This is a genomic window from Qipengyuania marisflavi (genome assembly GCF_005884405.1).
GTDB classification, from domain to species: Bacteria; Pseudomonadota; Alphaproteobacteria; order Sphingomonadales; family Sphingomonadaceae; genus Qipengyuania; species Qipengyuania marisflavi.
This window is the reverse complement of the sequence record NZ_VCAO01000004.1, coordinates 1-115343: the sequence shown is the minus strand read 5'-3', so window position 1 is coordinate 115343 and position 115343 is coordinate 1. Positions and strand designations below refer to the sequence as shown.

Sequence of the window (115343 nt, the reverse complement as noted above, 5' to 3'; positions counted from 1 at the left end):
TGCCGCTGTTGCTGCTGCAGATGGGTCTGAACGGTGCCCTGCGTGGTCAGGGTGAAGCGCGCAAGGTGTCCTATGTCTCACTGACCTATTCGCTTGCCAATTGGATACTCGATCCGCTGCTGATCACGGGCGCGTTTGGCTTTGCCGGGTTTGGCGTAGCGGGCGCAGCCTATGCCACATTGGCCGGTTGGGCGCTGGCCATCGTGCTGGCCTGGTATCTGCTGCGCGGAACCGCACTGCCAATCCACCCCACCCGGATCCGCGATTGCCACATGGGCGAATCTGCGCGCGCTATCGTGGAGGTTGCCGGACCAGCCGCCTTCTCCAACGCAATCAATCCGATTGGTCTGGCTGTGCTCACCGCATTGCTGGCGAGCCAAGGCGAAGCGGCGGTGGCCGGGTTTGGCGCAGCCGGGCGCTTGCAAGGGTTCGCGATTGTGCCGCTGCTGGCGCTATCGGGATCGATCGGCGCGATTGTCGGGCAGAATTGGGGCGCAGGCCGCGTCGACCGCGCACGCCGGGCAATGTTCCTCGCCGGGCTGTTTTGCATTGCTTACGGGCTGGCGACCGCGCTGCTGCTCTACGCCTTTGGCAGCTGCTTTGCGGCGTTCTTCACAAGCGATCCCGCCGTGATCCAGGCATTTTCGAATTATCTGGCGATTTCCGTCTGGGGTTATGCCGGGTTCGGCCTGCTGATTGTTGCCAATGGCACGCTCAATGCCGTTGGCCATGCCGGTTTTGCGCTGGCGCAAAGCTTTGCTCGGGTGTTTCTGGTGATGCTGCCGCTGGGCTGGTTGCTGCGCGGCAGCTGGGGTGCGGATGCGATTTATACCGCTGAACTGGCGGCCAATCTTGCCGGCGGGCTGCTGGCCGCTGTCATTGTCTGGCGCATCCTGCGGAGTGGTCCCGACGCGCAGCACGCCGGCACCGACAAAGAGTCTGCGCCAATCCCAACCAAACGTTAACCATCCTGCGCCATAGCTCTGTCCCGAACGTATCAGGGACACAAATACCATGGATGACCTGCTGGCGGATTTCGTCGCCGAAACCCGTGAAATGCTGGAAGCAAGCGGCAGCGAACTTGTCGCGTGGGAAGCCGATCCCTCGGACCGTGCGCGGATCGATACGATTTTCCGCTTTGTGCACACTGTCAAAGGCAATTGCGGCTTCTTCGACTTCCCGCGGCTGGAGAAACTCAGCCATGCCGCCGAAGATGCGCTGGCCGAATGCCGCGCCGGTCGCCGTGAACCTGACAAGGCGCTGGTAACCGCAGTGCTGGCCATTATCGACCGCATCAGTGACATGACCGATGCCATCGAAGCTGGCGAAGATCTGGGCGAAGGCGGAGACGATGATCTGATCGCCGCTGTGCAGGCCGACGCTGATAGCGATGCCGAATGTGCCGCAATACCCATCGAAGTGAAACCGCAGACGTCAGAAACACCAGAGGGCGAAGACGCCGCACCCAAGGCCGCCCGTAGCGGCGGCGGGATCCAACGTTCGATCCGCCTGCCTGTCGAACTGCTCGACGAGGTTATGAAGGGCGTGTCCGACATGGTGTTGGCGCGCAATGATCTGGCCCGCCGCCTGCGCGAAGCGGGCGAACAGCCGACTATCGACGGCCCCTTTGAACGCCTTTCTGCCATTCTGGCCGATGTGCGCACCGCGATCACCCGGATGCGGATGCAGCGGCTTGAACATCTGTTTACCTCTCTGCCCCGGCTGGTCCGCGATTTGTCCAACGAGCTTGGCAAGCAGGTGATGGTCGATTTCGAGGGCGGCGAGGTTGAGCTTGACCGCGAAATGATTGAAATGGTCCGCGATCCGCTGACCCACATCATACGTAATGCCATCGATCACGGCATTGAGACACCCGCCGACCGCCTGCGCGACGGCAAGCGCGAGATCGGCCTGCTGAAATTCGCTGCACGCCAATCGGGCAACCAGATCAGTCTGGTCATCACCGATGACGGCGGCGGCATCAATATTGGCAAGCTGACCGCCAAGGCAGTGGCCGTGGGCCTGTACACCCAGGCCGAGATCGACCGCATGTCCGACCGCCAGAAACAGGCGCTGATCTTCGAGCCCGGCCTGTCGACTGCCGAAGCTGTCAGCTCGGTTTCGGGACGCGGTGTCGGCATGGATGTGGTCCGCGCCAATATCGAAAAGGTCGGCGGTTCAATAGACGTTTCCAGCAAGCCGGGCGATGGCACCAGCTTCTATCTGCAGCTGCCGCTCACGCTCAGCATCATTGCCGCTTTGACGGTGGGTGCTGGCGGACAACGGTATGCAATCCCGCGCAGCTATGTCGAAGAAATCGTGTTTGGCAGTTCCAGCCATGTCGATTTCGCACAGGCCGGTGATCGCCGCCTGGTCACGTTCCGTGGCAAGCGCGTACCGTGCCTGTCGCTGGGCGAAATCCTTGGCGAGGAAACCGACAATACATTCGACTGGACCGCGCAGACATTGGTTCTGGTCCGGCTCGCTACCGATGACGTGTTCGCGCTGGCCGTGGACCGGGTTTACGATCACGAAGACGTGGTGGTGAAGCCGATTGCCCCGGCGATCATGGATACCAAACTTTATGCCGGCACCACTCTGCTGGACGACGGGCGGCCCATGATGCTGCTCGACCTGCCCAGCATCGCCGCCATGCGCCAGCTGGTCAGCGAAACGCGCGGCAAGGCCAATGCAGTTGAAGAGGTCGCACAGGAAGAAACGGCGCGCAGTGTGCCGATCATGCTGTTCACCGGCCTCGACGGGCGCCGCCGTGCGGTCCGGCTCGAACTGGTCCGCCGCATCGACACCATCGACCGGATGGCAATTGATATCGAAGGCGCGCGTGCGCAGGCGGTCATTGATGGCAGCATCTTTGCGCTGGTCGGTCAGGATCGCGGGGCGCTGCCTGACGAACGCTGCCGCTTGCTGCGCCTGTCCGATGGCGAATGCGAACTGGTCTATGCTGTTCGCGAAGTGCTGGATGCAACCGAAATGGCGGGCGAAATCGTTCCCGTTTCGGGCGATCCGACAATCGAAGGCGTGACGCTGGTCGATGGCCATCCGGTGCCGGTGATCGACGGACATGGCCTGTTCGCCCTGCACCGCGCACCGCGCCGCGAAAGCCATCCGCTGAGCTGCCGCATCCCGGCCGACAGCGATTGGGCGCGGACCATTCTTGAACCGCTGGTCGAAGCCGCCGGATACCGCGTGACACACGATGATGCTGAAGAAGCAGACGTTGCCATCATGCTGGCAGAAGAGGCCGCCGCCAATACGCCGGCCGTGGCTCGCAGCGTCATCCGCCTGCGTTCCGAACCTGACGAAGACGGTCAGGACAGTATTTATCGCTACGACCGCGACGGCCTGCTCGCCGCGCTCAAGCAAGTCCGCCGCGGAGGTGTGGCATGAACGAACTTCTGCTGATGTGTCTGATCGCCGGACGCCGTGCGGCGATCCCTGCCGTGCGGGTCCAGTCGGTAATCGAGATTGACGAGATCACACCGATCCCTGCCACCCCCGACTTTATCTGCGGGCTAACAGCCCTGCGCAGCCAGGCGCTGACAGTCCTCGACTGCTCGCTGGCGCTGGGGCTGCAGAGCGCCGGACGCGGCAAGGGCGAGCGCGCAGCGGTGGTCGAGGTGGATGGCCACCTTTATGCCCTGCTGGTCGAGGCTGCCTATGACGTGGGCGAGGCGCGCAGCGAGCCCATCGCTGTTCCGGGCGGGTTTGGCCCGGAATGGCAACGTGCATCAACCGGCATGGTCGAAACCGATGGCGGCCCCGCGCTGCTGATCGATATCGCCGCGCTGGTTGCCGGTCCTGTCGCAATCGCGGCTTAAGCGAATAGTTACTGCTTTCGGTTAGACACCGATGCTTACTCAATGAGGTCACATCACATGAAAACCTGCCTGATCGTCGATGATTCGCGCGTAATCCGTAAAGTTTCCAGGCATATCCTGGAGACTCTGGGGTTTGCTGTCGAGGAAGCCGAAAATGGCCAGGAAGGCCTGAACCGCTGTGCTGAAAATATGCCTGATGTGGTTCTGCTGGACTGGAATATGCCGGTTATGACGGGCATCGAATTCATCACCCAGCTGCGCCAGCGCGATGGCGGCGGCAAGCCCAAGGTGGTGTTCTGCACCACCGAAAACGATGTTGCGCATATCCGCGAGGCGATCAGCGCCGGTGCGGACGAATATGTCATGAAGCCATTCGATCACGAGACGCTGCAGATCAAGCTCCAGCTTGTTGGCATGGCCTGAGGGCCGCCAGATGAGTGCCTTGCTTCGAAAAGACAGGATCATTGCGCCGGGCGGCGGGACAAATCCCGGTGTCGTAAAGGTGATGATCGTCGACGATTCTCTGACTGTGCGAACGGTGTTTTCGCGCATGATCCAGCGTGAAGGCGACATGGAAATCGTCGCCACCGCCGGTACTGCCGAGCGGGCGCTGATGGAATTGCGTTCGACCGAGGTCGATGTGATCCTCCTCGATCTGGAAATGCCCGGTATGGGCGGCCTCGAAGCGCTGCCCAAGATGCTTGAGACCTCGGGCGGTGCCCAAGTGCTGGTCGTGTCCTCGCTGACCGCCGAAGGTGCCGAGCACACGCTCACCGCACTGTCGATGGGCGCCGCCGACACCATGCTCAAGCCGCGCCCGGGCGGTTTCAACGATGATTATCGCGATTCGCTGCTCGGCAAGATCCGCGCGCTTGGCTCCGGCGTTGCCGAGAAAGAAGCGGAGGCAAACACTGCCGCCGCCGCGCCCTCCCCGCGCAAGGCCCGTATCGGCAAGCGCCCGCAGGTCATCGCTATCGGTGCCTCAACCGGCGGCATTCACGCGCTGAACCTGTTCCTGCGCAAAATTCCCGCCAATTTCGATCTGCCGATCCTGATCACGCAGCATCTGCCGGCCAGCTTCATTTCAGTGTTTGCCAAGCAGATGGAAATGGCCGCTGGTCGCAAGGCAGTGCTGGCCGATGAAGGCGTGGAAATCACCAAGGGCAGCATCGTTATCGCGCCTGGCCACGGCCACATGATCGTGCGCAAATCTGCAGGCCGGTTCGTTACCGGGCTTGCCTATCATCCGGCCAAGAGCGGCTGCACGCCTTCGGTCGATCCGATGTTCGAGACATTGGCAGAAGTCTATGACGGCCATGTTACCGGCGTGCTGTTGTCCGGCATGGGCCGTGACGGCACCGATGGCGCGCAGGCCATCGCCAATGCTGGCGGGACCATTCTAGCGCAAGATGCCGCCACCAGCGCGGTGTGGGGCATGCCCCGCGCCGTCGCCGAAAACGGTGTCGCCGCCGCTGTGCTACCACCAGAAGGTCTGGCAGAAAAACTGCTGACGATGGTGGGAGCAGACGCATGGCGCTAGACGACGCATCCCACCGCATCATTGCCGATTTGCTGGCGGCCCGAACCGGGCAGCAGCTGACCGAAAACCGCCGCTGGCGCGTTTCCACTGCGCTGTCAGGCCTGTTCCGCGAGCTTGATCTGCACAATGTCGACCAGCTGGCCTGTATGCTGGAACGGCCCGGCGAACATCAGCTGGCGACCAAGGTCGTCGAAGCGCTGCTGAACAACGAAACCTATTTTTTCCGCGACCACGCTTATTTTTCGACACTGGCCAATCAGGTGCTGGGCGATTTGGCGAAGAAACGCGCCGCGACCAAAAAGATTTCGATCTGGTCGGCGGGCTGTTCGACCGGGCAGGAAGTCCTGAGCCTGGCGATGGTGTTCGCTGAACAGCCGGGGCGCTGGCAGGGTTGGGATATCGACATCCTGGGCACTGATGTGTCGAACAAGGCCATCGCGCAGGCCCGTTCGGGCGCTTATTCGCAATTTGAAATCCAGCGCGGCATCAGCGTCGCCCAGATGCTCAACTTCTTCAACGAGACGCCGCAGGGTTGGCAGGCAAGCGACCGGATCCGGGCGATGACCCGGTTCCAGCAGCAAAACATTCTCGATTACCCGCCCTCACCGGGACGTTTCGATCTGGTGCTATGCCGCAATGTCCTGCTGTATTTCGATCCTCAGGTCCGCCGTGCCGCTTTCGAGCGGCTGGCAGGGGCTACGGCCGCGGACGGCTGGCTGATGCTGGGCGCTGGCGAGACTGTCGTCGGCCAGACCGATCGGTTCGAACCGGCCGACCTTGGCTCAGCGCTTTATCAACTGAAGAAAACCGTTCCGTCAGTGAGTGAAGCGCTGTGCCGGGCGACCGCCTGATCCAGCGCTAGCCACCGTGCAAAAGCCTTTTCGAAACAAGGTAAACCACAAGTTTACGCTTCCTTAGCGAATGATACCTAATCCCGATCGCAAGAGACAAAGTAATGGGCGCATCATGGGGGAAACCGTGAGTTTCAATCCAGATAAGGGTGGCAGAAAAACGAAGATGATGGTGCTCGGACCGGTATTGGTCCTGGGCATGATTTTCCTTGTCACTACGATGCTGGCGGTCATCATCCCAAGCTTTGGTTTTGCATCAGCGCCGGATATCATCATCGCCGGATCCGGCGTTTTCGCAGTGACGGTGGCCGTGCTGACATTTATGGCCGTCAGGCACATTCGCAAACTGGAAAAACTCAGCCGCAGCGACAGCCTGACCCTGTTGCCCAATCGCCGCGCCTTGCACAGCGACATCAAACGCGAAATTCAATCCGGTCACGAAATTGCACTCGCCCTGATCGACCTTGATGGCTTCAAGCTGGTCAATGACCATTATGGCCATTTCGTTGGCGATGCAGCTTTGAAGGAATGCGGCCACATCCTGACCCAAATTTCTGGCGAGGAAGGCACGGTTTACCGGCTTGGCGGCGATGAATATGCCATCTTGATGGCTGGGCAATTGGCCGGCACGCTACTCGAAGGCGCTTGCCGCCGCGTGATTGAACGGCTGGCAAAGCCGGTCAAGGTCGAAGACCGCCGCCTGACTCTGGGGGCCAGCATAGGTCTGGCCCGCCGCAATCCGTCAGACGGATCAACCTCCTCCGAGTTGCTGCGTCAGGCCGACGTTTCGATGTATGTGTCCAAACGCGGCGGCAAGATGCGCTGCACCTGGTTCAGCACCGCGTTCGACCAGAGCCGCGAACAGCTCAAGGAAATGGACGACGAGCTTCGCTTCGCACTCGCCAATCAGGAATTTTGCCTGCACTACCAGCCATTGGTGGACAGCAATACACGCCGCGTGGTTGCTGTTGAATGCCTGCTGCGCTGGGAGCGGCCCGACGGCAAAAATGTCGGCCCGAACATCTTCATCCCTGTCGCCGAAGAAAGCGGCTTCATCAACGCCATCGGTCTGTGGGTGCTGCGGCAGGCGTGCTGCGATGCGCTGGAATGGGACGACATTACGCTGTCGGTGAACTTGTCGGCGGCGCAGCTGCGCAATCCGGAATTTCCAATCCAGCTTGGTCATATCCTTGAGGAAACAGGCTTCGATCCCGAACGGCTTGAGCTGGAAGTCACCGAAACTTGTCTGGTGCTAGACCCGGTGGTTGCCGAGCGCAGTCTGGCCGTGCTGCGCGGCTTCGGGGTCAAGATCGCGCTCGATGACTTTGGCACCGGCTATGCCTCGATCGGTTTCCTTCGCCAGTTCCGCTTTGAAAAGCTCAAGCTTGACCGCAGCCTGGTGGTTCAGGCCGGTGAAGATGACGGCAGCCGCGCCGTAATGCTGTCCAGCATCACTGTGGCCCGTGCCATGAAAATGGCCGTCACTGCCGAAGGTGTCGAGACTCAGGCGCAGGCTGATATGGTCCGCGCCGCTGGCTGCGACCAGATCCAGGGCTGGCTCTATTTCAAGGCACTGCCTGCGGAAGAGATCCCCCAGCACCTGGGCAAACGCATTGATATTCCAACCGATACAATGGCCGTTTCAGACGAGACGCCAACGACAACACCTGAAAGTTCGAGGGTCGCATGAGCGCGCTGCAAGATATGGTAAACGGCGTGGTTGCCGAACATGAAGTAGAACTTGCGGATGCGCCGCAAGCGGCCGCTTATGACTTTGCCGAAATAGCCAAAGAGGAACCGCGCAGCGGAGTTGGCGGCTGGTTCACCGGGAAATCTGTCTCCGGCAAGCTGCGCATGATCGCGCTGGCCAATATCAGCGCCGTCGTTATCACCTTGTTGGCAACGCTGATCGGTGCCTATGTCGCGCTGGAACTGCGCGCTGAGCGCATGGTGCTGTCCAATGCAACCGTAGAGGCAGCACGCGTGGTCGGTTATATCGACCAGGGGCGGCTGTACACGCAGCACTATGCTATATCCGGCGACAAGAATGACCTGATCTCGGCGCATGATGCCTTCCAGAGCGCCGACCGCGAATTGGGTAAAGTTGAAAGCGCAGCGCGCGACGTGGCTCCGGGGGTGCTTCCCGAACTTGATTTACTAAACAAGGATTTGGCTTCGCTTGGTACACGGGTTGCTGCGGCCAGCAGTTCGCGCGGCAGTGCCTCCGAGTGGCAGGCTTTTGCCGACAGCATTTATGTTGATGGTGAGGAATTCGTCGAATTGGCGCGCGATACGCGCGGCCAGATGGAAGAGATCGGGGCGGTTGCCGATGCAAATTCGCGCCGCTCAGTCATGTGGTTGTTTGTCGCTTTTCTTGGGTCCGCATTTCTGGGGATCACGATGATTTTTCTCAGCTCGCGCTATCTCGCGCGCGACGTTTCGGGCACGCTGTGCCAGATGACCGACGCCGCCACTCAACTCGCGGGAGGCAACAAGAATCTCCACATTCCGGCGACTGACCGCAGCGACGAGATCGGCGATCTCGCCCGCGCGCTCGAAGTTTTCCGCCGCAAAGCGTGGCAGTTTGAGAAAATGGCTGATGAACGCGAGGGTATGCGGGCGGCACAAGACAAAACCTTGATCCGCTTTGCCGAGAAATTTGAATCGACCGTGGGTGAAGTGGTCGGCGGTGTCGCTGCCGCTTCAAGCCAGCTGCAAAGCACCGCAAGTTCGATGGCCTCGGCTGCCGAACAGGGGACGCGGCAGACTGCAATGGTCGCCACTTCGATGGAACAGGCATCGGGCGGTGTTACCGCTGCTGCAGCTGCCTCGGACGAATTTGCCATGTCGATTGGCGAGATCAGCCGTCAGGCCGCACATTCGGCAGAGCTGGCCCGTGCGGCCACCGATGCCGCAGGCCGGGCCGACGGCACAATTTCGGATATGGCGACTGCCGCAAATCAGGTTGGTCAGATTGTCGAATTGATCCAAACCATTGCCCAGCGCACCAATCTCCTCGCCCTCAATGCCTCAATCGAGGCCGCACGTGGCGGCGAAGCAGGTCGCGGTTTTGCTGTGGTTGCTTCCGAAGTGAAGGAACTGGCCGCGCAGACCAGCCGGGCAACCGAAGAAGTTGCCGAGCAGATCCGCGGCATGCAGGATTCAACCGGCGCCAGCGTTAATGCGCTGCGGTCCATTGGCGAACAGATCAAGCAGCTGGAAACTACGGCTATCTCGATTGCCTCGGCGGTCGATCAGCAATCGGTTGCGGGTCAGGATCTGGCGCGCAGCATCGATCTGGCCGCCCGCGCCGCAGACGAGGTCAGCGGCAATATCGGTCAGGTGCGCGAAACCTCGCTCGCCACCGGGGCTGCGGCAAGCCAGGTGCTGGGTTCAGCCAATGATCTTGAAGGCCAGGCCGCCGCGCTGCGCCGCCATGTCGACGAATTCGTCAGCCATGTGCGGGCTGCTTAACCGGAAACTAACGATACTCGGTTACCGCTGAGCGTCCACCACAGGTAAGGATTGACGATGACAGCGCAGATCCATCTCATGGAAGATGATTTGAAAGACGAAATCGCCCGCGTTGAGGTGGCAAAGTCTTTTGATGACAGCCAGCGGTACTGGCTGGCGAGCTGGTTCAATCGCCTGCCTGTCGGCCGCAAGCTGCAATTTACCGCAGGCGTGCCGATGCTCGGTCTGGCTCTCGTTACGCTGTTCACCCTGTTTGCCGGCGGCGAAGGCGCGCAAGCGATTCGTTATCCCGTTCTGCTGCTTGGCGCGTTTGGCGTGTTTTTCGGACTGCTTAGCCTGCGCCGGATGCTTAAAGATTCGGTCGAGCCTTTGCAAAGTGTAGCACATGAAATGACCCGCCTTGCGCAGGGTGCACGCGATATCGAGTTGCGCGGGTTGGACCGTACCGATGAAATCGGGGACATTGCGCGGGCGCTGGAAGTATTTGCCAAATCTGGTCTGAAGCTTGATGAATTGTTCGCGGGCCGCAAGGATTCCGCTGAACGGCGCAAGCTGGAGCTGGTCAAACTTGCTGGCGAATTTGAAAGCAGCATTAGCGATGTCGTCGGCGGTGTCGCTGCCGCTTCCAGCCAGCTGCAATCCACCGCCAAGGAAATGGCCACAACCGCAGACGAAGCCACCGGACAGGCGGCCCTCGTGACGCGGTCGATGGAAGAGGCATCAGGCGGAGTTACCGCTGCTGCAGCTGCCTCGGACGAATTTGCCATGTCGATTGGCGAGATCAGCCGTCAGGCCGCACATTCGGCAGAGCTGGCCCGTGCGGCCACCGATGCCGCAGGCCGTGCCGATGGCACGATTTCGGCCATGGCGACTGCTGCAGATCAGGTTGGTCAGATTGTCGAACTGATCCAGACCATCGCCCAGCGCACCAATTTGCTCGCGCTGAACGCCTCGATCGAGGCAGCACGCGGCGGCGAAGCGGGTCGCGGGTTTGCGGTGGTTGCTTCCGAAGTGAAGGAACTGGCCGCGCAGACCAGCCGGGCAACCGAAGAAGTTGCCGAGCAGATCCGCGGCATGCAGGATTCAACCGGCGCCAGCGTCAACGCGCTACGGTCCATTGGCGAACAGATCAAGCAGCTGGAAACCACGGCTATCTCGATTGCCTCGGCGGTCGATCAGCAATCGGTTGCGGGTCAGGATCTGGCGCGCAGCATCGATCTGGCCGCCCGCGCCGCAGACGAGGTCAGCGGCAATATCGGTCAGGTGCGCGAAACCTCGCTCGCCACCGGGGCTGCGGCAAGCCAGGTGCTGGGTTCAGCCAATGATCTTGAAGGCCAGGCCGCCGCGCTGCGCCAGAAAGTCGATCGCTTCCTCGGCCACATTCGCGCTGCCTGAGGCGGCGCGAATGGGCGCGAGGATTTATTCCCACCAATAGGGCAGACGGGTGGCAGATCCGGTCTCGACCTCGTTCATGGTCCGCGCATCGTACATCCGGCCACCCAGCATGACCTGAGTGATCCGGTCGGATTCGCGGATATTAACGCTGGGATCGGCATCCAACACCACAAGATCGGCCAGCTTGCCGACTTCAAGGCTGCCAATATCGCGTTCCATACCCAGCGAACGTGCCGCCTCGATAGTGCCCGCGCGCAGCGATTCTGTCGGGGTCATCCCGCCGCGTGCGAAGCTCCACATCTCCCAATGCGCCGCGACTCCGGCTTGTTGACCGTGTGCACCAATCGCCACCCTGACCCCGCGCTTGGCCAGCTTGCCCGCTTCACGCGCGCTGTCATCGTCGACAAAAGCCCATTCGGGTGCAGTCGTGCGGCGCGCTGTATCGGCCAGCAGCATCCGCGGCGGCGTGTGCACCAACAGCGGATTGTCGAACACATTGGTCGCCTGACGCCAGTAAGGATCACCCGCCAGGCCGCCATACGTGACCACCAGAGTGGGCGTGTTATTGGTCTGCGACTGGCCCCAGAATTGCAGCACATCTTCATAGAAATGTTCGACGGGGACATTGTGTTCGACGGTGGAATTGCCATCCGCGATCAAATTCATGTCCATGCCGAACAGTGAACCGCCTTCGGCGACCACCAGCATGTTTTCTGCCCGCGCGGCGGCGACAACCTGCTGGCGCTGTTCACGGCGCGGCTGGTTGTAATTCTTGATCGACACCCCGCCTTGCGCCTTGATCCGGCGAATATGCGCCAGTGCGTCCTCATAGCCGTCAATACGCGCATAGACGCCCGGCGCCTTGGCCCCGTAAACAATCTCTCCAGTCGAGAAGATACGCGGGGCCAGCAGCATACCGGCCTGCTGGCGTTCGGCAGCGGCAAAGATCATGCTGGCGCTGGATGATGGATCGTGAACCGTGGTGGTCCCCATCGCCAGCGCCTGAGTCAGCGCCCAGTTCTGCTGCGGGACAAGATCGCCCACGCCCTGCGGCCCATGCGCATGGGCATCAACCAGGCCGGGCATGACAGTCTTGCCCGCAAGGTCGATGATCTTCGCGCCTGAGGGGATTGTCACGCTGTCTGCGCTGCCGATGGCGGCGATCCGGTCACCCCGGATCAGGATCACGCCATTGTCGATTGCGCCTGCGCCATCGCCCGCCATGGTCAGCACCCGCGCGCCGGTCAGCGCGGTAGTCCCGGCATATTTGTCCGCCGCCACTGTCCGCGCCAGCGATGTCCCCTGCGTCGGGGGCACGAATTTCGGCGCATCCTCGGCACGCGGCGCATTGGGGAACAGCGCCCCGGTGCTGGCCCGGTAAAGCACCGGACCCATCGACCAGGTCAGCGTCTGGCCATCCTGCGCCCAGCCAATATATTCCGCGCCGCCCTTGCTGACGCGGGTCACGGGCAGAGAGCTGGCTTTCTCACCCACAGTCACCGCCTGCCCGCCGGGCATCAGCGGCATGGCGAAGACTTCATAATTCTGGCGGAAGGCCAGATAACGCCCATCTGGCGATACCCGGAAATCATTTGCCAGTTCGCCTTCGGCATGGACGCGGCGCGCCTCTCCGCTGCGGTCGCTGGAGATCAGCTGAAGCTTGCCATCATTGCGGGCGAGCATGAAGATGCGGTCATCGCTGTCGCCGAATTGCGGGTCAGCCGTATCGCGCGCGATCAACTGCGGGGTGCCACCCGCGACCGGAACCGAATAAACCCCTTCGTTCTCGGAAAACTCTGGCGAGGTCAGATAGCCGCCCGAACGCTTTTCAAACACGATGGTCGATCCGTCGGGCGAAAACTGCGGCACCGCATAATGGCCCCGCTGGCGGGTCACGCTGCGCGCATTGCGGCCATTGGCATCGCTCACCACGATTTCGCCAAGACCCGCATCGGTCCAGCGGACAAAGGCCAACCGCCGTCCGTCGCGCGACCAGGTGGGCCACAGCTCCAGCGCTTCACTGCCAGCGGCCGTCAAACGGCGCGGCGCGGCGGTGCTGCCGACCGGCTTGGTGTACAGCTTACCCAGACTTTCAAACACCACCGTGCGCCCGTCGGGAGAGACCGAGGCAAAGCGGGTCATCTTGGTTGTAAAGCTGTCCGCGCCCACCGGGATTACCGGATGCGGCGCATCGGATACGCCGCGAGTGTCGGAGATATTAAACGGAATGACCGCCTCGCCCGAACCATCGGCATTGATGCGGCGCAATTTGCCGCCAGCCCAGAATACAATGCTGCCCGCATCGGGGGTCCAGCCCATGTTGGGATAGACGCCCGACACCGCCCAGGTTTCCTGCAGGTCGGCGTCGAGCGAGCCGTAAATCATCCGTTCGCTGCCGCTGGACAAATCCTTGACCCACAGCTGTGACTGGTCCTTGTCACGGCGCACGAAAGCAATGTGCTTGCCATCGGGGGACGGGGTTGGCCGCACCGCGCCGCCGTAACCGCCTACGGCTGTGGTCACTTCACCCTTGGCAATATCGTAGCGTTCGATCGCAAAGGTGCCCTGCAAGGAATCCTGCGCATATTCGAAGGTCGATCCCGAGGTGGTGTTGCGGGTGTAATAGATCGATTTGCCATCGGGCGCGTAAATCGGCTCGCCCAATTCCTTCTGCAGCGATTCGCTGGAGCGTTTGACCAGCTGTACGCCGCCGCCACCTGAAACGTGATACAGCCACACCTCACCCGTGCCGAGCGAGCGCCCGGTGGTGAAATGCTTTTTGGCGACAATATATTCGCCATCGGGCGACCAGCCCGGCTGATTGAGCAGGCGGAAATCTTCCTTGGTGACCTGCTTCTTGTCCGAACCATTGGTGTTCATAACCCAGATATTGTCACCGCCACCGCGGTCCGAGGTGAAAGCGATACGGCGGCCATCGGGCGAGAAACGCGGGTGAACCTCCCATGCCAGCCCTTCTGCAATACGCGTCGGCGTGCCACCTGAAATCGGCATGGTGTAAATGTCGCCCAGCATCGAGAACGCCAGCATCCGCCCGTCGCGCGATACGTCGACATCCATCCAAGTGCCTTCGTCAGTGCTGATCGCGATCTGTTTTACAGTCGCCCCGCGCGGCGCGGAGACATCCCATTTCGCATCGTCTGCATCGGCGGTGTCGGCATTGGGGACAGCGGGCGCGGCATTGGCTTCCTGTCCACTGCCTTCACGCGGGCCATCATCCTGTGAGGCATCGACCTCCTGCTCTTCAACCGGATTGGGGCTTGGGTCGGGCTGCTGCGCAAATGCGGGCTGGCTGGCAAACAAAACGGCCAGAACGGAGGCGATGCTGGTTTTCATGGAAGTCTCCCCAAAATTCTCTCTCACCGCCTCTTAGGGAGGCGGTATGCCCTTTGGCAAACCCGGTAATGGGCCATATCTCAGCCGACGCTGGCGCGCTCGACCAGCCGCACCGGAACACGGCATTCGATTTTCTCGTCTGCGCCGGCCAATGCGGTTTGTACCAGCAGCCGGCCCGCTTGCGCGAAATCCGGCTCCACCGTGGTCAGCGGCGGGCTGCTGAATTCGCCCGTGCCCAGTCCGTCAAAGCCGATGACACCCACTGCGCCGGGCACCGCCACGTCGCGCGCAGCCAGTTCTTCCAGCGCCCCCAGTGCCATCGCATCGCAGGCGAAAAACAGGCCATCGAATACAGTCCCTTGGGCGAGCAGCCGTGTGACAGCCTCGCGCCCCTGCGCCACGCGGTCCTCCCCGCCCGATTCAATCGGTGGGTGCGCGGTGAGACCGGCTGCCGCCATGCCTTGGCAATAGCCGTCATAGCGTTCGCTAAATTGCCGCTGTGTCGAGTTGGTGTCACCGACGAACACGATATCTCTTGCCCCGCCCGCCACCAGCCGGGCCACAGCCTGCTGGCCACCGGAGAGATTGTCTGATCGCACCCATACCGCATCGTCAAAGGGGGAGCCCCAGAAGGCGATTTCATCACTGTCTTTGGCGCGATCGCGGAAATAGTCCCATGCCGCGCCATTGGTCGCCGTACCGATCACCACCAGCCCATCTGCCTGACGGCGGGCGACGTAGTGGCCGAAAAACTCTTCCGGTTCGGCCTGAAAGCTGACCAGCGCCTCAAACCCGCGTTCCGCTGCTGCGGCACAGGTGCTGCCCAGCAGGCTGTAGTAAAACGGATTGATCCTCGCTGCGCCCTGCCCGGCCCGCCCGATCACCACGATCGCGATGGTACCGGTCTGGCCCTTGCGCAATCCGGCTGCGCGCGCATTGACGTGATAGCCCAGTTCCTCGGCCGCTTGTTCGACACGGCGGCGGGTGGCCTCGGTAATGGTTTCGGATCCGGCAAGCGCCCGGCTGACAGTCGACTGGCTGACCCCTGCGCGTTCGGCCACGTCGATTGATGTCACCCGGTAACGATTGTCGCTGCTCTCTTTCGTCATGCCCACAATCTCTCCCTGCGCTGCCTGCACCTAACGCGCTGCGCCGCGCAAAGCGAGCCATGCAATGCGCACGACTTGCGCTCTGCGCATGCAAAGCTAAGACTTGCATGCGAACCACGGGAACAGCGATGTCTGAGAACCACCGCCGCGAAGAACGTCATCATGTACAGGTCGCCGGGCATTATCGCGCGCGTCAGGGCGGGAAGCGCGACGTGTGGATCAAAGACATCTCGGAATATGGCTGCCGGTTTTTCGACAAGTTTTCGGTTCTGGATGACGGCAGCAATATCCTGGTGAGAGTGGGCAATATCGGCCCGATCCCGGCAATAGTGCGCTGGCGCGAGGGGAGCGTTGTCGGCGCGCAGTTCGAACGGCCGCTGCACCCCACCGTCCTAAGCCACATCATGCGCGAGCTGGACGAACCCGGGCGCGACCCCGATCGTTGAGCGCAGTGCCCGAATGACAAATCCCGATCACCGGAGGCTGGCCCGCGGCACGCTGGCCTTCCTGTTTGGCATAGTCAGCCGGGTGGCTGCGCAGCTGGCGATGCTACCAATCCTGTTCGCCAGTTGGAGCGCCGAACGTGTGGGGTCGTGGATGGTGCTGTTTGCCCTGCCGGCATACCTCTCTGTGGTGGGGTTAGCGTTTTCTGGTGCAGGCGGAAATGCTGCGCTGGCAGCGGCGCAGCGGGGCGACATGGCTGATGCGCGCGCAAATTTCCGCGTGACATGGGCGCTATCTACAGTGGCAACGCTGGCGCTGGCCGGGCTGTTTTTGGCGCTGGCGCTGCCTTTCGAGGACAGAATAGTCGACGGCTTCGAGATGACATCAGATATTGCGCTGCTGCCGACGCTGTTCTGGCTGGCGGTATATATTTTCGCGGTTAGCCAGATAGCTGTGCTCAGCCTTCCGTTCCGGGTTGCCGGGCGGTATCCGCTGCAAACGCTCCTCATTAATCTCGGTTTGCTTGCCGAAGTTGCGGTAGTTGCTGTCTGCGTTTCGCAAAGCACATCCCTTGCATTGCTCGCCATGGCGCTGGCGATAATGCGGCTGGTATATCTGCTGGTGGTGCTGGTGATTGCCATTCGCATCGCGCCCGAGATGTTCCATCGGGGGGCATCACGGATCGGGCCCGTGGTTCGCAGTTTATGGAAGCCATCGACAGCCTTCATGCTGATCCCGGTGGTCTACGCGATCAATCTGCAAGGTTACGCTTTGCTGGTCGGAGCGCGGTATGGCGCGGCTATGCTTGCCGCTTTTGTCGCGACGCGAACGCTGGTTAGAATGATCGATCTGCTCACCTCGGTGATTTACGGTGTTCAATTCTACGAGGCGGGATATCGCGATGCCGATCCTGAACCTCGCCGCCGCCAGTTGGCCACCATGACATTAATCACTGCGCTGCTGTCGGTGGGGTTCGGCGCAGCACTGCTGATGTGCGGACCGCTGGCGCAGCGCTTGCTCAGCGTCGGCAAGACCGAATTCGATCTGCCAGTGGCTGCAGTATTGATGATGGCAGCGATCATCCGGGCGCTGGCGACCACGCCGCACGCCCTGATCGCAGCGCAGAACCGTCAGGGCAGACTGACGGTACTATACTTCGCAGGCTCCGTTTTTTGCCTGCTCGCGGCGGGCGGTCTGGCCCATATCGGGGTGCCGCTGGTGCTGGTTTTGCTGATGCTAATTCCAGCAGAGCTGGTTCACACAGTTCCAGCTTTCCGCATAGTATTGCGCGATATTGCGCTGACCCCGGGCCAATTCCTGGCATCGCTGTTCATCCGCGAACGAATGAGCGATATTGCCAAGCTGGCGCGCATTATATCCCGCCCGCGCTAAAGCGCGCCCTTGCAGCGGCGGGTGCAGCGCCTAAAGTCGCGCAACTGCCATCTTGAGTGAACCGTGTACGACTTCCTTCTGGCCGCCTCTCTGATTGTCTTTGCATTGGTGGTCTCCGCCTATGCCCGGCACCGCGCGGCCAGTCTTATGCATCCCGCAACAGTCTATCTGGCATTTCACGGTTTGATCTTCGTGTTCCGCCCGATTGTGGCGCGCCTGTACGATTTCGATTTCATTTACCGATTGTACAATTTCCAGCCTTCGATGGATGACAAGATCACTGTGATCCTGGGCGCAAATCTGGCGTTATTGACCTTTGTGCTGGTATCATTGCGCGTGGCGAGCGAGCCGGTTGCGCAGATCGCAGCTGACGAGATCAGAGGCGTGCGGGCCCGCCTGACCAAGCCCATCGCCATCGTCGCAGCTGTAATCGCGCCGCTCGCCATCACCTCGCAGATCGGCAATTGGCGCCGCCGCGTGAACGAATTCGACACGATGATGACCGATGCCGCCACCGGGGTGCAGTTCAATGTGGACGGCAATGGCTGGTTCACCGATTCCGCGCTGATGCTGGCGCCGCTGGTTATCATGGCCTTGTGGCTATCGCGCTATCGCCTGTGGGGCTGGGCAATTTTTGGCGCGTTTGTGGTCTTGCAAAGCGGGTCCGGCGGACGGGCACCGCTGATCTACACAGTGGTTGCTATCGGCGTGCTGTTCCTGCTGGAGCGCGGACGCCGCTGGTTTGACTGGCGCGGTGTGGTGCTCGCGGTGTTCGCACTGGTCGCGTTCAACCAGATCGTGATGGACCGCGGCGCAGCGGTGCGCGATCTGGTCGGCAGCGATGCGGGTGACACGTATATCACTGATCGCCAGCTTGATCCTCTGGAGGGAATGGATTTCGCCAATCTCGAATATTTCGAATACATTGTTTACGCCGTGCCGCAGCGTACCGGGACGTGGGATTATTTCGCCAGCAATCTACAGCTTTTCACTGAACCCATCCCCCGCGCCCTTTGGCCGGACAAGCCGAAAGGCTCACCGGTGCAGTTCTTCCAATTGTGGAATTACGGCACACCCACCGGGATGACCGCATCGGTGCCAGGCATGGGCTGGATGTCACTGGGCTATATCGGGATTATCATTCAAGCCTCAGTATTCGCGCTGATCTATGCGTCTGCCTACAATTGGCTGCTGATCCGCAGGAGGAGCGCTGCGGCGTGGATCGGCTATGCGTTGATCATCGCCACCTCTGTCACGGTGCTACGCGATGGCAGCCTGCTGACACTGGCGCGGCTGAGCCCGTTCTACGTCGGGCCGCTGCTGATGGTGCTTGTGCTCGCGCGCTTTTCAGGGCCGCGCATGGCCTTTGGCACTGAGGGCGACGAAGCGCTGCCAGGCAATGAATTCCTGGCGCTGACACCTGCAGAGCGGCGCCGCTCGCTCGCAGCACAGGCCGCAGACCAGCGCTAAACTGGCAAAAAGGTTGCAGGTTGAAACGCAGGCTGGCCTATCCCCCGCCTCTTGGCTAGTTTGATAGCCATTGGAGAGACACATGACGCAAACTGCCATCGACTTCGACGTGCTTATCGTCGGAGCAGGCATTTCAGGCATCGGCATGGCGGCGCATCTTGAGATGCTGAGCCCCGACCGCAGTTACGCGGTTCTGGAAATGCGCGAGCAGTTGGGTGGGACATGGGATCTGTTCCGCTATCCCGGCGTACGTTCGGACAGCGATATGCAAACGCTGTCCTATCATTTCGAACCGTGGACGCATGAGGATTCGATTGCCGATGCTTCGTCGATCCTGGAATATCTCCACCGCGTGGTCGACAATCGCGGCATACGGGAGAAAATACGCTTCAACACCCGCGTGATCGCCGCCGACTGGCGCGCCGAAGACGCGGCGTGGCACTTAACGGTTGAGGATGCACAGGGCGGCCGCAGCACGCTGACAGCGCGGTTCCTCTATCTCGGCTCGGGCTATTACGATTACGAACAGCCGCACGATGCCAGAATTCCCGGCAGCGACAGCTTTGCCGGGACCATTGCCCACCCGCAATTCTGGCCGTCCGACCTCGACCACGCGGGCAAGCGTGTGGTGGTGATCGGTTCGGGTGCGACAGCGATCACACTGGTGCCCGCAATGGCGGAAACCGCCGGGCACGTGACGATGTTGCAGCGCACGCCCACCTGGGTGATGTCGCTGCCCGGCAAGGACCGGATGGCGAATTTGCTGCACCGTATCTTACCAGCAAAGTTGGCGCACAAAATCTTGCGGAAGCGCAATGTGTTTTTCACCGACTGGTTCTTCAAACGGTCAAGAGCCAAGCCCAAAAAAGTCGTCGCCATGTTGCAGAAGGATATCAAGAGCCACCTTGGCGACAAGTACAATGCAGCTGATTTCACCCCCCCGTACAATCCGTGGGACGAACGCATGTGCTTTGTGCGCGATGGCGATCTGTTTGACGCCATTGTCGAGGACCGTGCCGCCATTGCCACCGGGCACATTACCGCGATTGAGAAAGACGGCGTCAGGCTCAAGGACGGGCGGTTCCTGCCCGCCGATATTATCGTTACCGCGACCGGACTCCAGCTGGCGGTCGCGGGCAAGATCGCCATCAGCCTTGATGGCAAAGCTGTCGTGTTCAGCGACCACTTTTTCTACAAGAACTGCATGTTCGATGGCATTCCGAACTTTGCCCTGCTGGTGGTCTATCTCAACGCCAGCGCCACCTTGCGGGTCGACATGGTCACGCAATATCTCTGCCGCGTTCTCAACCATATGCGCGACGCCGGGGCGCATTCTGCCACCCCGGTCATCCCGCAAGACGCTGTGATCGAAGATCATGAGATGTTCGATTTCACCTCCGGCTATATCCAGCGCGCAAAACATCTTATGCCCAAAAGCTCTCTCGCCGATCCGTGGCGGTTGAGCCATGATTATCTTCGCGACCGGGTATATATGCGCAAAGACCCCGTGGATGATGGAAACCTTGTCTTTGCGAAAACCGGGAACGACCAAGTCTTTGAGGCCGCCGAGTAGTAGCCAGCAAGCTGCGGGATGGTTAGAGAATGCCCATGACCGCACGCATTTATACCGCCGGACTGCTGGTAATCGGTGACGAAATCCTGTCCGGGCGCACGCATGACAAGAACATCGCGCAGGTCGCCAGCTGGTTGCAGGTGCAGGGCATCCGCCTGTCCGAAGTACGCGTGGTCGCTGATGTGCAGGACCGGATTGTCGAAGCGGTCAACGCGCTGCGTGAAAGCTATGACTATCTGTTTACCACCGGCGGCATTGGCCCGACGCATGACGATATCACCGTGGATGCGGTTTCCGCGGCGCTGGGCGTGCCGGTTATCATCCACCCTGAAGCGCACGCGATCCTTGAACGCTATTATACGGATAAGGGCGGGCTGACCGACGCGCGGCTGCGCATGGCGCGCACGCCCGAAGGGGCCGAACTGATCCCCAACCGGATGTCGGGCGCTCCGGGCATTCGGATCGGCAATGTCCATCTGATGGCCGGGGTGCCGCATATCACCGCCGGAATGCTGGATGCGCTGACCGGGACGCTGGAAGGCGGCGCACCGCTGATCAGCGAAACTGTGGGCGGTTTCATTCCCGAAAGCGAAGTGTCCGAATTGCTGCGCGAAGTTGAAAAGGCGCATTCCCAATGTCAGATCGGCAGCTATCCGTTCTTCCGTGATGGCCGCGTAGGTGCCAATTTTGTAATCCGCTCGACCGATGCCGATGAACTGCAAAGCTGCTTCGACACGCTGTGTGACGGGCTTGGCGCGGCGGGTTTCGACTTTACGCCGGGTGGCATCTGACACCGCGCGCGCTTCGACTTATGCCGCATCGGCACCGCTCCAGCCTTGTAGCTGCGGGATAGGCACGTCCGATGTGGTTCTTCATCCTCATCCTGCTGGGTATCACAGCCTATCTGTGGCAGCGGCTGGACCGTGCTGAACGGCGGCTGGATGCGCTGGACACGGCGCAGAACTGGACTTTGCAATATCTGCAGCGGCTGGAAACACCGGAGACCGCGCACAATGCCGAGCCGGAGCCAATAGCCGAGGATAAAGCGCAGGATGAGACTGTCGAAGCCCCTGCCGTCGCGCTGAGGGCCAGTGAGGCTGACGATGCTGTAACACTGGTTTCAGCGGACCCGCCTCAAGAGCAACCCACTGAGGTTGAGCCGCAGCTCGAACCCGAGCCCGAGCCAGAACCGCGCGGCTGGAACTTCGACTTGGAGGACATCTTCGGGCGCCGTCTGCCGATCTGGGCTGGCGGTGTGACATTGGCGGTCGCTGGCGTGTTCCTTGTGCGTTATTCGATCGAGCGCGGTCTGGTCACGCCGCTGCTGCGCGTGATTATGGCGTTTGCATTCGGCTTCTCGCTGCTGGCTGGGGCCGAACTGGCCTATCGGCAGGAAGCGCGCGTCGCGGACCCGCGTGTGCGGCAAGCGTTGGCCGGAGCAGGCTTGGCGACGCTCTATGCTGCATTCTATCTGGCTGGCACGCAATATGGCCTGATCGGGCAGTCGCTAGCGTTTCTGGGGCTGGCCGGAGTGACGGCGGCGGCCATCGCATTGTCCTTCCGTTTTGGCCTGCCCAGCGCGGTGCTGGGTCTGGTTGGTGGCTTCGCCGCGCCCGCATTGGTGGGCGGCGAAGAGGCGAACTTGCCGCTGCTCGCGCTGTATCTTGGCCTGGTGACAGCGGGTCTGGCCTTCTCAGGACGCCGCCAGCAACGCCCTTGGATGGGCATTGCTGCGCTTATCGGCGGGCTTGGCTGGGGCACGCTGCTGCTCTTGGCTGGCGATCCCGGCTTTGCCGAGATGCTGGCGCTGGGGCTCTATTTCATCGTGCTCGGCGCAGTGCTGCCCGCCATGCTGGGCCAGCAGGAATTCGAGCGGCCGGTAAGGTTGGCCGCAGCGCTGGTGTCCAGCGTGCAATTGGCACTGTTGGTGGATCAGGGCGGTTACACGGCGATGGCCTGGGGGCTCTATCTGATCTTGGGGGCCACGCTGGCATGGTTCGCATGGAGGCGGCCCGAACTGCGCGAAGCCAATGCTGCGGCGGCAATCGTCGGGATATTGCTGCTGGCACAATGGGACGGTGCTGCGCCGCTGGGTTTTGCCGCAGTCGCCGCCGCCTTGGCTGGGCTGTTCGCAGCGGTGCCGCTGGCGCTGATCTGGCGGCGCGAGGATCGCGCGTTCGATCTGTGGCAACTGTGCGGGACGGCTGTGGGGCTGGCCGTGGTCAGCTATGCCACTCTCGCCAAATCTGACGGTGATATGTTCGAACCCGTGCTGGCGCTGGCGACATTCGCCTTGGCCGCCTTTCCGGCGCTCGCCGCCTGGCGCATCTGGAGCCGGGACGAACCGCGCCAATTGGCAATCGCGCTTGGCTCTACCGCCGCGCTCGTTTTCGCCGCGCTGCTGATGATAACGCCCGCGTGGAGCGCACCATTGGCGGCGGCGGCGGTCTTTGGCGGGCTGTTCGCGCTGTTGCGACAGCGTTCCTCGCCAGAACTTGCGGCGTTGCTGTGGTTCGCTGCAGTGATCACAGGATTGTCGCTGTTTTCAAGCCTCACCTTGGTGCAGGAAGCCGAAAATCTCGCCCAGATTGATGACCGGACGACCAGCGTCAAAGGGCTGCTACGCTGGACCGCCGCCGCGCTGCCGTTTGTGGCGATGGCATGGCGCAATTCCAGTGACCCGCAGAGGCGAGTCGCTGAGGGACTTGGCACTGCACTGATCTATGGCGCGCTGGCGCAGGTTTTGCCGGGCGCGGTGTTGGCGTGGACCGCAGCCACATTGGCGATTGGCCTTGTCATCACCCAGCCCGCCCGTATCGCCGCGCAAATGGTGGCAGCAGCTATCACCTGTCTGTGGGCACTCCCGCCGACGGTAATCTGGCTGACAGCCGCGATTTTGTCGCTGGCCGGTGGTCCTGTATTCATAGGTGAGCTGCCGCTCATGCGATCTGTCTTGCTGCATATCCTGCCCGCCGGAGCCGCTCTGCTTGCCGTCGCTACAGTGCGCAGCGTCAAAACCGATGTGCCCATGGTTGCTGGCGCGCTGGCCGGGCTGGTCACTCTGATCGCCGCGCATGTCGCCTTCAAGCAGCTGTTCGCCATCGAAACCTTCACCCGCTTCATTACGCAGGGGCTGCTGGAACGGACCTTGTGGGAAGCACTGCTGATGGCTGCGGCGTGGGCGGCAAATCGCGACCTACCCCGGCTGGGCAAACAGCGCACAGAGGCGATTGGTCTGGCCACAGCGGCGCTGGCGCATTTCACGCTGTATTCCGGCCTGCTGCACAATCCTCTGTGGGCAGAGCAAGCGGTTGGCCCGGTGCCCGTCGCCAACCTCGCCGCCGCCGCTTACGGCGTTGCAATCGCCGCTGCGCTGTTGCTGCGCAATTGGCTGGGCAAGCACGCCCGCCTTCCCGCAGACGCTGCCGTGATGGTACTGGTCAGCCTGCTGGCGATCACTCTGCTGAGGCAGGCATTTGCTGGATCGGTGATGGCTGGCGTCCCGCTGGGCCAGACCGAGGATCTGTTGCGCTCGCTGACCGGGATCTTGCTGGCGCTGGGCTTCCTGTTCGTCGGCAGCAGGCTGGCGCGGCGCAGCTGGCGCGTGGGTTCGCTGGTCGTGATGCTGATCGCCGTCGTGAAGGTTTTCATCTTCGATGCTGCCGGTCTGGAAGGGCTGTTGCGGGTCGTCAGCTTCATGGCGCTGGGCTTCAGCCTGATTGGCATCGGCTGGCTCTATTCCCGCCAGCTGCGCGCCCTGCCCCGCGAGGCGGACACCTCGAATAATTAACCACGTCATGTTACAGCCCCGGCCATGACGGCGGTCTACATCACCATCGACACCGAATATTCCGCCGGGCTGGTCGCACAGCTGGGCGTGAGCGCGCTTGCCGAAAATTTTGACCGCTCGATCGCCTGCCGCACCGCCGATGGCGAGGCAGGTATCCACCACCAGATGGATGTGATGGAGGCCAATGGCCTGACCGGCGTGTTTTTCGTCGACCCGATGCCCGCGCTGATATGGGGTCAACGGGCAGTGGATCTGGTGGTCCGCCCGATCTTGAAGCGCGGCCACGATGTGCAACTGCACCTTCATCCCGAATGGCTCGAAATAGCCGGTGACGCCAATCCGCTGCGCAGCCGCACGGGACGCGTGATGCATGAATTTACCGAGGACGAGCAGGTCGAACTGATCGAGATCGGGTGCGAATATCTGGTCCGTGCAGGCGCCCCAGCCCCAACAGCATTCCGCGCCGGAAATTACGGTGTGAACGATGCGACTATGCGGGCGCTGGCACGCTGCAAAATCCGCTACGACAGCAGCCATGTTCCCGGCATGCGCGATTCCGATTGCCGCCTGACGCTTGGCCCACAGCATCAGAAGGTGCTTCGCCATAAGGGCACGCTTGAGGTGCCGGTGGGTTCGATCCGCAGTTTCGGCGGTCTTCGGCACGCCCAGATTACCGCCTTATCCTCATGGGAAATGACCGCCGCCCTGCGCTTTGCCGTGCGTGAGAATATCGCCATGCTCAATATTGTCAGCCACAGCTTCGAATTGCTCAGCCGCGACCGCACCAGGATCAACAGCATCGTGCGCGGCCGATTCGCATCGTTCTGCGAATCGGTGGCCGGAACCTCCGGTGCCCGCAGCGCCACCTTCACCAGCCGCCCACCGCAAATCGGTGACGAGACCGGGGCTGCCACCATGCCGCATAGCGAAGTGCGCAGCGCTGCACGGATCGCCGAACAATTGCTGGCCAATTCGCTTTATGGCGCGGAGTGACGCCGTTTCTGTGACCGCAGAACTTCACCGGGTGGGTTTTACACTTGGCGCGCGCCGCCTTGCCAGTGTCCAGCGGCAGCTGGCCCCCCTCGCATTTTCGCTTGAAGATGTACTGGTCGCGCGCCTGCCCGATATGCCTGATCTGGCCGGGGCTGACGGGCTGAGAGTGCTGTCGGCACCGATTGCGATGATCCCGCAATTGCAGGCCCGGTTTCCCGGCTTCATGATTGGCGTACGGCAAGATTATGCGCGGTCATATATCGACATGACAGGCAGCTTTGACAGCTATCTGGCGCGGTTTTCGGGCAAGACCCGCTCCACGCTGCGGCGCAAACGGCGCAAGTTTGAACAAGCCGGTGAAGGCGAACTGGCGCTGACAGCCTATCGGACCCCTGCCGAGATCGAGACCTTCCTCGATCTGGCAGTGCCGCTGTCACGCCGGACGTACCAGGCCCGGCTGCTCGACGCGGGCCTGCCCGAAGGACCATCGGCGCGGGCTGAGGCGTGCGAATTGGCCGCAGGAGACAGACTGCGTGCCTATCTGCTGTTCCTGCATGGTGAGCCGGTCGCCTATCTCTATCTACCGGTTGATGGCGCGACATTGGTGTATGCCTATCTCGGCTACGATCCGCAGCATGCCAGCCTGTCACCCGGCACGGTCTTGCAAATGGCCGCGCTGGAGGCATTGTTCGCCGAGGAGCAGTTTCGCTTTTTCGATTTTACTGAGGGCGAAGGCGCTCACAAGGCGCTGTTCGGGACGCACAGTGCCGACTGCGCCAGTTTCCTGCTGCTGCGCCCCACGCTGGCCAATCGTGCGCTGATTGCGGCGCAGGCGGGCTTCGATGCGGCGGTGGCGGGCGGCAAGGCTCTGGCCCGCCGCAGCGGCGCAGAAAGCGCGCTTCGCCGGATGCTGGGCCGATAGCAAAAGGGCCGGAGGTTTCCCCCCGGCCCCTTCATGTCTGCAATTGCAGGGTCTCGATTATGAGACCGTGAGCACCACCTGACGGCGGTCCCTCAGGCTAGGAAATCAGGCGCCTTCGACTTCGGCCAGATCAACCTTGAGGCCGGGGCCCATCGTGCTGGTCAGCGTGATCTTCTTGACATATTTGCCCTTCGAACCCGACGGCTTGGCCTTAACGATGGCCTGCGTCAGCGCTTCGAAGTTTGCCTTGATGTCGGCATCCTTGAAAGACAGCTTGCCGATGCCGGTGTGAATGATGCCCTGCTTTTCAACACGGAATTCAACCTGGCCACCCTTGGCATCCTTGACCGCCTGCTCGACGTTCGGGGTAACCGTGCCCAGCTTGGGGTTCGGCATCAGGCCCTTGGGGCCCAGCATCTTGCCGAGACGGCCAACGACACCCATCATGTCCGGCGTGGCGATCACGCGGTCATAATCCAGATTGCCGTTCTGCATGTCTTCCATCAGGTCTTCGGCGCCAACCTTGTCGGCCCCGGCGGCAGTTGCCTTTTCGGCATTTTCGCCGCGTGCGAAAACCGCAACCTTGACGTCCTTGCCGGTGCCCGAAGGCAGCGACACCATCCCGCGGACCATCTGGTCAGCGTGACGCGGGTCGACACCCAGGTTCATGGCAACTTCAACCGCTTCGTCGAACTTGCTGCTGGCAACTTCGCGCAGCGCCTTGATCGCATCGTCAACGGTGTAAAATGTTTCGCCATCGAATTTATCAGCGACGAGCTTCTGCTTCTTGGTCTGCTTTACCATGGTCTTAGCCCTCCACCACTTCGAGGCCCATCGAACGCGCGGAGCCTTCGATGATCTTCGTTGCCTGATCGATATCGTTCGCGTTGAGATCCTTCATCTTGGTTTCAGCAATCTCGGAGAGCTGCGAACGCTTGATGGTTCCGGCCGAAACCTTGCCCGGCTCTTTCGAACCCGACTTCAGATTGGCGGCCTTTTTGATCAGGAACGATGCCGGCGGCGTCTTGGTCACGAAGGTGAACGAACGATCCGCAAACACGGTGATGATCGTGGGGATCGGCATCCCCTTATCCATGTCACCCGTCGCAGCGTTGAACGCCTTGCAGAATTCCATGATGTTCACGCCGCGCTGACCCAGCGCCGGGCCGATCGGGGGGGACGGGTTGGCGGCGCCCGCAGGCACCTGCAGCTTGATATAGCCGTCGATCTTCTTGGCCATGAATGGCCTCCTTTCTCACTGTCGCCGCAATCGTTGATGACTGGCAGCTCATGGTAAGCGGTCAAGCGGATGGGCCGAGGTCCATCCTCCCGCGCGTATTCCCATAAATGTCTTCTGGGAGGCGCGCGCATAGCGCCGGTCACCCCTGATGGCAAGCCGTTATCCGAGGTCTGCTGAGCAATCGTTAGGTGATCGGCCATTGCCATGCTACATGGGCCGCGCTGACGTCGAATTTTGCGACGGACTTCGGCTTTTGACGACCGCCGCTTGGGCGACCGATGCAGATCGGCGGCCCCCCGGCGTAAACCAGACGGCGACTTCCTTTCACTTGACGACCTGACGCCTCCCGTTCGCATTCGCGTTCGGGTTGAACCCTGAAAATGGTTCGTCGTCCGTACAATGCGGGCAGGCAACCGATCGTTTCTTGAAAGGAAACACCCCATGGCCAAGACTGGCACCGTCAAGTTTTTCAACACCGACAAGGGCTACGGCTTCATTCAGCCTGACGATGGCTCGGGCGATAGCTTCGTGCACATCTCTGCCGTTCAGGCAGCTGGCATGCACTCGCTCGATAAGGACCAGCGCCTTAACTACGAAGTCGAGACCGGCCGTAACGGCAAGGAAAGCGCGATCAACCTGAGCGCTGCTGACTAACCTGACATGGCGCGCGCCGTCCCTGCATCTGCGGGGGCGGCGCGTTACCTTGCCCCGCCTATTCCGGCGCTTCAGGAGATTTTGGCCTATGAGCCAGACATTCGAATTTTATAACACGCGCGCCAACGAGGCCGCTGCCGAAGCCAAGATTGCCAAGCTGGACAATGTGCGCGACCGCGCGCTGCGTTCCGAAGCCACTTGGCGCGGGCTTGCCGAACAGGCCCGCAAAATCGCCACCGAACGCGCCAAGGCCGAAGCCGAACGCGCCGCCAAGCGCGAGCTTGAAGCATTGGAACTTGCAGAATCGCAGGTAAACCAGGCCAGCGTAGGCTAGGCCTGCATTTGCGGGCTGCGTTGCAGCCCGCCCTTATTTCAGCAGTTCGACCTGTTCGAATTCGAGCTCGACCGGGGTTGCCCGGCCGAAGATCGATACCGAAACCTTGACCTTCTGCTTGTCGAAGTCGAGCTCCTCGACCAGCCCGTTGAAGCTGGCGAAGGGTCCGTCGAGCACTTTGACCTGATCGCCGATCTCGTAATCGACGCTGATCTGCTTCTTGGGAGCGGCCTTGGCCTCTTCCATTCCGCCGAAATACCGCGCGGCTTCCTTTTCGGAGATTGCCTGCGGCTTGTTATTGGTGCCGAGGAAGCCGGTCACCTTGGGCGTGTTCTTGACCAGGTGATAAATGTCATCGGTCATGTTCAGCTTGGCCAGCACATAGCCGGGCATGAACTTGCGTTCGGTCTGAACCTTTTTGCCGCGCTTGACCTCGGTGATGGTTTCGGTCGGAACCTCCACCTCGGCAACGCCGTCCGAAAGGCCCAGACGCTCAGCCTCGGAAATGATCGCGTCGCGAACTTTGTTCTCGAAACCGGAATAAGCGTGGATGATGTACCAGCGTGCCATGTGAAACCTTGAAACCTTAGTCTGGAGAACCGTCAGGCGAGCGTCAGCAGCCAACGAACGACAGTGCTGAACAGCGTATCCACGCCGAGGAAAAAGAGCGACAGAATCAGCATCATGATGAACACGAAGATTGCGGTGCGAACCGTTTCCTCGCGCGTCGGCCACACGACCTTGCGCCCTTCGCTGCGCACCTGATCGATGAATTCGGCCGGGGAGGTCTTCCCCTCGCTCTTCGCCATGACCTGTCTCTACCTTTGCGATAATTCGTGACTGCCTTACCGGAATGGGGCCATCGCCGCCCCGGTTCAAGTCCGGGAGGGGCTTTATTGCACTCCAATGTAGGAAGACGGGCACGCATTTAGGCCGGGGCCGCGGCAAAAGCAAGCGGGTGCTGCACGCCGCTGCAACGGGTCTATGGAAAGCGATCAGCTTCGCTCTGGTCAAGGCGCGAAACCGGCACTAGCGTGCGCCGATTGAGTTTCGGGACGAATGAGGGGAGCCATTCAATGGCCGCAAGTGAATCGGGTCAGCTGACGCTGGTCGACCGGGTAACAAATATTTCCGACTTTATCTGGGGCGGGACCTGGAATGGGGAGGCCCTGTCATGGCTTTCCATCGGCGGACAGCCGATCCCGCCAATGACCTTGATCCTGCTGGGCATCGGCATGTGGATCATGATCGGCCTGCGGTTCTATCCTATTCTGAAGCTGTTTAGCGCGTTCAAGGGTCTGTTCGCTGGACGCAAGAGCAGCGGTGCCGGTGAGATTTCGCCGTTTGCGGCGCTATCCACCGCGTTGTCGGGCCAGGTTGGTACGGGCAACCTGGCAGGTGTCGCGACGGCAATTACGCTGGGCGGACCGGGCGCAATTTTCTGGATGTGGATTACCGCACTGGTCGGTATGGCGCTGGCCTTTGCGGAAGGTTCGCTGGCTATTCGGTACCGCGAAAAGACCAGCGACGGCGTCTATCGCGGCGGCCCGATGACTTACATCATGATGGGTCTGGGCAAAAAATGGACATGGCTGGCCATTGTTTTCTGCATCGGCACACTGTTCTCCGCTCTGGTGACGGGCAATTCGATCCAGGCCAATGCGGTTGCTGACGGCCTCAATGAACTGTTCGGTATCGAGGAATGGCTGGGCGGCCTGATTGTGGCCGTGCTGGTATTCGTGGTGATCATCGGCGGCATCAAGTCGATCGGCAATGTCGCGGAAAAGATCATTCCGTTCATGGCCGCAGCCTATATCGTCATGGCGGTTATCGCGCTGATCCTGAACTTCGGCGATCTGCCCGCAACCTTCGGACTGATCTTTGACGGGGCATTTAACCCGCAGGCGGCAACCGGCGGCTTTGCCGGGGCGGCGATCATGCTCGCGATCCGGGCCGGTGTGGCGCGCGGCCTGTTCTCCAACGAAGCGGGTCAGGGTTCGACGCCTATCGCCCACGCCGTGGCACAGACCGACGATCCCGAGCAGCAGGGCCGCATGGCAATGCTGGGCACGTTTATCGACACCATCGTGATCTGCACCATGACGGCGCTGGTTATGCTGACAGTAAAGGGCGAATTCACTGCTGGCGGCCAGATCGTCGAACATGCGTGGAATTCGGATCTGCAGGGCTTCGCCATGACCAGCGGTGCCTTTGCCGCAGCGTTCCCTTTTGAAATCGCCAGCATCCCGGCCGGCACGCTGATCGCCAGTATCGCACTGATCCTGTTCGTGTTCACCACGCTGCTGACCTGGAGCTATTACGGTGAGCGGGCGATTACCTTCATTTATGACCGCGTACCGGGTTCGACCCGCGGCGGTGAGAAGGCGTTGCACATGATCTGGCGCGTGCTGTGGTGCGTGGTGATTTATATCGGCAGTTCGCTGGATCTGACGCTGGTGTGGCGTTTTGGCGATATTGCCAATGCCGCGATGGCACTGCCCAACCTGCTTGCGCTGGCCCTGCTCAGCGGCGTGGTCTTCAAGCTGGCCAAGGGCGATCGCAAGGCCGGTGAGGACCATCTCGAAGATACGCCGGAAGAGCCCAACGAATATTAAGGGCTGCCTTCACGGCACGTAAAAAGGGGCCGGTGGCGCTATGCCACCGGCCCCTTTCGTATTCTCAACCCTCAGCGGATTAACTCTAAACTGTCAGCGGGCGCCAAACAGGCGGGCCAGAAAACCCGGCTGTTCCATCGGCAGGATCTTGCCGTGATGCTGATGGCGCAGCGAGGCATCGCTATAGGGTTTCGGATTCACCCAGCGATCGGGGCGGCTGCTGTGAAATGACAGGCTGGACATAATGGTCTCCTAAAAACTTCACCCCCCGGTGATGCCCCTAATAATACCTATCCTGCCGTTTGGGTTCCCGCGCCGCGTCCTGCTTGTCCCGGCGCGGGACGCGTCCAGACCAGCGCCAGCAGCGCCAGCGCCGCCAGCGGCATCAAATTGACCCCCAGCGGCAACGCCGCCGCGCGGGTGGCATATGGCGCAAAATACAGCGCGACCAATGCCAGTTTTTCATAGGGCCGAAACCCGTGATCAAGACCCTGACGCACCAGCCACAAAGTCGGGAAAATCAGCAACGGCAAATCGTAATTGAACAGATAGGGTGACGCCAGCGCAGTGGCTGCCAGCAGCGCCGCCCCCGCCGCCTGCACATCGCCGGAAAACCGCCGCCACGCCAGCACTGCCGCAGCCAATGCAATCAGCAGCGAAAGCGCGCCCAATATCCGCGCGGCAGTCTCACCAAACAGCAACCTTCCCTGCGAATAGAAAGTGCTCATCCGCAGGAAGAAATCAGCGTTATCCAGCTGCATCAACAGCGCACTGGCCTCCCAGCTTCGCATATAGCCCAGCACGGTGGCGGTCCCGAAGGCCAGCCACGATACGCCCAGCAGGCCAATCGCGGTGACTCCAGCCCCTACAAAGGCCCGCCACCGCCCGCCAGCAGCCAGCCAGAACGGCGCAAGTACCGCCAGATGCGGCTTGATCACCAAGGCTCCGATCGCCGCTCCCGACCAATTGGGACGGCGGCTAAGCTCGGTGGCGGCAAACACCAGCAGCGCACCGGTCAGCAGCCCGTTCTGTGCGTGCCCTGCCGCCAACAAGGCACCCGGCCACGCCAGTACCAGCGGCCACAGGCGCGAGAAGGCGCGGATGCTGGCCCATGCCCACAGCGCCCAGGTCACGGCAACCCAGGCGATCCAGGCAATCGGGAACGGCAACATCCCAAATGGGGCCACAGCGAACAGGAAAGGCGGCGGATTGACGAAGGCAAACCAGCCCTGCGATCCGGTGGCGGTCTGCACCCGCTCCTGCACCGCCAGATCATAGGCGGCTGCCGGATCGCCCGCCGCCGTAACCTGCCCTGCCCCCCAGAACGCCAGAAAATCGGTGCCGTCCGGTCCCATCGCCTTGAGGTAGGAATTCACCAGCAGCGCCAGCGCCGCCAGCGCCACCAGCACCGCATAGCCGCGCACCCGCTCCCGCGTCAGCCAGTCTGCATCGCGCAGGAATGTCACAGCTGCCGCGCCCTTTCCCGTATTGCCAGCCGTCGCCGGCAATTATTCGATTACCCGGCCACGCGCCATCACCCAATCGACGTTTTCGAGAATGGTAATATCGTCGAGCGGATTGCCATTCACCGCAATGATATCCGCCGAATAACCGGGAGCAAGTCGGCCGATCTGGTTTTCCATCTGCAGCACTTTGGCGGCGGCAGTGGTGGCGCTGGCCAATGCCTGACGGTCGGACATTCCTTGTTCGCGCATCAGGCGAAATTCGCCCGCATTGCGTCCGTGCTCGAACACTCCGGCATCAGTCCCGAAGGCGATCGGCACGCCCCATTTCAGCGCCTTGCCCATGAACACCCGCGCGGTTTCGGCAACTGCGCGGATCTTGTCTTCGACCACCGGGGTGTAGATGCCTTTGCCCAGCCGTTCGGTCACGCCCTTGAACGCCATCAGCGTGGGGACCAGCACAGTGCCGCGCTCCTTCATCGCCCGCGCCGCAGCCTCGTCGATATAGGTGCCGTGTTCGATGGTATCGATGCCCGAACGCGCTGCCGCCTTGATCCCGCGCGCACCATGTGCGTGCGCCATAACCTTGAGGCCCAGCGTATGCGCGGTATCGGCGATGGCGGTCATTTCATCCGATGTGAAATGCGCCTCCAGCCCCCTGCCCTGCTGGCTCAGCACGCCGCCTGTGGCGGTGATCTTGATGACATCCGAACCGTTCTGGCTGGCGCGGCGCACTTTCTGGGTACATTCCACCACGCCGGTGCAGGAAAAACCGGAATTGAGCACCTCGTTGATCTTGGGCCGGAAGCCAGAGACATCACCGTGTCCGCCAACAATCGCCAGCGGCGACCCTGCCGCGACAATGCGTGGCCCAGCGACAATGCCCTCGTCAGTACCTCGGCGCAGCACGAATGCTGTCTGTCCGGCACTCCCGGCCTCTCGCACCGTGGTGAAACCCGCACGCGCAGTCAGCCGGGCATTCTTGATGCCGACGACTACACCCCATTCGTCAGGCTCAACCGCCCTACGCCAGAAATCTCCGCCGGGATCGCCGGTCAAGTGGACGTGCAGGTCGATAAGACCCGGCAGCACAGTCTTGCCGGGCAGTTCGACCAGCGTTGCCCCATCGGGCGCATCCTGCCAGCCATCCGCAATCGACGCGATCCGCCCATCAGTAACAGTAATGGTCGCGCGCCCGCTCGGCTGGCTGGCGGCATCGGTCAGCACATGCTCGGCATGGATGACCACCGTTTCAGCGAGCGCAGAGCTTGGCAACAAAATCGAGAAAAGAGCGAGTGCTGACTTGAGGGTCAAAATTTCTTCTCCATAGTTATTGCGGCGTGATGCTCTTCCAGCACAGCGCGGACAAGATCAATTCGCAGATTGCCAATCCGATAAAGCTGAAGTTCAGGAGCATGGGTCGATGCCGCTTATGCCGGATCTTGGTTGTGATATATCTCACGCTGGTCGATAACCCTTCGGCATCTATCGATTAACGCTACCATTTTTATAGGCGCTTCCTCATCAGGGTTACGAAATCGAGTGGGATTTAGGAGTCGACCCAGTCGTGACACGTTCCAAGCAAGCTTTCCGCCACCTCCTTGTCGCCCCAATCTGCGCGGCCATAGCGCTGACAACAGGCCCCGCGCTGAGCCAAGAGGTCACCTCTGCACCCGGCATGGGAGTGCAAACTGAGCAACAGGCAGTCACAGCGCAAAATTCAGACCCAGAAGATTTCAACACGCGTAATGAGGACGAATCCAACTTCATTATCGTTACCGGATATCGCCGGAGCGATGTGCGCGGACATGTCTATGCCGTGTTCGACGTCAATGGCGACCAGATTGACCGGCGCGAAGAGCCGTTTTGTCCACGAGTGGTCAATTTTCCTATCGAATATTTGCCGATCCTGGAAAAGCTGATCCGTGCCAACGCCGCCAAAGCAGGCGTTCCTCTGGCGAGCGAGGACTGTCTCGCCGAAGCATTCGCCATCTTCGCGCGCGATCCGCAGCAATTTACGCAGGCTGTAAGGAAAAAATACCCAACCGCGTTTTCCTCACTCACGCTTGGCGACCAGAAGACCCTAATCGAACAGGACCGACCGGTATACAGTTGGGCGTTAAAGGTTCTGCGTGACAGATTTGGTGGCGATGTCGCGGGTGATCCGCCACAGATCTTCGGGGTAGACATCTCGCGGCTGCATCGCAATGTCCGGCACGATATCGAAGGGACCTATTTGGTCATGGATATCGACCGCACCGCAAACATCACGTTGCAGCAGCTTGCCGACTTCATTTTCCTCAACATGGTGGTCGAGTTCCGTAAGAAGGGAATGGAGAAATCTGCCCCAGATTCGATCCTTCACCTGTTCGATTACGATAACCCGCTCGACGCTCCGCCAGACATGTCGCCAATGGATTTTGCTTTGGTTGAAGCCTTCTATGCGCAGGCGTCAAACGATCGCTCTGCACGAATGCAGCGCAACCGTATTACCGACCATATTATGGCGAAACTTGAAGGCGATGGATTAGTCGCGACGGAATAGCCCACGCGCCCTCAAGCACGGCTGATTAAAACGTGTAGCCGATCCCGGCGCCGACAAAGAACTGGTCTGCGCTGCCGCGAATGCTGGTGAATGGGGTGCGCTTGGCGTCGTTCAGCAGCCGCGAATAGCCGCCGATGGCGAACAGCGCCGCGCCGCCATTGGTGACATTGCCGTCCAGATCGTAACCCACCAACAAGTTTACGCCCATGCTCTCGAACCCGCCCTTAGCCTGATAACCTGGCAGCGTGTCGGCGGGCAGCAGGGTGTTCAGCACCGGGACCGAGTAATAATAATCGGCATAATCATCGTCGACATGGTTGGCGGACAGTGACAGCGACACCGCCACGCCCCTGCTGAGCGGAGTGAAATAGGCGACCGATGGCGATACTGTCATGCCCTTGTGCGCGCCCGCCACATCCCACAGCGCATCCACATTGAAGCTGAGGCTGTCATAGGGGTTCAGCAGGCCGGGGAATTTGACGCCGAAGGTTGGGCCAACCTCGATGGCGGTATCCTTTTCGCCGTACAGCTTGACCACCGGATCCTTGATCTGGGACGCGCGATTGCGGTTCATCTTGGCGGCGATGCCTGCAGAAAAGGCAATCTGACCATCTTCGTCGGGGATGAAATCAAGCGCCAGCCCTGCGGGGCGTGGGTTGAACGACACGCCGCCGAACGAACCCTGGATCAGCGGGATCGGTGAAAACACATAATCGTCCGACCCGCGATAGCTGGTGCTGTAAGCTCCGCCGATACCGACCGTCAGCCAGTCACCATCGAATACCGTCCCTTCATAGCTGTCGGGCGTGGTTTCGCTATTGCCAGCTTCCTGCGCGGCGAGCGGCGCCGAAATTGCGATAAGCGCGAGCGCTGCGGCGCCTGAAAATGCTGACTTCATGATGCTTCCCCTGATGATCCTGTGCCCGCGTAAACCCGCGCGGGTGACGCCCGTTCCTTTGACGTACCACATATAGGGCGATTGCCCGAGCCGCTCCACCCCCCTAAGCCGATTGTGATGAACAGACGAACAGTGGATCTGGCGATCGTCGGCGGCGGACTTGCAGGCGGGCTCATCGCGCTGGCAATCCAGCGCGCCTGTCCGCAAATGTCGCTCGCATTGTTTGACGCTGGAGAGCAACTGGGCGGCAATCACCGCTGGAGCTGGTTCTCCAGCGATCTGGATGCGGCTGGCAGTACGCTGATGGGCGATTTTGCCACACGTGACTGGCAGACGGGCAATGCAGTCCGCTTTCCGGCACATGACCGGGAGCTGGCCGCCAATTATCGCTCGCTGGCCAGCTGTGATTTTGATGCCGCTTTGCGCCGCATTCTGCCAACATCGGCAATCTGCACTGCACAGCGCGTTTCCTCTCTGGATGCGGACGGTTTGGAGATGGCGAATGGCGAGCGTGTGAGCGCCCAGCGCGTAATTGATTGCCGCACGTTCGAGCCTACCCGGCACCTGACGGGGGGCTGGCAAGTCTTCCTTGGCCGACATCTGCGCACCAAAACGCCGCATGGTGTGGAGCGCCCAATCATCATGGATGCCGATGTGGCGCAGCACGGCGCTTATCGGTTTGTCTATACACTGCCGCTGGCGGCGGATGAGCTTTTCGTCGAGGACACCTATTACGCGGACCACCCCGATCTGGATGCCACAGTGCTGTCACAGCGCATTGACGCATATAGTCATGCCAATGGCTGGGTGGGTGAGGAAATCGGGCGCGAGACAGGCGTTCTGCCCGTTATCACGGGAGGCGATTTTTCCGCCTATCGCCAGCAGATCGCCATCCCGGGCGTCGCAATCGCCGGGGCGCGAGGCGGCTTCTCCCACCCGCTGACCAGCTATACCGTCCCGATTGCCGTCCGCACTGCATTGCTTATCGCGCGCAATGCAGATTTGTCCGGGCCCGAATTGGCTTCATTGGTTGAGAGGGAGGCCACAAAGCATTGGCAAGCCACGCGGTTTTATCGCTTTTTGGGACAAATGTTGTTCGGTGCGGGCGCGCCGGAGGATCGCTTTCGCATCTTCGAGCGTTTCTATCGCCTACCCGAACCGCTGATCGAGCGTTTTTACGCCGCTCGCTCGACCACAGGGGACAAGCTGCGCATTCTGGCCGGGAAACCCCCGGTTCCGATTGCTGGTGCCATCCGCGCCTTGCTTGGCAACCAGCCGCCGCTGGTCCATGAGGAAAATCAATGACCGCGCATACGACGATTCCTCACCCCAATCCCTCTGCAACCGCCCCTACCGGCAAAACTGCGTGCGTGGTTGGCAGCGGGTTTGGCGGGCTGGCGCTGGCCATACGCCTGCAATCCGGCGGCATAGCCACCACGCTGGTCGAAGCGCGCGACAAGCCGGGCGGCCGCGCCTATTTCTGGGAGCGGGACGGCTTTACCTTCGATGCCGGCCCCACAGTTATTACCGACCCCGATTGCCTGAAAGAATTGTGGGCGCTTTCGGGACATGATCTGGCCGAAGATGTAGAATTGATGCCGGTTACGCCGTTTTACCGGCTCAACTGGCCCGACGGCACCAATTTCGATTACTCCAATGACGAGGAACAGCTGTTCCGCGAAATCGCGCAGCTCAACCCCGCCGATGTGGCCGGATACCAGCGCTTCCTGGAATATTCCGCCGCAGTTTACGAAGAAGGCTACGTCAAGCTGGGCCATGTGCCCTTCCTTGATTTCAAATCCATGCTGAAAGCCGCGCCCGCGCTGGCCAAGCAGCAGGCCTGGCGCAGTGTCTATTCGATGGTCAGCAGCTTTGTCGAAAGCGAAAAGCTGCGCGAGGCGCTGTCGTTTCACACCCTACTGGTCGGCGGCAATCCGATGAAGACCAGTTCAATCTACGCGCTGATCCACAAGCTGGAAAAGGATGGCGGCGTGTGGTGGGCCAAGGGCGGTACCAACCAATTGGTGGCAGGCATGGTCCGCCATTTCGAGCGGCTGGGCGGCACCATGCGGATGGGCGATCCGGTCACGCAGATCCACACCGTGGGCAAGCGCGCAACCGAGGTGGAAACCCATTCCGGATGGCGCCAGCGCTTCGATGCAGTCGCCAGCAATGCCGACATCATGCACAGTTACAAGGATCTGCTCGCCGGGTCCAAGCGCGGGGCAGATTATGCCAAATCCTTGGCGAAGAAGAGCTTCAGCCCCAGCCTGTTCGTCGTCCATTTCGGCCTGAAGGGCAGTTGGCCCGGCATTCCGCATCACATGATCCTGTTCGGACCGCGCTATAAGGAATTGCTGGAGGATATTTACGACCACGGCGTGCTGCCAGCCGATTTCTCGGTCTATCTGCACCATCCTACGGTTACGGACCCCTCAATGGCGCCCGAAGGGATGAGCACTTTTTATGCGCTGGTTCCAGTCGCCCACATGGGCAAGTTGTCGGTCGATTGGGAAGAGATGGGGCCAGTGCTGGAAAAGCGCATTCTGGACGAGGTCGAGCGGCGGCTGATCCCTGATTTGCATGACCGCATCGTCACCAAATTCCATTACGCCCCGCGCGATTTCGCGATGGACCTCAATGCGCATCTTGGCAGCGCGTTCAGCCTTGAACCGTTGCTGACCCAGAGCGCATGGTTTCGCGGCCACAACCGCGACGATGTGATCGACAATTTCTATCTTGTCGGCGCCGGAACGCATCCCGGTGCGGGCATCCCCGGCGTGGTGGGCAGTGCCAAGGCAACCGCAGGACTGATGCTGGAGGATCTGGCAGTATGAGCCGAAAGTTGCAGCGCCTTGCAGTCTATTGCGGTTCGGCATCGCCCGATGATCCGCGTTTTATCCAGCTGGGGTATGATGTCGGTGCCGGTCTGGCCGAACGCGGCATCGGCGTGGTGTATGGCGGCGGCAAGCTGGGCCTGATGGGCGCTGTGGCGCGCGGCGCGCTGGATGCCGGGGGCGAAGTTATCGGCGTCATTCCCGAAGCGCTCGCCAATTCAGAAGTCGCCAATCACGATTGCACCGAATTGCACACCGTCACCGGGATGCACCAGCGCAAGCAGTGCTTTACCGATCTGTCATGCGGCTTCGTTACTATCCCCGGCGGCGTGGGGACGATGGACGAGCTGTGGGAAGCGGTCAGCTGGGCGCAGCTGGGCTACCATCAAAAGCCGGTCGGCCTGCTCAATGCCTTTGGTTTTTACGACCACCTGATTGCCTTTAACCGCCACATGGCCGAAGTCGGTTTTGTCCGTAAGGCGCATCAGGGGATCATCCTTTCCGACACCGCGTTAACCGGACTTCTCGACAAAATGTCAGCCTATGAACCCCATACGCCGATTTTTCAGATGAAGGCAGCAGAGCTCTGACTACCGAGCGTCCTTTAACCACCCGGCATATGCGCCACACGCTGGCCCGCGCGGGCGGCGGGCGCGAACGTACGTCACTGGTCGCCGAATCGCTCGACGCGATCGAGAAAGGCTCGCACAGCTTCTCCACCGCGTCGAAGCTGTTTGACCGCACCACACGCGAGCGCGCCTGGCTGCTCTATGCCTGGTGCCGCCGCTGTGACGATATTGCCGACAACCAGGACAAGGGCGGGCCATTGGGCGCACAGGGCGATTTGAAAAGCGCCGAGGACCGCGTGCAGGCGATCCGCGTGCTGACCCGCCGCGCCTTCGAACAGCAGCCCACTGCCGATCCGGCGTTCGACGGCTTTGGCCTGGTCGCTGACGAATGCGGGCTGACGATGGAAATGGCGGGCGACGTGATCGGCGGGTTTGGCATGGACGCCACCGGCTGGCGGCCACGCACCGAAAGCGACATGCTGCGCTATTGCTATCACGTGGCGGGCGCCGTTGGCATTATGATGGCCAAGATCATGGGCGTGCCCGAAAGTGACGGCGAAACACTGGACCGTGCATGTGATCTGGGCATCGCTTTCCAGATCGCCAATATTGCGCGCGACATTGTCGAAGATGCCGATGGCGGGCGCTGCTATCTTCCCGCCGAATGGCTGGCGGAAAAGGGCCTCGATACAGGCGAGCATGCGCTGGAAGAAAACCGGTTCATACTGGCCAGCCTGATGCCGCGCCTGGTTGCGATGATGGAAAAATATGAAGCTGCAGCAAAATTGGGCACCCGGCAGCTTGCCTTTCGCCAGCGCTGGGCGATCCTGTCCGCAGCGCGCATCTATGGCGCGATTGGCCGCAAGGTGCTGAACCGCGGCCAGCTGGCATGGGACCGCCGCGTGGTGGTGCCGCGCCATGAAAAGCTGGGTCACGTCACCGCCGCCTTCTTCGAAGCAATGGCCAACAGCCCCAGCGGCCCCAAGGAACCGATCCTGTGGAGCCGTCACGACTATCGCCCGGTTGCTGGCTGGTAGCTTGAAGCGCGCCGCAGCTAAGGCTAGCGCTGCGGCATGATAACAAAGCTCTTGATTGCCAATCGCGGCGAAATCGCCTGCCGGATCATCCGCACCGCCCGCAGCATGGGTATCGTCACCGTCGCGGTCTTTTCGGATGCTGATGCCAAGGCATTGCACGTGCGCTCCGCTGACGAGTCCGTGCACATCGGCCCCTCCCCGGCCGCCGAAAGCTATCTGGTGAGCGAAAAGATCATCGCCGCTGCCAAGGATACTGGCGCGCAGGCGATCCACCCCGGTTACGGCTTCCTGTCTGAAAACGCCGATTTTGCGCAAAGCGTCATCGACGCCGGGCTGATCTGGGTTGGCCCGAAACCCGACAGCATTCGCGCAATGGGCCTGAAAGACGCCGCCAAGGAGCGGATGATCGCCGCGGGCGTGCCCGTGACACCGGGCTATCTGGGCGAGGACCAGTCAGTCGAACGACTGAAGCAGGAGGCCGAAACCATCGGTTATCCCGTGCTGATCAAAGCGGTGGCAGGCGGCGGCGGCAAGGGTATGCGCAAGGTTGAAAAAGCGGCGGATTTCGAAGCCGATCTGGAAAGCTGCCGGCGCGAGGCCAAGGCCAGTTTCTCCAACGACGAGGTATTGCTCGAAAAGTGGATCACCTCGCCCCGCCATATCGAAGTGCAGGTGTTCGGCGACAGCCACGGCAATGTCGTCCACCTGTTCGAACGCGATTGCTCGCTCCAGCGCCGCCACCAGAAAGTGATCGAGGAAGCCCCGGCCCCCGGCATGGACGAGGCCACCCGCGAAGAAATCTGCGCTGCCGCCGTGCGCGCCGCCAAGGCGGTCGACTACGAGGGCGCGGGCACGATCGAATTCATCGCCGACGCCAGCGAAGGCCTGCGCGCCGACCGCATCTTCTTCATGGAAATGAACACCCGCCTCCAGGTCGAGCACCCGGTGACCGAGGAGATTACCGGGGTGGACCTGGTGGAATGGCAATTACTCGTCGCGGGTGGGGAGGCGATCCCGCTCAAGCAGGAGGAGCTCTTCATCGACGGCCATTCAATCGAGGCACGCCTCTATGCGGAGGACCCGGCGAAGGGGTTCTTGCCGAGTACGGGGCGGTTAGACATTTTGGATTTCGAGGAATTCGACGGCGTCCGCATCGAAACCGGAGTGGAAGAAGGGGACACGATTTCCCCATTCTACGATCCCATGATTGCCAAGCTTGTCGCGCACGGTGTCGATCGCATCGATGCCATTCAGAGACTGCTGGATGTGATCGACGAAACGAGCATTTATCCTGTCAGGACGAACGCCTATTTCCTCAACAATGCACTTGCATGCGGCCAGTTTGTCGACGGCGATCTGGATACCGGACTAATCGAAAGAGAAGCCGATACGCTGCTTGTGGAGCCTGAACCCGAAGAGGAAATGCTCGCCGAAGCCGCTATGGGGCTTTCGAGTGTCACGAACCAATTCGGGTTTCGCCTTAACAAAACCGAACCCTTGCGAGGATGGTTCAATGTGAACGGTCAGCCGACGGAAATTCCCTTGTACGGCGAATGCCCGGACGAAGGGGCTGATTTCGCTGTCGTTACCGAGCAAGGCAAAACGTGGGTCGTGACTCCTTGGCGCGAAGAGGGCGGTCACCACTCCGCCGCCGACGGTGCCATCCTCGCACCGATGCCGGGCAAGGTCATCGCGGTCGATGTGGCGGAAGGGCAGGCGGTCACTGCAGGCCAGCGGCTGATGGTGCTCGAGGCGATGAAGATGGAGCACGCGCTCACCGCGCCGTTCGACGGGACCGTGACCGAGCTTTCCGCTGTGACAGGCGGGCAGGTGCAGGTCGAGGCGGTGCTGGTGGTGGTAGAACCCGCCAAGCAGGACGAAGCATAACTTCCCCTAACTTCTTGGGAGAGGATTGAGGGGTGGGTGTACCCAAGCCAGCGGCCCCTTCCCTCAAGAGAAAGGAATAAGCCGCGCTACATTTCGTCCGCTACCGGCTCACCGAAGAGTTTACCGTTTTCGCTGAACAGCACCAGTGCCAGGCTCAGGATCGCTGCGACCAGCAACGCCGCTGCCAAGGGCCGCGCGGTGCCATCATAGGTATAGCCGATCGACGCCCCCAGAACCGCCCCGGTGGTCATCCGCAAGAAGCTTTGCGCCGAGCTGGCAGCACCTGCGATATGGCGGAACGGCTGCATCGCAATCGATCCGAAGTTGGCACCGATAAATCCCAGCAGGCTCATATTCGCCGCCATCAGCGGGACAAAAGTCCACAGTGTTTCGTTCGGCTGGCTGGCGAACCACAATTGCGCCGCTGACACGATGATAAACGCGAACAGCGCGATATGGCTGACCCGCCGCGCGCCGAACCGTTCTACAATCCGCGAATTTGACCAATTGGCGATGGCCATACAGCCTGCACAGATCGCGAAGATCAGCGGAAACCTGTCGCCTGCGCCAAAGGCTTCACCGATCAGCTGCTGGCTGGAATTGATGAAGCCGAACAAGCCGCCGAACACCAGCGCGCTGGCCATCGTGTAACCGATGGTCTGGCGCAGGGTGACCGCGCTGCGCATATTGCGCGCGATGGGGCTCAGGCGGATTTCCTGCCGGTCTTCCTCATGCAGCGTTTCGGGCAGGCGGATATACACCCATGCGGTCATCGCCACGCCTGCCGCAGCCATCGCCACGAAAATCCAGCGCCAATCGCCAAACAACTGCAGAATACCCTGACCGATGCTGGGCGCAATGGCGGGGACCAGCAGGAAAATCACGAAGATCAGGCTCATCATGCGGGCCATTTTATCGCCCCCTACCCGGTCACGAATAATCGCCGGTGGCAGCGCGATAATGCCTGCGGCACAGAAGCCCTGCACCGCGCGCAGCACCACCAGGCTGCTAAAGCTGGTCGCCATCGCGCAGGCAATCGACAGCCCGATATACAGCGCCAGCGCGGTGAACAGTACCGGGCGGCGGCCATAACGGTCGGCAAAAGCACCGGGCACCAGAGTGCCAAGCCCTGCCGCCAGCAGATAAGCGCCCACCACGAACTGACGGCTGTTACCAGCAGCGCCCAGATCGCCCGCCACATTGTCCAGCGCGGGTAGAATCGCGTCGATACCAAAGGCATTGAGCGCCATCAGCAGCGCCATCATCCAGATCAGCTCACGCTCCCCAATCGGCGCACGGTTCGCGGCGGCGGCGGGGGGACGCCGACCTTCCAGCGGTTCACCGCTCGACAGAGGTTCTTTTCGCATATGCACAAAAGCTGCGGTGCAGCGAACGGTTCCGATTTGCAACCCGGCGGGGTATTGAGGCGGCGAAATGAGCGCAGACCACGATCATACCGGTGACGATGAGGAGGCCGACGGCCTGCGCAAGATCATCCATGTCGATATGGATGCCTTTTTCGCCAGCGTCGAACAGCGCGACAACCCTGAATTGCGCGGGAAGCCGGTGGCGGTGGGCGGGTCATCGGGGCGCGGCGTTGTGGCTGCCGCCAGCTATGAAGCGCGCAAATTCGGCGTGCGCAGCGCGATGCCATCGGTCACCGCCAAGCGGCTGTGCCCCGATTTGATTTTCTGCAAGAGCCGCTTTGAAGCCTATCGTGAAGCCAGCCAGCAAATCCGCGCGGTGTTCCGTCATCACACCGAACTGGTTGAACCGCTCAGCCTGGACGAGGCCTATCTGGATGTGACCGAGGACAAGCTGGGCATCGGCTCGGCCACCCGCATCGCCGAACTCATCCGTCAGGAAATCCGCGCCAAGACGCGGCTGACCGCGAGCGCGGGTGTCAGCTACAACAAATTCCTCGCCAAGATCGCCAGCGACCAGAACAAGCCCGATGGCCTGTGCGTCATCCGGCCCGGCGAAGGTGCCGATTTCGTCGCCCGCCTGCCGATCCGGCGGTTCCATGGCGTAGGGCCGAAAGGAGCGGAAAAGATGGCCCGGCTGGGTATCGAAACCGGTGGCGATCTGGCGGCCAAGGACGCGGCTTTCCTGCGCGCAAATTTCGGCAGCTTTGCCGATTATCTGTATCGCGCTGCGCGCGGTATCGACCTGCGCCCGGTCCGCGCCAGCCGGATCCGCAAATCGGTGGGCGGTGAGCGGACGTTTCATCAGGATCTGTCCACTGGCAGCGAACTGCGCGCCACGCTGGAAGACATTATCGAGATTGTGTGGACCAGCATCGAACGGGCCGAAGCCAACGGGCGCACCGTGACCCTGAAGCTGAAATACAATGATTTCCAGATTATGAGCCGCGCGAAAACTGCGCCGCGCGTAATAGCCGATAGAGGGGAATTTGCCGCGATGGCGCGCGGTCTGCTGGAAGAGGTCCTGCCGCTGCCGATGCCGATCCGGCTGATGGGGCTGGCGCTATCGAAGCTGGAAAGCGCGGAGCAGGCGGAGGATGCGCGGCCAGATGCGCAATTGTCGCTGCTCTAGCTCTTGCGCGCCTGCCACAGTTTCAGCCGCGTGCGGGTTTGCTCGCCCAGCGGCTCGGGCAGTGAATGCGTGGGGAAAAACCGCGCTTCAATAATTTCGCGTCCATCAGGCTTGGGCATATCGTCCACTACACCTTCGAAAATATGCGCAGTATGCGGCGCACCGGACAGCTCTTCCTCAAGCAAGCCGACCAGCCGCAACCCATCAATGTCGCAGCCGGTTTCCTCAAGCAATTCGCGCTTTGCAGCCGCTTCAGCTGTCTCACCGCGTTTCAGCCCGCCGCCGGGGAAATACCATGCGGGCGGGCCATAGCTGTGCCGCACCAGCAATATCTGTCCGTCGAAATCACGCCCGATCACGCTCACCCCCTCAACCGGGCTCTTACGGATCAGGCGCCAGCGATTGCGCAGGACATAAGCGGTTCGCAGCGCGATCTGGTGCAGCGGTTTGGGGATCAGGTGAAACATGTAACAGCTTGTTTAGCGGCACCGATCAGACGGGCAACCGGCAAATCGCTCTGCCCGGCGGCGGCCTGATTAAACGCCGCGCGCTTGTCTGCCCCGCGAATGACGAACACGATTGCATCGGAATTCAGCAGCGCTGGCAAGGTCAGGCTGACGCGGTCGAACGGTGCCTCTGGCGGAAGGGGATCGGGGGTCAGCCGCAGGATGCTGAGCGGTTCGTCCAGCTGGGGATCGGTGTTGGGAAACAGCGAGGCGATGTGCCCGTCCGCGCCCATGCCCAGCCACGCCAAATCGAAATGCGGCACCTGCTCCATCACACTTAAAGTCACGACCTCGGCCCCCGCAGGCTCCAGCAGAGCGCGCAATTTGCCGGTGTTGGAAGCGGGATGGTCTTCGGGCACCACACGGTCATCATTGGGCCACACAACCAGCCGCGACCAGTCCAGATCGTGGGTCAGCAAGTGCTCGATAATCGGGAACGGGGTTGATCCGCCCGGCACAGTAATCGTAATCGGTCCATCGCGCGCAGCGAGTATCTTCGCCAGATACGCGCCCAGCCATTCGGCAATCTGGTCGGTCCCTGCGTCTTCGATGATGGTTGGTCGTGTCATTTCCGCCGCATAGCAGAAAAGCCGCGCGCGCCTATCCCGGCAGGGCTGATCCGCATCACCCCGCGATTCCCCGCGCGCTCAGGCCAAGATATATCGCGGGCAGCAGCAACAGCGCCGCGAAGCCCAGCCGCATGGCGCGCAGCGGCAGCCGCGCTTCCAGTTCGCTGCCCATCGCCCAGCCCACTGCCACCGCCGCCGCCCCGCCCAGCGCACCGCCAATGCCCGCCAGAACCGGCGAGGCGAGCACGGCAGAGAAGGCGGCGATCAGGAACCGCGACCCATCGGTCAGCTGCCGCGCGAACAGCACAATAAAGATCGCGCCCAGCGAGCGTGTGGGCTCGGCCGGCGGCTTGCTCTTGTCGGGCCATGCCAGCTCTGCCGCCGCCAGCAGCAGCGCGATGGCAATGAACATCGTCGCCGCATCTTCGGACATGGTGGCTGACAGATAGGCCCCGGCATAGGCCGCGATGGCCGCCGTCAGAACCGCACTCACGATGCCGACACCCAGCAATGCGGGCGAGGCCCCCAGCGCCGCGCGCAAATAGGCGACCATCTTCTGGTCCCGCGCACCGGCGGCGACCAGAAAGCTACCAACCATTGCAAACAGCAATGCGGTCATGCCGCCGCTGCCTTCAGGCGGCCCACGGCCCGGTGATGGCCAACGTGCGTGTGGGGGCATAGGCGTTGACGAACATGGTGCTGCCATCGGGCGAGAAGCACGCCCCCGCCAGCTCGGTCTGCATGTTCAGGCGCGCCAGATCGAAGCTGCGCCCGTCGGGTGTGATCAGCTTGAGATGGTTGTCGACCACATCGGTATATTGGTCCTCGCACACAATCAGATGGCCGTTGGGGGCCACCACCAGATTGTCGCCATAGTTGAACTGCGCAGCGTTCTCGCTTTCGAAGAACAATTCAAAGCGGTCGTCACGCACACCGCGCCCGGGGACCAGCCGGAAGATCTGGCCAAATTTCGCAAAGCCGCCGCTGGTCGAACAGACATAGACCTCGCCGTCGCCCATATGCATGCCTTCGCCGCGGGCGATGATCGCCCCGCCCTGCGCCGCTGCACGCATCCGCAGATCGTCCTCCGGAGCCTCGACATTGTCCAGATCGATCCAGCGCGCCTTGTAAGCCTGGCGCAGCGGCATCGCCCCGGCCACGGAGTTGCGAGTGTCGGCAATGCCTTCCAGCACCATCGCCTGCAGTTTCCCGCCCGCCGCCAGCCGTCCGGGGCTGTCGGGGAGGAAGCGATACAACGCGCTGTCGGGTCGATCCTCGGTCATATAGACAAGGCCCGTTGCCGGATCGACGCAGGCGGCTTCGTGATTGAAGCGGCCCATGGCCTTTAGCGGCAGCGGATCGATCAGTCCGCCCGCCCTGGCCGGAACTTCGAACACCCAGCCGTGGTGCATGTTCAATTTGTCCGGCGCGATATGCTGGGGTTCGGAGACAAATTCCTCGCAGGTCAGCCAGCTGCCCCAGGGCGTAGTGCCGCCCGCGCAATTGCGGATTGTCCCGCCCAGCGATCGGAACTGGCGTTTGACCGCCAGTGTATCCTTGTCCAGCACCAGTGTGGTTGTCCCGCCCGGCAGGATGAACTGGCCCGCAGCCATGCCATACCCCTTGGCGAAAACGCCGCCGGCATCGTCGGTCGGCACCAGCTCGTGATTGCGCACCAGCGCGATCTCGCCATTGCCGATATCGAAACAGCCCATGCCATCGGCCTTGTCAGGCACCGTCCCGCCATCATCCATTGCCCCGCCCAGACTGGACAGCACGCGGTAGGAAAAGCCCGGCGGCAGGTCGAGCATTCCGGCTGGATCAGGGACCAGCGCCCCATAACCGTCAAAATTGCGCGATGCATCCACCAGCGGCATCGCGCCGCGCGTGGTACAGCCACTGGCGACCAAAGCGGCAAAGGCGCTAGACGTGGCGGTCAGGAAGCGGCGGCGATCAGCGGATAGGTGCATAACAATGTTCCCTCGGCGTGCGGATGGTCGCCAAGCGATAGCAGGCCAAGGGCCGCGTGACAGCCCGCATCGGTAAAGCCACGAAAATTGTCGGGGAACGCTGGAGCGGGTGAAGGGAATCGAACCCTCGTCGTCAGCTTGGGAAGCTGCTGCTCTGCCATTGAGCTACACCCGCGCGGCGCGGGGCCATTTGCCGCAGCGCGCCGTGCGGGTCAACGCGCAAAGTGATGTCACCGGTCTGCTGGCCGCCCACTGCGCGCGCGCCACATGCCCTTGCACCATGCGCCTGCATGGCTAGATGGACCCCAGAGGAGAGTTTCATGCGCACTATCGATCATTTCATTGTCGGCGATGCTGGCGCGCCGACCGGCCGCACGCACAAGGTCTGGAACCCGTCCACAGGCGAGGTCCAGGCCGAGGTGCCGCTGGGCGATGCCGCGCTGCTGGCCCGCGCGGTTGAGACTGCCAAGCAAGTCCAGCCCGCATGGGCGGCCACCAATCCCCAGCGCCGCGCCCGCGTCATGTTCCGCTTCAAGGAGCTGATCGAGGCCAATATGCAGGAGCTGGCCGAGCTGCTGTCGAGCGAGCACGGCAAGGTGATCGATGATGCCAAGGGCGATGTGCAGCGCGGTCTGGAAGTGATCGAATATGCCTGTGGCATACCGCAGGTGCTCAAGGGCGAATATACGCTGGGCGCAGGACCGGGCATCGATGTCTATTCGACCCGTCAGCCGCTGGGCATCGGCGCGGGCATCACGCCGTTCAATTTCCCCGCCATGATCCCGATGTGGATGTTCGGCATGGCAATCGCGGCGGGTAATGCCTTCATCCTCAAACCATCAGAGCGCGATCCCAGCGTGCCGGTGCGGCTGGCCGAACTGTTCCTGGAAGCCGGCGCGCCAGAGGGGCTGCTGCAGGTGGTCCACGGGGACAAGGAAATGGTCGATGCGATTCTGGATCACCCCGATATCGCAGCGGTCAGCTTCGTCGGATCCTCCGACATTGCACATTATGTGTACCGGCGCGGCGTTGCTGCGGGCAAGCGGGTGCAGGCGATGGGCGGCGCGAAGAACCACGGTATCGTCATGCCCGACGCGGATCTCGACATGGTGGTCAATGATCTGGCAGGGGCAGCTTTCGGCAGCGCGGGCGAGCGCTGCATGGCGCTGCCCGTGGTGGTGCCGGTGGGCGAGGATACCGCCGACCGGCTGCGCGAAAAGCTGATCCCGGCGATCGACGCGCTGCGGGTTGGCGTTTCGAACGATCCCGATGCGCATTACGGCCCCGTCGTCACGCCAGAGCACAAGGCGCGGGTCGAGGAATGGATCGACACGGCCGAGGGCGAAGGCGGCGAGATTGTGGTCGATGGCCGCGGCTTCTCTTTGCAGGGCCATGAGAAAGGCTTCTTCATCGGCCCCACGCTGATCGACCGTGTGACGCCCGATATGAAAAGCTATCAGGAAGAAATCTTCGGCCCCGTGCTGCAAATCGTGCGTGCCAGGGATTTCGAAGAGGCGGTGCGCCTGCCCAGCGATCACCAATATGGCAATGGCGTCGCGATCTTCACCCGCAATGGCCACGCCGCGCGTGAATTTGCCAGCCGGGTGAATGTCGGCATGGTCGGCATCAATGTGCCGATCCCGGTGCCGGTGGCCTATCACAGCTTCGGCGGCTGGAAGCGAAGCGCATTTGGCGATACAAACCAGTATGGAACCGAGGGTCTGAAGTTCTGGACCAAGGTCAAGACTGTCACCCAGCGCTGGCCCGATGGCGGCGGTGACGGCAGCAATGCCTTTGTGATCCCGACTATGGGATGAAGGTTGGGATTTATGGCAGGATCGGGCGTCTGAAAGGAATGACTATGCGCAGACCATATTGCCGCCCGATCCTGCCCGCTCTTGCCCTGGTGCTGGGCCCGGTGCTGGGCCTGTCCGCCTGCACCACAACAGCGGGCGAACCGCTGGCCGACGGCGCACGGCCAGAATGCCGGACCGATGGCACTGCAAGCTTCATCGGCCAGCCTGCGACATCGCAGACCGGCGCACAAATCCGCGAGATCACCCGCGCCTCAATCTTCCATTGGGTCGCCGAGGGGAGCGCGGTGACGATGGATTACCGGCCCGAACGGGTGCGAGTCGAATATGATAGCGCAATGAAGATCACTCGGATTACCTGCGGGTGAGCGACCGAATGCGCGCCTTCACCGGGTCGCCATTCGAAAAACAGTTCGGCTTCGCCCGCGCAGTGCGCGCCGACGATCGCATTATCGTCGCCGGGACCGGACCGGTTGAAGATGACGGGTCGAGCACGGACGGCGATGCTGCGGCGCAGGCCGAACGGTGCCTGGTCCTGATCATGCGCGCTGTCGAGGAATTGGGCGGAAGCGCCGCCGATGTTGTGCGCACACGGATGTTCCTGACCGACCCCGCCGATCAGAGCGCGGTCGGCGCGGTCCATGCGCGGTTCTTTGCCAAAGCCAGTCCGGCAGCTACGATGGTGGGCGCTGCATGGCTGTGCCGACCCGAATGGAAAGTCGAAATTGAAGCTGAAGCCCGTGTTTCGGCTGAACCAGGACCGGAACATGCGGATCACGAACAGCAAGGATAAGTGCCTGCGGCGCTCAAGCCCGCGCAAGCCGTTCTGCCACGATTGCGCGTAAGCTCGCCGCATCGGCGATGGCTGCAAATTCGTCCGCTGACACCAGCAGCTCGGCTGGAGCGCCCTGATGCTGCACCAATATGGCAGGCAAATCGCCCGTGAACCCCGGTTCGAGTTTCGCAAATTCATCGCGGTAATGGATGCGTGTCCGGTTGGGCAGCGTATTCAGGAAATCCTGCCACTCGCCGTGCACAGTCAGCGCCCCATGCGTGGTCTTGCACAGCGAGCATTGATAGGTGCCCGGCGACACCACCTTGTGGACTGCCCCGAATAATGACGCCAGCGGCCCGCCATCAGCATTATACACAAGCACCAGATCGGGATGGGCTTTTGTCATGGAAATCCTCTCTCTTCCGTCACCATACATTCGCGCGCCAGCCGGATTGGTTACGCCTGCCGCCAAGCTTTCCTGCCGCATCCCCTTTTCCTGCCCTGCAACGGGCGCTAGGGCAGCGGCCATGACAGGACAATTCCAACTTACCGACGACCAGCTCGCGATTCAGGAAATGGCGCAGCGGTTTACTGCCGACAATATCACGCCCTTTGCGGCCGAATGGGACGAGAAGCACCATTTCCCGCGCGATGTGATCAAGCGCACTGCCGAGCTTGGCTTTGGCGCGATCTATGTCAGCGAAGACAGCGGCGGGATCGGCCTTGGCCGTTTGGAAGCGGCGCTGATCATGGAGGCGATGGCCTATGGCTGCCCTGCCACCAGCGCCTATATCTCGATCCACAATATGGCCGCATGGATGGTCGACCGGTTTGGCGGCGATGCGGTGAAGGCGAAATATCTGCCAGACCTGATCTCGATGGAGAAAATCGCCAGCTATGCGCTGACCGAACCCGGCTCCGGCTCGGACGCTGCCGGCCTCAAGACCAGCGCCAGGCTGGGCGGCGATCATTATGTGCTCAACGGCACCAAGCAGTTCATTTCGGGCGGCGGCTTCAACGATGTCTATGTCACGATGGTGCGCACCAGCGACCACAAGACCAAGGGCATCACCTGCCTGGTAATCGACAAGGACACGCCCGGCGTTTCCTTCGGCGCGCCAGAGAAGAAACTGGGCTGGAACGCCTCCCCCACCGCGCAGGTCGTGTTCGAAGATGCCCGCGTTCCTGCAGAAAATCTGGTGGGCGCAGAGGGTGAAGGCTTCCGCTTTGCCATGATGGGCCTCGACGGCGGCCGGCTGAACATCGGTGCCTGCTCGCTCGGCGGGGCGCAGCGCTGTCTGGACGAAGCGGTCAATTACACCAAGGAACGCCAGCAATTCGGTACGCCGATTGCCGATTTCCAGAACACCCAGTTCATGCTGGCCGATATGGCAACCGATCTGGAGGCGGCGCGTGCGCTGCTGTATCTGGCGGCGGTCAAGGTCACCGAAAACGCGCCCGACAAAAGCAAGTTTTCCGCAATGGCCAAGCGGCTGGCAACCGATAACGGGAGCAAGATCGTCGATGACGCGCTGCAATTGTTCGGCGGCTATGGCTATCTGAAAGACTACCCGATCGAACGGTTCTGGCGCGATCTGCGGGTGCATTCGATCCTTGAGGGCACAAATCAGGTCATGCGAATGATCGTCGGACGGGAGATGCTGCGCCAATGACCGCCCAGACCAAGACGCCAGACGTCCACACCCATACCCATGGCGCGATCGGGCACCTCTCGCTCAACCGCCCCAAGGCGCTCCATGCGCTGACGCTGGAGATGTGCCACGCGATGAGCGCGGCGCTGGCGGATTGGGCAAATGACGATGCGGTCGAGGCGGTAGTGATCGACCACGCCGAGGGCCGCGGCTTCTGCGCCGGGGGCGATATCACCTTCCTGCGCAATTCCGCTTTGAACGATGGCGGCGTTTCGGGCCGCAAGTTCTTCCACGATGAATATCAGCTCAACCACCAGCTGTTCACGTTCGGCAAGCCTGTGGTCGCCTTTATGGACGGGATCACGATGGGCGGCGGGGTCGGAATCAGCCAGCCTGCCAGATACCGTGTCGCGACCGAAAACACGCGTTTTGCCATGCCCGAAACCGGAATCGGCCTGTTTCCCGATGTCGGCGGCGGCTGGTATCTTTCGCGGCTGAGCGGGCGGATGGGGCAATTCCTGGCGCTGACCGGAGCACGGCTGGACGGGGCGGAATGCCTGTGGACCGGTCTGGCGACGCATTATCTGCCCAGTGACAAGCTGGCCGAGGCCAAGGCGCGGATCATCGCCGATCCCAGCCGCATTTCAGGCATCCTGTCCGAATTGGCGGTCACCCCGCCCGATGCGCGGATCGAGAAGAACGCGGACAAGATCGCCAAGCATTTCGGCTCGGACCGCTATGAGGATATTCTCGCCTCGCTTGAAGCCGAGGATAGCGATTGGTCGCATAAGGAACGCGATACCCTGGGCACCAAAAGTCCGCAGACCTGCAAGGTGGCGCTGCGCCAGCTGTCCGAAGCTGCCGGATTTACCGATTTTGCGGAAAATATGCGCAATGAATACCGCATCGCCAGCCGGGTGATCACGCGGCCCGACTTTGCCGAAGGCGTGCGCGCCGTGATCGTCGACAAGACCGGCGATCCGGCATGGAACCCCGCAACGCCCGAAGATGTGTCGGACGCGCTGATCGACAGCATCTTCGCGCCGCTGCCGGACAATGAAGAATGGAAACCGCTATGAGCTATGAAACCATCACAGTCGAACAGCGCCCCGAAACACATGAGGCGGTCACGCTGATCACACTCAACCGCCCCAAGGCGCTCAATGCGCTGAATTCGGCAGTGCTGGACGATCTGATCCACGCCTTTGCAGCGTATCAGGCGGACAGCAGCCAGCGGTGTGCCGTGCTCACCGGGTCGGGCGACAAGGCCTTTGCCGCCGGTGCCGACATCAAGGAAATGAGCGAAAAGCCCGCTGCCGACTTCTACCTCGACGACTTTTTCGCGCCCTGGACCAGCGAGATTGTCCGCAAGACCCGCAAGCCGTGGATCGCCGCGGTCAATGGCTTCGCGCTGGGCGGCGGGTGCGAGCTGGCGATGATGGCCGATTTCATCATTGCTTCGGAGAATGCCAAATTCGGGCAGCCGGAAATCAAGCTGGGCGTTGCGCCCGGCATGGGCGGTAGCCAGCGCCTGACCCGCGCCATCGGCAAGAGCAAGGCGATGGAAATGTGCCTGACGGGCCGGATGATGGGCGCCGAGGAAGCCGAACGCGCCAATCTGGTGGCGCGCGTGGTGCCGCATGACAGCCTGCTGGACGAAGCGATGAAAACCGCCGCCATGATTGCCGCGATGCCGCCAATGGCCGCCATCGCGAACAAGGAAATGGTCAACGCCGCCTTCGAAACTTCGCTGGATCAGGGCCTGATCATCGAACGCCGCATCTTCCAGATCCTCGCCGCCAGCGAAGACAAGGCCGAAGGCATGGCGGCGTTTGTCGAAAAGCGTGAGGGGCAGTGGAAGGGGCGGTGATTTGAAACCCTTTTATTTCATCTTGATGGTGCTGTGGGGCATTCTGGCGTTCTATACCGGCGCAGTAATTGCAGAACATGGGCTGACGCTGTTCACCCACTTCTTGGGCGACATGGGAGAATGGTCGTGGCCGGGCCAGTTCAATCTGGACTTCACCCTGATGCTGTTCTTGTCGGCAAGCTGGACCGCGTGGCGCAACGGCTTCTCCCTGCACGGCTGGGCCCTCGCCGTGATGGCATTTTTTGGCGGGGCGGGATTCCTGCTACCCTATCTGACCTATCTCGGCTGGAAACATGACGGCGACAGCGCCGCTGTTCTTCTGGGCCACAAGTTCAAGGGATGACCTGACATGAAAATTGCCTTTATCGGCCTCGGCAACATGGGCGGCGGAATGGCCGCGAACCTCGTCAAGGCTGGCCACGCGGTCCGCGCTTTCGATTTGAGCGAGGAGGCCTTAACCGCCGCAGCCGAACATGGCTGCGAGCCCTTCACTGATGCCGCCGAAGCCTGTGCAGGCGTTGACGCAGTGGTCACCATGTTGCCCAATGGCAGAATCGTGAAATCGGTCTATGAGGCCAGCGTGTTTGGCCATGCGCCGAACGGTGCAGTGCTTCTCGACTGTTCAACCATCGATGTTGCCACTGCTCGGGAGGTAATCAAGCGCTCGATTGACACCGGTTACGACATGGTCGACGCGCCGGTATCTGGCGGTATCGCGGCAGCAAACTCCGGCACGCTGACCTTCATGGTGGGCGGCACAGCCAAGGCCTTCACCCGCGCCGAGCCAGTGCTTCAGGCGATGGGCAAGGCGGTGATCCACGCGGGCGATGCGGGCAATGGGCAGGCGGCCAAGATCTGCAACAATATGCTGCTGGGCATCCACATGATCGGCACGGCAGAAGCGTTCACAATGGCGCAGAAGCTGGGGCTCGACCCGCAGACTTTCTACGATATTTCCTCGGTAAGTTCGGGCCAGAACTGGTCGATGACATCCTATTGCCCCGTCCCCGGTGTTGGCCCGCAAACGCCTGCGGATAATGACTATCAGGGCGGTTTTGCCACGGCGCTGATGCTCAAGGATCTGAAGCTGGCGATGGAAGCGGCTGAGAGTACCGATGCCTCCACCCCGCTCGGCCGTCATGCCAAGGAGCTCTACGAGCGCTTTGCCGAAGAGCATGGCGGGCTCGATTTCTCGGCAATTATCCGCTCGCTCTAAATCTCGCGGCCAATCTCGCGCAAAATCGCGGCGAGCCAGTCGCGCGCATCGCGTCTGTCACCGATATCGGCGACAAATTCCTGACCTCGCGCCACGCTCCGCAACCGGCTGTCGTCCAGCCAGCGGTCGGCGCGGTCGTGATAGCTCAGATTGCCGCGCGTCAGCCATTGCGGGATGGTCCACAGGCTGGGCGGGCCTTCGGGAACGGTCAGGCGGAGCGCCGCACTCGCGGCCTCGGCTGTCGTGCCCGGCCCGGAATAAATTACATCATTGGCGGCATGCATTGCCAGCGCATGTGGATGGTCCTGCGCGGCGAAACGCTCCCGCTGGTCAGGGACGCACTCCGCCAATCGGGTCATCTCTGCAACTTCAAGATAGCCGAAAATACGGTGGTGCGGCTTGCCGCCAGCCTCGCGGAACAGGCCGAAGAACAGGAAAACATCGCCCTTCCCCACACCTTGGTTGGCCAGATGCGTTTGCGCCGCGCCGCATTGGCCGAACAGGCAGGTGTCATCGGGTAGGAACATCGGGTCGTGATGGCACAGATCGTCCGCGCCCAATCGTCCACGGCTCGCGCGTGCCGCCAGATCGCCCAGCCCCAGCGCGCCATAGCTGGTGCGCGATGCGGTCCCGGCGGGAATGGGCAGGCTGACGGGCCGACCATCATCGACTATCGGCGAAGGTCCGCCGCCCGCTGCGCTGTCGAAGCCCTTGCGGCTGAAGACGATCCGCACAGTGTTTAGCGGATGCCGAGCACTTCGGCTTCCGACCGCAGCCGCTGCGCCGCGCCCGGATTGGCGGCCAGCGCATCGGCCAGCGCCTTGCGCGCCAGATCGGTCTGGCCCAGCGTCGCACGACTGCGCATTAGCATGGCCCAGCCATCGACATTGGCGGGGTTAGCCTTTAGCTTGCTTTCAAGGCTGGCGACCATGCCCTCGGCCATTTCGCGCTGCTGGCCCGGCGACATGGTGCGCGCCGCCGCGATCTGGTCCGCAGAGGGGCCGGGAATGCCCTGCGCCGCCGCCAAGGTCGGTGCGGGAGCTGGCGCAGCCGCTGCAAACGTACCGCCGCGCGCCTCCTGCGCAGCCTTGATGCGCGCCTCGGTTGGGATGTCGTTGACCTTGCCCACCTGCTCGATCGTGCGCGCGAGGTCGCTTTCCCACGGCGCACCGGGCGGCGTTTTCGCCAGCAGGGCGAGCCAATCGGCAATCGCGCCCTCATGGTCGCCCGCCAGATCACGCTTCACGGCCAGGAAATAGCCTGCACGCGGATCATCCGGATCGATTTTCAAGGCCTGTTCAAAAGCGATCAGCGCCTCTACCGGCAGCGGATCGCGCGCGCTTGCCATCACCCGCGCCTCACCCAAAGCGGACCATAAAATCGCCTGATCGGGATCCAGTTCGGTCGCGCGGGCATAGGCAGTCACAGCCTCGGCAAATTCGCCGCGTTCATAGCGTGCAAAGCCCAATTCTTGCCATGCCACAGAGTCATCGGGCGCGGCATCGGCGCGGCGTTGCAGATCCTCGATGGTCAGCGCCGCAGGCTCTTCTCCGCCCGCAACCGGTCTCGCCTCACGGTCATCCAGCGCGCGATAGCCGATCGCCGCAGCGACCACGGCAAGCGCCACGCCCAACAGCAGGACGCCGCTTCGAGTTGCGGTGCCGGATTTCTCAGGCGTTTCGCTATTTTCTGTCATGCTCCGCGATTACCAATCATCTTACGGTTCAGCAATTGCCACCGCGCCACATTTCCCTATGATGCAGAACGGACAACAAAAAGACCTGGGGTCGCTAGCCGGGGGGACTGCGATTTGGCCGATAAAGTGCGTGTGGCGATTGTCGGGTCCGGCCCTGCCGGGCTGAGCGCCGCCGCGCGCGCGGCCGAGTTGGGAATGAGCCACGTCCTGCTCGAAAAGACCGACCACCTCTCCGATACGATTTACAAATACCAGAAGGGCAAGCACGTCATGGCGACGCCCAGCAATCTGGTGCTGCGCTCGCCGCTGGATTTCGACGCTGGCAAGCGTGAGGTGATCCTCGACACTTGGGACCAGCAGATGGCCGACCAGAAGGTCACTGTCCGTCTCAATGCTGAAGTCGCTGCCATAGAAGGCGAAACCGGCAATTTCACACTCAACCTGAAAAGCGGTGACACCATTGCGGCAGAGGCCGTGGTGCTGGCGATCGGCACGCAGGGCAATCCCAATGTCTTGCGCGTACCCGGCGCGGATTTGCCGCATATCCAGTACCAGCTCGATGACCCCACAGAATATGTTGATGAGCATATCACGGTCATCGGATCAGGCGACGCCGGGATCGAGAACGCGCTGGGTCTGGCTGCGGACAAAATGCAGGGCAATGTCGTCACTATCCTGAACCGCGGCGCAGAATTCGCGCGCGCCAAGAGCGCCAACGTCAAACTGCTTGAAGAAGCGGAGGCCGATGGCCGTATCAGCGTACGGCGCGATACGACCCCCGCCGAAGTGCGGCCCGGCGAAATGGTGCTGGACACGCGTGACGGGCAGGAAACCATCCCCTGTGACCGGATCATCGCGCGCACCGGCTCGCAGCCGCCCCGCGCTTTTGTCGAAGCCGCCGGAATCGACTTTACCAGTGAAGATCGCGGGGCGTTCCCGCAGCTTTCCCCCAGCTTCGAAACCACCAAGAACGGCATCCATGTCATCGGCGCATTGGCGGGCTATCCGCTGATCAAGCACTGCATGAACCAGGGCTATGACGCGATCGAGTTCCTTAATGGCAATCTCGACCTCAAACCTGCGGACGAGCCGATCCTGGCCGCCAAATTCAATGCTCTGCCGGGCCGCAAATCGGTCGAGGAATGGCTGGAGACGTTCCGCAGCCAGGTCGTGATCCTGCAGGAATTGTCGCCCTTGCAAATGCGCGAGCTGATGCTCGACAGCGATGTCCACGCCTTTGGCCCCGGCGATGTGGTGTTCACCCGCAATGATTCCGGTTCATCCATGTTCGCTATTGCCGAAGGTTCGGTGGCGGTCGAGGTGAACCCTGACGATACCGACTTCACCGTGCCCATCGAACAGGGTTCGATCTTTGGTGAAGTCGGGCTGATCTCGGGCCGCCGCCGCGGTGCTACCGTCCGTGCAGCCGAACCCACAGTAGTGATGGAGCTCTCACGCCAAGCGGCGCTGAAACTGCTGGCGACCTCGCCATCGGCCAACCGCGCGGTCAACCGTATTTCTGTCGAGCGGCAGCTGTTGCAGTTATTCGGATCGGGCCTGAACCCCGCCGATGTCGCCGATCTTGTCGATCAATCCGAAGTCGTGAATGTGCGCGCTGGCGAAACGGTGATTAACGAGGGTGCCGACGACAAGGACATCTTTATCGTCCGCCGCGGATCGATGATCGTTGAAAAGGATCTGGGCGGCCACCCGGTGTTTCTCTCCTACCTGCCTGCCGGTTCCTATTTCGGCGAAATGGCTGTGATCGACGGGTCGAAACGGACCGCATCAGTAAAAGCCGCGATCAAGAGCGAGGTCATCCGCCTGCCCGGTGATGCCTTTAACGCCCTGCTCGATGCCAAGCCCGAACTGCGCGAAAAGGCGATGGGCGATATGGCCGGGCGGCGCGAGATCAACGATTTTGTCGAAAGCCGGAAAGCCAGCTTTGGCGGCGCGGTCGATATGTATTCGCAAACCGCCCAATTCCTGGTCGATAACGGACTTGGCGAAGCAACCGACGTGCTGCTGATCGACGAGAAGCTGTGCGTGGGCTGCGACAATTGCGAAAAGGCCTGCGCCGACAGCCATGATGGACTGAGCCGCCTCGACCGCGAGGCTGGCAAAACCTACGCGCATCTGCACGTCCCAACTTCTTGCCGTCACTGCGAACATCCGCATTGCATGGCCGATTGCCCGCCCAATGCGATCAAGCGCGGCCCCGATGGCGAAGTGTTCATCGATGACACCTGCATCGGCTGCGGCAATTGCCAGCGCAATTGCCCCTATGGCGTGATCCGCATGGATGCGCGCCCGCCCAAGAAGCCCGGCCTACTGTCATGGCTGTTGTTCGGCGCCGGCCCTGGCCCCGGCGAAGCCAACTATTCCTGGCGCAAGAAAAAGGCCGAGGCAGAAGGCAAGGAAACGCCCAAGGTCGCGATCAAATGCGATATGTGTTCGGGCGTTACCGGCGGTCCGGCCTGCGTGCGCGCCTGCCCCACCGGCGCGGCGATCCGCGTGTCACCTGAAAAATTCCTCTCGGTAGCGCGGCTGGAGGATATCGACTGATGGCCTCGCTGTTCAAAAGCGCTGGCGAGCGCCGCGCGCAAAGCCGCGAGCGTCGCCATGCCGCCGAACATGGCAGCTTTCTTGAATATGCCGGATACCGCTGGCTCAAGATCGCCGTTTTCATCAGCGTGTTTTTCCTGACGGTTTATCTGCTGGTCGATGTCGAGCCGCGCCATAATGGTGGCAGCTGGCTGGGCTATACGCTGGGCACAATTGGCGCCGGGCTGATCGTCTGGCTGGCGCTGCTCGGCATCCGCAAGCGGCGCGCCAATCCCGGCAATTGGAGTGTCAAAGCGTGGACCAGCGCGCATGTCTATCTGGGCCTGTCGCTAGTGGTGATCGGCACTTTGCATACCGGGTTCCAGCTGGGCTGGAATGTCCACACGCTGGCATGGGCGCTGATGGTGCTGGTGATCGCATCGGGCATTTACGGCATATCGGTCTATTCCATGCTGCCGGAAAAGCTTTCGGAAAACCGCCGCGAGATGACCCGCGAACAGATGGTCGAAAGCCTGTCCGCAATCGACCGCCAGCTTGAGGCAGCCGCCCTGCCGCTGGCGCGTGAGGATACCGATATGGTCATCGCCGCGCTGGAGCATGACGTGTTCAAGGAGGGGCTGTGGCAGCGCCTCACCGGCCGCCGCGGTCGCGCGCCGACCCGCCGCGCTCTGGAACATATTTCGACCAAGCGCGCCTATGCCGACGATGCCGATGACGCCGCGCAGCAGAAGGTGCGCACATTGCTGGGCCGCCGCTCGGCCCAGCTGGACCAGATCCGCAAGCATATGCGGTACAAGGCGCTGCTTGAGATCTGGCTGTATGTCCACGTCCCACTGACGATTGCGCTTCTCGCCGCGCTGGCCGCGCATATCCTCAGCGTGTTTTATTACTGGTGAGCGACCGGAGATGACCTTCCTCATCCGCACAGTCGACCGTACCGCCACAGGCCGCGAAATCGTGCGCGAGCGCGAAGTGGCTGGCGACAAGCTCACGATTGGCCGCGCAACCACGAACGATATTGTCCTGCCCGATCTGGCCGTGGAACAGCATCATGCAGTGCTGGAGCGCGTTGCTGACGGACGTCTGCGCATGGTTTCGACCAGCGCGCATGGTTTTGTGCATGATGGTCGAAAGACGACTGATTCCAGTTTCCGCGCAGGCGGTGGCGGCGAATTTGTGTTCGGGCTTTATTCGCTGCTGTTCGCCAAAGAGAGCGACGGGCGCGCCGCAATCACGATCACCCAGCAGGAACGCGAGTTTGGCAATCGCGATGCGATACGCGGTTTCGATCTGGACGCTGCCATGCCCAGCAAGCGGATCTTGGCCTGGCTTGGCATGGCCGCAATCCTGCTCGCGTTTCTCGCCGTGCCAATATGGACCCATCTTAATCGTGCCAATCCTGCCCCCGGCGCCGACGGCACCGATCAGGTCCGCATGGATGCGGCGTGGAGCACTGGCAAGCTGAGCCAGGCGCACCATGCGCTGGAACAGAATTGCGAAGCTTGCCACGTTGAGCCCTTCCAGTCCGTGCGCGATGAAACCTGCCTGACCTGTCACGAAAGCATTGGCTATCACGCAGGCAAGCCACGGCTGGCCAGCGCGCGCGGGCCACTGTCGCGCGGCGATGCGCTGTTGTGGGAAGTCGCCGAAACCTTTGGCAAGGAAGGTCCGGAAGCCTGCACCACCTGCCACACGGAACATGAAGGCGCCGGACGGATGGAACCCGCAGCGCAGCAATTCTGCTCGTCCTGCCATGACACTATGGACCAGCGCCTGGCCGACACCGCGCTGGCTAATGCGAGCGATTTTGGCACCAACCATCCGCAATTGCAGGCGCTAGTATACCAAACGCCTGGCAGCGAGACCGTGACCCGCATAGCGCTGGACGGCAAAGCGCGTGAGAACAGCGGGCTGCGCTTTCCGCATGACATGCACTTGTCGCAAAGCAATGGCGTGGCACGCATGGCGGGCAATCTGGGCAAATATGGCGAAGCGCTGGAATGTGCCGATTGCCACCGCCCCACTGACGACAATAACGGCTTCCTGCCGGTGCGGATGGAGGAGGATTGCGAAAGCTGTCACAGCCTCGTCTATGACAAGGTGGGCACCACGTTCCGCACGCTGCGCCATGGCGATGTCGACCAGATGCGCGCCGATCTGATTGCGATGGACCGTGCGCCGCGCCGCCCGATCACCAGTGGCCGCCGCCGTCCGGGCGATTTCGCGCGCGGCGGGCGCTACTATCAGAACTTCGGTAAGCCGACGCAGAACTACATCGGTATATCCCGCGCGCTCAGCCGCGACGGGGTGTGCGGCGAATGCCATTTGCCCACGACTGACAAGGGGCGGCCCAGCGTGATACCGGTCAATCTGCGCAGCGATTATTTTATCAACGGACGCTTCGATCACGAAGCGCATGAGCAGGAGGAATGCTCCACCTGCCACAAGGCTGACAGCTCGGATGCGGCCACGGATGTATTGCTGCCGGGAATAGCCACCTGCCGCGAATGCCATCTGGGCGAAGCCGCGAAACAGGCCGATGTGCCTTCCACCTGCGCGATGTGCCATTCTTACCATCCCAAGGGCCGCAAGCCCGAAGATCATCCGGATGGCGCGCCCAAACAGGTCGCTCGCATTTCGCGGGAAACAGGATAGGATAAAACGCAATGGGGTCGGAAAACGGGGGAACGCAGCGATGCTGATCGCGCAAATGACCGACATCCACATCGGGTTCGATCCTGATGCAAAGCCGGAAGAGCTGAACCGCATCCGGTTTCGCGCCGTGCTCGACCGGGTGCTCAACCTGCCAACCGCGCCCGACCTGCTGGTGCTGTCCGGCGATTTGACTGATCACGGTGACGCGGACAGTTTCACCAAGACCGCCGCGATCCTCGCTGAATGCCCGTGCCCCCTGTTGCCGCTCGTGGGCAATCACGACACGCGCGAAGAATTGCTCCGTGCCTTTTCCGAAACCGGGCACGAGGGCGGCTTTGTCCATTATCTGGTCGAACAGGACGGACTGCGCATCCTCTGCCTCGACACCTTTGAACCGGGCCGCCACGGCGGTGCGTTCTGCGAGGAACGGGCTCGCTGGCTGCGTGCCCGTCTTGACGAGGCACCCGGCACACCCGTTCTGATCTTCATGCACCACCCCCCGATCGTCAGCGGGATAGGCTGGATGGACCCAGCCCCGGACGAGGAATGGATCGAACGTTTCGGCGCGGCCATTGCCGGGCACGAAACGCATATCGAGGCAATCCATTGCGGCCATCTGCACCGCCCGATTACCACCCGCTTTCGCGGCGTCCCGCTCAGCGTAACGCCATCGGTCGCGCCGCTGGTGGCGCTGGACCTCAATGAAATTTCTCCTGACAAGGCTGACAACCGCGCGCTGATCACCACCGAACCACCCAGCTTTGCACTACACTGCTGGGATGGCCGCAATCTGGTCACGCATTACGAGACGGTGGGCGATTGGGAAGTTCTGGCCAGTTATGGCGAGCACCTAAAACCGATGATCCGCGAAATGTTCTCCGAACGCGCATGACTTAGCGGGTTCAACTAAGCCTCAAGCGTTTCCAGCGTTGTTTGCAAAATCCCGCTGGCTACTGACCAAGCGCGGCTTGCGGTTGCTTGAGCCACGGCCCGCTACCGCCCACCCAAGAATTCATATCCGGCTGGTCCGAAACCTTCCAAGGCACGCCCGAGCGAGTCAGGAACAGTCGCTCCATCTCTGGGCGAGTGAAGGGGCGTGAGCCGAGTCTGCCGAAGATCGCAATCTGGCCGCCGGTTTCATCGACGCCGCGATCACGGTCGAGCCCCTTGCTGAGCGCAATTGCCGGTCCCTTGGTCTTGGCCCAGGCTATCAGTTCAGGCCGGGGCGCGGGGCTAAAGCCGTAGAAATTGCGCTGGCTGTCGGGGCTGGTCAGCTGGAGGATCTTCATCCCGTTCCGTCCATCGGCAATGTAAGCAAACAGCGTCGCGTTGGTCGATGCGACGATCACATCCTCGGCATCGTTCAGCGTACCGTCCAGCGTCACCCGCTGGTCGATCCGCGGGGCCAGCGGGTTCTTCACATCAAGGATCACCAGCCCGTCCTGCTTCGCCGCGACATAGGCATAGGTGCGTGCGACATAGAGCCGCCGTGCATCCGCCATCGCCACTGTCCCTTGCGGCATTGCCACAGGATTGCGCATATCGGTGACATCAAACAGCTTGAGCCCCTGCGCGTCGGTGACCCACAGATAACGGAACTGGATCGCACTGGCGCGGGCATCGTTCAGCTCGCGTACGGCCATCAGCTGCGGCGCCAGCGGATCGGCCAGATCGATTACCACCAGCCCCTTGTCAGCGGTGATATAAGCAATGTCGCCTGCCAGCGTGACGTGGCGCGCGCCGGCCAGTACGCCGCCCTCGTTCCACGTAACGGCGCGCTTCAGATTGTTGTTGCGAAACTCGCCATCAGCCATCGTGTTGATGTCGACCAGGATAAGCCCTTCGACGCTGTCAGTGATGACCGCATAATCATAGATCGGGCGCATCACCTGTTCCTGGTTCACATGCAGCAGCGTCATCGGCGTGCCGTCAGCGCCGGGAATGGTGTTGCCATCGGCATCCTTCACCTCGGTCTGCGCCATCGCCTTGTTGCGATCAGGCCGAACCGGCTGATTGGTCGCCAGCGCCATGCAGGTGGCGTTCTTGGTCTTCACGTGACTGTCATGCCCGCCCGCGCCGAATGGTGCGGTGATGATGCGTTCGGACACGCCCTTGTTGGCGATGGAGGCGACATCATAGACCCTGAAGCCGCCGCGCCCCTCGGCCACGAACATATATTCGCCGCGCAATTGCAGGCAGGCGACACGGTCACGCGTGCCCTCACGAACATTGGCGAATTGTTCGAACGCATGGGTTTCGCCGCTGATATCGTCATCAAAGGTTTGCCCGCGTGTCCAGTCCTTCAGTTCGCGGCCATTGTCCTCGACGTGACGGCGCCAGTAGTCGGGATAGGCATATTTGTGCAGGTACGAGCCCAGCACGGTTTGCGGTTCGTCCCATTCGGTAACGCGGATCGCCTCGAATCCATCCTCCTGCCCGATCCATGCATTCATCCCGACGAAGTTGACGAAATTGGTGCCGAGCAGCAGCAGCTGGCTCATGATCGCATTGTTATCATCGGCGTCGGACAGGTGACAATCTGTGCAGGTCTTGGTCTCGGTCAGCCGGACAGTATGCGGGAAATGCGGCGCAAAGGCCTGACTGGAGTAGCCTGCTGCGGACACGGGCGGCTGCTGGACATAAATGCGCTCACGATTGATATTGGTCGATGACAGCACCAGCGCGCTGGTCGAACGGATCGGCGCGATCTGATTACCCTTGGTCGTCTGATGCTTGCCAAGCTGGAACATCTGGTCGCGCGCGACCTGCGGATTGTAGGTCGCGAAATTGCGCGTCGTACCGCCGTCATATTTGTGCGCCTCGGTCTGCCAGTTCGCTTCGATCGGCAGATGACACCCGCCGCAGCTTGTGGTCCATGACAAATGGCAGGTGAAACACGCCATCTCGGTTTCGCCATGCGCCCGCTCGTCTGGCGCAATGCCGGTGCCGAATTCGAACATGCCGGTTTCCGCGCCGGTCTTGCTCATCAGCTTGGCGCGGGCCGACTTGGCGTTGAAATGGCTGCTGGCGGGATCGACGCTGTCGCGCGTCAGGCTGATCTCCCACTCCAAGCTGGGATCGACGATGGACCGCTGGATCAGCACCTGCCGCCCGTCATTGCCATAGGTCCATTCGAACCGCCGCTGGCCATCAGGGTTGCGAAGCAGCGCCAGATTGTTGCCCTTGGGCGGTGCTGCCGGTCCGCTGGTCAGCAGCGTCGGCAGCGCGTCGGCTGTGCCGTGGCAATCCTTGCAACCGATCTCGACCGCATTGGCGACTTCGCCATAGATCAGCCCGTTACCGTGGCTGTCCTGCGCGAAATGGCAATCGGCGCATTGCAGGCCCTTTTCCGCATGGATGTCCATCATGTGGACCGCCTTGCCGGGATTTATGCCGGGCTCGACAAACTTGCCCTCACCTTCGCGGCGCCATTTTTCGGGGTCGTCATTGTCGACAATCGCGCCATCGGCATCTAGCAGATTGCCTTCACGGTCGCGCTTGAAGATCGCGCGGAAATTCCAGCCGTGGCCGTGATAATCGGCAAATTGCGTGTCCTTGGCCACGGCATTGAGGTCATAGACATTGCGCAGGAAATCGAGATCGGCCCACTTGCCCTTGGGCGCAGCGCCTTCGGGATTGCGTTCCAGCACGTCGTGCACTTCTTGCGCGGTGGGATATTTCTGATCCTCCGGCCACATCAGCGGCGCGTCACTCTCGTAATCCCACATGGTGTAGCCGAGATAGGAATTCAGGAAGATGTTGGGCTGGTGCATATGACAATTCATGCACTGCGCGGTCGGGATGGACCGGGTGAAGGTGTGCTGGAGCGGGTGCCCCTTTTCCTTTACCGGCCCTTTGCCGTCATGATCGCCGGGTTGCTTCAGCGCGCCGTGATCATTGTCACCATGCGCAGCTTTCGGCTCATCGCCATGCGTGTCGCCGTGATCCTCTGCTTTGGCATCACCATGTCCGCCGCCATGCCCATCGCCCCGCGCGCCTTCGTAAAGTGCGGCAATTGTGGGATCGATGGTCACGCTCTGCCCGTCACGCCCAAGCTTGGCATAGATCAGCGAATGGCGCGGTTCGCGGTCATTGGCATAGACCACATGGCAGCCCGAACACCCCGAATGGCGATAATCGCCCGGCTGATCATTGGTCCCCATGAACCACATGAAAGGATCGTTCAGACGGGTCTTATGGATATTGAGCACCGGAATGGCCACCCGCAGGCCAGTGGCCGGGCCGCGGTTTGACTGCTTGAGATCGGGACGTCCCGGCTCTTCCAGCCGCTGGATCGAACCGGTTGGGTTGGGCAGGCCGATCTCGGGGAATTGCGAGGCGATATTGCGCCCGCCACGCTCGAACACGCGGAATACATCGCCCGGCGGGACCACGTGCCAAGTGGGCAGCGGATAAAGTTCGGCCAGCGCGCCGCGCGCCTTTTGCATCGGTGTTACAGTGCTGGCGGGCACACCGGGTGACTGCAATTTCGCGGCCTCGCCTTCGCGGGTGTAAGCCTCGCCAATAATATAGTTTTTGAACGGCAGAATTCCGTTATTGTAGGACGCCCCGCCCCATAGCATCGCGCCGGTCGCCATGATCGAGCGTTCGGCCGCCTCGACCGTTTCGATATGACAGGCACCGCAGGCCTCCCGTGCGACGCGGTAATCGCTGGGATTGACGAAGCGCACGAAGACCGGATCTTCGCGGTTGAGCAGCGAGTAGGACCGCTTGGGATTGGCCGATGACGGCCAGTGCCAGCTTTCGGGATAGGTCGGCAGGACATGGGCCGCATTGCGCGCCGCGATATAAGCGGGATCGTTATGCTCCAGTTCGCTATTGCCGCGCACATTGGCATCGCCGCCGTGGCAATCCACACAGCCCAGCCGGACAGCAGGGGTGGCGTGCATGGTCGGCTGATCAGTCTGGACATGGCAGGAGAAACAACCATCGGACTTGGCCGCCATCTGCTCCACACTCTGATTGCGCGGTGCCGGAGCGGCAGTGACCAGGCTGTAGTCACGCTTGACCGCCTTTTCTTCCTCCGCCGCACTCAGCTGACCAAACCCAAACGCGCTGGCGAACACCACCAGCGCAGCAGGAGCGACAAGATGGCGGAATCTGCGCATCAGTAGGTCAGGATCACATTGGCAAGCACAGAGAAATATTCCCCTCTATTGCCGACATTGTCGAACAGATCGCGGAAGCCATCCCCCGATATCAATGCCGCAGCGGACAGCCGCATAACGATGTTCTGCGTGGCCTTAGGACGCCAGATCGCGGCCGCCGACAAATCCCAGCCAATATCCTTGGGAATGCTGCCTTCATTGCGCAGCGCCTGCAGCGTCGCCGTGTTCTCGAACCACAAATGATTGGCATTGCCCGAGAGGCGCAGTTCGGGGGTAAGATCGAAATCTGCCCCTACGCCAACCAGCATCAAACCCGGGTTGTTAAAGTTGGATTGCCCCTGTTCCTTGGAACTGCGCAGCGAATTGAGCAGGCCATTGCGGCCATTCACCGATACCGCGCGCCCGCCCCCGGCAAAGGGGATCGTCTGGCGGATCCAGTATGAGGTGTCGGCACCGGCGAACACGGGGTTTTCAAACACCGCATCATAGCCGGTTTCGACATTGTCATAAGGATCGGAATCGCCACTGGCAAAGGCGCCTGACAGGCGGAACCGCATCCAGTCCTTGTCATAGCTCAGCTCTGCGGCGGCGAAATATGCGCTGATGTCGGCCTTCTGGTCGGTGAAGAAGCTGTTGCGGTCTTGGCCAAAGGCATAATAGGCGCTGCCCGTGATGTTAATCCGGCCCACCCGGCCATCGGCATTATAGCCGAGGTAAAACACATCGTAATCGCGCCCGCGCAAGGTGCCGAGCAAAGCCGGACGGACGGGAAATCCGTTATCGTCGATCTCGATTTCGTCGCCTTCGCGATTGGCATTCCACGCGAAAGTCACCTGGCTGGTCAGCGCGGGGATCAGGAAATCCTGGCGATAGGCATTGGCGAAGAACAGGAAGTCATCGCGGGGCCGCTGGAGCACCGCGTTCAGGCCGCTGTTGGTGTCTTTCTCCAGACGCCAGAAGCCGCCGAAATTGTACTGAAAGCGGTTGTTGTCGCGATTGCCGAAGAACCGCACACCCAGCTGGTTATCATTGAACAGGAAGCCGCGAAAATCGGCCTGAAAAGGCTGGATTCCGATCCGCACCGAATCGAAATCATAACGTGCCGACACATTGCGGAAATGGTAGTCGACGAAGGCTTCCTGCAACCCGACAAAATAATCGAACCGCCGCGATGGCTTGGACGGTTCGACAAACAGCACGCGGCGTTCGGGCACGTCGACAAAGTTTGCGTTCACTGCCAGCGTTACGCGATATTCGACATTGGGCGGCTTGTATGCGGTCGATCCCTTGAGCAGCGCCACCCCGGCGATAAAGGTCTGCGACAGAACATAGCTGGCGTCTTTGCCAAACACGTCCAGACTCTGTGGGCGCTCGGTCGTCTGCACGCCGACGGGAATTGGGAAAGTGCGCGGCTCGATAACGGTATCGCTCACCGCATTGACGATAAAGAACCAGTCTTTTCCCTTGATCGGCAACCACGGCACCTTGTCCGGGTTGATCGGGCGATCACCCTTATAGGTGTTCTGATTGTAGGGATCGAACCAGCGCTCCTTGACCAGCCCAAGGCTCTCGATCAGCCGCCAGCGGTCGGGGATGGGAATTTGATCGGTCGGGAACGCCTCAGGCGGCGGTGCGCGCACTGCGCCTTCGTTGAACTGGCTGACCTCATCGGGCAGCGGTTCGGTATAGTCGGGGCGGCGGCGCCCTTCGATCAGCTCGTTATCGACCGGCGGCGGCTCTGGCGGTTCAGCGGTGATGGCCGGCTCGGCGGCAGGTGCTGGCTCCGCAGCCGGTACAGGCTCGGTCTGCGGCGGCAGTTCACCCGCTGGTTGCGCTGCCATGTGCAGCAGTAGCGGGGCAATGAACTCAGCCGCCATCACAGCCCCTGGCATACATTCTGCGCCGGATCGTCAAGGAACGGTGCAAAGGGACAGCTGACATAGCGCAGGCGGACATTGCGCCCGCCCAGATTGACCACGATCCGGTCGGCGCGAATTTCGACGGGGGCATTGCCGACGCCGCCAGCCCGCTGGCCGCCATTGTGCAGGCCAAGGAAGCTGACCATGTCATCCTGGTCGATCCCGTCACCCGACACCCCGATCCCGCCAACCAACCGGCCGCCGCGATAGATCGGCACCGAGCCGGGGAAAATCTGGATACCATTGGCAATCCGCTTGGTCCCGCCCGGCGCATCGGCCAGCTTGGTACAGCCGCGCAACGTGTCCGGCTGCGCCCCGCCAGACACCACGAAACCAAGATGCTCGAGCAAATTGGGCACAATCAGATCGGTTTGCAGGCCGGTCATGAACGGATTGAACTGGCCCGGCTGTTCGACGGACAATGGGCCCGCCACGGGGCCAACCTCGCCATCGGGAAAATAGGGGCGCGACAGATTGCCGCCCGACCGATCGGCAAACGCAAATTCCCCAGTCAGCGCCCTGGGATCGTCCAGAAAGGCGCGCACGCGTTCGACATAACGAGCTATGTCGGGGGTCGAGCTTTGCAATTGCTGCGCGGCCACGGGGTTGGAGAAAAACGCGGCGGTGCGAGCCTTTTGCAGGCTGACATCGGTGCCGAACAGCGGGCCATCGGGCGAACGGACAATGCCCAGCACCACGCCGTGCGTATCGACCATGCTGACCGTCGCCTGCATCCGGCTGTCGAGCGGGCGGCGGATTTGTCCACGTGCCCGTGACAGCACGGCGAAGGCTTCTTCCAGAATGATCCGGACTTCGGCAGCGGTTAGCGGCTGCGCCACGCTGGCCCCGTCTGTCCCGGCGCGGATCGGATAGCGGCCATTGCCATTGCCATCGCTCAGCACATAGGCATCGCGCAGGGCAAATTCGGACGGTTTGCTTGGGCGCACGCCCGATGCCTCAGAGCCATAGGCCGTGCCTGCGCGGATGGTACCGTTATTGTATCCCGTGACCGGCGCCAACGTGCCCAGCGGGCCGTTTACCGCGCCAAAGCTGCCTTGCAGCGGGCCGATGTCGCTGACTGTGACATCGCTATAGCGCAGGCTGGTGCCGTCGACCGTGATCCGGTCGGCCAGAATGGCACGCGGGGCGACAAAACCCTGGGTTCCCGCCAGTGCGATGCCTTCTTCGTCGCTCTGGTCGCGATTGCGGATATTGGCATCGAAACCATACAGTCCGTCACCTGCGATGCCGATGCCGCCGACCACCACACCGTTCTTGTACAGCGGAAAACCGCCCGCATCGGCGGCCAGTCCCAGCGGCGATCGCTGGGGACCGATCCGGCCATCCTGCATCCGCGTGGACAGGTCGGAACAGGGCAGCTGGCTGAACTGCACGCCAAACAGCGGGCCGCTTTCCAGTCCGACAGTATTGGGTGCGGGCGGGAAGTGTTCTTGCACAATCTGGCTGGCCGTGCGGGTCGAAAAGGCATTGCCGCCGCTCGACAGATATGCGCCGGTAATGGCCTTCGCGATGGCGGCGGCGGCGCTGGGGACGCGCGCGCCCTGCAGACCGACTTCCTCCCCCGGCCCCGCTGTGCCGGAAATGGTCTGGCGGCTGATCGTCATTGTGCCCGGTGCCCCGGCCATGACGAAAACGCCCAGCACATTGCCCACCCGGTCCACCACCGCGATGGTCGAGGGCAGGCCGCGCCGCTGCGCTTCGCCAGCCGCCTGCGCGATAACCCGCTGGACATCGCCGACCGAAAGCGCCTCTTTCGCAGGGTCGGCAAACTGCCGCCCGCTGGTGGGCGGGGTCAGAGTGGGCGTACCGCCGCCGCCGCCGATTGGCGAAGGCGCGGTCGAGGAATCACCGCCGCCGCAGCTGGCCAGAACCATCGCCAGCGCCCCGGCAAGGCACAGTTTCGAGGCGCGTGCTGCGCGGATCATTGCAAGCTTCCAATCGCCGATGCAGCCGATCCAAGCGACGAGCGGAAGGCAGCCGGACTGTATGCCTCAGGCGCGCTGACAGCGGCATAGGCACGGTTAATATTGGCACGGATACCCGCCGCTGCGCCAACCGTAATGCGACCTTCGCGCACCAGTGCATTGAGCAGCGTGTCGACAGCCATCACCGCCTGCACGGACCCGGCGTAATCGGTAAAGCGCACTGTTGTGGCCTTGGCAGCAATGGTCTGGACCACGCTGAACGCGTCATTTCCTGAGTAAGACCGTGCCGCCAGCGCGTCTGACAACGCCCCAGCGCGGCCGCGTAGCGTGATCGCCGCCTGCTGCGCTGCGCCGCGATTGCTGCCCATCGCGCGGTGAAACGCCTTGCTGGCTTCGTCGAACGATGCCGCCGCGCCGGGAGCCAGCGCGCGGGAAACTGCGGACAGCAGGATAATGTTCTCGTCATTGAAAGGCGGATTGCCGAACGGGATCGGTCTGGCAGGATTGGTTTCAAAGGTCAGACGCCGCTGCGGCCCATCGGTGATCGCGCGGTGGCAGCTGTGGCAGTCATAGAAATAGAACTGCGGGAACATCCCTTCACTCGCCAGATCGTTGCGCGCGAACAGATCGGTCTGGCGGCGCACTGCCTCGGCCTGGCCGACCGCCCACAATCGCACGCTGTCGGTGCGGCCTTTGCGGCGGACGTAATCGGCGTCCTGATCGTGGTGCTGTTGCAAGGTGGAGAACAGGTCCAGCTCGAACGAGATGCGCGGGTGCCCGGCGGCCATCATTGCGTGCGTTACGAACTGACCGGTGTCGCTGCTGCCATAATGGCAATCGAGGCAGACCTTGGCGCGCACCTGCGGCTGTTCCAGCGGGCGCAGGCCGGCGCGGACATTGGCAGGATGGCTCGCCGATTTGGCATAATGCACGGCCAGCCAGCCATTGGCGGGGCCGTGACAGCTTTCGCAGCCGACGCCGTCACTGGTCTGGAAGCGGCCGCCGCGCTGTGCCTGCGGAACATATGTCGAATGACAGCCCAGACATGCGGGTGCCGATGTGGCCGCTCCCATGCCCAGAGTGGCCGTAATCTGCCGTCCGCGGGCGCTGGCCAGTACCGAGTAAGCCCGGCTGTGTGCGCCGCTGGCGGCAGAGGGTTCCTGCCATGTCGCAATCTCGTCCTGCCGGACAATCGCGCCATTGCCTTCGGCGCGGCCATGGCAAGTCGATCCGGCACAGGTTGCTACCCCGACGTAAGTCCCGCCGCCTGCGCTCTGCGCTTCGGCGCGCGAGGCACCAAAATCGGTGAATGAAGCTGAGAAGGCGCAAAGAGCCAAGAGCCCCGCGATAAATGGAATACGGACATGGCCAAGCAAGCGGCGTGGCCGCGCGCTATCCGATAGCCCCCTCGTCCGGTCCCCCATATGCCTCCCCTCGAACAGATGCGCGCATACGCATCAGAAACGTGGCCACCCCCCGGCGGCGCCTGCCAGGCAGCAGTTTTTACCGCTGCCTGGCAGAAATTCAAACGGCCCTCAATTAACCGCGAGCTTTGTCGCGAGCAGGTCGAGTTGTCCCGTGCATCCACTCTCGGCAAGCGTAACGGCCATATCTTCGGCATTGTCCGGCGCAGTGTCGAGCACCACAAAATTCATGGCCGAAGGCGCAGTGCCGTCCGGGCCTGAAACCTCATAAGCCAAATTCTGGCCAAGCGGCAGTTCCTCGGTACTAATCGAGGCAGTCGCATCACCGTCGCTGAACATCACGTGGACGTGAAAGTCCGACTGTGCAGCCTTGAACATATAGGTTTCCGCGCCATCGGTGGAGGGGCGCCAGAAGCTGATGGTTTCGCCCTCGGTCACGCACATCTGACCGCTTTGCGAAATATCTATGTTCCACAGGCTGGGATTGGTCGAGGCCATTGCAGAACCGGAACCGCGCACCGCACCCGTCCGCACCCGTGCGCCAGCTCGCTGGCGGGTGAGCAGGGCGAAGGCGGTGTTTTTGCTCTTGCCACGGGCACCCACGCGGTGAGTACCGGGGCCTTTGATGATGCGGGTTCCGGTAGAGGTCAGCACAGTGATCACATCACCGTCCTTCAGAGTGACATTGGACATGTCGTCCAGCTTCTTGCCAACCGGATATTGCGCGGATGAGGGGCCGCTCGCCTTGACGACCACACCAGCCTGAGCCGGAGTCGCCGCAAACGCACCAAGTGTGGCAACCGCCAGAGCAGATGCTGCCAAAATCTTCTTAGCCAAGAACATAAGTTCCTCCTTCGCCCAAATTATTCAAGCGGTGTAGCAGATTTGCCAGGGCTTTGTCAGCCGGATAACGGGCCACAAGGTCCTGTATAATGAGAACAGCCTTAGCAGCATCTTCATTCGCCAGATTGTGCGCCTGCGACAACAGCGCGGCATCTTCACGCGGGAAGTCAGGAGCAGGCTCCATGATTTCGACCGCCTGCGCCCGGCCGCGCAAGCGCACGCGGCCCATGGCCCGCCACCAATCCATGCCCGAACGCTCGGCGAATTCGCTGCTAGCCATCACCGAGCTGTCGAGCGCCTTGTTCGCGGCTTCCAGCCGTGCCGCGGTGTTCATGCTGTCACCCAGTGCCGTGTATTGGATCCGGGTTTCACCGCCGAAATTGCCGACCACTGCCTCGCCGTAATGCAGGCCGACGCGGGTCTTGCCGATCTTGGGCAGCGCGGCGTCCATTGCAGCCACCTCTTCGCGGAATGCCTCGCCCGCTTGCCAGATCGCATAGCCCGCCCGCGCGGCGCGTTCGCCATCGTCAGGCTTGGCAATCGGCGCACCCCAGAAGGCCACCACCGCGTCGCCGACGAATTTGTCGATGACTCCGCCATGGTCGAGCACGACTTCGCTCAGCAGGTCGAGATAACGATTGAGCAGTTTGGCGACCATTTCCGGCTCCTGCGCGTGGCTCATCTTGGTGAAGCCTTCGAGATCGGAAAACAGCACGTAAATCTCGCGCTTCACCCCGTGCAGCGCCAGCAGCTTGGGGTTCTCGATAATCTCTGCGGCCATTTCCTTGGGCAGATATTTACCCAATGCGCCTTGAGCAAAAGTGCGCTGCACCGCGCTCGACGCGCGCGCGGCAGACGTGATGGCTGTAAAAGCGACAATCCAGCCCAGCAACCACCCAGCCGCCGGAACGCCAAAAGTATCCACCCCCCGTGCCTCAAGCACGAAGGGAACGCCCAGAAACAGCCCGAATTGCGCAGCCAGCAGGACATACACCCGCCAACTGCCCCATTCGAGCAAGCCGGTCAGAACCGCTGTCGCCACCACCAGAAACGCAAACGCCCATAGCGAAATTCCGGCCACTTTGCCGCGCCGGTCACCGTCGAGCATCTGGGTGACCAGATCGGCATGAACGCGCAGTCCCGCCGGATTCTCTCCAGTCACGCTGGAAAGCGTTGTCTGGACGCGGTCATAATCGATGATGTCGCCGCCGATCAGGATATAGCGTCCAGTGATCTGGGCGCTGATCATCTCGGCAAATTCTGGAATCGCCAGCAGCTCGTCATCGACGTAATTGTCGATCTGGATGGTCGAATACATCGGCAGGTTTTCAAACCCCGCCTTGCGATAGCGGATCGAGCCTTCGTAACCGGGGAACGCCTTGTCACCCTCGCCCGCTGCCTGCAACATTGCGCGGCCCAGCAGGGGCGGCAGGCCCGGCTCGATCTTTGGCCATTTGCGCGTCACGCCATAGGAATTGTCCAGCCGGATGCTGGCAGGCTGCGCCTTGGAGCCTTCCAGCTGCGCCAGGAACGCCCGCAGATATTCCTGCTGCTCGTAACCAATGTCGCTCGCATTGGTGGCGATGTCGGCATAGGCGACCATTGTTGGGGTCTCCATCGACCGCAGCGCGGTGATAAGCTCGGCATCTTCATCCTGCGGTTGGTCAAACAGAATATCGATCCCGATCGCCTTGGCGCCCATCGTGTCGAGATTGCGCAATGCCTTGGCCAGCAGGCCGCGGTCGAGCGGTGAGCGTTTGCGCGCCTTGATCAGCGTCTGATCGTCAAACACCACCAGTGTGACGCGGTCATCCTGTTCGGCCACTGTCTGTGACAGCTGCGCGCTGCGCAAATCGTACAGCGCCCGCTCCGCATCGCCGGTGCCGGGTGTTTTGAGGTCGGTCCCCTCGGTGCCTTCGACCCGCAGACTGTCAGGCACTATCTCTTCGGGAAGGTCCCAGCTGTAGCGCGCAACCAGCAGGGCGAGCAGCACCAGAATGCCGGTCAGCGCGAGCCTGTTCGTTCCGGCCTCGCGCACATTGCGCCAGCCGCGTTTCAGCAGGTTTTCCCGCTTGACCTCGCCCAAACCGCTATCCCCCCCTCGGACCGTGAGCGACCCCTCGCCTTATTGTTATTCAAGGGTTCTATACGGGCTGCCCGCTACTGCAAGCCCCAAGGGGTTTCACACCAGTGCAGGGTCGCTCCACGCCAGCAACGGCTTGCGCGCCGCCTGCGTTTCATCCAGCCGCCGCCGCGGAGCGAAATGCGGTGCGGTCTTGAGCGTGGGATCGCCAGCATTCGCCCGCTCCGCTACGCTACGCAGCGCCATGATAAACTGGTCGAGCGCCGCCTTGCTCTCGGTTTCAGTCGGTTCGACCAGCATCGCGCCGTGCACCACCAGCGGGAAATACATGGTCATCGGGTGATAGCCTTCGTCGATCAGCCCCTTGGCCAGATCCAAAGTCGACAGCCCGCCGGTGAAGTTCTTATCCCCGAACAGCGCTTCGTGCATGCATGGCCCGCTGTGCGCGAAGGGAGCATGCAGCACGTCTTCAAGGCTGCGCAGCACATAATTGGCATTGAGCACGGCGTCTTCTGCCACCTGACGCAGGCCATCGGCACCGTGGCTGAGGATATAGGTCAGCGCGCGGGTGAACATGCCCATCTGGCCGTTGAATGCCGTCATCCGGCCAAAGCTCTTGGCATGATGCTCGCCTGCGGTTTCTTCCTCGACCAGATGGAAGCTGCCATCGCCCAGCTGCTCCACAAAGGGCAATGGGGCATAGGGGGCCAGCGCTTCTGAGAACACCACCGGCCCGCTACCCGGTCCGCCGCCGCCATGCGGGGTGGAAAACGTCTTGTGAAGATTGATGTGCATCGCATCGACGCCCAGATCGCCCGGACGCACTCGCCCGACGATGGCGTTGAAATTTGCCCCGTCGCAATAAACGAAACCGCCCGCGGCATGAACCGCATCCGCGATCTTGCGGAAATCGGGTTCGAACAATCCGCAGGTGTTCGGATTGGTAATCATCACGCCTGCGACATCGGGGCCAAGCCGCGCCTCCAGCGCTGCCAGATCTACGCGGCCATTGGCGTTGGCGGGGATATCCTCGACCTCGTAACCGGCAAAGGCGGCTGTGGCGGGATTGGTGCCATGCGCACTTTCAGGGCACAGGATGACCTTGCGGGCATCACCGCGCGCCTCCAGCGCAGCCCTGATCGCCAGAATCCCGCACAGCTCGCCATGGGCACCCGCCTTGGGGCTCATCGCCACGGCGGGCATGCCGGTCAGTGTCTTGAGCCATTCGCCCAACTGGTGAATCACTTCCAGCGCGCCCTGAGCCGATTGCGTCGGGGTCAGCGGGTGGCAATCGAGGAAACCCGGCATCCGCGCGACTTTTTCGTTGAGGCGCGGATTGTGCTTCATCGTGCAACTGCCCAGCGGGAACAGGCCCAGATCGATGGCATAATTCTGACGGCTCAGGCGCGTGTAATGGCGCACAGTTTCCGGTTCCGACAGGCCGGGCAGGCCGATGGGCGCAGACCGTTCTCGCCCGCCCAGACGATTGGGAGCAGCATTGTCCGGCTCGGGCATATCGACCCCGGTGGTGTCATTGCCTGCCAGCTCGAAAATCAGCGGCTCTTCCAGCATCAGCGCACGGTTGCCGGTGGCAGTCGCGGGGCCAGCAGGCGTATCGCCAGCGGTGGGAATGCCGGGTTTCCAGCCGGATGCGTTGGGCGCGCTCATGCCGACACCTCCACGCCCAAGGCTTCTTCAAGTGCGGACGCCAGCATCTCGATATCATCCTCGCTTGTGGTTTCGGTGACCGCCACCAGCAGGCCGTTCGCCAGCCCATCCGCATCGGGATAGAGCCTGCCGAGCGAGACCCCCGCCAGCACGCCGTCATCGCTGAGTTTGCGCACCACATCGCGGGCATCGGTGCCCAGTGTCACGGTAAATTCGTTGAAATAGCTGTCATTGATCACAGTCACACCGGGCACGGTGGCCAGCCGGTCAGCGGCCAGACAGGCCAGCCGGTGGTTCTCCATCGCCAGCGCGCGCAGGCCCTTTTCGCCCAGCAGCGTCATGTGAACACTGAACGCCAATGCGCACAGGCCCGAGTTGGTGCAGATATTGCTCGTCGCCTTTTCGCGGCGAATATGCTGTTCGCGGGTGGACAGTGTCAGCACAAAGCCGCGCTTGCCCTCGGCATCGACAGTCTCGCCGCACAGCCGCCCTGGCATCTGACGCACATGCTTGGGATTGCGCACAGCGAACAGGCCAAGATACGGCCCGCCGAATTGCAGCCCAACGCCCAGCGCCTGCCCCTCGCCAACCACAATATCCGCGCCCAGCTCGCCGGGCGAGGCGATTGCCCCAAGCGCCACCGGCTCGGTATTGACTGCGATCAGCAGCGCGCCCTTGGCCTGTGCTACCTCGGCGATTTTCGCCAGATCGGGCAGGCGGCCCAGAATATCGGGATATTGCACCACGACGCAGCTGGTCTGGTCATCGATCTGCGCAATCAGCGCATCCTCGTCGCAGCCCGCATCAAGCTTGGGCGTGGCAGACAGGATGGTGTCGCCGGTAAACTTGGCCATCGTGTCGACCACGCTGACGTAATGCGGGTGCAATCCATCGGCCAGCACGGCGCGGCTCTTGCGTGTTACACGGCCCGCCATGCTGATTGCTTCCCAGCACGCGGTGGAGCCATCATACATCGAAGCATTCGCCACCGCGCAGCCATACAGCCGCGCAACCTGGCTCTGGAATTCAAACAGCATCTGCAACGTGCCCTGCGCGATTTCGGGCTGGTAGGGGGTGTAGGCAGTCAGGAATTCGCCGCGCTGGATGATGTGATCGACACTGGCGGGCACATGGTGGCGGTACGCCCCTGCCCCCAGAAAGAACGCCGCATCGCCCGCTGCCAGATTCTTGTCCGACAAACGCCGCATGTGCTGTTCAACCGCCATCTCGCTGGCATGCATCGGCAGGCCGTGGATCGGCCCGTCCAGCCGTGCCACTTCGGGCACATCGACAAACAATGCGTCCACATCAGGCGCGCCGATCCTGGCGAGCATTTCGGTACGGTCTGTGTCGGTCAGGGGTAGATAACGCATCGCTTGAATTCCCGTCATCCCGGCAAACGCCGGGATTGCTGTCCATTAGGTCTTGTTTGGCTGAGCCAGATCCCGGCGGCGGCCGGGATGCCTACTGGACTTAAAGCCCGTCGCAGAAGCTCTTGTAAGCGGCTTCATCCATCAACCCGTCCAACTCGCCCGTGTCAGCGATGGTCAGCTTGAAGAACCAGCCGCCGTCTTCCGGGTCGCTGTTGACCAGCGCCGGATCGTCTTCCAGCGCGGGATTGCCTTCGGTCACTTCGCCGGTGATCGGCGCATAGACATCGCTGGCAGCCTTGACGCTTTCGACCACGGCAGCATCCTTGCCCTTGGCCACTTTCGCACCCGCATCGGGCAGTTCAACAAAGACGATATCGCCCAGCTGGCCTTGCGCATAATCGGTGATGCCGACTGTGGCGGTGTCGCCGTCAACATCGATCCACTCGTGGTCTTCAGTAAAATAACGCGCCATCGGATCAGCTCCCTCGGTGATAGCGGTGGGGGACAAAAGGCATGGGAGTTACGCGAGCGGACAACCGCTTGCCGCGAACCTCGATTTCCAGTTCAGCGCCGTCCTGCGCCCAGTCGCTGGCGACATAGCCCATCGCGATCGGGCGGCCGAGCGTGGGTGAGAACCCGCCGCTGGTGACGCGGCCGACTTGCGTGTCACCGGCAAAGATTGCTGCGCCTTCGCGCGCGGGCATCCGCCCTTCGATTGCCAGGCCAACGCGCTTTTCCGCCGGCCCGTCTGCAAGAACCTTGGCGACCGGGGCGTGGCCCAACCAGCCGCCGCTCTCGCGCCGTTTCTTGGTCAGAGCGAAAGTCAGATCGGCGCTGACCGGGTCGATATTTTCGTCCATGTCGTGGCCATACAGCGGCAGGCCCGCCTCCAGCCGCAAGCTGTCGCGCGCGCCAAGCCCGGCGGGACGCACCCGCGTATCGGCCAGCAGAGCGTCGGCAAAGGCTTGGACATCTTCGGCCCGCACGGAAATCTCGTAGCCATCCTCGCCAGTATAGCCCGAGCGGCTGACGCCCAGCCGGTAATCGCCCCAGTCGAACATGCCGTGTTGCATGAACACCAGCTCGCTCACACCGGGCACGATGTTCTCCAGCGCCGCTGCGGCCTGCGGCCCCTGCAGGGCCAGCAAGGCTCGGTCATCGCCATAATGGAGCGTGACTTCATCGGGCAAATGCTCGCGCAGATGGGCAATATCGTCCCATTTGGTCGCGCCGTTGACCACCAGGAAATACTGGTCGCTGCCATTGGTCACCATCAGATCGTCAAGCACGCCGCCGTCTTCGTTAAGCAGCAACGAATACCGGATGCGGCCTTGTTTCAGCGTCGTGATTGCACCTGGCAGCAGCTTTTCCAGCTCCGCCGCGACATCGTCCCCTGACAGCGCCAATTGGCCCATGTGACTGACATCGAACAGGCTGGCCGAATTGCGCGTCCATTCGTGTTCCGCGAAAATCCCGCCATGTTCGCCCGTGTACTGAATCGGCATCCAATATCCGGCGAATTCGACCATACGCGCGCCATTGCTGCGATGCCAGGCATCCAGCGGCAGCGTGCCAGTTTCAATCTCGGTTTCCAGTTCGGTATCGTCGCTCAAAATTCGTCCCCGGCAATCAGCAAGCAAGCATCACCCGCCCCGTTTTCGAGACGCGTTTACATGCCCCCTCTGTCGGGAAACCTGAGAGACTGGCCCGCAAGTGTGCAGGCTTACCCCTTCGGTGGCACCCGCAAGCGAGTGCGCTTTCCAGAGTGTCAAGCAGCCGAGCGGTCCATTGGCCTGAGAGTTTCCGGGGCGGTTGCTCCTTCGGCGCCTCCGGCTGTGAAGCCGGCGGGCTCTCCCGCTCGTCCACCCGCGCAAGAATCGCTTCGCGCGCGGAAGACGGTGCAATCCCTGCGCGATTGCCATGCCAGCGTCAATGGGGCGTGGACGCGGTTTTCCGGCTTATTTTCGCTGTGCGCCGATCGCAGCTTCAGCGCGGGCGACAAAGGCGCGTTCCTCATCAGCGAAGCCGCCTTCCTCCACGCTGGTGCGATCAGGCACGCCCGTGAGGAAATAGGCCATGCCCGTGCCGCGCTCCATGTCGAGCCACAGGCCCGAGCGCAGGCCGTAAGCCTCGCCCGCGTGACCGATCCGGGAGCGGCCATCGGCAAACAGTGCATCGTCACAGCCCGCACCCCCGCCACCCAGCGTTTGCACGGCCAGGCCATAACGGCAGAAAAACGGCAGGCCGGAAGTGTCTTCACCCACCGGGCGCGCCAGTTCGGCGATACTGGCGGCGGTCAGGAAATCATCACCCCCGCGCAGCAGCATCTGCCCGATCCGCGCCAACCCGTTCGCAGATATCCGCACGCCGCCTTGCGGCGAAAACAGCGAACCATTGGTGCCGAGTGCATAATCCGTCAGATCACAGCTGCCGTCATCGGCGGCCACCACGATGCAACCGGGACGTGCCCCGCCCATATCATCACGCGCGACTTCGCCCGTGGAGCGATACAGTACCACCGCACGCGCCACCGCTGCGTCCGAGCAACCCGACCAATTGAGGCAGGCATCAATCCCCAGCGGCGCGAACACCTGCCGGGTCATCAGGCGGTCGAACCGCTCGCCGCTCACCGTCTCCATGACGCTGGCGATAACGGGGAAATTGATATTGCCATATTCGAACGGATATACGCCGCCCGGCGCAGGCGGCACCCATGCCGTTTTGCGCGACAGGCGGGCGCGGACACTATCGCCCAGCGGAATGACATAATCCGCTGCATCGCGCAGACCCGCACGGTGCGACAGCAGCAGCCGCAGCGTGAGCGGTTGCTGCGGAGCATGAGGATTGCGCAGCGTCCAGCCGAGATAATCCGAGACATCGCGATCAAGATCAAGCTGACCCGCCTCGACCATACGCATCACGCCCAGCGCGACGATCAGCTTGGAGATACTGGCAATACGCACCGGATCATCCGCGGTCACAATACGACCAGTCGTGCGGTCCGCGGCCCCCTCCACCACCAGCGGCGTAATCTGCTGACGGTTAAAACCTACGGCGACCCCGGCAGGCGGGCTGACCCCGCCCAGCGTCGGGGCGCAGGCGGACAGCATCATTGCTAGGCTCCAGATTATCGGGATACGCATCACGCGCGATGATCGCGCGAAACCACGTGCCCCGTCAATCAAGATTGGGGCGCAGCCAGCGTTCGGTGACCGCCAGATCGGCCCCGCGCCGCTCGGTATAATCAGCCAGCTGATCGCGCCCGATGCGCGCCACGCCGAAATATTCGGCCTGCGGATGCGCAAAGTAGAACCCGCTCACCGCAGAGGTTGGCAGCATGGCGAAATTCTCGGTCAAAGTGATACCGGCGCTACCGGGCACATCGAGCAGGTCGAACAGGATAGGCTTCAGGCTGTGGTCGGGGCACGCGGGATAGCCCGGAGCCGGACGAATGCCGCGATATTTCTCTTTGATCAGCGCTGTATTGTCGAGCTGTTCGCCCGGCGCATAGCCCCACAGATCGGTGCGGACATGACGGTGCAGCGTCTCGGCAAAGGCTTCGGCCAGCCGGTCGGACAAGGCCTTGAGCAAAATGTCGGAATAATCATCCTTATCCGCCAGAAAGCGTGCCGAATGCGGTTCGATTCCGTGGATGCCAACGGCAAATCCGCCGATCCAGTCGCCATCGCGGTCGATAAAATCGGCGAGGCAGAAATTGGCCCGCTCGCGGCTTTTCTTCACCTGCTGGCGCAGGAAGGGCAGCCGCACATGCTCTTCGCGATTGACCCGGTGGATGGTGACATCGTCATCATCGCGCGCGCAGGGCCAGAAGCCGCAGACGCCCTTGGCGGTCAGCCATTTCTCCGCAACGATCTTACCCAGCATGTCTTGCGCATCGGCGAACAGGCTGCGCGCGGTTTCGCCCACCACGGGATCTTCGAGGATCGCCGGGTAGTTGCCATGCAATTCCCACGCCCGGAAGAACGGCGTCCAGTCGATGTAATCGGTCAGTTCGGCCAGCGACCAATCGTCGAACACATGTACACCGGGCTTGGCGGGGGGCGCGGGCTTGTCGCTCATATCCGCATCGAAACCATTGGCACGCGCATCGGCCAGGCTGAGCAGCGCGCTTTGTGTTTTACCCGCACGCACTTCGCGCACATGCTCGTAATCCGCCGCCGTGGTCGCGACGAATTCATCGCACTGCGTATCCGACAGCAGGCGGCTGGCGACGCCCACCGCGCGGCTGGCATCCAGCACATAGATCACCGGGCCATCATAGGCCGGATCGATCCTGAGCGCGGTGTGCACCTTGCTGGTGGTCGCCCCGCCGATCAGCAGCGGCATCGTCATGCCAGCGCGCGTCATTTCTTCGGCAACCGTCACCATTTCATCAAGCGAGGGAGTGATCAGCCCCGATAGACCGATCATATCGGCCTTCTCGTCTTGCGCGGTTTGCAAGATCGTGGACCACGGCGCCATCACGCCCAGATCGACCACGTCATAGCCATTGCATTGCAACACCACGCCGACGATATTCTTGCCGATATCGTGAACATCGCCCTTCACAGTCGCCATCACGATCTTGCCCTTGGCCTTGCGGTCCTCGGGTGCGAGCTTGTCTTTTTCAGCCTCGATGAAGGGGATTAGATGGGCGACCGCCTTCTTCATCACGCGCGCTGATTTGACCACTTGGGGCAGGAACATCTTGCCGCTGCCGAACAGATCGCCAACGACATTCATGCCGTCCATCAGCGGGCCTTCGATCACCTCGATAGGCCGGGCAAATTCCTGCCGTGCTTCCTCGGTATCGGCAACTACGTCCGCGTCGATGCCCTTGACCAACGCGTGTTCCAGCCGCTTGGCAACCGGCCAGCCGCGCCATTCGGCGGCTTCCTTCTCGGCGCGCGGATCGTGGCCTTTATAGCTTTCGGCAAGATCGATCAGTCGTTGCGTCGAATCCGGGCGGCGCATCAGGATCACATCCTCGCACGCCTCGCGCAATTTTGGATCGATCTGGTCATAAACGTCGAGCTGGCCCGCATTGACAATCGCCATGTCGAGCCCGGCGGGAATCGCGTGGAACAGGAACACCGAATGCATCGCGCGGCGCACGGTTTCGTTGCCGCGGAAGCTGAACGACAAATTCGACAACCCGCCACTGGTCTTGGCATGCGGACAGCGCCGCTTGATCTCCGCCACCGCCTCAAGGAAATCCAGTCCGTAACGATCGTGTTCCTCGATCCCGGTTGCCACGGCAAAGATATTGGGATCGAAAATAATGTCTTCGGGCGGGAAGCCCATGCCGGTCAGCAGGTCATAGGCGCGGCTACAAATTTCCACCTTGCGATCGCGGGTATCAGCCTGGCCGGTTTCATCAAAGGCCATGACCACCGCCGCCGCGCCATATTCCATGCACTTGCGCGCCTGCGCCAGAAAGGCCTCTTCGCCTTCCTTCATGCTGATCGAATTGACGATGGGTTTGCCGCTGACGCATTTCAGCCCGGCCTCGATCACTGTCCATTTCGAACTGTCGATCATCACCGGCACACGTGCAATGTCGGGTTCGGCGGAAATCAGCTTGAGGAAGGTGGTCATGGCATGCTCGGAATCGAGCAGCCCTTCGTCCATATTGACGTCGACCACCTGCGCGCCGTTTTCGACCTGCTCACGCGCGACCTCGACCGCGGTGGCATAGTCATCCGCCATGATCAGCTTCTTGAAGCGCGCCGATCCGGTGACATTGGTGCGTTCGCCGATATTGACGAAACGGGCAGTGTTCTGTTCTGACATTTATGCAGCAATCGTAAAGGGTTCGAGGCCGGCAAGACGCATTTGCGAACTGCCGTCCGGGATCTGGCGCGGCTCTATGCCGTCCACTGCGCGGGCAATCGCCGCGATGTGTTCAGGCGTCGATCCGCAGCAACCGCCCAGCGCATTGACGCGCCCGTTCTCGGCCCATTGCCGCACCAGTCCGGCAGTAGTTTCGGGCTCTTCGTCATATTCGCCCAATTCGTTGGGCAGGCCGGCATTGGGATAGGCCATCAGATAGGTGTCGGCGATATCAGACAGCAGCTGGACATGCGGGCGCAATTGCTCCGCGCCAAAGCTGCAATTCAGCCCGATGGCCAGCGGTTTGGCGTGGCGCACCGAATACCAGAATGCCTCGACCGTGTGGCCCGACAGATTGCGTCCCGACAAATCTGTCAGGGTGAGCGAGATCATCAGCGGGATATCGCGGCCCAGTTCCTGCTCAAGCTGCTTCACCGCCATGATCGCCGCCTTGCAATTCAGCGTGTCGAATACGGTTTCGATCAGGATGAAATCGGCCCCGCCTTCCAGCAATGCGGCGCATTGCTCGCGGTAAACTGCGGCGATTTCGTCATAAGTCACTTCGCGAAAACCGGGGTCTTCGACATCGGGCGACAGCGACAGCGTCTTGTTGGTCGGCCCGACGGCTCCAGCCACAAAGCGGGGAATGCCGTCCTTTGCCGTCGCTTCGTCAATTGCGGTACGGATAATCTGCGCCGCCGCGATATTGATTTCGCGCACCAGACCTTCGGCGCCGTAATCCGCCTGACTAATCCGGTTGGCGTTGAATGTGTTGGTGGCCAGAACATGCGCACCGGCGGCAATATAGCGGTCGCAAATGGCGCGCACGACGTGGGGCTGGGTCAGATTGACCAGATCATTGTTGCCCTTCTGATCCTGCGGCAGGCCGGTGTCGCCAGCATAATCCTCCGCCTTCAGACCAGCGGCCTGAACCTGCGTACCATAGGGGCCGTCCTTGACCAGAATGCGCTGCGCCGCAGCGGCAATGAACTCTTCGCGCTTGCTCATCTCAATTATCCTTCGGCCGCAGACCGAGCATATGGCAGATCGCATAGCTCAACTCGGCGCGGTTCAATGTGTAGAAGTGAAACTGGCGCACACCGCCGGCATAGAGGCGTCGGCACATCTCGGCGGCGATGGTGGCCGACACCAGCTGGCGCGCGGCTGGGCGTTCGTCCAACCCGTCAAACAGCCCCTCCATCCAGTCAGGAATGGCGGTGCCGCACAGGCCCGACATCCGCTGGACACTCGCAAAGCTCATGACCGGCATAATGCCCGGTACAATCTCGCCGTGGATGCCGGCTGCCGCCGCCTGATCGCGGAAGCGGAAGAAGCATTCTGGATCGAAGAAAAACTGCGTGATCGCGCGGGTCGCCCCGGCATCGAATTTGCGTTTCAGATTGTCCAGATCGGCCTGCGCATCGGGCGAATCCGGATGGGTTTCGGGATAGGCGGCAACCGATATTTCGAACGGCGCGATGGCATTCAGGCCAGCGATCAAATCGGCGGCATTCTCATAACCACCGGGATGCGGGGTGTAAGCGCTTTTGCCATCGGGCGCGTCGCCGCGCAGCGCCACGATATGGCGCACGCCGCTTTCCCAATAATGCCGGGCAATCGCGTCAACCTCGTCCCGCGTGGCCTCCACACATGTGAGATGCGCCGCCGCCGGTATGCCGGTTTCCTGATTGATCCGCACGACCTGCTGATGCGTACGTTCGCGCGTTGTCCCGCCCGCACCATAGGTCACGGAAACGAAGCGCGGCCCCAACGGCGCCAGCGTCTCGATGCTCTGCCACAAGGTTTCGGCCATCTTGTCGTTCTTCGGCGGGAAGAATTCAAAGCTCACCTCGATATCGCCAGGCAGGCCGGAAAACAGCGGCTGCTCCAGCGCCCGTTGCGATTCGCGCATTTGGTCCAGGGTGGGGCTCATGATGGTGTTCCTGTTGTTTCTTTATAGCGCTCTGCGAGCCATATTTTCACGGTGAGTTCGCCATCTTCGAGCGCCTTGGGCACGGCGGGCTTGAAGCCGGCATCGGCCAGAAGTGACGCCATCTGATCGTCTTCGAAACCCAACCGCGCATGGGCATGGCGCTCGCGCAGCTCCTCGCGGTGATGGGCGGCGAAATCGACGATGGCGATCCGCCCGGCAGCGCGCGTGACACGGGCCGCCTCTGCCAGCACTGCAGCAGGGCTTTGCGCGAAATGCAGCACTTGATGGAACAGGACCGTGTCGAAACTGGCATCGGGAAACGGCAGGCTGGTGAAGTCACCCTGCACCAGATCGACACATTGGGTGGGCAAATGCTGCAATTTGGCGCGGGCCACGCGCAGCATCGCCGGACTCTTGTCGAGCGCGACAATCCGTTCTGCACCAGCAGAAAAAATCTCCGCCATCCGCCCGGTTCCGGTTCCGATATCGAGCAATTCGCCCAATGCCAGCCCGTCCAACGCGCGGGTCAGTTCAGCCTCAATCCGTTCATCGGAACTGTGCATACGCCGCAGCTCGTCCCAATCCTGGGAATGCTGCGCGAAATAGGCCTGCGCATCGGCATCTCGCGCGGCGCGAATTTCCGCCAGCCTGCGCCGGTCCTGCGCGCATAATGCGGCCAGTTCGGCATCATGCTCTTCAGCCTCGGCCAGAAGCTTCATCAGAATCGCGGAGAACGGCGAATTGTCGCCCGCCGGTTGGCATGCCCGCAAAAATGTCCAGCTGCCTTCACGGCGGCGCTCCGCCAGTCCTACGTCGCACAGAATGCCAACCTGGCGCGACACGCGCGGCTGGCTCTGGCCCAGCACCAGCGCCACTTCGCCCACGGCCAGCTCCATCGACGCTATCAGCCGCAAAATGCGCAAACGCGTGGGGTCGGACAGGGCGCTAAAGAGGGATACAATCTGCATTGCTGAAACAGCATATAAAGATATTTTTATATCTGTAAATCATACTCTGGGTAATCTCCCGCGCCTTACGCCAACACCGCTTCATCGTTGCGCTTACGCGAAATTTACCATTCGGGCCGAACACTCCTGGCCATGCGCGCGCATTCGCCTGATTTTACAGCGGAACGAGAGCGGTTCGTCGAGGACCTGCTCACCTATATGTCGCTTGAAGACCGGCTGGGTCAGCTGGTCGTGATGCCGCAGGCCCCCGATCCCACGATCCCCGGTTCAGAGCGCAACGATTCACTGTTTTTCGACAATCTGCGGCGCGGCGAGATTTCCGGGGTTGGCGGCGTTGCCAGCAAATCCCACGCTGATGCGCTGCAACGCATTGCTATCGAAGAAACGCGGCTTGGCATCCCGCTGCTGTTCGCGGGCGAGACTGGCACTGGCTTCGAAACGATCATGCCCACCCGCGAAGCAGCCGCAGCAAGCTGGGATTCTGCGGCGATCGAAAGCGCAGAACACGCGGTCGCCGCTGAAGCGCGTGAAGCAGGCATCAACTGGGCGCTGGCGCCGCGCATCGACCTTTCCGTCCGCCGCGACGGCGGTGTTTCGGGCACTTCGGCCTATCTGGCACAGCTTGGGGCACTGGCGCGGATTCGCGGGTTGCAGGGCGGCGGCGAAGAGTTTGAACACACGCTACTGGCCTGTCTGACACTCGCTTCCGCAACGGCGGGCGAATTGCTCGGCGCCCTGCACGGCCCCCGCAATAGCTCCGGGGCCGAGTTGGCGGTTTTGCGAGGTGTGCTGCGCGAGGAACACGTAGCCAGTATCGCCATAGATATCGACCAGCGCGCGATGGCGGGTGACGCCTATCATGCGGGAGTCTCCGTGGAGCCGCTTGCCCGGCTGGGCTCCTATCCGGGCATCGTATTGTCAGAATGGGCCGAATTTGCGCGCCTGTGCGGACTGCACAGCACCCAGCCGCCATTTTGCGGCCTGTCGGTCGACCGGCTGGTGGCGGCGATTGATGCGGGCCGGATCGAAAAGCGGCGGATCGATATTGCGGTGCGCGCTGTGCTGCGGGCCAAACTTTCGCTCGGCCTGTTCCGCGCCGATTTCAGGCCGCATCAGTACGCTGCCGAAAACTCTGTTATTACCAAGCGCCGTCATCGTGCCGCCGCCCTTGATCTGGCGCGTAAATCTATCGTCCTGTTGCGCAATAATCCCGCGTTGCTGCCGCTCTCTGTGGATTCAGGCGAACTGTTGGTGGTGGGTACTTGTGCGGGCGACCGGCAGCTTCCCCTAGGTGACCAGGAAGGCACCTCCGCAAGCCTGATCGACGGGCTGGAGCAGCGCGGCATCGCTTTCAAATATGTCCCCGGACTGGCGCTGCGCCACGATGGCTCGCAGGCGCGCCATATGTTGGAGGCTGACCGCATGGCGATTGGCATGGCCGCCGGCGCGGCGCGGACGGCCAAGACCGTATTGCTGGTGCTGGGTGAGACCAAGCAGCTGGGCGAGGCGCACAGGCTGCTGCTCGAAACGCTATGTGCGGTGACTGACAGGGTGGCGCTGATCACGCTTGGTTCGCACCCGCTCGACCCGGTGCTTGATGGCAGGAGCCTGCCCTGTGTGCTGCACGCGGGTCAACTCGGGACCATGAGCGGCCATGCTATCACGCAGGTGCTGACCGGCGATTTCGCCCCGGTCGGGCGGCTGCCGCACGCCTTTGGCAAAGCGGGTTCGCCCCGCTTGCTGCCAATGGGCCACGGGCTGGGTTATGGCGAATTCATCCTATCAGACCTAACTCTCGAACGCGGCGCGCATTGTCTCTACGCCAGTGCCGAATTGCGCAATGTCTCCGAGCGCGCTGGAACCGAAACTGTCCAGCTGTATGCCTGCCGCAGCGATGGCGAAGGTGGACCGTGCGATGCAGAGCTGCGCGGCTTTGTGCGGCTGACGCTGGCGTCCGGCGAGCGGGAACGGGTCAATTTCGAAATCGGCGGGGCGGAATTGGGCGAGCTTGGCGATGACGGCAAATATGACGTCGCGCCGGGTATTTACGATATTCGTGTGGGGCTGAACGCAGCGCATGGTCACATGTCACAAGTGTCGGTTTCGCCCGCCATGGCCGAGGCGATGCGCACTGGTCGCCGCTTCCCGTCGTCTGGCCGTGCGGATTTGCGTAGCGCCTAACGCTCGCCAAGTGCGAGCAGTGCGAAGCTTGCCAGCCAGTGTTCGCCCATATAATCGCCTGCAACATGCGGCAGCGCGGCGGCCAGATGCTGCTGCGCGTGGGTTTCGAGCAGGCTTGCAACCGCCTCATCAGCGACACATCCCGCAACACCTCGCAAGCACCACGCGCGGCTGAGGTTAAGCCCGTCGAGATGCGCGATCTTGCCGTCGCTGCGATCCGAAACTGTGACCGGGTAGCACTCACGCTCAAGCCAGCCATTCTCAATCACCAGCGCGGCGAACCAGGGCGCGAACTTTGCACGCTCCCACACCCGGCTCATCAACAGCGCAGCTGTGAGCACGGGGGAGAGAAATTCATCTCCGCCCGGCTCCCACCCGCGGTAACTGCTGCGAGCGGCAAAGGCGCCATTCGCCCAGTCGTCAATATCGGCCAGCAAAACGGCATCGTTGGCCTCTGCCCATTCCCGCGCCAGCACCAGCGCGAAGGCGGTGTTGAAATGCGTGCCCACCGTGATGGGGTAGGTCAGCAGGGCTAAAAATTCGCGAAACCGCACAGCAAAGGCGCGCGCCAGCGGTTCAATCTGTGCGGCCCATGCGCTGTCGCCATGCCGCTGAGCCTCCAGATGCAGGTAGAGCAACCAGCCCCAGCCATAGGGCCGCTCGAACCCGCGCGCTTCGGGCCGGTCGAGATAGGCCAGTTCGGCGGAGAGTTTGTCCGGGGTGAAACTATTTTTGGCCAGTTCGGCAATCGCTGCCGCCTCGGCCATATCGGGAAATCGCCGCCGCAGCGTCAACAGCGTCCACCAACCATGCACGCAGCTGTGCCAGTCGAAACTGCCGAAGAACACCGGATGCAGCACACGCGGGGGCAGCACATCACTGTCGGACGCCATCACATGATCCAGCTTGTGCGGGTATTCGCGCGCCACATGGCCCAGCGCGATCCGCGCAAAGCTGCTGGCGATGTCTGGGGTCAACCTCATCGGAACGCCAGAAAATAGATCAGCAGGATATTGCAGGCCAGCAGCGGCACTGCGGTCGCCACCTGCATCCGGATCACGCCGTACTGGCTTTTCAGATCAAGCAGCGCAGCGGGCACGATGTTAAAATTGGCCGCCATCGGGGTCATCAGCGTGCCGCAGAACCCGGCTAGCATCCCAATGGCGCCGATGACTGGCGCGTTGCCGCCAAAGCCCTGCACCAGCACCGGTATTCCAATTGCCGCCGCCATCACCGGGAAGGCGGCAAAGGCATTGCCCATGATCATGGTGAAGCCCGCCATGCCAAGGCAATAGACCAGCACGGACAGGAACAGGCTGCCTTCAGGGATCACCTGCCCTGCCAGCGCGCCGATAATTTCGCCCACACCGGCCAGCGCGAACACTGCGCCCAGTGCCGCCAGCATCTGCGGCAGCACCGCAGCCCAGCCGATAGAGTCCATCAGCCGCCGCCCTTCCTCCAGCGGTGCAAGCAGCGGCGGGCGCAGCCATGCCATGCACACCGCCAGCGCGATCAAAACCCCTGCCCCCAGCAGGATCAGCGTCACCCAGCGATCTTCGAACAGCCCCGCGTCACCCAGCGCTGTGAATTTGTACAGCAGCGTCCCGGCAAAGGCCGTGATCGGGATGATCAACGCGGGCACGAACAGCCGGTTACCAAAGCGCGCCGACAGCGTCTCGCGCTGCTCCACTGTGGTTGTTTCCGGTTCGCCGCGCGCCAGCCAGCCTGCCCCGGCAATGCCCACCAGCGCCAGCACCAGCACGCCGTTGATCAGATCAGACAGCACCCCACCAAAGAAGAAGCTGACTGCCATCAGCCCCCAGAACGCGGCATTGCCCCAGCGCTTGGCATTGCCCCGGTCCAGCGCGCTGAGCACGCTCCAGGCGGCAAACACTGCCCCGGTGAGTGCATAGAGCCATTCGAGCGTGATCATGGCTGCGTTCCCCCACTGGCCGGGCCCAATCTGCGGTCGAACCACAAGAGCCGTCCGCCGTGGATCAGAAACGCGCAGATCGCAGTGGGGATCGCCCAGACCGACAGCTGCAAGGGCGTGAGTTCATAGCCATAGCTGTCGAACACGCCCTGAATCAGCAGGATCGAAGCGATGGCGACAAAGATATCCTCGCCAAAAAACAGCCCAACATTATCGGTCGCCGCTGCCATGCCCAGAACTTGCTCGCGCTCATCCTCGCCCAGTTCGCCATGCGTTTTGACCGCTGCGGCTTCGGCCATGGGCGCAACCAGCGGGCGCACGGTCTGCGCATGGCCTGCCACCGACGTGAGACCCAGTGCAGCGGTTGCCTGCCGGAATATCAGATAGAGCAGCAACAGCCGCCCCATTGTGGCCGCACGCACATTTTCGATCAGAGTCCGCGCACGTTGCTGCAAGCCATAGCGTTCGAGCAGTCCGATCACCGGCAGCACGATCCAGGTGATCGAGATATAGCGATTGTCGTTGAACGCCTTGCCCAGCGCCTCCACCACGGGGACCAGATCCAGCCCCCCCAGCATTCCGGTGGCAATGGCGGCAATCGCCACCACCAGCAGCGGATTGAACCTTAGCGCGAAGCCCAGCACGACCAGCGCAATGCCGATTAGCGGCCAGTAATTCATTTGTCCCCGTCCCCCAACTCGTTGCCGGAAAGTTCGCCGCCGAAGCCCCCGCCGCCGGGAGTCAGGATCACGAAACTATCGCCTATTGCCATGTCTGCCGATCCTGTCGCGCCCAGATGCTGAACCGAGCCATCGCTGCGCTCGACCCAGTTTTTGCCCGGCAGCGCAGCGCCGCCGCCCTTGATACCCTGCGGCGCGATTTTACGCCGGTTGGCGAGCATATTGGCGCGCATCGGTTCAAGGAAAATCACTCGCCGCTCCACCCCGTCGCCGCCCCTGTGCCGCCCTGTCCCGCCCGAATCGCGCCGGATGGCGAAAGTTTCCAACCGCACCGGCAGGCGCGTCTCCAGAATCTCGGGATCGGTCAGGCGGCTGTTGGTCATATGCGTCTGCACCGCGCTGGTGCCGTCATGATCCGGACCCGCGCCCGATCCACCCGCGATCGTCTCGTAATATTGGTGCGTTTCATTGCCAAAGGTGAAGTTGTTCATGGTCCCCTGACTGGGCGCAAGTCTGCCGGTCGCCGCAAACAGCGCGTCGGTGACCACCTGGCTGGTTTCCACGTTGCCCGCCACCACCGCAGCAGGCGGCTGTGGGCCAAGCATCGAGCCATCGGGGATAACCAGTTCGACCGGGCGCAGGCAGCCGTCGTTCATCGGGATCACATCGTCGATCAGCGTGCGCAGGACATAGAGCGCGGCGGCGCGGGTGATGGATCGCGGAGCGTTGAAATTGTCAGGCAATTGCGCGCTGGTGCCAGTAAAATCGAACACGGCGGACCGGCTCGCGCGGTCGATGCGGATCGCAACGCTGACCGCCGCACCATTGTCCATCTTATAGCTGTACGCGCCATCCTCCAGCCCGACCAGCAGTCGGCGCACCGATTCCTCCGCATTGGCAAGGACGTGATCCATATAGGCCGCGACCACCGCGCCGCCCTGTTCCTGCGCGGCAGACACCAGCAATTCGGAGCCGCGCGTGCAGGCGGCAAGCTGCGCGCGCAGGTCGGAGATATTGCGATCGGGATTGCGCGCGGGCCAGCGGGCATCGGCCAGTGCTTCGCGGATGGCAGCTTCACAAAAACTGCCCCTGTCGACCAACAGCAGGTTGTCGATCAGCACGCCCTCATCCGTGATGGTCCGGCTGTCTGGTGGCATGGAGCCGGGCGCTATCCCGCCGATATCCGCATGGTGCCCGCGTGCCGCCACAAAGGCGTCGGGCGCGGCGCTGCTGTCGTCATAGAAAACCGGCACAATCACTGTGATGTCGGGCAAATGCGTACCGCCGCGATAGGGATCGTTGAGCACATAGGCATCGCCGCGCCGGATGCCGCGCCCGTCCGCTGGAGCGCCCCCACCGTCTGGTCCGCGCGCCTCGATAATCCGCCGGATGCTGTCACCCATCGACCCCAGATGCACCGGGATATGCGGCGCATTGGCGATCAGCGCCCCGTCCGCATCGAACAGCGCGCAGGAGAAGTCGAGCCGCTCCTTGATGTTGACCGAAGTGGCGGTGGATTGCAGCACCACGCCCATTTCCTCGGCAATGGCCATGAACAGATTGTTGAAAATCTCCAGTCGCACTGGATCGGCCTGCGTGCCTGCGGCCAGCGTGCGGTCCAGCACTTCTGTGCGGGTCAGGACCAGGCTGCCCTCTTGCGCCAACCTTGCCTGCCAGCCGCGCTCGATCACGGTGGTTGAGCCCGGATCGATGACCAACGCAGGACCGGCAATGATCTCGCCCTCGTGCATCGCGGCTCGCTGGGTGGTGGGCCAGTCGCCCGATGGCTTGCCCGCTGCGGCATAGGGTTCGGGCACCGCCTGCGCCAGTCCGCCCGCTGCGCTGCTGGCTTCGACGCTTAGTGCCTCGACCACAATCTGCCCCTCGGCATCGGAATAGCCGAAGCGCTGGCGGTGCGCGGCGCGGAACTCGGCATCCATAGCTGCCAGATCGCCGCAGGCAATCGCCAGCACGCTGTCGCTGCCCGCAAAGCGCAGCCGCGCGGTGGCGGCCAGCTCTATTGCATCATCGGCCACGCCCTGCGCGCGCAGATCACCGTGTGCCTCGTCCTCCAGCCTTGCGAGGTCAGAAGCAAATCCGCCCTCGAGCGGTCGCAGCAGGCTGGTCTCGCGGATCGCCTTTACCGGAGCAAGGCCGATCCCGTAAGCTGACAGCATTCCTGCCAGCGGGTGAACCAGCACGGTTTCGATCCCTAGCGCATCGGCCACTTTGCAGGCGTGCTGCCCACCCGCTCCGCCAAAGCACGCCAGCGCATAGCGGGTCACATCATGCCCGCGCGCCACGCTGATTTTGCGGATCGCTTTGGCCATCGCGTCCACTGCGATGGCGAGGAAACCCTGAGCAATATCGGCCAGCGGGCGCGGCTCCGGAAGCTGGCCTGCGATTTCCTCCAACCGTGTGCGGGAGGCGGCGGGATCAAGCGGCGCATCGCCCTGCGGCCCGAAGACTGCGGGGAAGAACGCCGGGTCGATGCGGCCAAGAAACAGATTGCAGTCGGTAACGGTCAGCGGGCCGCCCTTGCGGTAACATGCGGGGCCGGGGTCGGCGCCCGCACTCTCTGGTCCCACCCGGAACCGCGCCCCGTCGAAACGGCAGATCGAGCCGCCGCCCGCCGCCACCGTATGGATCTGCATCATTGGCGCCGCTACGCGCACGCCCGCCACCACGCTGTCGCCAGTCAGTTCGAAAGTGCCCGCATAATGAGCGACATCGGTGCTGGTCCCGCCCATGTCGAAGCCGATCAGCCGGTTATGGTCCAGCGGGGCAGAGGCGGCGACCATGCCGACCACGCCACCAGCCGGGCCGGACAGAATCGCATCCTTGCCGCGAAACGCGCCAACCTGCGCCAGCCCGCCATTCGATTGCATAAACCGCAGGCTGTCCACCTGCGGCAGGCTGGCGGTCAGCCTGTCGGTATAGCGGCGCAGCACGGGCGAGAGATACGCGTCGACTACAGTGGTATCGCCGCGCGGCACTAGCCGGATCAGCGGTGCGATTTCATGACTGACGCTCACCTGCGCAAAGCCCAGTTCGCGCGCAATCTGCGCCACCCGCACCTCGTGCTTAGTGTATTTCCAACCATGCATTAACACGATGGCGAGCGCGTCAAAGCCCGCTTCGCGCAGCTGGGCAAGCGAAGCCCGCGCGGCGTCCTCGTCAAGCACGGTCAGCACTTCGCCATCGACCGCCACGCGTTCGGCAATCTCGACTACACGTTCGGGCAATTGTTCGGGCAGCACGATGTGATGTGCGAAAATCTCGGGCCGGGCCTGCGTGCCGATCCGCAGCGCATCGGCAAATCCGGCAGTAATCGCCAGCGCCAGCCGCTCCCCCTTGCGTTCGAGCAGAGCATTGGTGGCGACCGTGGTGCCGATCCGCACCTCGGCAATCGGCCCCTCGCCATGTGCTGCCATCAACCGGCGCACCGCTTCGCTGGCCGCATCGGCATAATGGCCGGGGTTTTCGGATAACAATTTGTCAGTCACCAGCCGCCCGTCGGGCGTTGACGCCACGACGTCAGTGAACGTGCCCCCGCGATCGATTGCGAAGCGCCATGCAGGGGCCTGAGTCATCATTGCGCACAGAGTAAGCGGCGCGGCGCGGCGCGCAAGCCCGCTTGTGTCAGCCGATGCCCACAGCGGCGGCGCTCTGCCACAGCATATAGGCGGCCACGACAAAGATCAGACCGGCAAAAACCCGCGTCAGCGCTCCAGTCCCCGACAGGCGGCGGGCCAGCGCTGCCCCGCCGAAACCGCCCAGCACTCCGCCAGCAATAAACAACCCTGCCAGCACCCAGTCGACCAGTCCCGACACTGCATAATTGGCCGCAGTGGTCAGGCCGAATGCAGTCACAGCGACCAGACTGGTGCCAACGGCATTGATCATCGGCATCCGCGTCGCAGCCATCAGGCCCGGCACGATCAGAAACCCGCCGCCAATCCCGAAAAAGCCCGAGAATATGCCGCTGCCCAGTCCAAAACCCAGCAGCTTTGGCGCGTTATCGCGGCCCAGCACCACTGCCCCGTCATCCGCGCCGCTGCGTTTGCGCAGCATCATCGCGCCGACCGCGATCATCACCAGCGCGAACAGGAACAACAGCTTGTCGCCGTCAAAATTCTTACCCAGCGTCGATCCGCCCAACGCGCCCAGCATCCCTGCGGCGGCAAAGACCAGCCCGCAGCGCCACTTCACAGTACCCTTGCGTGCGTGCTGCAACAGTCCGGTCGCGGCATTGACCGCCACCGCCAATGCGCTGGTGCCAATGGCGATATGCGGGCTGGCGACGCCAACCACATAGACCATCAGCGGCACGGCCAGAATTGAACCGCCGCCGCCGACCAGGCCCAGCGTAAAGCCGACCAAGGCGCCCGACAGTAGGCTGGCGATTACATAGGCAAGGTCGATCACTTGCCGATCAGCCGCGCAATGCCCATTCCGGCCAGCATAGCGATGACAAAGATCGCCGCCGAAGCAGGCTCGATCACCAGTGCAGCAAGACCCGGACCGGGGCACAGGCCCGCAATTCCCCATCCGACGCCGAACAGCGCCGCGCCGCTGATCAAGGCTGGCGACAAATCACTGCGTTCGGGAAGCGAGAAACCTTCGGCGAACAGCGGCACCTGCATCCGCCGCTGCACCTGCCAGGCCAGCGCCATGACCAGCACCGCGCCGCCCATCACAAAGGCCAGCGTGGGATCCCACGCGCCAAACAGATCGAGGAAACCGCGCACCCGTGCCGGGTCGGTCATCCCGCCCAGCGCCAGCCCGCCGCCAAACAGCGTGCCCGATGCCAGCGGCACTCCAGTCGCGCGGATCATGGCAATATCTCCCAGCCCAGCGCATTCATAGCGGTGACGGTGGCAATCCCGGCGGCCATGAAGGTTACGGTGGCGACAATCGAGCGCTGCGACAGGCGGCTGACCCCGCACACGCCGTGGCCGCTGGTGCAGCCGCTGCCGATGCGGGTCCCTACGCCAACAATCAACCCGGCGATGACCAGCGGGACAGGTCCGGCAAACTGCGCCTCCAAACCGCCGCGCAGCAGCATCACGATCAGCGCGCCAAGCGGCAGGCCGAGCACGAATGCCCAGGCCGCGGGCCGCGTCATGCTGCCATCGGCAAGCCCCACCGCGCGCGCCAGCACGCCGGAAACACCGGCAATGCGCCCCGCGCCCAGCAGCATCACCGCAGCGGCCAGACCGATCAGGGCGCCGCCCGCCAGACCGGCCAGCGGGGCGGCATCGGGATATCCGGGCAGCATCACAGCGCGTTCACCGGGATCTTGATGTAGCTGACGCCATTACCCTCCGGCTCGGGCAGATGCCCGCCGCGGATATTCACCTGAATTGATGGCAGGATCAGCTTCGGCATTCCCAGCTTGCTGTCGCGATCGGTACGCATGGCGACAAATTCCTCCTCGGTCACGCCGTCGCGGACATGGACATTGCCGGTCCGTTGCAATTCGACCGTGGTCTCCCACGCAAATTCGTCGCGCCCCGGTGCCTTGTAATCATGACACAGGAACACCCGAGTATCGCCGGGGAGCGAGAGCAGACGGCGGATAGATCGGAATAGTTGCGCCGCATCCCCGCCGGGAAAATCGGCGCGCGCGGTGCCGTAATCGGGCATGAAAATCGTATCGCCGACAAAGGAAGCGTCGCCGAAGACAAACGCCATGTCGGCAGGCGTATGGCCCGGCACATGCAGCACCGTCCCGCGGATTGCGCCAAGCTCCAGAGTATCGCCATCATCGAACAGGCGGTCAAATTGCGAGCCATCACGCTGGAAATCGGTCCCCGCATTGAAGACTTTCCCGAATTCGTCCTGCACCCGGGTGATCTCGCGCCCGATCCCCAGCTTGCCGCCCAGCCGTTCTTGCAGATAGGGCGCAGCGGACAGGTGATCGGCGTGGGCGTGGGTCTCGATGATCCATTTCACCGACAGCGCGCTGTCGCCGACATATTCGACGATCCGGTCCGCCGAGGCATGACCCGTGCGCCCGGATGCCGCATCATAATCGAGCACAGAGTCGATTATCGCCGCCTCACGTGAAGCTGCATCGTGAACAACATAGGTGACGGTATTGGTCGCCTCGTCAAAGAACCCGGCAATAGTGGGGCGGAGTGATTTGTCGCTGCGAACAGCCTTGATCTGGGCTGTGGCAGCGTGCAATGCTTGATCAGTTTCGGTCATGCACGTGCGTTACGCCAGCACACCCGGTTTGTATATCGCACAACCTGCCGCGCGCAGACCTATCCGCCCATCACCACGAGAGCACTCGCGCGATGGCATAGCGGCCCACCACGCCGCCGATCAGCACCGGCAGCGTGTGCCAGATCGCCAGATGTTCCAGCGTATCGATTGGGCAGGACAAGCCATAGGCAGCACTGCCCAGCGCCCCTGCCGCAACCCCGGCCAGCATTCCGGCGTTGCGCGGATTGACCGGCGCGCCGCGGCGCAGCCACAGCGTCAGCGCGATGGCGGTGGCGGATGAAGCTACCAGCGCGTGGGCCATGCATTCCAAACCGTAAGGATCGTTCAGGATCGCGCCCGTGCTGCCCTTTGCCAAAGCGCTGACCACTGCAGCCAGCGGCAATACCGCCAGCATCGCCATGCCCCAGCGCGGGCCGTCGTGCCGCGTGCCGACGCCGGGCGATGCCATCACCACAGCACTGGCCGACGCGGCTGCGCCCAGCACCAGCAGCATCCCGTTGGCGGCATAGAAAATCGCCTCGGCATCGCCGCGATAACCGCCGCGCCACAGGCCCGCAGTCAACCACACGCCCAGCGCGCCGATGGCGGCAGCAGCAGCGACCAGCGCCCAACCATAATTGGCGCGCAGCGGTGCGACCGGCTGCATATCGTCGACCATGCTGTCGATCAGGGTTTGATTGACCCGGCTCATATTATTCTGCCTTCTCGATAAGCGCGGACAGCTTTTTCAGTCCGCGATGAATATTGACCTTGATAGCGCTTTCGCTCTGGCCGCTTTTGTGGGCTGCATCGCGCACCGAATGGCCTTCGATCTTGACCAGTTCGATGGCGGTGGCCTGATTGTCGGACAAGGCGCCGAACATCCGTTCCAGGCTGACGCGGGCAATCACCACGTCTTCCTCGCTATCCTGCACCGCGCTGTCGTCGAACAGCTCGGTTTCGTCGGCGCGGTAAACCTTGCGCAGGTGATCGACCCAGCGATAGCGGGCAATTGCGGCCAGCCACGGCAGGAACGGCCTTGCGGGATCATAGCTCGCGCGCTTGGCATGAACCGCCATCAGCACTTCCTGCACCAGATCATCGATCTGCGGCGCGGGCACCCGGCGGCGGTAGTAACGGGCCAGCCACGCTGAAGACTCCGACAACAGCACCGCATAGGCGCGTTTGTCACCCGTCTGCGCAGCGCGCATCATCCGCGCCAGAGTGGCCTCTTCGGATTTCACCCCTGCACCTTTCTGCCCATCAAGGCATCGAGCGAGAACAGCCCGCCGCCGCGCACAATTAACAACCCGGCCAAGGCGGCCCAGACGATATGTACGCTCCACCACGCCTCTGGATAGACGAAAATCTGGATGACCAGCGTCATCAGCAGTAGCGACAACGCGGAAAACCGGGTCGCCAGACCAACCACCAGCAGGATCGGAAACAGATGTTCGGCATAGGTCGCCATTGGCGCAGCGATTTCCGGCGGCAGCGGCACCCCGGCATATTCGCTGTCGAACAGCACATATGTGATGTCGCTGATTTCCAGCCAGCTGCCCTCGGTCACCTTGGTGCGGCCAGAGCGCCAGAAGATCCCGGCCAGCGCAATGCGGGCAAGCAGCAAGGCCGCGCTTTCAGTCCAGCGGCCCGAGATCAATGTGACCACACGGGCGTAGAGCGAAAGCGCGGGTTGCATCGTCATGGCTCCAGCCCCGCCGATCAGCGCTTGATCGCGGTGAGCGAACCGTTGCCCTTGGGCGTCTTGGTCGTCACGCAGGTGCCTTTCTTGACCAGCTTCCAGGCATTGCCCTGATAATCCTTGGTGCTGGTTCCCGCGCAGCTGGTGCCGGGACCGGCGGCGCAATCGTTCTTGCCCGCCTTGGCAATACCATAACATTTCTCGGTCTGCGCCTTCTGCGCGGCTGCGGGGGCGGCAGCGGCCAGCCCGGCGGCAATGCTGGCGGTCAGGGCGATACCGGCGACGCGGGTAATTGTGGATGTCATCTCAGGGGTTCCTCGAAATCAGGGGTGAACACAGTGCCCTGGCCGATGCCGGAGCTGTCACAGGGTTCGCGCCGGAACACGCGCTGGTTACGGCCAGAAATAACTTTTCTTGCTGTAACCGGCACGCCCCTCCCTCCGAACTGTCCAGTGTCCATGCGGGACATTCGCGATTTTTCAGGTTTCAGGAGATTACCCAATGTTTCACCGCACCACCGCAGCCGCCGCTGCTGCCGCCGCTTTCGCACTGTCATCTGGCATGGCCTTTGCCGCCGAAGCACCCGAGGGCAGCCGCGGCGCTGCGCTGAACAGTGGGGACACCGTGCATTGTTACGGTGTCAACACGTGCAAGGGGACCGCCGACTGCGCCACCACCAAGAACGAATGCAAGGGCCAGAATGAATGCGCCGGTCACGGCTTCAAGGCGATGAAGGCCGGTGATTGCCTGACCAAGGACGGCACAATTGGCGATATCGGCTGACCGGCGGGTGGCCGGGCGCTTCGACCCCTCCGGCGCGCGGCCTCCCATGATCCACATCCGATAGAGCCACGGTGGCCCGGCACGACCCCTCCCCCCGGAGGCCGGGCCGCCACCCCTTCCCCTGAGGCACGAGGCGCTGGCGCATGAGCACGATTTCCCCCTTTGGCGGCTTCGGCCTGGGCCTGCGCAAGCCGCATTATCCTGACTTTCTGGCGGGCGGCGTGCCGGTCGATCTCCTCGAAGTGATTTCCGAAAACTATATGGTCGCGGGCGGCAAACCGCTGCGCATTCTTGAAGAATTGCGCGCCGATTTTCCGGTCATCCTGCACGGGGTGAGCATGTCGGTCGGCTCTGCCGATGGTCTCGACCCCGTCTATCTGGCGCGGTTGAAAAAGCTGGCCGACCGGATCGAGCCGCTGTGGATGTCCGACCATCTGTGCTGGACCCGGACCAGCGCGCACAACAGCCACGATCTGTTGCCGCTGCCGCTGACCGAAGAGGCGCTGGCGGTGGTGTGCGCCAATATCGACCACGCGCAGGACACGCTGGGCCGCGCGATGTTGATCGAAAACCCGTCAAGCTATCTCACCTTTCCCGAAGACGAGATGGCGGAATGGGAATTCCTCGCCGAAATCAGCCGCCGCACTGGGTGCTATTTGCTGCTGGATGTGAACAATATCGTCGTCAGTGCGCACAATCACGGGTTCTCAGCGCAGGATTACCTTGCCGGAATCCCCGCCGACCGGGTGCGGCAGATCCATCTGGCGGGCAATACGCCGGGCGAGATTGCCATCGACACGCATGACCAGCCAGTGCCCGATGCGGTCTGGCGTCTCTACGCTCAGGCAGTGGCCACGCTTGGCCCGGTCGCGACCATGATCGAACGGGACGGCAATATCCCGCCGCTTGCCGAGCTGCTTGGCGAGCTGGATCAAGCCCGTGCGCTGACGCTGTCGCACAATGCGGTGGCCGCATGACTTTGGCTGTGCTGCAAAGCGAATTTCTTGGTGCCATTCACGATGATGAAATCGCGCTGCCGGACAGCTGGGACGACCGGCGGCGCAAGGGCTTCGCCATCTACCGCAACGCTTACCGCGCCACGCTGGTCGATGCCCTGCGTGAAAGTTTTGCGCGCACTGCGGCATGGGTGGGTGATGAGGCCTTTCGCGCCGCGGCCAGCCATCATGTGATCGCCCATCCGCCCAGCAGTTGGACGCTCGATTTGCTGGGCGAAGGCTTCGACGCGACCTGCGCCGAACTGTTCGCACAGGACCCAGAGGTGGCCGAGCTGGCCTGGCTCGAATGGGCGATGCAGACCGCCTTCGTGGCCGAGGATGCCGCGCCGCTGGATGCAGCGGGCTTCGGTGCTGCCACCGCTGATTTTGCCGAGGCTGACTGGGCCGATCTCACCCTGCGGTTTGCGTCAGGAATGGTGGTTGTAGGCACGGCGTTCGACCTCCCGAGAATCTGGAACTCCGATCCTTCCGAGCCCCTTCCCCCCGATGATCTGCGGCTTGCCGCCCCCAGCGCCTGCGCGGTATGGCGCGAAGAGGAGAGGCCCATGTTCCAGATCGTCAGCGCCGCAGAAGGCCAGGCACTGACCGCGATGCTGGCTGGCACCAGCTACGGCGAATTGTGCGCCATGCTGATCGAACAGCACGGCGAGGAAGCTGGGATCGCAATGGCGGGCGGATTGCTGGGCGGCTGGCTGGGCCGCGGCTGGATCGCCGGAGCGGCGCTATAGCGAACAAAAATGCGTCGCTCCGTCCTCCGTCTGCGCCTCGCTAAAATCCGCCAATTCGGGAATCCGGCCAAAGGCAATTTTGGCTCCCACATATCCGCCCGGCATATCCATTTTCGGCCCCAGGCTGATGGCAGCGGGCCCATGCGTCGTTCGCAGCCGGTCCAGCGTGTCGCTGAGCCTTTCCCATTTCGCCTTGTCCTGTGATGAGCCTGATCCAGCGTCACTGAAAAGATCGCGCTGGATTTCCTCTTCCGGCACCAGCCCATGCAGGGTGATGCTCACCAATTCCGGCCTCGAACGCAGCTCCTGATCGCAATCACGCATGGCTTCCGCCAACGTTTTAAGCAATGTGATGTCATCGCGGGCAGGCGGAAATGCGATTTCGCAATTCCAGTGTCTGGTCATTTTGTTTCTCCTGCGCATGGAGGAATCCCGCCCTCCACGCAGGCCGATTGTCATCTTGGATGCTTTGAGATTGGCACGGCGCAGCCGCCTGCTGGCGCTCAGCAACAATTGACGAGCGCATTGGTGGACCTTTTCGGGCGTGCGCCAATCCTGCGGCAGCATCCGGCTGTGCCCGAACATCCGCTTTACAGTCGGCGGGCGTTCGACAGGTTCGCCATGCAGACTGTTCCAGAACCGCTCGCCTTCGATATTGCCCCACAGCGCGCGCAGGTGTTTGGGGCCAAGCGACCACAAGGCTGAAAAGTCGAAGATACCAGCCGCATGCAACCGAGCCTCGATCCCGGTCGAGATGCCCGGAATTTTCCTGAGCGCGAGGTGATTCAGCCTACCGGGAAGTTCGGACCCGCGCAAAAGCACGAACCCATCGGGCTTGTTCATTTCGGCCCCGATTTTTGCCAGCAGCTCGGTGCTCGCGATTCCGATGGAGCAGGTCAGGACAGCGCTGAAATGCTTGGCCAGAGCATCTTTGACTTTCTGAGCCAAGGCAGCTGGTTGCTCGGTTTCGAAGGCAAGGAGATGGCATACCAATTCGTCAATCGACCTGACCTTGGCGACAGGCAGGCACGTCCCGATCACCGCCAGAATTCGGTGATGCAGCCGCACATAGGCGTCGGGCCGCGCCACCACGAAGATCATCCCGGGCACAGCCTGCCGCGCCTCGGCAATCGAGATATTGGTCTTCAGGCCAAGTGCCTTGGCCTCCCGGCTGATCGCAATGCAGCCGGTATGCGGCGAATCCAGCGGCACCACCCCCACAGGCTTACCGCGCAAATCGGGATTAAAATGCTGCTCCGCAGTCGCAAAGAAGCTGTCGAAGTCGAGATAAAGCCGCTTCGCGTCGCTATGATCATCGCTACCGAATCGCCGGGTCTGGTCCATGGCTTCGAATTAGAACATAACACGAACATCGGCAATACGGATGACACTTGCATAGCCGCCCGGTCAAACCGCCTTTCAGCGCGGGGCTCTGGCAGCTATGATCGCCCCGCATATCCAGCGGCGAGGGAATAGTATGAGCGATAGCAAGCATTCAGGCGAGCGGGTGGAACTGCCTGCTGCGGCGCGTAGCGGGACGGTCTGCACTGCGTCCGATTACGATGGAATGTATGCGCGCAGCCTGGATGACAGCGACAGTTTCTGGGCGGAGCAGGCGCAGCGGATCGACTGGGTGGCAGAACCGACCAAGGTGGCGGACTGGAGCTTTGATCCGGTCGCCATCAGCTGGTTCACCGGCGGCACGCTGAACATTTGCCACAATGCGGTCGACCGCCATGTCGCTGCCGGGAACGGGGCGCGCACTGCTCTGATTTTCGAGCCTGACGATCCCGATGGCACGGTTCGCAAAATATCCTATGCCAAATTGCAGCGCGACGTCATCACGATGGCCAACACATTGAAAAAGATGGGCGTTTCCAAGGGAGACCGGGTGACGATCTACATGCCGATGGTTCCGGAAGGCGCGATGGCGATGCTGGCCTGCGCGCGGATCGGGGCGGTGCATTCGGTGATATTCGGCGGGTTCTCGCCAGAAGCGATTGCCGGCCGGATCGTGGATTGCCGCAGCGATTGGGTCATCACCGCAGATGAGGGGCGGCGCGGCGGCAAGCCGATTGCGCTGAAAAAGAATGTCGATGAAGCGCTTGATAAGGTGCCGAACAGGGGTGTTCTGGTGTTCCGGAACACTGGCTGTCCGGTCACCATGGTCGAAGGCCGTGATCACTGGTTCCACGAGCTGTCGCAAGACGTGCCGGATGATTGCCCGTGCGAGCCGATGGCGGCCGAAGACCCGCTGTTCATCCTGTACACCTCGGGTTCAACGGGCAAGCCCAAGGGCGTGCTCCACACCACCGGCGGCTATGCCGTGTGGACCGAGACCACTTTCCGGTTTGTCTTCGATTACCGCGAGAATGAGGTGTTCTGGTGCACTGCCGATATCGGCTGGGTCACCGGGCACAGCTATATCGTTTACGGCCCGCTGCTGAACGGGGCGACGGCCCTGATGTTCGAAGGCGTGCCGAACTGGCCCGATCACGACCGGTTCTGGCAGGTGATCGACAAACACCAGGTGAACATTTTCTACACCGCACCCACGGCAATCCGCGCCCTGATGCGTGAAGGCAATGATCATGTCACCAGACATGACCTGTCCAGTCTGCGCCTGCTGGGCAGTGTGGGCGAGCCGATCAATCCCGAGGCCTGGCGCTGGTATCATGACACCGTGGGCAAGGGCGCGATCCCCATCGTCGACACCTGGTGGCAGACCGAAACCGGCGGTGTGATGATCACCACCCTGCCCGGCGCGCATGACATGAAGCCGGGCAGCGCGGGCAAGCCATTCTTTGGCATCTGCCCGCAGCTGGTCGATGGCGAAGGCGCGGTGCTGGAGGGCGAGGCCGAGGGCAATCTGTGCATCACGCGCAGCTGGCCCGGACAGGCCCGCACGCTGTACGGCGATCACGACCGCTTCGTGCAGACCTATTTCAGCACCTATCCCGGAAAGTATTTCACCGGCGACGGCTGCCGCCGCGATGATGATGGCTATTACTGGATCACCGGGCGGGTGGACGATGTGATCAATGTCTCCGGCCACCGCATGGGCACTGCCGAGGTGGAAAGCGCGCTGGTGCTGCATCCCAAGGTGTCCGAGGCCGCGGTGGTTGGCTTCCCGCACGACATCAAGGGTCAGGGCATCTATTGCTACGTCACGCTGAATGCGGGTGAAGAAGCCGGCGACGCGCTGACCGCAGAACTGCGCCAATGGGTGCGCAAGGAAATCGGCCCGATCGCCACGCCAGACGAACTGCATTTCACCCCGGCGCTGCCCAAAACGCGCAGCGGCAAGATCATGCGGCGGATTCTGCGCAAGATCGCCGAAAACGAGTTTGCATCGCTGGGAGACATTTCGACACTGGCCGATCCAGCGGTGGTCGAGGCGCTGGTGGCCGGGCGGAAGGCGCGGTGAAGTTAAGTGAGGCGCGGTTCAGCCATGGCACAAAGCGAAGCGTTGCAATATGCCGGTGAGGTCAAAGCGCGGCTGCGGTACGATCCGCTGAGGCTGCTGTACGAGGTCCACAATTACGTATTGTGTCCCCTGAATACAGGGACGGTTTCGGTCAACTCAATCGAGAATTTCTGGCGGCACCTGAAATGCTCAATCAACGGCACGCACACCAGTGTCAGCCCGAAATATCTTGACCTCTACGCCAAGCAATTCGAGTATCGCTTCAATCGTCGCAATCGTCCCGAGACGATGTTTTCGGAGCTGGTTTCGACTTTCCGGCCATTGAGCGCAGCGTAGCGTCAAAGGCGGCTTCTTCGCCGGTTTTGCCCTCGCGCTCGACTATAAACTGTTTTAAATCACCGTTCGCTATCGCTGTTTTCAAATCAGTTTGGCTCATCGAGTTTAGCCTCAATTCGATCTAGACTACTTTCCACATTTTCCATTTTAACAGATTGGGCCGCAACTGTCTCTCGAACCGTTACTAACGGCTCATCAACGCGATCAAATCGGCTGTCAATTTGCGTGAGAAGGAACAGGAAACTGCTCGCAATTGCGGCGAAAGCAATTCCGCTTACAGTCCAAAGCCATGTCCGATGTTGTTCGAGCCGGTCTAACCGAGTGCTCATGTTCGGCTCTCCACCGGAGCCGCCCCCACCGCCAGTGTTGGATGGCGGTTGAGGAGGTATGTTGGGTCGGAACGGATTGCCGTCCGTGTTAACCAGTGTTGCGTGACCCCAATTCTGGTTTGCGGTCGCCAGCGGCTTATTCTGCATCCGCAGCCTCTTCGCCGAAGATATACGGGCCGTTGACGGAACTTAGATAGTCCATCATCCCTCGGTATCCTTCCAGTGGCATCACTACGTTGGCTACCACGCGGGTTTTAAGTCCTGGATTTGGCCCGTTGGTCGCGTGTGGAACGTACTCCGCGAATTGCAAGCGCACACCTCCGTTGACCAACGTAGCGAACAGCAGGCCATCCGAAAAAACAGTGGGTGCATCCTTTGGATCGTTCACTTGTACGATATCTAACTGGCTTGCGTTTCTGGGCTGTTCGGGACCGTTGCCCCTTACCGACGCATCTTTCGCCTCGGCACTCTCCCCGCCTCCACCAAGTAAATCAGCAATATCGTCGCCGGTTGGCATAATCCCTCCTGATTCGAGAGTGACGGTCTAGGAGTGTTTCACGCCTCCTGCAATTCCGTATGCAAAAGGGATACATCCCGAAATTTGCCTTCTCATTCTTGTCTGGCGGAGCAAACGCCATCGTCGATTTTTCTAAAAGCGGAGGACGATGCACCAGAGGCGATCTTGGCCCCGGAGGTCGGTTTGGTGAAGTATCCGTGAGCGGCGATGGTCTTCATTCGGCAATTAACGCCTTCACAAATTCCGGGGACACCAAATTCCGGGGACACAATACCTAATTCTCCGAGCGCCAGAGACGGTCATACCAACATCACCCGCACCTACACCGCCAATGGGCTGAACCAGTGTACCGATGTCGCGGGCTTGGCGTTTTGCTATGATGCCAATGGCAATCTGACCGCCGATGACAATTGCGTCTATCTCTATGATGTCGAGAACTACATCGGCGGCGCCCCAAAGGGACCGCGCCGGTTCCTGCATGATGGCGATGCGCTGGTGGCCGGGCGGAAGGCGCGGTGAGGCACGGGTCAGCCCTTGCGCAAAGCGAAGCGCTGCAATTTGCCGGTCGCGGTTTTGGGCAGTGCGCTTACGAATTCGACCGCGCGCGGATATTTATACGGCGCAATCGCGGCTTTCACATGATCCTGCAATTCCGCCGCCAGCGCTTCGCCCGGTGCGCATCCTGATGCGGCGACGACAAACGCCTTCACTAACTGCCCGCGCTCCTTGCATGGCACGCCGATCACCGCACATTCGGCAACCGCAGGATGCGCATAGAGCGCCTGCTCCACCTCTGGCGCTGCAATGTTGTAGCCGGACGATATGATCATATCGTCGGAGCGGGCGACGAACCAGAAGTAGCCCTCGGCATCGCGGCGGTAGGTATCGCCGGTAACATTCCACCCGTCCTGAACATAGTCGGCCTGACGCGGGTCGGCGAGATAGCGGCAGCCGGTCGGGCCTTTGACGGCGAGCCGCCCGGTGCCCTCATCCATTGGCTGACCCGCCAGATCGAGCACGGTTGCGCGGTATCCCGGAACGGCAAGCCCCGTGGCGCCGGGGCGAATATCATCGCCGCTGGCCGAGATGAAGATGTGCATCATCTCGGTCGCGCCGATACCATCGATAATCTTCACGCCGGTTGCTTCATGCCAAGCGCGCCAGATGGCTTCGGGCAAGTGCTCACCCGCCGAAATGCAGGTTGTCAGTGAAGCGAAATCGCGCTCCTCTTCGGGCATGGCGAGCATGGCGCGATAGGCGGTGGGCGCCGTGGCGCAGATATCGACGGCAAAGCTGCCGATTGCTTCGGCCAGCCCCTCCGGGCCGGGCCGCGAGGGTGTGACCGCGCAGCCGCCGAAGCGGAACGGAAAGACGAATTGCATCCCCAGCCCGAAGGTAAAAGCCAGCGGAGCGCTACACGCCCAGCGCGCGCCGGTGCGGGGCCGGATGACGTGCCGCGCAAAACTATCGGCACTGGCAAGAATATCGCGGTGGAACTGGACGCAGCCCTTCGGATCGCCCGTAGTGCCAGAGGTGAAGGCAATCAGCGCGGGATCGTCACGCTGTGTTGCGACCGGTGCAAAACCGGGCGCGGTGGCGGCGATCCGGTCGGACAGCGCATCGGATCCGCTATCGCCATCGAAGAACAGCGCCGAGCGCAGGCTGTCGCATTGTTCGGCAGCCTCACCGTAAGCTTCGCGGCAGGGCGCATCGACAATCGCATGGGTGATTTCCGCCTTGCCCACCACCTTGGCGATTTCGCCGCCGCGCAGGATCGGCATGATTGCGGTGACCACTCCGCCCGCCTTGAGAATGCCAAGCCACGCAGCAAACAGCATCGCGCCATTGCGACCTGCCAGCAGCACCCGATTGCCGGGTATCAAGCCCTCGTCTTCCACCAGCACCCGAGCGATGCGGGCGGACAGATCGTCCATGTCGCCATAGGTCCAGCGCCCAGCGGCATTGATCACTGCGAGGTCACCGGGCGCGCCGCCTGCAAGCAATTCTGCCGCCGCGTTGAAGTGGGCGGGATATTGCAATTCCGGCAGGTCAAAGCTGAAGTCAGGCTGTTGCTCCGCAGGGGGCAGGCCGTCACGCACGAAGCTGTCGTAGGCGGCGCTCATAGCGGCACAACGGCTGTGGTTTCGATTTCAATCAGCGCCGCCGGTTCGACCAGCCGGGACACCTCGACCACCGCCATCGCCGGGTAATTCTTGCCCACCAGTTCGCGGTAATGCGCGCCGATCTGCGCCAGCGATGCGACATAGGCGTCCCGGTCGGTGACATACCACGTCATACGCACGATATGCTCCGGCCCGGCACCTGCCTCGGCCAGGATGGCGAGCGTGTTTTCCAGCACTTGCCGGAATTGTCCCGCCACCGTGTCGGCCGCAAATTTCTCCTGCACATCCCAGCCGACAACTCCCGCAGTGAACACCAGTGTGCCGGTAGCCGCAATGCCGTTGGCATAGCCTTTGGGGCGCGGCCAGCCGGGTGGCAGCAGTGTAGTATGTGCGCTCATTGGGCATTCTCCTGAACAGAGTGTTCAAGCCGCTCGCGCCAATCCTGTGGCCAGGGTTGCGATACTTGCCCGGCCATGCGCATCAGCACTTGGGTATAGCTGACGGTGAACCGCTGCTCCCCATTGCAGAGCGCCGCCGCAATCAGATCGACCGAGCTGGAGCCAACCCGCCGCGTCGTGATCGCAATGTCGAGCTGGTCCCCCCAAGCCACCACTTTGGCGAAATCGGCCTGCATGGTGACAGTCGGCAGCGCGAGCGCCATATCCTGATGCATGACTTGCCGCGACACGCCGATCACTACGCCGGTCCACTCTTCGATAGCGGCATCGCACAGCGCGAACAGCGCGGGGTAATAAGCGATGCCAGCCGGGTCGCAGTCAGCGAACCGCACGGGTAGCCGGGAGATTACGCCCGCCACCGCTCAATCGCCCTCGAACACCGGGGTGCGCTTATCGGCAAAAGCCTCGAACGCGCGGCGAAAATCCTTGGTTGCCATGCAGATCGCCTGCGCCTGAGCCTCCATTTCGATGGCGGTTTCAATCCCGACATTCCATTCGGCGGATAGCTGCGTCTTGGTGATCCCGTGCGCAAATGTCGGTCCGGCGGCCAGATCGGCGGCGAGCTGCGCGGCCTCGGCCACCACTTCGCCATCGACCAGCCGATTGTGAAATCCCCATCGCTCGCCCTCCTCTGCGCTCATCACGCGGCCGGTATAAAGCAGTTCTGACGCGCGGCCCTGCCCAATGATGCGCGGCAGGATCGCGCAGGCGCCCATGTCACAACCCGCCAACCCGACGCGGGTAAACAGAAACGCGGTCTTGGTGCGCGGGGTGGCCAGCCGCAGATCGCTCGCCATCGCCATGATCGCACCGGCTCCCACACAGATGCCGTCGAGCGCGGCGACAATCGGCTGCGGACAGGCGCGCATCGCCTTGACCAGATCGCCGGTCATGCGGGTGAAAGCCAGCAATTCGGGAATCGCCATTTCCGTGAGCGGGCCGATAATCTCGAAAACATCGCCGCCCGAGCTGAAATTGCCGCCCGCGCCCGCGATGACGATAACCTTGACCTCTCGCGCATAAGTCAGCTCGCGAAACAGGTCGCGCAGCTCGGCATAGCTTGCAAAGGTCAGCGGGTTTTTGCGTTCGGGCCGGTTCAGCGTGACTGTCCCTACCCCGCCGGCAAACTCCCACAGGAAATGCTGCGGCGCGTAGGTCTGCGGGTTCAAGCGTGCGGTCATGCGGAAGGCCTTTCGGAAAGTACGGCTTTGAGTTCGCCAAGATCGGCAGTGAGGCTTGCTCGGGTCTCGGGGGCCAAACCGGACAGCATTGTGTCCACCCAGCCGTGATGCGCGGCGGCCAGATCGGCAAAATGGGCGGCACCCTGTGCGGTCAGCGATACCATCGATACCCGCCGATCACTGGCGCGCGGTTCAAGCGTGACGTGGCCATCGCGCTCCAGCGTTCTGACAATGCCGGTGACATTGCCGTTGGATACCAGCAGCGCCCGGCTGAGCGCCCCCATCGCCAGCGGTTCGCCCGCACGGTCGAGCGCGGCCAGCACATCGAAGCGGGGCAAGGTGGTAGAGTGTTTGTCGGCCATGCCGCGCTGAAGACGTTTTTCAATCACCCGCGTCGTGCCCAGCAGCCTGAGCCACAGCCGCACATTGCCCTCGTCATATGTGCGCGCGCCGGTCATGACAGCTCCGCCGCTTCGCCGGTGCGCGTCGATAGCACCAATTCCAGCACCAGATCGGCAACTTCCTGCGGCGTAATCAAGCGCCCGGACGGGTTCATCTGTGCCAGTTCGGCGCGCACCTCATCGGCGGCGCGTCCGGTCTTGGCGACGATATTTCGCACTGCTTCGGCCACGATTTCCGTGTCGGTAAAGCCGGGGCAGACGGCGTTGGCAGTGATGCCCTTGCCCGCATATTCCGCCGCCAGAGCGCGCATCAGACCGACCGCGCCATGTTTCGCCGCGACATAGGGTGCGGTGTAGGCAAAGCCGTGCAGTCCGGCAGTCGAAGCAACCGTGACGATCCGTCCGTTCTGCTTGGCCAGCATCGGTTCGATCACCGCGCGGCAGCAATGGAATACGCCGTCCAGATTGACCGCCATCGCGCTACGCCACGCCTCATCCGTGATCCGGGCAAAGGGCGCGCTGGCGGCAACACCCGCATTGTTGATCAGAATGCCAACATGCCCATGCCGGTCGCGCGCGGCCTGCATTGCGCCTGCGACCCGCTGCGGATCGGTCACATCGCAGGTCGTGAAGAAAGCAGCTGTCCCCAGTTCTTCTGCGATGGCCTTGAGCGGTTCGACCCGCCGCCCAAACAGGCTGACTTTCGCGCCCTCGCCCGCCAATGCGCGCGCGATGGCCGCACCGATCCCGGTGCCGCCGCCGGTTATCACCCCATGCTGTCCAGCCAGCCCGCTCATGGTTGCAGCGCATCCTGCGCAGCGCGGGCGAGCGTGCGCTCCAGCTGTTCATGCCCTGCCGTATAGGGGCGCGGGATCGTGGCGCCGTCACCTGTATAGCCCTGCGCCGCCGCCGCGCGCAGCGTCCATGCGGCATCCGCCAGATGCGGGCGCGCCAGCGCGACCAGATCGGCACGTCCCGCAGCCAATATCGAATTGGCGTGATCGGGCTCAAAGATATTGCCCACCGCCATCGTCGTCAGCCGCGCTTCATTGCGAATGCGGTCGGCAAAGGGGGTCTGGAACATCCGGCCATAGATCGGCTGGCAATCGGCCCAGGTCTGTCCAGCGGACACGTCGATCAGATCGGTTCCGGCCTCGGCAAAGGCCCGCGCAATTTCGACAGCTTCCTGCGGCGTCACGCCCAGATCGCCCATCCAGTCATTAGCGGAAATCCGCACTGACATCGGGCGTTCGGCGGGCCATGCCGCGCGCATTGCGGCAAACACCTCGAGCGGGAAGCGCAGCCGGTTCTCTAAGCTCCCACCATAATCGTCGGTCCGCTTGTTGTGCAGCGGGGTGATAAAGCTGGACAGCAGATAGCCATGCGCCGCGTGCAGCTCGACCATGTCGAAACCCGCCTTCACCGCCATTAACGTCGCGGCGACGAACTGCTGCGTGATGGCGTCCATATCCGCTCGTGTCATCGCGCGTGGCGGCTGGTTGGCGGCGCTCCAGGGCACATCGCTGGCGGCAAGCAGCGGCCAGTTCCCTTCGTCCAGCGGGATGTCATAACCTTCCCAGCCGACCTTGGTCGAACCCTTCGGCCCTGAATGCCCAAGCTGGAGGCAGATCTTCGCATTGCTATGGGCATGGACGAAATCAGTGACCGTCCGCCATCCTGCCACATGCTCTGGCGCATACATCCCCGCACAGCCCGGCGTGATCCGCCCGTCAGCCGAAACGCAGGTCATTTCGGTATAGACCAGCCCCGCCCCGCCCAGCGCCCGCGCGCCGTAATGCACGCGGTGGAAGTCACCGATTGCACCGTCATGCGCCGAATACATCGCCATCGGGCTGACCACCATGCGGTTCGCCAGCCGCATCTTGCGCAAGGCAAAAGGCGCAAACATCGGCGGCGCTGGCGCAGCAGAGTGACCCTGCGCGCGCGAATGAAACCACTGCTCCACCTCGGCGACGAATGCCGGATCGCGCAGCCGCAAATTCTCATGACTGACCCGCTGTGACCGGGTCAGCAGCGAATAGGCGAACTGGATCGGGTCGAAATGCAGATAGCGGTCCAGCGTCTCGAACCATTCGGTCGAATTGCGCGCGCTGTTTTGCAGCTTGAGCACTTCGACATGCCGCTCCTCGCGATATTCGTGCAGCGCATCGGCGAGCGGCAGGCCGGGGCGGTTGAGCACTTCGGCCAGCTTGATCGCATCTTCCAGCGCTAGCTTGGTGCCTGATCCGATCGAGAAATGCGCGGTATGCGCCGCATCGCCCAGCAGGATCAGATTGCGATAATGCCAGTTCTCGCAAATGATGCGTGGGAATTGCAGCCACGCCTGCGGCCCCGGCAAATGCCGCGCATTGGACAGCAATGGATGGCCGTCCAGCTGGTCGGCAAAAATCTCCTCGCAGCGCGCAATCGCCGCGTCTTGGTCCATCAGGTCAAAGCCAAGCGCGGCCCAGGTCTCCGGCTCCATTTCGACGATGAAGGTCGAAAAATCGTCATCGAAGCGATAAGCATGTGCCCAGACCCAGCCTTCAGGCAGCTGCTCGAAGGCAAAGGTGAAGGCTTCAAATGCCTTGTTGGTCCCGAACCAGAAGAAACGGTTGCGGCGCATCTCGATATCGGCGCCGAAATGCTCCTGATATTTGCTGCGTATCCGGCTGTTGGCGCCGTCGGCGGCGATGACCAGATCGTAACCTTGCCAAGCATCAAGGTCGGGTGAAGCCTCATGCTCGAAATGCAGCATCACGCCCAATTCGCGCGCGCGGTTCTGAAGGATTTGCAGCAACAGCTTGCGGCCAATACCGATGAAGCCATGCCCGCCAGAGCGGATTGTTTCGCCGCGAATGTGGACGTCGATATCATCCCAATGCGCAAACGCATCGCCGATCACCGCGCCGCTGACCGGATCGTTCGCCAAAAGGTTTTCGACCGTCTGGTCAGAGAACACCACGCCCCAACCGAAGGTGTCATCGGCGCGGTTGCGCTCAAACACTTCGACCAAGTGCGAGGGATCGCGCAATTTCATCGAAATCGCGAAATAGAGCCCCGCCGGGCCGCCGCCCAGACAGGCGATCTTCATGGCTTCTCTCCCAATGCTTTAGGTTTGAAGCAATCGGGACCTGCTGGCAAGTTTGCCGCTTGAATGTCCCTTCAGACTCAGCGGCGCAGCGGTGCGCCGCCGTCGCCGATGATTGCGAAAGCCGCCCAATAGAACGGGTGCGAGGTTTCCGCCTGATCCATCAGCGATTGTTGCGATCCCTGCAGCGCCGCCGCGATCGAGGTGCCTGCAGATGCCTTGAAAAACCCATCAATCAGCCGGTTTGTGGCATCGTAATCATCCGGCACCGGCCAGTGGCTGGCCACCACGGAACGTCCGCCAGCCCTCAAGAATGCACGCACCAGACCGTCCAGCGCGAAACCGCCACCCGATGAAACGCCCGCTTCTCGCGTGGCCCCGATGGTGGCGGCCCCGGCCGTGTCGCAAGCGGACAGGATGACAAGGTCAGCGTCGAGGTTCAGGTCGAAAATCTCGCCAAAGGACAACAGTCCGTCCGAACCGTCTGCACCAAACGAGGTCAACAGCGCCGGGCGCGGCGGACATTCAGGTTGCGGTGCGGTTACCAGTCCGTGGGTCGCAAAATGCAGGATCCGATACTGATCGAGATTGTCCATGCCCAGCAGCGCAGTGTCGGTAAACGCATCGCCTGTCACAACGGCATCGCCCCCGCTACCCGCACCCAATGTACGCGCGGCGGTGTACAGCTCGTCTGCAAGAATGGGGTGGTCCCAGATGGCGGGAGCCCACAGGCAGTTCTGGCCGCCCGCCAGCGCCGGTTGGACTTGTAACGGTTTTGTGCCGGTCACTTGAGAGTTTAACACTCTATCAAGGAGGCCGACGAGATGATGAAGCATACAGAAGAGTTCAAGCGGGAAGCGGTGCGGATTGCGCTGGCCAGCGGGCTGTCGCGTCGGCGTGTTGCGTCAGATTTAGGGGTGGGATTGTCGACGCTGGGCAAGTGGGTCGCGCAATATCGGCCCACTGATCTGGTAGCCGCGCCGCAGGCGGATCTGGCCCGTGAGAATGAACGTCTGCGCCTGGAGAACCGGATCCTCAAGGAGGAGAGGGAGATTTT

General features: G+C 62.0%; 103 protein-coding genes, 1 tRNA gene and 1 riboswitch (1 of these 105 running past the window's edge). Of the genes, 47 read left to right on the top strand and 57 right to left on the bottom strand.

What is annotated here, in order from left to right; genetic code table 11:
- The 9 genes from FEV51_RS09815 to FEV51_RS09775 all read left to right on the top strand — a co-directional run.
- On the top strand, nucleotides 1-965 hold the 3' portion of the coding sequence (locus FEV51_RS09815; protein WP_342773746.1) for an MATE family efflux transporter. Its footprint begins 478 nt before the window's first position; the window shows 965 of its 1443 coding nt (coding positions 479-1443); its start codon lies off the left edge, out of view; the stop codon is at nucleotides 963-965.
- A 49-nt stretch (nucleotides 966-1014) separates the two neighbouring features.
- Nucleotides 1015-3408, top strand: coding sequence for a chemotaxis protein CheA (locus FEV51_RS09810; RefSeq protein ID WP_138618423.1), 2394 nt, complete (start codon nucleotides 1015-1017; stop codon nucleotides 3406-3408).
- On the top strand, nucleotides 3405-3839 hold the full coding sequence (locus tag FEV51_RS09805; protein WP_138618421.1) for a chemotaxis protein CheW: 435 nt from the start codon (nucleotides 3405-3407) through the stop codon (nucleotides 3837-3839). Before FEV51_RS09810 ends, FEV51_RS09805 begins: the two co-directional genes overlap by 4 nt.
- A 57-nt stretch (nucleotides 3840-3896) precedes the next feature.
- The gene (locus tag FEV51_RS09800; protein WP_138618419.1) at nucleotides 3897-4262 is read left to right on the top strand and encodes a response regulator; all 366 of its coding nucleotides are present in this window, start codon (nucleotides 3897-3899) and stop codon (nucleotides 4260-4262) included.
- A gap of 10 nt (nucleotides 4263-4272) precedes the next feature.
- Nucleotides 4273-5379, top strand: a complete 1107-nt coding sequence (cheB, locus tag FEV51_RS09795; RefSeq protein WP_246034519.1) for a chemotaxis-specific protein-glutamate methyltransferase CheB — start codon at nucleotides 4273-4275, stop codon at nucleotides 5377-5379.
- On the top strand, nucleotides 5370-6230 hold the full coding sequence (locus FEV51_RS09790) for a CheR family methyltransferase (RefSeq protein ID WP_138618417.1): 861 nt from the start codon (nucleotides 5370-5372) through the stop codon (nucleotides 6228-6230). Before cheB ends, FEV51_RS09790 begins: the two co-directional genes overlap by 10 nt.
- 166 nt (nucleotides 6231-6396) lie before the next feature.
- Nucleotides 6397-7920 carry a putative bifunctional diguanylate cyclase/phosphodiesterase gene (locus FEV51_RS09785; RefSeq protein WP_246034518.1) on the top strand — a complete coding sequence of 508 codons (1524 nt, stop codon included), beginning with the start codon at nucleotides 6397-6399 and terminating at the stop codon, nucleotides 7918-7920.
- Nucleotides 7917-9704, top strand: a complete 1788-nt coding sequence (locus FEV51_RS09780; protein WP_246034517.1) for a methyl-accepting chemotaxis protein — start codon at nucleotides 7917-7919, stop codon at nucleotides 9702-9704. Before FEV51_RS09785 ends, FEV51_RS09780 begins: the two co-directional genes overlap by 4 nt.
- A 57-nt stretch (nucleotides 9705-9761) precedes the next feature.
- Complete coding sequence (locus tag FEV51_RS09775) at nucleotides 9762-11099, top strand: methyl-accepting chemotaxis protein (protein WP_171033095.1); 1338 nt, start codon at nucleotides 9762-9764, stop codon at nucleotides 11097-11099.
- Nucleotides 11100-11123: 24 nt separating this feature from the next.
- Here FEV51_RS09775 and FEV51_RS09770 read toward each other — a convergent pair whose 3' ends face one another.
- Nucleotides 11124-14453 (bottom strand): amidohydrolase family protein, encoded by a 3330-nt coding sequence (locus tag FEV51_RS09770; protein ID WP_138618415.1) that lies wholly within the window; start codon nucleotides 14451-14453, stop codon nucleotides 11124-11126.
- A gap of 80 nt (nucleotides 14454-14533) precedes the next feature.
- Complete coding sequence (locus FEV51_RS09765; protein WP_171033094.1) at nucleotides 14534-15562, bottom strand: LacI family DNA-binding transcriptional regulator; 1029 nt, start codon at nucleotides 15560-15562, stop codon at nucleotides 14534-14536.
- Between the two features lie 128 nt (nucleotides 15563-15690).
- Here FEV51_RS09765 and FEV51_RS09760 point away from each other — a divergent pair, with 128 nt between their 5' ends.
- From FEV51_RS09760 to FEV51_RS09725, 8 genes are all read left to right on the top strand, one after another.
- Nucleotides 15691-16008, top strand: coding sequence for a PilZ domain-containing protein (locus FEV51_RS09760; RefSeq protein ID WP_171033093.1), 318 nt, complete (start codon nucleotides 15691-15693; stop codon nucleotides 16006-16008).
- A 13-nt stretch (nucleotides 16009-16021) separates the two neighbouring features.
- Entirely contained in the window at nucleotides 16022-17398 is a 1377-nt protein-coding gene (locus FEV51_RS09755) for a polysaccharide biosynthesis protein (protein ID WP_138618411.1), read from the top strand.
- Nucleotides 17399-17461: 63 nt separating this feature from the next.
- Nucleotides 17462-18868: an O-antigen polymerase gene (locus FEV51_RS09750; protein ID WP_138618409.1), complete on the top strand. Its 1407-nt coding sequence runs from the start codon at nucleotides 17462-17464 to the stop codon at nucleotides 18866-18868.
- Between the two features lie 82 nt (nucleotides 18869-18950).
- Nucleotides 18951-20441: a flavin-containing monooxygenase gene (locus FEV51_RS09745; protein WP_138618407.1), complete on the top strand. Its 1491-nt coding sequence runs from the start codon at nucleotides 18951-18953 to the stop codon at nucleotides 20439-20441.
- Between the two features lie 35 nt (nucleotides 20442-20476).
- A complete protein-coding gene (locus tag FEV51_RS09740) occupies nucleotides 20477-21232 on the top strand; it encodes a competence/damage-inducible protein A (RefSeq protein WP_138618405.1) in 756 nt (251 codons plus the stop codon).
- 71 nt (nucleotides 21233-21303) lie between these two features.
- On the top strand, nucleotides 21304-24231 hold the full coding sequence (locus FEV51_RS09735) for a DUF2339 domain-containing protein (RefSeq protein WP_138618403.1): 2928 nt from the start codon (nucleotides 21304-21306) through the stop codon (nucleotides 24229-24231).
- Between the two features lie 24 nt (nucleotides 24232-24255).
- On the top strand, nucleotides 24256-25224 hold the full coding sequence (locus FEV51_RS09730; RefSeq protein WP_138618401.1) for a polysaccharide deacetylase family protein: 969 nt from the start codon (nucleotides 24256-24258) through the stop codon (nucleotides 25222-25224).
- Between the two features lie 10 nt (nucleotides 25225-25234).
- The gene (locus FEV51_RS09725; RefSeq protein ID WP_246034516.1) at nucleotides 25235-26146 is read left to right on the top strand and encodes a GNAT family N-acetyltransferase; all 912 of its coding nucleotides are present in this window, start codon (nucleotides 25235-25237) and stop codon (nucleotides 26144-26146) included.
- A gap of 105 nt (nucleotides 26147-26251) precedes the next feature.
- On the opposite strand, the gene rplA is transcribed toward FEV51_RS09725, so the two are convergent.
- Together rplA and rplK are read right to left on the bottom strand one after the other, a co-directional pair.
- On the bottom strand, nucleotides 26252-26950 hold the full coding sequence (gene rplA / locus FEV51_RS09720) for a 50S ribosomal protein L1 (RefSeq protein WP_138618397.1): 699 nt from the start codon (nucleotides 26948-26950) through the stop codon (nucleotides 26252-26254).
- A gap of 4 nt (nucleotides 26951-26954) precedes the next feature.
- Nucleotides 26955-27386, bottom strand: coding sequence for a 50S ribosomal protein L11 (rplK, locus tag FEV51_RS09715; RefSeq protein WP_138618395.1), 432 nt, complete (start codon nucleotides 27384-27386; stop codon nucleotides 26955-26957).
- 441 nt (nucleotides 27387-27827) lie between these two features.
- Here rplK and FEV51_RS09710 point away from each other — a divergent pair, with 441 nt between their 5' ends.
- Both FEV51_RS09710 and FEV51_RS09705 read left to right on the top strand, forming a co-directional pair.
- Nucleotides 27828-28040, top strand: a complete 213-nt coding sequence (locus tag FEV51_RS09710; protein ID WP_138618393.1) for a cold-shock protein — start codon at nucleotides 27828-27830, stop codon at nucleotides 28038-28040.
- Between the two features lie 88 nt (nucleotides 28041-28128).
- Nucleotides 28129-28374, top strand: coding sequence for a hypothetical protein (locus FEV51_RS09705; RefSeq protein WP_138618391.1), 246 nt, complete (start codon nucleotides 28129-28131; stop codon nucleotides 28372-28374).
- A 33-nt stretch (nucleotides 28375-28407) separates the two neighbouring features.
- Here the strand turns inward: FEV51_RS09705 and nusG are convergent, their stop codons facing one another.
- Nucleotides 28408-28944 (bottom strand): transcription termination/antitermination protein NusG, encoded by a 537-nt coding sequence (nusG, locus tag FEV51_RS09700; RefSeq protein WP_138618389.1) that lies wholly within the window; start codon nucleotides 28942-28944, stop codon nucleotides 28408-28410.
- 32 nt (nucleotides 28945-28976) lie between these two features.
- Nucleotides 28977-29183 carry a preprotein translocase subunit SecE gene (gene secE, locus FEV51_RS09695; protein WP_138618387.1) on the bottom strand — a complete coding sequence of 69 codons (207 nt, stop codon included), beginning with the start codon at nucleotides 29181-29183 and terminating at the stop codon, nucleotides 28977-28979.
- 267 nt (nucleotides 29184-29450) lie between these two features.
- Between secE and FEV51_RS09690 the strand changes: the two genes are divergently transcribed.
- On the top strand, nucleotides 29451-30989 hold the full coding sequence (locus tag FEV51_RS09690; protein ID WP_138618385.1) for an alanine/glycine:cation symporter family protein: 1539 nt from the start codon (nucleotides 29451-29453) through the stop codon (nucleotides 30987-30989).
- A gap of 93 nt (nucleotides 30990-31082) precedes the next feature.
- Here FEV51_RS09690 and FEV51_RS13150 read toward each other — a convergent pair whose 3' ends face one another.
- Genes FEV51_RS13150 through FEV51_RS09680 form a run of 3 tightly spaced genes read right to left on the bottom strand, consistent with a single transcriptional unit; the run spans nucleotide 31083 to nucleotide 33769 of the window.
- Nucleotides 31083-31232, bottom strand: a complete 150-nt coding sequence (locus tag FEV51_RS13150) for a hypothetical protein (protein ID WP_171033092.1) — start codon at nucleotides 31230-31232, stop codon at nucleotides 31083-31085.
- Between the two features lie 47 nt (nucleotides 31233-31279).
- Complete coding sequence (locus tag FEV51_RS09685; RefSeq protein WP_138618383.1) at nucleotides 31280-32455, bottom strand: glycosyltransferase family 87 protein; 1176 nt, start codon at nucleotides 32453-32455, stop codon at nucleotides 31280-31282.
- A 42-nt stretch (nucleotides 32456-32497) separates the two neighbouring features.
- The gene (locus tag FEV51_RS09680) at nucleotides 32498-33769 is read right to left on the bottom strand and encodes a metal-dependent hydrolase family protein (protein WP_138618381.1); all 1272 of its coding nucleotides are present in this window, start codon (nucleotides 33767-33769) and stop codon (nucleotides 32498-32500) included.
- 250 nt (nucleotides 33770-34019) lie between these two features.
- Here FEV51_RS09680 and FEV51_RS09675 point away from each other — a divergent pair, with 250 nt between their 5' ends.
- A complete protein-coding gene (locus FEV51_RS09675; RefSeq protein WP_138618379.1) occupies nucleotides 34020-34997 on the top strand; it encodes a hypothetical protein in 978 nt (325 codons plus the stop codon).
- Nucleotides 34998-35022: 25 nt separating this feature from the next.
- On the opposite strand, the gene FEV51_RS09670 is transcribed toward FEV51_RS09675, so the two are convergent.
- Entirely contained in the window at nucleotides 35023-35895 is an 873-nt protein-coding gene (locus FEV51_RS09670; protein WP_138618377.1) for a MipA/OmpV family protein, read from the bottom strand.
- Nucleotides 35896-36012: 117 nt separating this feature from the next.
- Here FEV51_RS09670 and crtY point away from each other — a divergent pair, with 117 nt between their 5' ends.
- From crtY to FEV51_RS09645, 5 genes are read left to right on the top strand one after another with little or no spacing between them, the layout of a single operon-like run.
- Nucleotides 36013-37200, top strand: a complete 1188-nt coding sequence (gene crtY / locus FEV51_RS09665) for a lycopene beta-cyclase CrtY (RefSeq protein ID WP_138618376.1) — start codon at nucleotides 36013-36015, stop codon at nucleotides 37198-37200.
- Nucleotides 37197-38732 (top strand): phytoene desaturase, encoded by a 1536-nt coding sequence (locus FEV51_RS09660; protein WP_138618374.1) that lies wholly within the window; start codon nucleotides 37197-37199, stop codon nucleotides 38730-38732. The genes crtY and FEV51_RS09660 overlap by 4 nt, the downstream gene beginning before the upstream one ends.
- 8 nt (nucleotides 38733-38740) lie before the next feature.
- Complete coding sequence (locus tag FEV51_RS09655) at nucleotides 38741-39322, top strand: LOG family protein (RefSeq protein ID WP_138618513.1); 582 nt, start codon at nucleotides 38741-38743, stop codon at nucleotides 39320-39322.
- Between the two features lie 29 nt (nucleotides 39323-39351).
- Complete coding sequence (locus FEV51_RS09650; RefSeq protein ID WP_171033091.1) at nucleotides 39352-40338, top strand: phytoene/squalene synthase family protein; 987 nt, start codon at nucleotides 39352-39354, stop codon at nucleotides 40336-40338.
- 36 nt (nucleotides 40339-40374) lie between these two features.
- Nucleotides 40375-42225 (top strand): acetyl/propionyl/methylcrotonyl-CoA carboxylase subunit alpha, encoded by a 1851-nt coding sequence (locus tag FEV51_RS09645; protein ID WP_138618370.1) that lies wholly within the window; start codon nucleotides 40375-40377, stop codon nucleotides 42223-42225.
- Nucleotides 42226-42311: 86 nt separating this feature from the next.
- Here the strand turns inward: FEV51_RS09645 and FEV51_RS09640 are convergent, their stop codons facing one another.
- Nucleotides 42312-43592: a multidrug effflux MFS transporter gene (locus tag FEV51_RS09640; protein ID WP_138618368.1), complete on the bottom strand. Its 1281-nt coding sequence runs from the start codon at nucleotides 43590-43592 to the stop codon at nucleotides 42312-42314.
- 67 nt (nucleotides 43593-43659) lie between these two features.
- Here FEV51_RS09640 and dinB point away from each other — a divergent pair, with 67 nt between their 5' ends.
- A complete protein-coding gene (gene dinB, locus FEV51_RS09635) occupies nucleotides 43660-44781 on the top strand; it encodes a DNA polymerase IV (protein WP_138618366.1) in 1122 nt (373 codons plus the stop codon).
- Here the strand turns inward: dinB and FEV51_RS09630 are convergent.
- From FEV51_RS09630 to FEV51_RS09610, 5 genes are all read right to left on the bottom strand, one after another.
- A complete protein-coding gene (locus FEV51_RS09630) occupies nucleotides 44778-45248 on the bottom strand; it encodes an NUDIX domain-containing protein (protein ID WP_138618364.1) in 471 nt (156 codons plus the stop codon). The genes dinB and FEV51_RS09630 overlap by 4 nt on opposite strands.
- The gene (locus FEV51_RS09625; RefSeq protein ID WP_138618362.1) at nucleotides 45236-45856 is read right to left on the bottom strand and encodes a 6-phosphogluconolactonase; all 621 of its coding nucleotides are present in this window, start codon (nucleotides 45854-45856) and stop codon (nucleotides 45236-45238) included. The genes FEV51_RS09630 and FEV51_RS09625 overlap by 13 nt, the downstream gene beginning before the upstream one ends.
- A 55-nt stretch (nucleotides 45857-45911) precedes the next feature.
- Nucleotides 45912-46475: a TMEM165/GDT1 family protein gene (locus FEV51_RS09620; RefSeq protein WP_171033090.1), complete on the bottom strand. Its 564-nt coding sequence runs from the start codon at nucleotides 46473-46475 to the stop codon at nucleotides 45912-45914.
- A gap of 13 nt (nucleotides 46476-46488) precedes the next feature.
- Entirely contained in the window at nucleotides 46489-47826 is a 1338-nt protein-coding gene (locus FEV51_RS09615) for an alkaline phosphatase PhoX (protein ID WP_138618358.1), read from the bottom strand.
- Nucleotides 47827-47927: 101 nt separating this feature from the next.
- Nucleotides 47928-48001 (bottom strand) — tRNA-Gly (locus FEV51_RS09610).
- 145 nt (nucleotides 48002-48146) lie between these two features.
- On the opposite strand from FEV51_RS09610, the gene FEV51_RS09605 reads away from it, so the two are divergent.
- The 3 genes from FEV51_RS09605 to FEV51_RS09595 are packed head-to-tail and all read left to right on the top strand — an operon-like array spanning nucleotide 48147 to nucleotide 50433.
- On the top strand, nucleotides 48147-49643 hold the full coding sequence (locus FEV51_RS09605) for a CoA-acylating methylmalonate-semialdehyde dehydrogenase (RefSeq protein ID WP_138618356.1): 1497 nt from the start codon (nucleotides 48147-48149) through the stop codon (nucleotides 49641-49643).
- 44 nt (nucleotides 49644-49687) lie between these two features.
- Nucleotides 49688-50008: an I78 family peptidase inhibitor gene (locus FEV51_RS09600; RefSeq protein WP_138618354.1), complete on the top strand. Its 321-nt coding sequence runs from the start codon at nucleotides 49688-49690 to the stop codon at nucleotides 50006-50008.
- Nucleotides 50005-50433: a RidA family protein gene (locus tag FEV51_RS09595; protein ID WP_138618352.1), complete on the top strand. Its 429-nt coding sequence runs from the start codon at nucleotides 50005-50007 to the stop codon at nucleotides 50431-50433. The genes FEV51_RS09600 and FEV51_RS09595 overlap by 4 nt, the downstream gene beginning before the upstream one ends.
- Nucleotides 50434-50446: 13 nt before the next feature.
- On the opposite strand, the gene FEV51_RS09590 is transcribed toward FEV51_RS09595, so the two are convergent.
- The gene (locus tag FEV51_RS09590; RefSeq protein ID WP_138618350.1) at nucleotides 50447-50821 is read right to left on the bottom strand and encodes a hypothetical protein; all 375 of its coding nucleotides are present in this window, start codon (nucleotides 50819-50821) and stop codon (nucleotides 50447-50449) included.
- Between the two features lie 121 nt (nucleotides 50822-50942).
- Between FEV51_RS09590 and FEV51_RS09585 the strand changes: the two genes are divergently transcribed.
- The 5 genes from FEV51_RS09585 to mmsB are packed head-to-tail and all read left to right on the top strand — an operon-like array spanning nucleotide 50943 to nucleotide 55153.
- Nucleotides 50943-52088 (top strand): acyl-CoA dehydrogenase family protein, encoded by a 1146-nt coding sequence (locus tag FEV51_RS09585; RefSeq protein WP_138618348.1) that lies wholly within the window; start codon nucleotides 50943-50945, stop codon nucleotides 52086-52088.
- Nucleotides 52085-53146 (top strand): enoyl-CoA hydratase/isomerase family protein, encoded by a 1062-nt coding sequence (locus FEV51_RS09580; protein ID WP_138618346.1) that lies wholly within the window; start codon nucleotides 52085-52087, stop codon nucleotides 53144-53146. Before FEV51_RS09585 ends, FEV51_RS09580 begins: the two co-directional genes overlap by 4 nt.
- Entirely contained in the window at nucleotides 53143-53937 is a 795-nt protein-coding gene (locus tag FEV51_RS09575; RefSeq protein ID WP_138618344.1) for an enoyl-CoA hydratase-related protein, read from the top strand. The genes FEV51_RS09580 and FEV51_RS09575 overlap by 4 nt, the downstream gene beginning before the upstream one ends.
- Before the next feature lies 1 nt (nucleotide 53938).
- Nucleotides 53939-54280 carry a hypothetical protein gene (locus FEV51_RS09570; RefSeq protein WP_138618342.1) on the top strand — a complete coding sequence of 114 codons (342 nt, stop codon included), beginning with the start codon at nucleotides 53939-53941 and terminating at the stop codon, nucleotides 54278-54280.
- Nucleotides 54281-54286: 6 nt separating this feature from the next.
- Complete coding sequence (mmsB, locus tag FEV51_RS09565; protein WP_138618340.1) at nucleotides 54287-55153, top strand: 3-hydroxyisobutyrate dehydrogenase; 867 nt, start codon at nucleotides 54287-54289, stop codon at nucleotides 55151-55153.
- Here the strand turns inward: mmsB and FEV51_RS09560 are convergent.
- Together FEV51_RS09560 and FEV51_RS09555 are read right to left on the bottom strand one after the other, a co-directional pair.
- Entirely contained in the window at nucleotides 55150-55887 is a 738-nt protein-coding gene (locus FEV51_RS09560) for an Nmad3 family putative nucleotide modification protein (protein ID WP_138618338.1), read from the bottom strand. The genes mmsB and FEV51_RS09560 overlap by 4 nt on opposite strands.
- Nucleotides 55888-55892: 5 nt before the next feature.
- Nucleotides 55893-56849 (bottom strand): tetratricopeptide repeat protein, encoded by a 957-nt coding sequence (locus FEV51_RS09555; protein WP_171033089.1) that lies wholly within the window; start codon nucleotides 56847-56849, stop codon nucleotides 55893-55895.
- 114 nt (nucleotides 56850-56963) lie between these two features.
- Here FEV51_RS09555 and FEV51_RS09550 point away from each other — a divergent pair, with 114 nt between their 5' ends.
- Genes FEV51_RS09550 through FEV51_RS09535 form a run of 4 tightly spaced genes read left to right on the top strand, consistent with a single transcriptional unit; the run spans nucleotide 56964 to nucleotide 62961 of the window.
- Nucleotides 56964-59414, top strand: coding sequence for a cyclic nucleotide-binding domain-containing protein (locus FEV51_RS09550; protein ID WP_171033088.1), 2451 nt, complete (start codon nucleotides 56964-56966; stop codon nucleotides 59412-59414).
- On the top strand, nucleotides 59414-60310 hold the full coding sequence (locus tag FEV51_RS09545; protein WP_138618336.1) for a hypothetical protein: 897 nt from the start codon (nucleotides 59414-59416) through the stop codon (nucleotides 60308-60310). Before FEV51_RS09550 ends, FEV51_RS09545 begins: the two co-directional genes overlap by 1 nt.
- Before the next feature lie 10 nt (nucleotides 60311-60320).
- Nucleotides 60321-62069 (top strand): cytochrome c3 family protein, encoded by a 1749-nt coding sequence (locus FEV51_RS09540; RefSeq protein ID WP_138618334.1) that lies wholly within the window; start codon nucleotides 60321-60323, stop codon nucleotides 62067-62069.
- A gap of 40 nt (nucleotides 62070-62109) precedes the next feature.
- Nucleotides 62110-62961: a phosphodiesterase gene (locus FEV51_RS09535; protein WP_246034515.1), complete on the top strand. Its 852-nt coding sequence runs from the start codon at nucleotides 62110-62112 to the stop codon at nucleotides 62959-62961.
- 58 nt (nucleotides 62962-63019) lie between these two features.
- Here FEV51_RS09535 and FEV51_RS09530 read toward each other — a convergent pair whose 3' ends face one another.
- From FEV51_RS09530 to FEV51_RS09460, 15 genes are all read right to left on the bottom strand, one after another.
- On the bottom strand, nucleotides 63020-67198 hold the full coding sequence (locus FEV51_RS09530) for a hypothetical protein (protein WP_138618331.1): 4179 nt from the start codon (nucleotides 67196-67198) through the stop codon (nucleotides 63020-63022).
- Nucleotides 67198-69075, bottom strand: a complete 1878-nt coding sequence (locus FEV51_RS09525; RefSeq protein ID WP_138618329.1) for a hypothetical protein — start codon at nucleotides 69073-69075, stop codon at nucleotides 67198-67200. Before FEV51_RS09525 ends, FEV51_RS09530 begins: the two co-directional genes overlap by 1 nt.
- Nucleotides 69075-71063: a heme-binding protein gene (locus tag FEV51_RS09520; RefSeq protein ID WP_138618327.1), complete on the bottom strand. Its 1989-nt coding sequence runs from the start codon at nucleotides 71061-71063 to the stop codon at nucleotides 69075-69077. Before FEV51_RS09520 ends, FEV51_RS09525 begins: the two co-directional genes overlap by 1 nt.
- The gene (locus FEV51_RS09515) at nucleotides 71060-72487 is read right to left on the bottom strand and encodes a multiheme c-type cytochrome (RefSeq protein ID WP_138618325.1); all 1428 of its coding nucleotides are present in this window, start codon (nucleotides 72485-72487) and stop codon (nucleotides 71060-71062) included. Before FEV51_RS09515 ends, FEV51_RS09520 begins: the two co-directional genes overlap by 4 nt.
- Before the next feature lie 111 nt (nucleotides 72488-72598).
- Nucleotides 72599-73324, bottom strand: coding sequence for a hypothetical protein (locus FEV51_RS09510; protein WP_138618323.1), 726 nt, complete (start codon nucleotides 73322-73324; stop codon nucleotides 72599-72601).
- Nucleotides 73317-75416 carry an adenylate/guanylate cyclase domain-containing protein gene (locus FEV51_RS09505; RefSeq protein ID WP_138618321.1) on the bottom strand — a complete coding sequence of 700 codons (2100 nt, stop codon included), beginning with the start codon at nucleotides 75414-75416 and terminating at the stop codon, nucleotides 73317-73319. The genes FEV51_RS09510 and FEV51_RS09505 overlap by 8 nt, the downstream gene beginning before the upstream one ends.
- Nucleotides 75417-75512: 96 nt before the next feature.
- Nucleotides 75513-77081 (bottom strand): aminomethyl-transferring glycine dehydrogenase subunit GcvPB, encoded by a 1569-nt coding sequence (gcvPB, locus tag FEV51_RS09500; protein WP_138618319.1) that lies wholly within the window; start codon nucleotides 77079-77081, stop codon nucleotides 75513-75515.
- The gene (gene gcvPA, locus FEV51_RS09495) at nucleotides 77078-78454 is read right to left on the bottom strand and encodes an aminomethyl-transferring glycine dehydrogenase subunit GcvPA (protein WP_138618317.1); all 1377 of its coding nucleotides are present in this window, start codon (nucleotides 78452-78454) and stop codon (nucleotides 77078-77080) included. The genes gcvPB and gcvPA overlap by 4 nt, the downstream gene beginning before the upstream one ends.
- A gap of 100 nt (nucleotides 78455-78554) precedes the next feature.
- The gene (gcvH, locus tag FEV51_RS09490) at nucleotides 78555-78926 is read right to left on the bottom strand and encodes a glycine cleavage system protein GcvH (RefSeq protein WP_138618315.1); all 372 of its coding nucleotides are present in this window, start codon (nucleotides 78924-78926) and stop codon (nucleotides 78555-78557) included.
- A gap of 4 nt (nucleotides 78927-78930) precedes the next feature.
- Nucleotides 78931-80067: a glycine cleavage system aminomethyltransferase GcvT gene (gene gcvT, locus FEV51_RS09485; RefSeq protein WP_138618313.1), complete on the bottom strand. Its 1137-nt coding sequence runs from the start codon at nucleotides 80065-80067 to the stop codon at nucleotides 78931-78933.
- Between the two features lie 158 nt (nucleotides 80068-80225).
- A riboswitch (glycine riboswitch) is annotated at nucleotides 80226-80321 on the bottom strand.
- Between the two features lie 91 nt (nucleotides 80322-80412).
- A complete protein-coding gene (locus FEV51_RS09480; protein WP_246034513.1) occupies nucleotides 80413-81567 on the bottom strand; it encodes a serine hydrolase domain-containing protein in 1155 nt (384 codons plus the stop codon).
- Nucleotides 81568-81631: 64 nt separating this feature from the next.
- Nucleotides 81632-84247 (bottom strand): methionine synthase, encoded by a 2616-nt coding sequence (gene metH, locus FEV51_RS09475; protein ID WP_138618311.1) that lies wholly within the window; start codon nucleotides 84245-84247, stop codon nucleotides 81632-81634.
- The gene (locus FEV51_RS09470; protein ID WP_138618309.1) at nucleotides 84248-85294 is read right to left on the bottom strand and encodes a homocysteine S-methyltransferase family protein; all 1047 of its coding nucleotides are present in this window, start codon (nucleotides 85292-85294) and stop codon (nucleotides 84248-84250) included. It lies immediately after the preceding gene.
- A gap of 1 nt (nucleotide 85295) precedes the next feature.
- Entirely contained in the window at nucleotides 85296-86219 is a 924-nt protein-coding gene (gene metF, locus FEV51_RS09465) for a methylenetetrahydrofolate reductase (RefSeq protein ID WP_171033087.1), read from the bottom strand.
- Complete coding sequence (locus FEV51_RS09460; protein WP_138618307.1) at nucleotides 86216-87187, bottom strand: ArsR/SmtB family transcription factor; 972 nt, start codon at nucleotides 87185-87187, stop codon at nucleotides 86216-86218. Before FEV51_RS09460 ends, metF begins: the two co-directional genes overlap by 4 nt.
- 132 nt (nucleotides 87188-87319) lie before the next feature.
- On the opposite strand from FEV51_RS09460, the gene FEV51_RS09455 reads away from it, so the two are divergent.
- Nucleotides 87320-89368, top strand: coding sequence for a glycoside hydrolase family 3 C-terminal domain-containing protein (locus FEV51_RS09455; protein WP_138618305.1), 2049 nt, complete (start codon nucleotides 87320-87322; stop codon nucleotides 89366-89368).
- Here FEV51_RS09455 and FEV51_RS09450 read toward each other — a convergent pair.
- The 12 genes from FEV51_RS09450 to FEV51_RS09395 all read right to left on the bottom strand — a co-directional run bounded on the left by FEV51_RS09450 (nucleotide 89365) and on the right by FEV51_RS09395 (nucleotide 100201).
- The gene (locus FEV51_RS09450; protein WP_138618303.1) at nucleotides 89365-90351 is read right to left on the bottom strand and encodes a DUF2891 domain-containing protein; all 987 of its coding nucleotides are present in this window, start codon (nucleotides 90349-90351) and stop codon (nucleotides 89365-89367) included. The genes FEV51_RS09455 and FEV51_RS09450 overlap by 4 nt on opposite strands.
- A complete protein-coding gene (locus tag FEV51_RS09445) occupies nucleotides 90348-91301 on the bottom strand; it encodes a DUF979 domain-containing protein (protein ID WP_138618301.1) in 954 nt (317 codons plus the stop codon). Before FEV51_RS09445 ends, FEV51_RS09450 begins: the two co-directional genes overlap by 4 nt.
- Complete coding sequence (locus FEV51_RS09440) at nucleotides 91298-91981, bottom strand: DUF969 domain-containing protein (protein ID WP_138618299.1); 684 nt, start codon at nucleotides 91979-91981, stop codon at nucleotides 91298-91300. The genes FEV51_RS09445 and FEV51_RS09440 overlap by 4 nt, the downstream gene beginning before the upstream one ends.
- On the bottom strand, nucleotides 91978-95577 hold the full coding sequence (locus FEV51_RS09435) for a hydantoinase B/oxoprolinase family protein (RefSeq protein WP_138618297.1): 3600 nt from the start codon (nucleotides 95575-95577) through the stop codon (nucleotides 91978-91980). The genes FEV51_RS09440 and FEV51_RS09435 overlap by 4 nt, the downstream gene beginning before the upstream one ends.
- A 46-nt stretch (nucleotides 95578-95623) precedes the next feature.
- Nucleotides 95624-96409, bottom strand: a complete 786-nt coding sequence (locus FEV51_RS09430; protein ID WP_138618295.1) for a sulfite exporter TauE/SafE family protein — start codon at nucleotides 96407-96409, stop codon at nucleotides 95624-95626.
- The gene (locus FEV51_RS09425; protein ID WP_138618293.1) at nucleotides 96406-96819 is read right to left on the bottom strand and encodes a DUF6691 family protein; all 414 of its coding nucleotides are present in this window, start codon (nucleotides 96817-96819) and stop codon (nucleotides 96406-96408) included. Before FEV51_RS09425 ends, FEV51_RS09430 begins: the two co-directional genes overlap by 4 nt.
- A complete protein-coding gene (locus tag FEV51_RS09420) occupies nucleotides 96816-97262 on the bottom strand; it encodes a YeeE/YedE family protein (protein WP_138618503.1) in 447 nt (148 codons plus the stop codon). The genes FEV51_RS09425 and FEV51_RS09420 overlap by 4 nt, the downstream gene beginning before the upstream one ends.
- Nucleotides 97262-98194 carry an MBL fold metallo-hydrolase gene (locus FEV51_RS09415; protein ID WP_138618291.1) on the bottom strand — a complete coding sequence of 311 codons (933 nt, stop codon included), beginning with the start codon at nucleotides 98192-98194 and terminating at the stop codon, nucleotides 97262-97264. Before FEV51_RS09415 ends, FEV51_RS09420 begins: the two co-directional genes overlap by 1 nt.
- A gap of 70 nt (nucleotides 98195-98264) precedes the next feature.
- Nucleotides 98265-98906: an NrsF family protein gene (locus FEV51_RS09410; protein ID WP_138618289.1), complete on the bottom strand. Its 642-nt coding sequence runs from the start codon at nucleotides 98904-98906 to the stop codon at nucleotides 98265-98267.
- Nucleotide 98907: 1 nt separating this feature from the next.
- The gene (locus FEV51_RS09405; protein WP_138618287.1) at nucleotides 98908-99438 is read right to left on the bottom strand and encodes a sigma-70 family RNA polymerase sigma factor; all 531 of its coding nucleotides are present in this window, start codon (nucleotides 99436-99438) and stop codon (nucleotides 98908-98910) included.
- Nucleotides 99435-99893: a DoxX family protein gene (locus tag FEV51_RS09400; protein ID WP_138618501.1), complete on the bottom strand. Its 459-nt coding sequence runs from the start codon at nucleotides 99891-99893 to the stop codon at nucleotides 99435-99437. Before FEV51_RS09400 ends, FEV51_RS09405 begins: the two co-directional genes overlap by 4 nt.
- Before the next feature lie 23 nt (nucleotides 99894-99916).
- The gene (locus FEV51_RS09395) at nucleotides 99917-100201 is read right to left on the bottom strand and encodes a BufA1 family periplasmic bufferin-type metallophore (protein ID WP_138618285.1); all 285 of its coding nucleotides are present in this window, start codon (nucleotides 100199-100201) and stop codon (nucleotides 99917-99919) included.
- A gap of 196 nt (nucleotides 100202-100397) precedes the next feature.
- Here FEV51_RS09395 and bufA2 point away from each other — a divergent pair, with 196 nt between their 5' ends.
- The 3 genes from bufA2 (at nucleotide 100398) to FEV51_RS09380 (ending at nucleotide 102423) form a co-directional block, all read left to right on the top strand.
- The gene (gene bufA2, locus FEV51_RS09390; RefSeq protein ID WP_138618283.1) at nucleotides 100398-100679 is read left to right on the top strand and encodes a BufA2 family periplasmic bufferin-type metallophore; all 282 of its coding nucleotides are present in this window, start codon (nucleotides 100398-100400) and stop codon (nucleotides 100677-100679) included.
- A 143-nt stretch (nucleotides 100680-100822) separates the two neighbouring features.
- A complete protein-coding gene (gene bufB, locus FEV51_RS09385; RefSeq protein WP_138618281.1) occupies nucleotides 100823-101656 on the top strand; it encodes an MNIO family bufferin maturase in 834 nt (277 codons plus the stop codon).
- The gene (locus FEV51_RS09380; protein WP_138618279.1) at nucleotides 101653-102423 is read left to right on the top strand and encodes an HvfC/BufC N-terminal domain-containing protein; all 771 of its coding nucleotides are present in this window, start codon (nucleotides 101653-101655) and stop codon (nucleotides 102421-102423) included. The genes bufB and FEV51_RS09380 overlap by 4 nt, the downstream gene beginning before the upstream one ends.
- Here FEV51_RS09380 and FEV51_RS09375 read toward each other — a convergent pair.
- Entirely contained in the window at nucleotides 102418-103767 is a 1350-nt protein-coding gene (locus FEV51_RS09375) for a Y-family DNA polymerase (protein WP_138618277.1), read from the bottom strand. The two genes, FEV51_RS09380 and FEV51_RS09375, sit on opposite strands and share 6 nt — an antisense overlap.
- A 133-nt stretch (nucleotides 103768-103900) precedes the next feature.
- Between FEV51_RS09375 and acs the strand changes: the two genes are divergently transcribed.
- Both acs and FEV51_RS09365 read left to right on the top strand, forming a co-directional pair.
- Nucleotides 103901-105850: an acetate--CoA ligase gene (acs, locus tag FEV51_RS09370; RefSeq protein WP_138618274.1), complete on the top strand. Its 1950-nt coding sequence runs from the start codon at nucleotides 103901-103903 to the stop codon at nucleotides 105848-105850.
- Between the two features lie 24 nt (nucleotides 105851-105874).
- On the top strand, nucleotides 105875-106186 hold the full coding sequence (locus tag FEV51_RS09365) for a transposase (RefSeq protein WP_138618272.1): 312 nt from the start codon (nucleotides 105875-105877) through the stop codon (nucleotides 106184-106186).
- 465 nt (nucleotides 106187-106651) lie between these two features.
- On the opposite strand, the gene FEV51_RS09360 is transcribed toward FEV51_RS09365, so the two are convergent.
- Together FEV51_RS09360 and FEV51_RS13420 are read right to left on the bottom strand one after the other, a co-directional pair.
- On the bottom strand, nucleotides 106652-107032 hold the full coding sequence (locus tag FEV51_RS09360) for a hypothetical protein (protein ID WP_138618270.1): 381 nt from the start codon (nucleotides 107030-107032) through the stop codon (nucleotides 106652-106654).
- 92 nt (nucleotides 107033-107124) lie between these two features.
- Nucleotides 107125-107250 carry a hypothetical protein gene (locus FEV51_RS13420; protein WP_281281621.1) on the bottom strand — a complete coding sequence of 42 codons (126 nt, stop codon included), beginning with the start codon at nucleotides 107248-107250 and terminating at the stop codon, nucleotides 107125-107127.
- Nucleotides 107251-107395: 145 nt separating this feature from the next.
- Between FEV51_RS13420 and FEV51_RS13145 the strand changes: the two genes are divergently transcribed.
- Complete coding sequence (locus tag FEV51_RS13145) at nucleotides 107396-107551, top strand: hypothetical protein (RefSeq protein WP_171033086.1); 156 nt, start codon at nucleotides 107396-107398, stop codon at nucleotides 107549-107551.
- A gap of 8 nt (nucleotides 107552-107559) precedes the next feature.
- Here the strand turns inward: FEV51_RS13145 and FEV51_RS09355 are convergent, their stop codons facing one another.
- From FEV51_RS09355 to FEV51_RS09320, 8 genes are all read right to left on the bottom strand, one after another.
- The gene (locus tag FEV51_RS09355; RefSeq protein WP_138618268.1) at nucleotides 107560-109155 is read right to left on the bottom strand and encodes an AMP-binding protein; all 1596 of its coding nucleotides are present in this window, start codon (nucleotides 109153-109155) and stop codon (nucleotides 107560-107562) included.
- Nucleotides 109152-109553, bottom strand: a complete 402-nt coding sequence (locus FEV51_RS09350) for a RidA family protein (protein WP_138618266.1) — start codon at nucleotides 109551-109553, stop codon at nucleotides 109152-109154. The genes FEV51_RS09355 and FEV51_RS09350 overlap by 4 nt, the downstream gene beginning before the upstream one ends.
- Nucleotides 109550-109945: an acyl-CoA thioesterase gene (locus FEV51_RS09345; RefSeq protein ID WP_171033085.1), complete on the bottom strand. Its 396-nt coding sequence runs from the start codon at nucleotides 109943-109945 to the stop codon at nucleotides 109550-109552. Before FEV51_RS09345 ends, FEV51_RS09350 begins: the two co-directional genes overlap by 4 nt.
- Before the next feature lie 30 nt (nucleotides 109946-109975).
- Nucleotides 109976-110794, bottom strand: coding sequence for an enoyl-CoA hydratase family protein (locus FEV51_RS09340; RefSeq protein WP_138618263.1), 819 nt, complete (start codon nucleotides 110792-110794; stop codon nucleotides 109976-109978).
- A complete protein-coding gene (locus FEV51_RS09335) occupies nucleotides 110791-111252 on the bottom strand; it encodes a MarR family winged helix-turn-helix transcriptional regulator (RefSeq protein ID WP_138618261.1) in 462 nt (153 codons plus the stop codon). The genes FEV51_RS09340 and FEV51_RS09335 overlap by 4 nt, the downstream gene beginning before the upstream one ends.
- On the bottom strand, nucleotides 111249-111992 hold the full coding sequence (locus FEV51_RS09330; protein ID WP_138618259.1) for an SDR family NAD(P)-dependent oxidoreductase: 744 nt from the start codon (nucleotides 111990-111992) through the stop codon (nucleotides 111249-111251). The genes FEV51_RS09335 and FEV51_RS09330 overlap by 4 nt, the downstream gene beginning before the upstream one ends.
- Nucleotides 111989-114289, bottom strand: a complete 2301-nt coding sequence (locus FEV51_RS09325; RefSeq protein WP_138618257.1) for a bifunctional salicylyl-CoA 5-hydroxylase/oxidoreductase — start codon at nucleotides 114287-114289, stop codon at nucleotides 111989-111991. The genes FEV51_RS09330 and FEV51_RS09325 overlap by 4 nt, the downstream gene beginning before the upstream one ends.
- A gap of 77 nt (nucleotides 114290-114366) precedes the next feature.
- Nucleotides 114367-115074 carry a CHAT domain-containing protein gene (locus tag FEV51_RS09320; protein WP_425466615.1) on the bottom strand — a complete coding sequence of 236 codons (708 nt, stop codon included), beginning with the start codon at nucleotides 115072-115074 and terminating at the stop codon, nucleotides 114367-114369.
- Nucleotides 115075-115110: 36 nt separating this feature from the next.
- Between FEV51_RS09320 and FEV51_RS09315 the strand changes: the two genes are divergently transcribed.
- On the top strand, nucleotides 115111-115343 hold a 233-nt coding region (locus FEV51_RS09315), incomplete at its 3' end, for a transposase (protein ID WP_222927442.1).

What these genes read in the sequence shown, in the direction of transcription:
- dinB (WP_138618366.1), top strand. Translation starts at nt 43,660, where the DNA reads ATGAGCGCAGACCACGATCATACCGGTGACGATGAGGAGGCCGACGGC.
- FEV51_RS09520 (WP_138618327.1), bottom strand. Translation starts at nt 71,063, where the DNA reads ATGATCCGCGCAGCACGCGCCTCGAAACTGTGCCTTGCCGGGGCGCTG.
- FEV51_RS09760 (WP_171033093.1), top strand. Translation starts at nt 15,691, where the DNA reads ATGTCTGAGAACCACCGCCGCGAAGAACGTCATCATGTACAGGTCGCC.
- FEV51_RS09605 (WP_138618356.1), top strand. Translation starts at nt 48,147, where the DNA reads ATGCGCACTATCGATCATTTCATTGTCGGCGATGCTGGCGCGCCGACC.
- FEV51_RS09410 (WP_138618289.1), bottom strand. Translation starts at nt 98,906, where the DNA reads ATGAGCCGGGTCAATCAAACCCTGATCGACAGCATGGTCGACGATATG.
- FEV51_RS09455 (WP_138618305.1), top strand. Translation starts at nt 87,320, where the DNA reads ATGCGCGCGCATTCGCCTGATTTTACAGCGGAACGAGAGCGGTTCGTC.
- FEV51_RS09810 (WP_138618423.1), top strand. Translation starts at nt 1,015, where the DNA reads ATGGATGACCTGCTGGCGGATTTCGTCGCCGAAACCCGTGAAATGCTG.
- FEV51_RS09540 (WP_138618334.1), top strand. Translation starts at nt 60,321, where the DNA reads ATGACCTTCCTCATCCGCACAGTCGACCGTACCGCCACAGGCCGCGAA.
- FEV51_RS09470 (WP_138618309.1), bottom strand. Translation starts at nt 85,294, where the DNA reads ATGAGCAAGCGCGAAGAGTTCATTGCCGCTGCGGCGCAGCGCATTCTG.
- FEV51_RS09425 (WP_138618293.1), bottom strand. Translation starts at nt 96,819, where the DNA reads ATGATCCGCGCGACTGGAGTGCCGCTGGCATCGGGCACGCTGTTTGGC.
- FEV51_RS09625 (WP_138618362.1), bottom strand. Translation starts at nt 45,856, where the DNA reads ATGACACGACCAACCATCATCGAAGACGCAGGGACCGACCAGATTGCC.
- FEV51_RS09575 (WP_138618344.1), top strand. Translation starts at nt 53,143, where the DNA reads ATGAGCTATGAAACCATCACAGTCGAACAGCGCCCCGAAACACATGAG.
- gcvPB (WP_138618319.1), bottom strand. Translation starts at nt 77,081, where the DNA reads ATGAGCGCGCCCAACGCATCCGGCTGGAAACCCGGCATTCCCACCGCT.
- FEV51_RS09380 (WP_138618279.1), top strand. Translation starts at nt 101,653, where the DNA reads ATGACTTTGGCTGTGCTGCAAAGCGAATTTCTTGGTGCCATTCACGAT.
- mmsB (WP_138618340.1), top strand. Translation starts at nt 54,287, where the DNA reads ATGAAAATTGCCTTTATCGGCCTCGGCAACATGGGCGGCGGAATGGCC.
- FEV51_RS09775 (WP_171033095.1), top strand. Translation starts at nt 9,762, where the DNA reads ATGACAGCGCAGATCCATCTCATGGAAGATGATTTGAAAGACGAAATC.
- crtY (WP_138618376.1), top strand. Translation starts at nt 36,013, where the DNA reads ATGAACAGACGAACAGTGGATCTGGCGATCGTCGGCGGCGGACTTGCA.
- FEV51_RS09645 (WP_138618370.1), top strand. Translation starts at nt 40,375, where the DNA reads ATGATAACAAAGCTCTTGATTGCCAATCGCGGCGAAATCGCCTGCCGG.
- FEV51_RS09415 (WP_138618291.1), bottom strand. Translation starts at nt 98,194, where the DNA reads ATGACCGAAACTGATCAAGCATTGCACGCTGCCACAGCCCAGATCAAG.
- FEV51_RS09545 (WP_138618336.1), top strand. Translation starts at nt 59,414, where the DNA reads ATGGCCTCGCTGTTCAAAAGCGCTGGCGAGCGCCGCGCGCAAAGCCGC.
- bufA2 (WP_138618283.1), top strand. Translation starts at nt 100,398, where the DNA reads ATGTTTCACCGCACCACCGCAGCCGCCGCTGCTGCCGCCGCTTTCGCA.
- rplK (WP_138618395.1), bottom strand. Translation starts at nt 27,386, where the DNA reads ATGGCCAAGAAGATCGACGGCTATATCAAGCTGCAGGTGCCTGCGGGC.
- FEV51_RS09365 (WP_138618272.1), top strand. Translation starts at nt 105,875, where the DNA reads ATGGCACAAAGCGAAGCGTTGCAATATGCCGGTGAGGTCAAAGCGCGG.
- FEV51_RS09660 (WP_138618374.1), top strand. Translation starts at nt 37,197, where the DNA reads ATGACCGCGCATACGACGATTCCTCACCCCAATCCCTCTGCAACCGCC.
- FEV51_RS09585 (WP_138618348.1), top strand. Translation starts at nt 50,943, where the DNA reads ATGACAGGACAATTCCAACTTACCGACGACCAGCTCGCGATTCAGGAA.
- FEV51_RS09335 (WP_138618261.1), bottom strand. Translation starts at nt 111,252, where the DNA reads ATGACCGGCGCGCGCACATATGACGAGGGCAATGTGCGGCTGTGGCTC.
- FEV51_RS09535 (WP_246034515.1), top strand. Translation starts at nt 62,110, where the DNA reads ATGCTGATCGCGCAAATGACCGACATCCACATCGGGTTCGATCCTGAT.
- FEV51_RS09745 (WP_138618407.1), top strand. Translation starts at nt 18,951, where the DNA reads ATGACGCAAACTGCCATCGACTTCGACGTGCTTATCGTCGGAGCAGGC.
- FEV51_RS09435 (WP_138618297.1), bottom strand. Translation starts at nt 95,577, where the DNA reads ATGATGACTCAGGCCCCTGCATGGCGCTTCGCAATCGATCGCGGGGGC.
- FEV51_RS09780 (WP_246034517.1), top strand. Translation starts at nt 7,917, where the DNA reads ATGAGCGCGCTGCAAGATATGGTAAACGGCGTGGTTGCCGAACATGAA.
- FEV51_RS09400 (WP_138618501.1), bottom strand. Translation starts at nt 99,893, where the DNA reads ATGCAACCCGCGCTTTCGCTCTACGCCCGTGTGGTCACATTGATCTCG.
- FEV51_RS09690 (WP_138618385.1), top strand. Translation starts at nt 29,451, where the DNA reads ATGGCCGCAAGTGAATCGGGTCAGCTGACGCTGGTCGACCGGGTAACA.
- FEV51_RS09730 (WP_138618401.1), top strand. Translation starts at nt 24,256, where the DNA reads ATGACGGCGGTCTACATCACCATCGACACCGAATATTCCGCCGGGCTG.
- FEV51_RS09530 (WP_138618331.1), bottom strand. Translation starts at nt 67,198, where the DNA reads ATGCGCAGATTCCGCCATCTTGTCGCTCCTGCTGCGCTGGTGGTGTTC.
- FEV51_RS09360 (WP_138618270.1), bottom strand. Translation starts at nt 107,032, where the DNA reads ATGCCAACCGGCGACGATATTGCTGATTTACTTGGTGGAGGCGGGGAG.
- metH (WP_138618311.1), bottom strand. Translation starts at nt 84,247, where the DNA reads ATGTCAGAACAGAACACTGCCCGTTTCGTCAATATCGGCGAACGCACC.
- FEV51_RS09450 (WP_138618303.1), bottom strand. Translation starts at nt 90,351, where the DNA reads ATGAGGTTGACCCCAGACATCGCCAGCAGCTTTGCGCGGATCGCGCTG.
- FEV51_RS09525 (WP_138618329.1), bottom strand. Translation starts at nt 69,075, where the DNA reads ATGGCGGCTGAGTTCATTGCCCCGCTACTGCTGCACATGGCAGCGCAA.
- nusG (WP_138618389.1), bottom strand. Translation starts at nt 28,944, where the DNA reads ATGGCACGCTGGTACATCATCCACGCTTATTCCGGTTTCGAGAACAAA.
- FEV51_RS09600 (WP_138618354.1), top strand. Translation starts at nt 49,688, where the DNA reads ATGCGCAGACCATATTGCCGCCCGATCCTGCCCGCTCTTGCCCTGGTG.
- metF (WP_171033087.1), bottom strand. Translation starts at nt 86,219, where the DNA reads ATGAGCCCCACCCTGGACCAAATGCGCGAATCGCAACGGGCGCTGGAG.
- secE (WP_138618387.1), bottom strand. Translation starts at nt 29,183, where the DNA reads ATGGCGAAGAGCGAGGGGAAGACCTCCCCGGCCGAATTCATCGATCAG.
- FEV51_RS09705 (WP_138618391.1), top strand. Translation starts at nt 28,129, where the DNA reads ATGAGCCAGACATTCGAATTTTATAACACGCGCGCCAACGAGGCCGCT.
- FEV51_RS09785 (WP_246034518.1), top strand. Translation starts at nt 6,397, where the DNA reads ATGATGGTGCTCGGACCGGTATTGGTCCTGGGCATGATTTTCCTTGTC.
- FEV51_RS09630 (WP_138618364.1), bottom strand. Translation starts at nt 45,248, where the DNA reads ATGTTTCACCTGATCCCCAAACCGCTGCACCAGATCGCGCTGCGAACC.
- FEV51_RS09460 (WP_138618307.1), bottom strand. Translation starts at nt 87,187, where the DNA reads ATGCAGATTGTATCCCTCTTTAGCGCCCTGTCCGACCCCACGCGTTTG.
- bufB (WP_138618281.1), top strand. Translation starts at nt 100,823, where the DNA reads ATGAGCACGATTTCCCCCTTTGGCGGCTTCGGCCTGGGCCTGCGCAAG.
- FEV51_RS09350 (WP_138618266.1), bottom strand. Translation starts at nt 109,553, where the DNA reads ATGAGCGCACATACTACACTGCTGCCACCCGGCTGGCCGCGCCCCAAA.
- FEV51_RS09580 (WP_138618346.1), top strand. Translation starts at nt 52,085, where the DNA reads ATGACCGCCCAGACCAAGACGCCAGACGTCCACACCCATACCCATGGC.
- gcvPA (WP_138618317.1), bottom strand. Translation starts at nt 78,454, where the DNA reads ATGCGTTATCTACCCCTGACCGACACAGACCGTACCGAAATGCTCGCC.
- FEV51_RS09620 (WP_171033090.1), bottom strand. Translation starts at nt 46,475, where the DNA reads ATGACCGCATTGCTGTTTGCAATGGTTGGTAGCTTTCTGGTCGCCGCC.
- FEV51_RS13150 (WP_171033092.1), bottom strand. Translation starts at nt 31,232, where the DNA reads ATGTCCAGCCTGTCATTTCACAGCAGCCGCCCCGATCGCTGGGTGAAT.
- FEV51_RS09440 (WP_138618299.1), bottom strand. Translation starts at nt 91,981, where the DNA reads ATGAATTACTGGCCGCTAATCGGCATTGCGCTGGTCGTGCTGGGCTTC.
- FEV51_RS09800 (WP_138618419.1), top strand. Translation starts at nt 3,897, where the DNA reads ATGAAAACCTGCCTGATCGTCGATGATTCGCGCGTAATCCGTAAAGTT.
- FEV51_RS09735 (WP_138618403.1), top strand. Translation starts at nt 21,304, where the DNA reads ATGTGGTTCTTCATCCTCATCCTGCTGGGTATCACAGCCTATCTGTGG.
- rplA (WP_138618397.1), bottom strand. Translation starts at nt 26,950, where the DNA reads ATGGTAAAGCAGACCAAGAAGCAGAAGCTCGTCGCTGATAAATTCGAT.
- FEV51_RS09480 (WP_246034513.1), bottom strand. Translation starts at nt 81,567, where the DNA reads ATGATGCTGTCCGCCTGCGCCCCGACGCTGGGCGGGGTCAGCCCGCCT.
- FEV51_RS09445 (WP_138618301.1), bottom strand. Translation starts at nt 91,301, where the DNA reads ATGATCACGCTCGAATGGCTCTATGCACTCACCGGGGCAGTGTTTGCC.
- FEV51_RS09710 (WP_138618393.1), top strand. Translation starts at nt 27,828, where the DNA reads ATGGCCAAGACTGGCACCGTCAAGTTTTTCAACACCGACAAGGGCTAC.
- FEV51_RS09420 (WP_138618503.1), bottom strand. Translation starts at nt 97,262, where the DNA reads ATGCTGCCCGGATATCCCGATGCCGCCCCGCTGGCCGGTCTGGCGGGC.
- FEV51_RS09375 (WP_138618277.1), bottom strand. Translation starts at nt 103,767, where the DNA reads ATGGACCAGACCCGGCGATTCGGTAGCGATGATCATAGCGACGCGAAG.
- FEV51_RS09640 (WP_138618368.1), bottom strand. Translation starts at nt 43,592, where the DNA reads ATGCGAAAAGAACCTCTGTCGAGCGGTGAACCGCTGGAAGGTCGGCGT.
- FEV51_RS13420 (WP_281281621.1), bottom strand. Translation starts at nt 107,250, where the DNA reads ATGAAGACCATCGCCGCTCACGGATACTTCACCAAACCGACCTCCGGG.
- acs (WP_138618274.1), top strand. Translation starts at nt 103,901, where the DNA reads ATGAGCGATAGCAAGCATTCAGGCGAGCGGGTGGAACTGCCTGCTGCG.
- FEV51_RS09805 (WP_138618421.1), top strand. Translation starts at nt 3,405, where the DNA reads ATGAACGAACTTCTGCTGATGTGTCTGATCGCCGGACGCCGTGCGGCG.
- FEV51_RS09555 (WP_171033089.1), bottom strand. Translation starts at nt 56,849, where the DNA reads ATGACAGAAAATAGCGAAACGCCTGAGAAATCCGGCACCGCAACTCGA.
- FEV51_RS09615 (WP_138618358.1), bottom strand. Translation starts at nt 47,826, where the DNA reads ATGCACCTATCCGCTGATCGCCGCCGCTTCCTGACCGCCACGTCTAGC.
- FEV51_RS09770 (WP_138618415.1), bottom strand. Translation starts at nt 14,453, where the DNA reads ATGAAAACCAGCATCGCCTCCGTTCTGGCCGTTTTGTTTGCCAGCCAG.
- FEV51_RS09790 (WP_138618417.1), top strand. Translation starts at nt 5,370, where the DNA reads ATGGCGCTAGACGACGCATCCCACCGCATCATTGCCGATTTGCTGGCG.
- FEV51_RS09340 (WP_138618263.1), bottom strand. Translation starts at nt 110,794, where the DNA reads ATGACCGCACGCTTGAACCCGCAGACCTACGCGCCGCAGCATTTCCTG.
- FEV51_RS09330 (WP_138618259.1), bottom strand. Translation starts at nt 111,992, where the DNA reads ATGAGCGGGCTGGCTGGACAGCATGGGGTGATAACCGGCGGCGGCACC.
- FEV51_RS09650 (WP_171033091.1), top strand. Translation starts at nt 39,352, where the DNA reads ATGCGCCACACGCTGGCCCGCGCGGGCGGCGGGCGCGAACGTACGTCA.
- FEV51_RS09395 (WP_138618285.1), bottom strand. Translation starts at nt 100,201, where the DNA reads ATGACATCCACAATTACCCGCGTCGCCGGTATCGCCCTGACCGCCAGC.
- FEV51_RS09515 (WP_138618325.1), bottom strand. Translation starts at nt 72,487, where the DNA reads ATGGGGGACCGGACGAGGGGGCTATCGGATAGCGCGCGGCCACGCCGC.
- FEV51_RS09325 (WP_138618257.1), bottom strand. Translation starts at nt 114,289, where the DNA reads ATGAAGATCGCCTGTCTGGGCGGCGGCCCGGCGGGGCTCTATTTCGCG.
- gcvH (WP_138618315.1), bottom strand. Translation starts at nt 78,926, where the DNA reads ATGGCGCGTTATTTTACTGAAGACCACGAGTGGATCGATGTTGACGGC.
- cheB (WP_246034519.1), top strand. Translation starts at nt 4,273, where the DNA reads ATGAGTGCCTTGCTTCGAAAAGACAGGATCATTGCGCCGGGCGGCGGG.
- FEV51_RS09765 (WP_171033094.1), bottom strand. Translation starts at nt 15,562, where the DNA reads ATGACGAAAGAGAGCAGCGACAATCGTTACCGGGTGACATCAATCGAC.
- FEV51_RS09590 (WP_138618350.1), bottom strand. Translation starts at nt 50,821, where the DNA reads ATGACAAAAGCCCATCCCGATCTGGTGCTTGTGTATAATGCTGATGGC.
- FEV51_RS09740 (WP_138618405.1), top strand. Translation starts at nt 20,477, where the DNA reads ATGACCGCACGCATTTATACCGCCGGACTGCTGGTAATCGGTGACGAA.
- FEV51_RS09670 (WP_138618377.1), bottom strand. Translation starts at nt 35,895, where the DNA reads ATGAAGTCAGCATTTTCAGGCGCCGCAGCGCTCGCGCTTATCGCAATT.
- FEV51_RS09355 (WP_138618268.1), bottom strand. Translation starts at nt 109,155, where the DNA reads ATGAGCGCCGCCTACGACAGCTTCGTGCGTGACGGCCTGCCCCCTGCG.
- FEV51_RS09755 (WP_138618411.1), top strand. Translation starts at nt 16,022, where the DNA reads ATGACAAATCCCGATCACCGGAGGCTGGCCCGCGGCACGCTGGCCTTC.